Source organism: Xanthobacter dioxanivorans (genome assembly GCF_016807805.1).
Lineage (GTDB): Bacteria > Pseudomonadota > Alphaproteobacteria > Rhizobiales > Xanthobacteraceae > Xanthobacter > Xanthobacter dioxanivorans.
Genome location: NZ_CP063362.1, coordinates 335,576 through 449,374, shown reverse-complemented (window position 1 = coordinate 449,374; position 113,799 = coordinate 335,576). Strand labels below are relative to the sequence as shown.

General features: G+C 66.1%; 101 protein-coding genes and 7 pseudogenes (2 of these 108 only partly in view). 42 read left to right on the top strand and 66 right to left on the bottom strand.

The genetic code is table 11. From position 1 onward, the window contains the following. From EZH22_RS02165 to EZH22_RS02120, 11 genes and pseudogenes are all read left to right on the top strand, one after another. Positions 1–562, top strand: the 3' portion of a protein-coding gene (locus tag EZH22_RS02165) for an ABC transporter ATP-binding protein (protein WP_203194174.1). It extends 242 nt beyond the left edge of the window; 562 of the gene's 804 nt are visible here — the last part of the coding sequence; the start codon falls outside the window, past its left edge; the stop codon is at positions 560–562. Between the two features lie 5 nt (positions 563–567). Next, positions 568–1,479: pseudogene (locus tag EZH22_RS32770) on the top strand (AMP-binding protein); the annotation flags it as partial. 513 nt (positions 1,480–1,992) lie between these two features. Beyond that, positions 1,993–2,838 (top strand): ABC transporter ATP-binding protein, encoded by an 846-nt coding sequence (locus EZH22_RS32765; RefSeq protein WP_408647758.1) that lies wholly within the window; start codon positions 1,993–1,995, stop codon positions 2,836–2,838. 11 nt (positions 2,839–2,849) lie between these two features. Beyond that, on the top strand, positions 2,850–3,740 hold the full coding sequence (locus EZH22_RS02155) for a branched-chain amino acid ABC transporter permease (protein WP_203194172.1): 891 nt from the start codon (positions 2,850–2,852) through the stop codon (positions 3,738–3,740). A gap of 3 nt (positions 3,741–3,743) precedes the next feature. Beyond that, complete coding sequence (locus EZH22_RS02150; protein WP_203194171.1) at positions 3,744–4,808, top strand: branched-chain amino acid ABC transporter permease; 1,065 nt, start codon at positions 3,744–3,746, stop codon at positions 4,806–4,808. Between the two features lie 73 nt (positions 4,809–4,881). Next, positions 4,882–5,880, top strand: a complete 999-nt coding sequence (locus tag EZH22_RS02145; protein ID WP_203194170.1) for a TRAP transporter substrate-binding protein — start codon at positions 4,882–4,884, stop codon at positions 5,878–5,880. Between the two features lie 337 nt (positions 5,881–6,217). After that, positions 6,218–6,539 (top strand): annotated as a pseudogene (locus tag EZH22_RS31570) (thiolase C-terminal domain-containing protein); the annotation flags it as partial. Positions 6,540–6,565: 26 nt separating this feature from the next. Next, entirely contained in the window at positions 6,566–7,339 is a 774-nt protein-coding gene (locus tag EZH22_RS02135) for an enoyl-CoA hydratase (RefSeq protein WP_203194169.1), read from the top strand. Positions 7,340–7,539: 200 nt separating this feature from the next. Continuing rightward, positions 7,540–7,850, top strand: a pseudogene (locus EZH22_RS02130) (chromosome partitioning protein ParB); the annotation flags it as partial. Further along, positions 7,843–8,103 (top strand): FitA-like ribbon-helix-helix domain-containing protein, encoded by a 261-nt coding sequence (locus EZH22_RS02125; protein ID WP_203196335.1) that lies wholly within the window; start codon positions 7,843–7,845, stop codon positions 8,101–8,103. The pseudogene EZH22_RS02130 and the gene EZH22_RS02125, both read left to right, overlap by 8 nt. Beyond that, positions 8,103–8,528: a type II toxin-antitoxin system VapC family toxin gene (locus tag EZH22_RS02120; RefSeq protein WP_203196334.1), complete on the top strand. Its 426-nt coding sequence runs from the start codon at positions 8,103–8,105 to the stop codon at positions 8,526–8,528. The genes EZH22_RS02125 and EZH22_RS02120 overlap by 1 nt, the downstream gene beginning before the upstream one ends. 236 nt (positions 8,529–8,764) lie before the next feature. Here EZH22_RS02120 and EZH22_RS02115 read toward each other — a convergent pair whose 3' ends face one another. The 14 genes and pseudogenes from EZH22_RS02115 to EZH22_RS02050 all read right to left on the bottom strand — a co-directional run bounded on the left by EZH22_RS02115 (position 8,765) and on the right by EZH22_RS02050 (position 21,883). Then, on the bottom strand, positions 8,765–9,994 hold the full coding sequence (locus EZH22_RS02115) for an NAD(P)/FAD-dependent oxidoreductase (protein WP_203194168.1): 1,230 nt from the start codon (positions 9,992–9,994) through the stop codon (positions 8,765–8,767). A gap of 147 nt (positions 9,995–10,141) precedes the next feature. Continuing rightward, positions 10,142–11,301 (bottom strand): annotated as a pseudogene (locus EZH22_RS02110) (acetyl-CoA C-acetyltransferase). Positions 11,302–11,718: 417 nt separating this feature from the next. Next, a complete protein-coding gene (locus EZH22_RS02105; protein ID WP_203194167.1) occupies positions 11,719–12,930 on the bottom strand; it encodes an OmpP1/FadL family transporter in 1,212 nt (403 codons plus the stop codon). A gap of 478 nt (positions 12,931–13,408) precedes the next feature. After that, a complete protein-coding gene (locus tag EZH22_RS02100) occupies positions 13,409–14,230 on the bottom strand; it encodes an FAD-dependent monooxygenase (protein ID WP_203194166.1) in 822 nt (273 codons plus the stop codon). Continuing rightward, positions 14,146–14,556: an NAD(P)-binding protein gene (locus EZH22_RS02095; RefSeq protein WP_203194165.1), complete on the bottom strand. Its 411-nt coding sequence runs from the start codon at positions 14,554–14,556 to the stop codon at positions 14,146–14,148. Before EZH22_RS02095 ends, EZH22_RS02100 begins: the two co-directional genes overlap by 85 nt. A gap of 4 nt (positions 14,557–14,560) precedes the next feature. Beyond that, a complete protein-coding gene (locus tag EZH22_RS02090; RefSeq protein ID WP_203194164.1) occupies positions 14,561–14,812 on the bottom strand; it encodes a hypothetical protein in 252 nt (83 codons plus the stop codon). After that, complete coding sequence (locus EZH22_RS02085; RefSeq protein WP_203194163.1) at positions 14,812–15,408, bottom strand: VOC family protein; 597 nt, start codon at positions 15,406–15,408, stop codon at positions 14,812–14,814. Before EZH22_RS02085 ends, EZH22_RS02090 begins: the two co-directional genes overlap by 1 nt. Before the next feature lie 19 nt (positions 15,409–15,427). Further along, complete coding sequence (locus tag EZH22_RS02080) at positions 15,428–17,095, bottom strand: AMP-binding protein (protein WP_203194162.1); 1,668 nt, start codon at positions 17,093–17,095, stop codon at positions 15,428–15,430. Further along, a complete protein-coding gene (locus tag EZH22_RS02075) occupies positions 17,095–18,375 on the bottom strand; it encodes an alpha/beta fold hydrolase (RefSeq protein ID WP_203194161.1) in 1,281 nt (426 codons plus the stop codon). Before EZH22_RS02075 ends, EZH22_RS02080 begins: the two co-directional genes overlap by 1 nt. 57 nt (positions 18,376–18,432) lie before the next feature. Then, complete coding sequence (locus tag EZH22_RS02070) at positions 18,433–19,635, bottom strand: CaiB/BaiF CoA transferase family protein (protein WP_203194160.1); 1,203 nt, start codon at positions 19,633–19,635, stop codon at positions 18,433–18,435. Continuing rightward, positions 19,632–19,841, bottom strand: coding sequence for a hypothetical protein (locus EZH22_RS02065; protein ID WP_203196847.1), 210 nt, complete (start codon positions 19,839–19,841; stop codon positions 19,632–19,634). The genes EZH22_RS02070 and EZH22_RS02065 overlap by 4 nt, the downstream gene beginning before the upstream one ends. A 59-nt stretch (positions 19,842–19,900) precedes the next feature. Beyond that, positions 19,901–20,548, bottom strand: a pseudogene (locus EZH22_RS32760) (hydroxymethylglutaryl-CoA lyase); the annotation flags it as partial. Between the two features lie 92 nt (positions 20,549–20,640). Then, complete coding sequence (locus EZH22_RS02055) at positions 20,641–21,393, bottom strand: glucose 1-dehydrogenase (RefSeq protein ID WP_231711261.1); 753 nt, start codon at positions 21,391–21,393, stop codon at positions 20,641–20,643. 79 nt (positions 21,394–21,472) lie between these two features. After that, positions 21,473–21,883 carry a nuclear transport factor 2 family protein gene (locus tag EZH22_RS02050; RefSeq protein WP_203194158.1) on the bottom strand — a complete coding sequence of 137 codons (411 nt, stop codon included), beginning with the start codon at positions 21,881–21,883 and terminating at the stop codon, positions 21,473–21,475. A 329-nt stretch (positions 21,884–22,212) separates the two neighbouring features. Between EZH22_RS02050 and EZH22_RS02045 the strand changes: the two genes are divergently transcribed. From EZH22_RS02045 to EZH22_RS02025, 5 genes are all read left to right on the top strand, one after another. Then, a complete protein-coding gene (locus tag EZH22_RS02045; protein WP_203194157.1) occupies positions 22,213–23,787 on the top strand; it encodes a phytoene desaturase family protein in 1,575 nt (524 codons plus the stop codon). 41 nt (positions 23,788–23,828) lie between these two features. Then, complete coding sequence (locus EZH22_RS02040; protein ID WP_203194156.1) at positions 23,829–24,053, top strand: hypothetical protein; 225 nt, start codon at positions 23,829–23,831, stop codon at positions 24,051–24,053. A 54-nt stretch (positions 24,054–24,107) separates the two neighbouring features. Beyond that, positions 24,108–25,691: a phytoene desaturase family protein gene (locus EZH22_RS02035; RefSeq protein WP_203194155.1), complete on the top strand. Its 1,584-nt coding sequence runs from the start codon at positions 24,108–24,110 to the stop codon at positions 25,689–25,691. A 250-nt stretch (positions 25,692–25,941) separates the two neighbouring features. Next, positions 25,942–27,153, top strand: coding sequence for a cytochrome P450 (locus EZH22_RS02030; RefSeq protein WP_203194154.1), 1,212 nt, complete (start codon positions 25,942–25,944; stop codon positions 27,151–27,153). Positions 27,154–27,306: 153 nt separating this feature from the next. Further along, on the top strand, positions 27,307–27,999 hold the full coding sequence (locus EZH22_RS02025; protein WP_203194153.1) for a hypothetical protein: 693 nt from the start codon (positions 27,307–27,309) through the stop codon (positions 27,997–27,999). 618 nt (positions 28,000–28,617) lie between these two features. Here EZH22_RS02025 and EZH22_RS02020 read toward each other — a convergent pair. From EZH22_RS02020 to mdeB, 4 genes and pseudogenes are all read right to left on the bottom strand, one after another. Then, entirely contained in the window at positions 28,618–29,355 is a 738-nt protein-coding gene (locus tag EZH22_RS02020; RefSeq protein WP_203194152.1) for a dienelactone hydrolase family protein, read from the bottom strand. 93 nt (positions 29,356–29,448) lie between these two features. Beyond that, positions 29,449–31,182, bottom strand: a complete 1,734-nt coding sequence (gene lpdA, locus EZH22_RS02015) for a dihydrolipoyl dehydrogenase (protein WP_203194151.1) — start codon at positions 31,180–31,182, stop codon at positions 29,449–29,451. A gap of 108 nt (positions 31,183–31,290) precedes the next feature. Further along, complete coding sequence (locus EZH22_RS02010; protein WP_203194150.1) at positions 31,291–32,598, bottom strand: 2-oxo acid dehydrogenase subunit E2; 1,308 nt, start codon at positions 32,596–32,598, stop codon at positions 31,291–31,293. Between the two features lie 200 nt (positions 32,599–32,798). Further along, positions 32,799–35,479: pseudogene (gene mdeB, locus EZH22_RS02005) on the bottom strand (alpha-ketoglutarate dehydrogenase). A 146-nt stretch (positions 35,480–35,625) separates the two neighbouring features. Here mdeB and EZH22_RS02000 point away from each other — a divergent pair. The 5 genes from EZH22_RS02000 to EZH22_RS01980 all read left to right on the top strand — a co-directional run bounded on the left by EZH22_RS02000 (position 35,626) and on the right by EZH22_RS01980 (position 38,836). After that, complete coding sequence (locus tag EZH22_RS02000; protein ID WP_203194149.1) at positions 35,626–36,135, top strand: Lrp/AsnC family transcriptional regulator; 510 nt, start codon at positions 35,626–35,628, stop codon at positions 36,133–36,135. A gap of 86 nt (positions 36,136–36,221) precedes the next feature. Further along, positions 36,222–36,542 (top strand): 2Fe-2S iron-sulfur cluster-binding protein, encoded by a 321-nt coding sequence (locus EZH22_RS01995; protein WP_203194148.1) that lies wholly within the window; start codon positions 36,222–36,224, stop codon positions 36,540–36,542. A gap of 118 nt (positions 36,543–36,660) precedes the next feature. Further along, entirely contained in the window at positions 36,661–37,164 is a 504-nt protein-coding gene (locus EZH22_RS01990) for a VOC family protein (RefSeq protein WP_203194147.1), read from the top strand. Between the two features lie 79 nt (positions 37,165–37,243). Then, positions 37,244–38,173 carry a fumarylacetoacetate hydrolase family protein gene (locus EZH22_RS01985; RefSeq protein ID WP_203194146.1) on the top strand — a complete coding sequence of 310 codons (930 nt, stop codon included), beginning with the start codon at positions 37,244–37,246 and terminating at the stop codon, positions 38,171–38,173. A gap of 156 nt (positions 38,174–38,329) precedes the next feature. Beyond that, positions 38,330–38,836 carry a flavin reductase gene (locus tag EZH22_RS01980; RefSeq protein ID WP_203194145.1) on the top strand — a complete coding sequence of 169 codons (507 nt, stop codon included), beginning with the start codon at positions 38,330–38,332 and terminating at the stop codon, positions 38,834–38,836. A gap of 39 nt (positions 38,837–38,875) precedes the next feature. On the opposite strand, the gene EZH22_RS01975 is transcribed toward EZH22_RS01980, so the two are convergent. After that, the gene (locus EZH22_RS01975) at positions 38,876–39,286 is read right to left on the bottom strand and encodes a GlcG/HbpS family heme-binding protein (protein ID WP_203194144.1); all 411 of its coding nucleotides are present in this window, start codon (positions 39,284–39,286) and stop codon (positions 38,876–38,878) included. 216 nt (positions 39,287–39,502) lie between these two features. On the opposite strand from EZH22_RS01975, the gene EZH22_RS01970 reads away from it, so the two are divergent. The 4 genes from EZH22_RS01970 (at position 39,503) to EZH22_RS01955 (ending at position 43,180) form a co-directional block, all read left to right on the top strand. Next, positions 39,503–40,534, top strand: coding sequence for a CDP-6-deoxy-delta-3,4-glucoseen reductase (locus tag EZH22_RS01970; protein WP_203194143.1), 1,032 nt, complete (start codon positions 39,503–39,505; stop codon positions 40,532–40,534). Between the two features lie 77 nt (positions 40,535–40,611). Continuing rightward, complete coding sequence (locus tag EZH22_RS01965; protein WP_203194142.1) at positions 40,612–41,808, top strand: acyl-CoA dehydrogenase family protein; 1,197 nt, start codon at positions 40,612–40,614, stop codon at positions 41,806–41,808. Between the two features lie 436 nt (positions 41,809–42,244). Further along, entirely contained in the window at positions 42,245–42,787 is a 543-nt protein-coding gene (locus tag EZH22_RS01960) for a luciferase domain-containing protein (protein ID WP_203194141.1), read from the top strand. Between the two features lie 84 nt (positions 42,788–42,871). Then, positions 42,872–43,180 carry an antibiotic biosynthesis monooxygenase gene (locus tag EZH22_RS01955; RefSeq protein ID WP_203194140.1) on the top strand — a complete coding sequence of 103 codons (309 nt, stop codon included), beginning with the start codon at positions 42,872–42,874 and terminating at the stop codon, positions 43,178–43,180. A gap of 90 nt (positions 43,181–43,270) precedes the next feature. Here the strand turns inward: EZH22_RS01955 and EZH22_RS01950 are convergent, their stop codons facing one another. Continuing rightward, complete coding sequence (locus EZH22_RS01950; RefSeq protein ID WP_203194139.1) at positions 43,271–44,035, bottom strand: TetR/AcrR family transcriptional regulator; 765 nt, start codon at positions 44,033–44,035, stop codon at positions 43,271–43,273. A gap of 936 nt (positions 44,036–44,971) precedes the next feature. Here EZH22_RS01950 and EZH22_RS01945 point away from each other — a divergent pair. The 5 genes and pseudogenes from EZH22_RS01945 to EZH22_RS01925 all read left to right on the top strand — a co-directional run bounded on the left by EZH22_RS01945 (position 44,972) and on the right by EZH22_RS01925 (position 47,997). After that, complete coding sequence (locus EZH22_RS01945) at positions 44,972–45,661, top strand: hypothetical protein (protein WP_203194138.1); 690 nt, start codon at positions 44,972–44,974, stop codon at positions 45,659–45,661. A 48-nt stretch (positions 45,662–45,709) separates the two neighbouring features. Next, positions 45,710–46,339 carry a cytochrome c oxidase subunit 3 gene (locus EZH22_RS01940; protein WP_203194137.1) on the top strand — a complete coding sequence of 210 codons (630 nt, stop codon included), beginning with the start codon at positions 45,710–45,712 and terminating at the stop codon, positions 46,337–46,339. 4 nt (positions 46,340–46,343) lie between these two features. Further along, on the top strand, positions 46,344–46,616 hold the full coding sequence (locus EZH22_RS32755) for a cytochrome C oxidase subunit IV family protein (RefSeq protein WP_203194136.1): 273 nt from the start codon (positions 46,344–46,346) through the stop codon (positions 46,614–46,616). A 20-nt stretch (positions 46,617–46,636) separates the two neighbouring features. After that, positions 46,637–47,352: pseudogene (locus EZH22_RS01930) on the top strand (TetR/AcrR family transcriptional regulator). A gap of 174 nt (positions 47,353–47,526) precedes the next feature. Beyond that, positions 47,527–47,997, top strand: a complete 471-nt coding sequence (locus EZH22_RS01925) for an acyl-CoA thioesterase (RefSeq protein WP_203194134.1) — start codon at positions 47,527–47,529, stop codon at positions 47,995–47,997. Positions 47,998–48,307: 310 nt separating this feature from the next. On the opposite strand, the gene EZH22_RS01920 is transcribed toward EZH22_RS01925, so the two are convergent. The 3 genes from EZH22_RS01920 to EZH22_RS01910 all read right to left on the bottom strand — a co-directional run bounded on the left by EZH22_RS01920 (position 48,308) and on the right by EZH22_RS01910 (position 50,491). Continuing rightward, on the bottom strand, positions 48,308–49,018 hold the full coding sequence (locus EZH22_RS01920; RefSeq protein WP_231711260.1) for a hypothetical protein: 711 nt from the start codon (positions 49,016–49,018) through the stop codon (positions 48,308–48,310). 115 nt (positions 49,019–49,133) lie between these two features. Further along, positions 49,134–49,742: a hypothetical protein gene (locus EZH22_RS01915; RefSeq protein WP_203194133.1), complete on the bottom strand. Its 609-nt coding sequence runs from the start codon at positions 49,740–49,742 to the stop codon at positions 49,134–49,136. Between the two features lie 38 nt (positions 49,743–49,780). Then, positions 49,781–50,491 (bottom strand): CerR family C-terminal domain-containing protein, encoded by a 711-nt coding sequence (locus tag EZH22_RS01910; protein ID WP_203194132.1) that lies wholly within the window; start codon positions 50,489–50,491, stop codon positions 49,781–49,783. A 265-nt stretch (positions 50,492–50,756) separates the two neighbouring features. Here EZH22_RS01910 and EZH22_RS01905 point away from each other — a divergent pair, with 265 nt between their 5' ends. Next, positions 50,757–53,054 carry an FAD-dependent oxidoreductase gene (locus EZH22_RS01905; protein WP_203194131.1) on the top strand — a complete coding sequence of 766 codons (2,298 nt, stop codon included), beginning with the start codon at positions 50,757–50,759 and terminating at the stop codon, positions 53,052–53,054. A 19-nt stretch (positions 53,055–53,073) separates the two neighbouring features. On the opposite strand, the gene EZH22_RS01900 is transcribed toward EZH22_RS01905, so the two are convergent. The 4 genes from EZH22_RS01900 to EZH22_RS01885 form a co-directional block, all read right to left on the bottom strand. Further along, positions 53,074–54,186: an ABC transporter permease gene (locus EZH22_RS01900; RefSeq protein ID WP_203196332.1), complete on the bottom strand. Its 1,113-nt coding sequence runs from the start codon at positions 54,184–54,186 to the stop codon at positions 53,074–53,076. Between the two features lie 2 nt (positions 54,187–54,188). Beyond that, positions 54,189–56,993 carry a ribosome-associated ATPase/putative transporter RbbA gene (rbbA, locus tag EZH22_RS01895; RefSeq protein ID WP_231711259.1) on the bottom strand — a complete coding sequence of 935 codons (2,805 nt, stop codon included), beginning with the start codon at positions 56,991–56,993 and terminating at the stop codon, positions 54,189–54,191. Beyond that, positions 56,990–58,060 carry an HlyD family secretion protein gene (locus tag EZH22_RS01890; RefSeq protein ID WP_203194130.1) on the bottom strand — a complete coding sequence of 357 codons (1,071 nt, stop codon included), beginning with the start codon at positions 58,058–58,060 and terminating at the stop codon, positions 56,990–56,992. Before EZH22_RS01890 ends, rbbA begins: the two co-directional genes overlap by 4 nt. 161 nt (positions 58,061–58,221) lie before the next feature. Continuing rightward, positions 58,222–58,545, bottom strand: coding sequence for a phasin family protein (locus EZH22_RS01885; RefSeq protein ID WP_203194129.1), 324 nt, complete (start codon positions 58,543–58,545; stop codon positions 58,222–58,224). 154 nt (positions 58,546–58,699) lie between these two features. On the opposite strand from EZH22_RS01885, the gene EZH22_RS01880 reads away from it, so the two are divergent. Further along, positions 58,700–59,281, top strand: coding sequence for a TetR/AcrR family transcriptional regulator (locus EZH22_RS01880; protein ID WP_203194128.1), 582 nt, complete (start codon positions 58,700–58,702; stop codon positions 59,279–59,281). Between the two features lie 618 nt (positions 59,282–59,899). Further along, on the top strand, positions 59,900–61,228 hold the full coding sequence (locus EZH22_RS01875; RefSeq protein ID WP_203194127.1) for a tyrosine-type recombinase/integrase: 1,329 nt from the start codon (positions 59,900–59,902) through the stop codon (positions 61,226–61,228). Between the two features lie 135 nt (positions 61,229–61,363). On the opposite strand, the gene EZH22_RS01870 is transcribed toward EZH22_RS01875, so the two are convergent. From EZH22_RS01870 to EZH22_RS01855, 4 genes are all read right to left on the bottom strand, one after another. Next, positions 61,364–61,747: a tetratricopeptide repeat protein gene (locus EZH22_RS01870; RefSeq protein WP_231711258.1), complete on the bottom strand. Its 384-nt coding sequence runs from the start codon at positions 61,745–61,747 to the stop codon at positions 61,364–61,366. Positions 61,748–61,818: 71 nt separating this feature from the next. After that, positions 61,819–62,604 (bottom strand): ABC transporter ATP-binding protein, encoded by a 786-nt coding sequence (locus EZH22_RS01865; RefSeq protein ID WP_203194125.1) that lies wholly within the window; start codon positions 62,602–62,604, stop codon positions 61,819–61,821. 20 nt (positions 62,605–62,624) lie between these two features. Then, a complete protein-coding gene (locus tag EZH22_RS01860; RefSeq protein ID WP_203194124.1) occupies positions 62,625–63,476 on the bottom strand; it encodes an ABC transporter permease in 852 nt (283 codons plus the stop codon). 86 nt (positions 63,477–63,562) lie between these two features. Beyond that, positions 63,563–64,666, bottom strand: a complete 1,104-nt coding sequence (locus EZH22_RS01855; RefSeq protein ID WP_203194123.1) for an ABC transporter substrate-binding protein — start codon at positions 64,664–64,666, stop codon at positions 63,563–63,565. A gap of 174 nt (positions 64,667–64,840) precedes the next feature. Between EZH22_RS01855 and EZH22_RS01850 the strand changes: the two genes are divergently transcribed. Both EZH22_RS01850 and EZH22_RS01845 read left to right on the top strand, forming a co-directional pair. Then, a complete protein-coding gene (locus tag EZH22_RS01850; protein ID WP_203194122.1) occupies positions 64,841–65,680 on the top strand; it encodes a transporter substrate-binding domain-containing protein in 840 nt (279 codons plus the stop codon). Continuing rightward, positions 65,620–66,750: a cytochrome-c peroxidase gene (locus EZH22_RS01845; protein ID WP_203194121.1), complete on the top strand. Its 1,131-nt coding sequence runs from the start codon at positions 65,620–65,622 to the stop codon at positions 66,748–66,750. The genes EZH22_RS01850 and EZH22_RS01845 overlap by 61 nt, the downstream gene beginning before the upstream one ends. Before the next feature lie 3 nt (positions 66,751–66,753). Here EZH22_RS01845 and EZH22_RS01840 read toward each other — a convergent pair whose 3' ends face one another. The 5 genes from EZH22_RS01840 to EZH22_RS01820 all read right to left on the bottom strand — a co-directional run bounded on the left by EZH22_RS01840 (position 66,754) and on the right by EZH22_RS01820 (position 71,648). Then, on the bottom strand, positions 66,754–67,569 hold the full coding sequence (locus EZH22_RS01840; protein WP_203194120.1) for an ABC transporter ATP-binding protein: 816 nt from the start codon (positions 67,567–67,569) through the stop codon (positions 66,754–66,756). Further along, entirely contained in the window at positions 67,566–68,390 is an 825-nt protein-coding gene (locus EZH22_RS01835; RefSeq protein ID WP_203194119.1) for an ABC transporter permease, read from the bottom strand. The genes EZH22_RS01840 and EZH22_RS01835 overlap by 4 nt, the downstream gene beginning before the upstream one ends. Then, positions 68,380–69,261 (bottom strand): ABC transporter permease, encoded by an 882-nt coding sequence (locus EZH22_RS01830; RefSeq protein ID WP_203194118.1) that lies wholly within the window; start codon positions 69,259–69,261, stop codon positions 68,380–68,382. Before EZH22_RS01830 ends, EZH22_RS01835 begins: the two co-directional genes overlap by 11 nt. 232 nt (positions 69,262–69,493) lie before the next feature. Then, positions 69,494–70,606, bottom strand: coding sequence for an ABC transporter substrate-binding protein (locus EZH22_RS01825; protein ID WP_203194117.1), 1,113 nt, complete (start codon positions 70,604–70,606; stop codon positions 69,494–69,496). Positions 70,607–70,679: 73 nt separating this feature from the next. Further along, complete coding sequence (locus EZH22_RS01820) at positions 70,680–71,648, bottom strand: TauD/TfdA dioxygenase family protein (protein ID WP_169124060.1); 969 nt, start codon at positions 71,646–71,648, stop codon at positions 70,680–70,682. A gap of 192 nt (positions 71,649–71,840) precedes the next feature. Between EZH22_RS01820 and EZH22_RS01815 the strand changes: the two genes are divergently transcribed. Together EZH22_RS01815 and EZH22_RS01810 are read left to right on the top strand one after the other, a co-directional pair. Then, positions 71,841–73,466 (top strand): FAD-binding protein, encoded by a 1,626-nt coding sequence (locus EZH22_RS01815; RefSeq protein WP_203194116.1) that lies wholly within the window; start codon positions 71,841–71,843, stop codon positions 73,464–73,466. Then, on the top strand, positions 73,463–73,786 hold the full coding sequence (locus EZH22_RS01810) for a 4Fe-4S dicluster domain-containing protein (RefSeq protein ID WP_203194115.1): 324 nt from the start codon (positions 73,463–73,465) through the stop codon (positions 73,784–73,786). Before EZH22_RS01815 ends, EZH22_RS01810 begins: the two co-directional genes overlap by 4 nt. A 64-nt stretch (positions 73,787–73,850) precedes the next feature. Here EZH22_RS01810 and EZH22_RS01805 read toward each other — a convergent pair whose 3' ends face one another. The 6 genes from EZH22_RS01805 to EZH22_RS01780 form a co-directional block, all read right to left on the bottom strand. Beyond that, complete coding sequence (locus EZH22_RS01805) at positions 73,851–74,678, bottom strand: ABC transporter permease (protein WP_203194114.1); 828 nt, start codon at positions 74,676–74,678, stop codon at positions 73,851–73,853. Continuing rightward, entirely contained in the window at positions 74,675–75,877 is a 1,203-nt protein-coding gene (locus EZH22_RS01800; protein WP_203194113.1) for an ABC transporter substrate-binding protein, read from the bottom strand. The genes EZH22_RS01805 and EZH22_RS01800 overlap by 4 nt, the downstream gene beginning before the upstream one ends. 24 nt (positions 75,878–75,901) lie before the next feature. Continuing rightward, positions 75,902–76,669 (bottom strand): ABC transporter ATP-binding protein, encoded by a 768-nt coding sequence (locus EZH22_RS01795; RefSeq protein ID WP_203194112.1) that lies wholly within the window; start codon positions 76,667–76,669, stop codon positions 75,902–75,904. Further along, complete coding sequence (locus EZH22_RS01790) at positions 76,666–77,745, bottom strand: acyl-CoA dehydrogenase family protein (RefSeq protein ID WP_203194111.1); 1,080 nt, start codon at positions 77,743–77,745, stop codon at positions 76,666–76,668. Before EZH22_RS01790 ends, EZH22_RS01795 begins: the two co-directional genes overlap by 4 nt. Beyond that, positions 77,742–78,308 (bottom strand): carboxymuconolactone decarboxylase family protein, encoded by a 567-nt coding sequence (locus tag EZH22_RS01785; protein WP_203194110.1) that lies wholly within the window; start codon positions 78,306–78,308, stop codon positions 77,742–77,744. The genes EZH22_RS01790 and EZH22_RS01785 overlap by 4 nt, the downstream gene beginning before the upstream one ends. Positions 78,309–78,434: 126 nt before the next feature. Continuing rightward, positions 78,435–78,848, bottom strand: a complete 414-nt coding sequence (locus tag EZH22_RS01780) for an RrF2 family transcriptional regulator (RefSeq protein WP_203194109.1) — start codon at positions 78,846–78,848, stop codon at positions 78,435–78,437. A gap of 227 nt (positions 78,849–79,075) precedes the next feature. Between EZH22_RS01780 and EZH22_RS01775 the strand changes: the two genes are divergently transcribed. After that, entirely contained in the window at positions 79,076–79,333 is a 258-nt protein-coding gene (locus EZH22_RS01775) for a hypothetical protein (protein WP_203194108.1), read from the top strand. Positions 79,334–79,492: 159 nt separating this feature from the next. Here the strand turns inward: EZH22_RS01775 and EZH22_RS01770 are convergent, their stop codons facing one another. Then, on the bottom strand, positions 79,493–81,100 hold the full coding sequence (locus EZH22_RS01770; protein ID WP_203194107.1) for an ABC transporter substrate-binding protein: 1,608 nt from the start codon (positions 81,098–81,100) through the stop codon (positions 79,493–79,495). Positions 81,101–81,228: 128 nt separating this feature from the next. Here EZH22_RS01770 and EZH22_RS01765 point away from each other — a divergent pair, with 128 nt between their 5' ends. The 3 genes from EZH22_RS01765 (at position 81,229) to EZH22_RS01760 (ending at position 83,711) form a co-directional block, all read left to right on the top strand. Continuing rightward, positions 81,229–82,056: a class II aldolase/adducin family protein gene (locus tag EZH22_RS01765; protein WP_203194106.1), complete on the top strand. Its 828-nt coding sequence runs from the start codon at positions 81,229–81,231 to the stop codon at positions 82,054–82,056. A gap of 114 nt (positions 82,057–82,170) precedes the next feature. After that, positions 82,171–82,749 carry a rhodanese-like domain-containing protein gene (locus EZH22_RS31555; protein WP_231711257.1) on the top strand — a complete coding sequence of 193 codons (579 nt, stop codon included), beginning with the start codon at positions 82,171–82,173 and terminating at the stop codon, positions 82,747–82,749. Continuing rightward, positions 82,653–83,711, top strand: a complete 1,059-nt coding sequence (locus tag EZH22_RS01760; RefSeq protein WP_231711256.1) for a rhodanese-like domain-containing protein — start codon at positions 82,653–82,655, stop codon at positions 83,709–83,711. Before EZH22_RS31555 ends, EZH22_RS01760 begins: the two co-directional genes overlap by 97 nt. Positions 83,712–83,826: 115 nt before the next feature. On the opposite strand, the gene EZH22_RS01755 is transcribed toward EZH22_RS01760, so the two are convergent. The 14 genes from EZH22_RS01755 to EZH22_RS01690 form a co-directional block, all read right to left on the bottom strand. Continuing rightward, entirely contained in the window at positions 83,827–84,558 is a 732-nt protein-coding gene (locus EZH22_RS01755; protein WP_203194104.1) for an SDR family oxidoreductase, read from the bottom strand. A gap of 54 nt (positions 84,559–84,612) precedes the next feature. After that, positions 84,613–86,223 (bottom strand): ABC transporter substrate-binding protein, encoded by a 1,611-nt coding sequence (locus EZH22_RS01750; protein ID WP_203194103.1) that lies wholly within the window; start codon positions 86,221–86,223, stop codon positions 84,613–84,615. A 29-nt stretch (positions 86,224–86,252) separates the two neighbouring features. Beyond that, positions 86,253–87,404: an LLM class flavin-dependent oxidoreductase gene (locus EZH22_RS01745; RefSeq protein WP_203194102.1), complete on the bottom strand. Its 1,152-nt coding sequence runs from the start codon at positions 87,402–87,404 to the stop codon at positions 86,253–86,255. 49 nt (positions 87,405–87,453) lie between these two features. Further along, positions 87,454–88,464: an ABC transporter ATP-binding protein gene (locus EZH22_RS01740; RefSeq protein ID WP_203194101.1), complete on the bottom strand. Its 1,011-nt coding sequence runs from the start codon at positions 88,462–88,464 to the stop codon at positions 87,454–87,456. Beyond that, positions 88,461–89,483 (bottom strand): ABC transporter ATP-binding protein, encoded by a 1,023-nt coding sequence (locus EZH22_RS01735; RefSeq protein ID WP_203194100.1) that lies wholly within the window; start codon positions 89,481–89,483, stop codon positions 88,461–88,463. Before EZH22_RS01735 ends, EZH22_RS01740 begins: the two co-directional genes overlap by 4 nt. Beyond that, on the bottom strand, positions 89,480–90,397 hold the full coding sequence (locus EZH22_RS01730; RefSeq protein ID WP_203194099.1) for an ABC transporter permease: 918 nt from the start codon (positions 90,395–90,397) through the stop codon (positions 89,480–89,482). The genes EZH22_RS01735 and EZH22_RS01730 overlap by 4 nt, the downstream gene beginning before the upstream one ends. Next, on the bottom strand, positions 90,394–91,395 hold the full coding sequence (locus EZH22_RS01725; RefSeq protein ID WP_203194098.1) for an ABC transporter permease: 1,002 nt from the start codon (positions 91,393–91,395) through the stop codon (positions 90,394–90,396). The genes EZH22_RS01730 and EZH22_RS01725 overlap by 4 nt, the downstream gene beginning before the upstream one ends. 1 nt (position 91,396) lies before the next feature. Further along, a complete protein-coding gene (locus tag EZH22_RS01720) occupies positions 91,397–93,010 on the bottom strand; it encodes an ABC transporter substrate-binding protein (protein WP_203194097.1) in 1,614 nt (537 codons plus the stop codon). A gap of 62 nt (positions 93,011–93,072) precedes the next feature. Further along, positions 93,073–94,314: an acyl-CoA dehydrogenase family protein gene (locus EZH22_RS01715; RefSeq protein ID WP_203194096.1), complete on the bottom strand. Its 1,242-nt coding sequence runs from the start codon at positions 94,312–94,314 to the stop codon at positions 93,073–93,075. A 426-nt stretch (positions 94,315–94,740) separates the two neighbouring features. Further along, positions 94,741–96,729: a family 2A encapsulin nanocompartment cargo protein cysteine desulfurase gene (locus EZH22_RS01710; RefSeq protein ID WP_203194095.1), complete on the bottom strand. Its 1,989-nt coding sequence runs from the start codon at positions 96,727–96,729 to the stop codon at positions 94,741–94,743. Then, a complete protein-coding gene (locus EZH22_RS01705) occupies positions 96,704–97,651 on the bottom strand; it encodes a family 2A encapsulin nanocompartment shell protein (RefSeq protein WP_169124038.1) in 948 nt (315 codons plus the stop codon). The genes EZH22_RS01710 and EZH22_RS01705 overlap by 26 nt, the downstream gene beginning before the upstream one ends. Further along, on the bottom strand, positions 97,644–98,756 hold the full coding sequence (gene epsC / locus EZH22_RS01700) for a serine O-acetyltransferase EpsC (RefSeq protein ID WP_231711255.1): 1,113 nt from the start codon (positions 98,754–98,756) through the stop codon (positions 97,644–97,646). Before epsC ends, EZH22_RS01705 begins: the two co-directional genes overlap by 8 nt. Before the next feature lie 121 nt (positions 98,757–98,877). Beyond that, positions 98,878–100,257 carry an LLM class flavin-dependent oxidoreductase gene (locus EZH22_RS01695; protein WP_203194094.1) on the bottom strand — a complete coding sequence of 460 codons (1,380 nt, stop codon included), beginning with the start codon at positions 100,255–100,257 and terminating at the stop codon, positions 98,878–98,880. A gap of 230 nt (positions 100,258–100,487) precedes the next feature. Further along, complete coding sequence (locus EZH22_RS01690; protein WP_203194093.1) at positions 100,488–101,936, bottom strand: LLM class flavin-dependent oxidoreductase; 1,449 nt, start codon at positions 101,934–101,936, stop codon at positions 100,488–100,490. Positions 101,937–102,070: 134 nt separating this feature from the next. On the opposite strand from EZH22_RS01690, the gene EZH22_RS01685 reads away from it, so the two are divergent. Further along, positions 102,071–103,708, top strand: coding sequence for a rhodanese-like domain-containing protein (locus EZH22_RS01685; RefSeq protein WP_203194092.1), 1,638 nt, complete (start codon positions 102,071–102,073; stop codon positions 103,706–103,708). 58 nt (positions 103,709–103,766) lie between these two features. Here EZH22_RS01685 and EZH22_RS01680 read toward each other — a convergent pair whose 3' ends face one another. The 9 genes in view from EZH22_RS01680 to EZH22_RS01640 are tightly spaced (at most 40 nt apart) and all read right to left on the bottom strand, a layout consistent with a single transcriptional unit that may run on beyond the window. Continuing rightward, positions 103,767–104,492, bottom strand: a complete 726-nt coding sequence (locus tag EZH22_RS01680; RefSeq protein ID WP_203194091.1) for an SDR family NAD(P)-dependent oxidoreductase — start codon at positions 104,490–104,492, stop codon at positions 103,767–103,769. 38 nt (positions 104,493–104,530) lie between these two features. Further along, positions 104,531–105,913, bottom strand: coding sequence for an MmgE/PrpD family protein (locus tag EZH22_RS01675; protein WP_203194090.1), 1,383 nt, complete (start codon positions 105,911–105,913; stop codon positions 104,531–104,533). A 17-nt stretch (positions 105,914–105,930) separates the two neighbouring features. Beyond that, positions 105,931–106,950: a type 2 periplasmic-binding domain-containing protein gene (locus EZH22_RS01670; RefSeq protein WP_203194089.1), complete on the bottom strand. Its 1,020-nt coding sequence runs from the start codon at positions 106,948–106,950 to the stop codon at positions 105,931–105,933. A 24-nt stretch (positions 106,951–106,974) separates the two neighbouring features. Continuing rightward, the gene (locus EZH22_RS01665) at positions 106,975–107,991 is read right to left on the bottom strand and encodes a PhnD/SsuA/transferrin family substrate-binding protein (RefSeq protein ID WP_203194088.1); all 1,017 of its coding nucleotides are present in this window, start codon (positions 107,989–107,991) and stop codon (positions 106,975–106,977) included. Between the two features lie 35 nt (positions 107,992–108,026). Then, positions 108,027–108,824 carry an ABC transporter ATP-binding protein gene (locus EZH22_RS01660; protein ID WP_455570346.1) on the bottom strand — a complete coding sequence of 266 codons (798 nt, stop codon included), beginning with the start codon at positions 108,822–108,824 and terminating at the stop codon, positions 108,027–108,029. Beyond that, on the bottom strand, positions 108,811–109,701 hold the full coding sequence (locus EZH22_RS01655) for an ABC transporter permease (RefSeq protein WP_203194087.1): 891 nt from the start codon (positions 109,699–109,701) through the stop codon (positions 108,811–108,813). Before EZH22_RS01655 ends, EZH22_RS01660 begins: the two co-directional genes overlap by 14 nt. 40 nt (positions 109,702–109,741) lie before the next feature. Continuing rightward, the gene (locus tag EZH22_RS01650) at positions 109,742–111,214 is read right to left on the bottom strand and encodes an FAD-dependent oxidoreductase (RefSeq protein WP_203194086.1); all 1,473 of its coding nucleotides are present in this window, start codon (positions 111,212–111,214) and stop codon (positions 109,742–109,744) included. 29 nt (positions 111,215–111,243) lie between these two features. Further along, entirely contained in the window at positions 111,244–112,485 is a 1,242-nt protein-coding gene (locus tag EZH22_RS01645; RefSeq protein WP_203194085.1) for an acyl-CoA dehydrogenase family protein, read from the bottom strand. Positions 112,486–112,516: 31 nt separating this feature from the next. Beyond that, positions 112,517–113,799, bottom strand: partial view of an LLM class flavin-dependent oxidoreductase gene (locus EZH22_RS01640; protein WP_203194084.1) — the 3' portion only. 70 nt of this gene lie beyond the right edge of the window; the window shows 1,283 of its 1,353 coding nt (coding positions 71–1,353); its start codon lies off the right edge, out of view; the stop codon is at positions 112,517–112,519.

The following is a 113,799-nucleotide window of genomic DNA, read 5'->3' as shown; positions in this document are numbered from 1 at the left end:
CGCTTCCGACCTCGCGCGGCGCGGCCTCTCCCTGGTGATGGAGGGCCGGCACGCCTTCGGCACCCTGTCGGTGGAGGATAATCTGAAGGTCGGCGCCTTCTCCCGCCGCGACCGTGGGGTGGGTGACAGCCTCGACATGGTCTACCGCTACTTCCCGCGCCTGAAGGACCGTCGGCTCCAGGCCGCCGGCCTCCTCTCCGGCGGCGAGCAGCAAATGTGTGTCATCGGCCGCGCCCTCATGGCCCGTCCGCGCATGATCCTGCTCGACGAGCCCTCCATGGGCCTCGCGCCGCTGTTGGTGGAGGAGATCTTCTCCATCATGCGCCAGCTCAACGTGGACGAAGGCATGACCTTCCTCCTCGCCGAGCAGAACGCCGCCGTTGCCCTGCGCTACGCCACCTACGGCTATCTCGTAGAGAGTGGTCGGGTGGTGCGCGAAGGGCCGGCTGCGGCGCTCGCCGCCGATCCGGAAATCCGCGCCTCCTATCTCGGGCTCGATGCGTCCGCCGAGGCCGGCAGTGCGACCCTCGCCGCCCGTCGGCGCCCGCGCTGGCTCTCCTGAACTCCATGGCCGAAGGGACCTTTCCTCCCATGAACCATGCCCTCGACCATACGACGCTCGCGGTCGGACAGGCGGACGCGCCCCCCGGCGAGACGCTGCCCGGGGCTCTCGTCGCGGCCGCCCGCCACCATGCCGCGCGCCCGGCCTTGCGCCACAAGACGGGCGGCATCTGGCGCACGTGGACGTTCGCGGACTATCTCGCCCGCACCGCCGCCATGGCCCGCCTGCTCGACGGCGCGGGCTTCACCGGCGCGGGCCTGCTGGTGAGCGTGGGCGAGAACCGGCCGGAGCTGTATGCCGCTGCTCTCGGAGCGCAAGGCCTCGGCGCCGCCGTGATGCCGCTCGGGCCGGAATTCCTGCGCCGCTACGGTGCGCCCGAGGCCGATCCCGCCCTGGTCCTGTGCGAGAATGAGGAGGCCGCCCGCGCGTGGCGCGCCGTGAGCCGCAACCGCGCCTCCGTGCTGCGCCTCGACGAGCTGGGGCCATCACCGGAAGAGGCCCGCGAGGATGGCATCGCCTGGTTCGCCTGGCGCGCCGCCACCGTCGATGGTGACCAGACCGCGCTCGTCCTGCACACGGACGGCGCGGACGGGGCGCCCCGCCCCGTGGCGCTTTCCCACCGGCGCCTGCTTGCCGCCGGCAAGGCGGCGGTGTCGCGGCTGGAGCTTGCTTCATCCGACCGGCTCATGGCCTTCCTGCCCGCCTCCGGCATCGCGGACGCGGCGGGCAGCCTGGTGCAGCCGCTCCTGTCCGGCTGCTGCGTGCATTGTGTGGAAGGGCCGGCGAGCTTCCCCATCGACCTCAGGGTGGTGGCGCCCACCGTGCTGCCCGCGCCCGCTCGCGTGTTCGAGCTGATCGATCGCGATGCGGGACGCCGCCTGTCGGGTGGCGGGCCGCTGGTGCGGGCGCTCGCTCGTGCGGCGGAAAATGGCGTTCCCGGCGCCGGCCTCGTCTTCGCGGCGCCGCTGCGCAACACCCTCGGGATCAGCGCCTGCCGCCTCGCCTTTGTCACCTCCGGCGAACTGGGGTCGGCCGCCGCCACCCGCCTCATGACTTTCGGCCTGCCGCTGGACATGGACCTCGGCCTCGCCGAGGACGGCAGCCCGCTTTCCCGCGCCGGCACGCCGGCCGATGCGGCAAGCCTGCTGCGGCACGTGGAAGCCCTGCTCCGTGGCGAGGCCGGCATCGACCGCGCCCGCGTCACCCGCGACCCGGTGGGTCTGCGCGCACGTATCGCGCTCGCCCCCATGGCCGGCGACACGGAGGATGGCGCCGCCGCCCGCGCCCGTGCTGCTACGGCGGTGGAGCGGGTGAATGCCCGCCTCGTCGCGGAGAGCCACCGGCAGCCTGTCTCCATCGTCGCGCTGGAGCTGGCGCCGGACGGTTTCGGCCCGCAGGAGCTGACGCTGGAAGGCGAGGTGCGGCACGCCATGCCCACCGCCATTGTCCTCGCGGCCGACGACACCCGGACCCAGCGCGCCTCCCGCGCACAGGGAAAGGTGCTCATGGCGGTGAGTGACGTGGCGGTGGCGTTCGGCGGCGTGAAGGCGCTCACCGACGTTTCGCTGGCCATCCATGAGGGTGAGATCCTCTCCATCATCGGGCCGAACGGGGCGGGCAAGACCTCGCTGCTCAACGTCATCAATGGTGTCTACCATCCGCGCGCCGGCTCCATCACCTTCGCCGGGAAGGTGCGCGCCCGCATGCGCCCGGCCTTCGCCGCGCGCTCCGGCATCGGCCGCACCTTCCAGCACGTCTCCCTGTTCAAGGGCATGAACGTGATCGACAACGTGCTGGTGGGTCGCGCCGCCCGCTTCAGGGGCACGCTTCTCGGCAAGCTGCTGCGCCTGCCCTCCACCGCCGCGGAGGAGCGGCGCGAGCGGGAGGCGGCGGAGCGCATCCTCGCCTTCCTGGAGCTGGAGCACCTGCGCAAGGCCCCGGTGGCAAGCCTGCCCTACGGTGTCCAGAAGCGCGTGGAGCTCGCCCGCGCGCTCGCTACCGAGCCGCGCCTGCTGCTGCTGGACGAGCCCATGGCCGGCATGACCCACGAGGAGAAGCGCGACATGTGCGGCTTCATCCGCCGGGTCAACGAGAGCTTCGGCACCACCATCCTCATCATCGAGCACGACATCGGCGTGGTGATGGGCCTGTCCGACCGCGTCGTGGTCCTCAACTACGGCCGCAAGATCGCCGACGGCACGCCGGACGAGGTGCGCGCCGACCGCGAGGTCATCGCCGCCTATCTCGGCTCCGCCGCAGTGGGCGAGGCCGCCTGAAGGAACAGCACATGAGCGATTTCTCCTTCTTCCTCGAAGTGGTGGTGGGCGGCCTGCTCTCCGGCGTCATGTACACGCTGGTGGCCTTGGGCTTCGTGCTCATCTTCAAGGCCTCCGGCGTGTTCAACTTCGCCCAGGGCGCCATGGTGCTGTTCGCGGCGCTGACCTTCGTGGGCTTCCTGGAATTCGGCCTGCCCATGTGGGCCGCATTCCTCCTGGCGCTGGCCGCCATGCTGGCATTGGCGGTGGCCATCGAGCGCACGGTGCTGCGCCCCCTCGTCGGGCAGGATCACATGATCCTGTTCATGGCCACCATCGGCCTGTCCATCTTCCTGGAGGGCTTCGCCCAGCTCATCTGGGGTACGCGGGTGCGCGGGCTGGACCTCGGCATCTCCGACGAACCGGTGGAGATCGGCGGCATCCTCGTGTCCCAGTTCGATCTCTCCGCCGCGGTCATGGCGGCGGTGCTGGTGGCGGTGCTCTCGGCCTTCTTCTCCTACACCAAGGTCGGGCGCGCGCTGCGCGCTGTCGCCGACGACACCCAGGCGGCGCAGGTGGCGGGCGTGCCGCTCGGCTTCATCTGGGCGGTGGTGTGGGGCGCGGCGGGCTTCATCGCACTGGTCGCTGGCCTGGTGTGGGGCGCCCGGCTGGGGGTGCAGTTCGCGCTGACCCTGGTGGCGCTCAAGGCGCTGCCGGTGATGATCCTCGGCGGCTTCAACTCCATCGCCGGCGCCATCGTCGCGGGCCTCGTCATCGGCGTCAGCGAGAAACTCGCCGAGATCTATCTCGGTCCATTCGTCGGCGGCGGCATCGAGAACTGGTTTCCCTATGCGCTGGCCATCGCCGTCCTCCTCATCCGCCCCGCCGGCCTGTTCGGCGCCGCGCGCATCGCGAGGGTCTGACCCATGTTCTACCGTGACGCCGGCGCGCTGAAGACGACCTATGCGCAGGAGCAGGCCATCTTCCCGGTCGCTCTCGACCGCTGGGCGGTGGTGATCCTGGTGGCGGCGGGGGCGCTGGTGGTGCCGCTGGTGGCCGGCCCCTACTGGCTCGGCTCCATCCTGCTGCCCTTCCTCATCCTGTCGCTGGCAGCGATCGGCCTCAACATCCTCACCGGCTATGCGGGACAGCTGTCTCTCGGGTCCGGCGCCTTCATGGCGGTGGGCGCCTACGCGGCGGTGAACCTCGTCATCCGGCTGCCCGGATTGCCCTTTCCGGTCTCCTTCGCGCTGGCCGGGCTGGTGGCGGGGGCCGTGGGGCTCGCTTTCGGCCTCCTCTCCTTGCGCATCCGCGGCTTCTACGTGGCGGTGGCGACCCTTGCCGCGCAATTCTTCATCGAATGGATCTGCACCCACCTCCCGTGGCTCGTGCTGAACACCCCCTCCGGCGTCGTCTCCACTCCGACGCTCTTTTTATTCGGCTTCGGCTTCTCGTCCGTGCCGTCCCGGTACCTCGTCGCATTCGCGACGGTTGTCGCCCTCGCTTTCGTGGCGAAGAACCTCATCCGCTCCTCCGCCGGCCGCGCCCTGATGGCGGTGCGCGACCACGAGACGGCGGCGGAACTGACGGGGGTCGACACCACCCGGGCCAAGCTTACCGCGTTCGCGGTCTCCGGCTTCTGCTGCGGGGTGGCCGGCGCGCTGTGGGCGTTCCTCTATCTCGGCAATGTGGAGATCGAGGCCTTCTCGCTCCACCGCTCCTTCCAGATCCTGTTCATGATCATCATCGGCGGCCTCGGCTCCATCCTCGGCTCCTTCCTGGGCGCGGCCTTCATCGTGCTCCTGCCGGTGGCCATCGCCAACGCCGCCACCCTGTTCGGCGAGGCGCTGAAGCCCGACGTGCTGGCCAATCTCGAACTGATGATCTTCGGCGGCCTCATCGTCACCTTTCTCATCATCGAGCCCAACGGCCTCGCCCGCCTCGCGTTGAAGGCGAAGGAGCGTCTGCGGCGCTGGCCGCTGCCTTATTGAGACGTGGCCAGAGGTGACCGGCAGTTTAGGCGAACGACGCGCACCAAGGCGCGCAAAGCAGGAGGAAATGCCCATGAACAGAGACCTCGGCCGCCTCGCGATGGCGGCGGTGATGACACTCGCCCCCCTCGTTGCCGCTCCGGCGCCCGCGTCGGCAGAAGAGCTGCGGCTCGTCTTCGACATCCCGCTCAACCATCCGCGCGTACCCTATTTCACCGCGATGGTCGATTCGGTGGCGAAGTCGACCTCGGGCCGGTTGACGCTGACCGCGAACCCCGGTGGCACCATCTATCCCGGCTTTGCCTCCATCGAGGCGCTGAAGGACGGGAAAGCCGAACTCACCTTCGTCAATGCCGCGAACCTCGAGCGGCTCGATCCCCGCTTCGGCTTCATCAACCTGCCTTTCGCTCTCGACGACACCGCCATGGCCCGGCCCGCCACGCGGCGTGGCGTGGTGGAATTGCTCGACAATCTCGCGCAGAAGCAGGAGCTGCGGGTCATCGGCCTGATGCGCGGGGCGGACCAGCTCTTCGTCTTCCGCGACAAGCGCGTCGCCACGTCCGCGGACCTCAAGAGCTTGAAGATCCGGGTGGCCGGCGCCGGCATCTACGAGGAGATCATGCGCCGACTCTCCGCGGAGCCGGTCGTGCTGCCCATTCCCGAGATGAAGCCGGCGTTCGCGCGCGGCGCGCTCGACGGGGTCTTCACCTCCCCTGGCGCCTGGACCTCGCAGCTCGGGATGACAGCGCCCAAGGCCACCCACGCGCCTGGCCTGATGATGATCACCTACGCGCTGGTGGCCCGGAAGGATGCTGTCGAACGCCTTCCGGCGGCTGATCGCGAGGCGCTGCTCGCGGCTGCCCGCGCGGACATCACGGAAGGCTGGGAACGCATGGAGGCGGATGACGCGGCCATCCTGAAGGACATGGCAGCGAAGGGGGCCGCCATTGTCACCGTGACGGATCTCAAGCCGTGGCGTGAAGCCGTCTCTCAGGTTGCCGCGACGTTCTCCGAGCGCTTTCCGGATATTTGGCGAGAGTTCCAGGTCCAGATAAGGCCGCGTGGCAACTGATCGAATACCACGCCGGGCGGCCGTCGCCCGGCGTGTTTCTTAAAACATGGAAACAAAAATTCGCGCAGTTACTCTCATCGGTTGAATTGATGAAATTGGAATCGCCCGACAATGCTTGGACATATCATTTGTTGGTCGCACACTCGATTTGGAAAGCTGGATGGCGATACGCTCGAGAGTCTGATCGGTGGGTTACTTCCTCGGCTTTGGCACGTGCCGGGGTGGAACCGGCAGAGGTCGACGAGATCGTGGTCGGCCATTGCAATCAGGGTCTCGACCCGCAGGGCTTCCCCGCGCCCCTTGCTCTGCAGACGGACCAAGCCCTTCGCTTCAGCCCCTCCACGCGCGTGACTGCTTCACGGTCGCCGAGCTGATCGAATACGAGGCGATGGGCCTCACGCCCGCCGGAGAGGGGCGCCGTGCGATTCCGGAAGGCTGGAGCGAACCAGATGGCAGGCTGCCGGTGAACCTGTCTGGCGGTCTCAGGGCCACGGGCCATCCGATCGGCGTCACCGGTGTCGATGCATGTGATGGCGGCAATGCAGCTCGCGGGAAAGGCGCCGGGCATCCAGCTCAGTTATGCGGGGCTCGGCGGGATCTTCAACATGGGCGGCGCGGCCGTCGCGAACGACCTCAGCATTCTGGAACGTACGCGGTGAATGCACCTAAACAGGAGGGCAGGGCGATGCCATTCGAACTCATCCGAACGAAGGTCATTGGCCGGGTGGGATGGATCACCCTAGATCGGCCGGACGCACTCAACGCGCTCAACGCCGCGATGGTGGGGGAGATCGCGAGCGCCCTCGCCGCGTTCGGAGCCGATCCGGATATCGGTTGCGTGGTACTCACTGGATCCGAGCGCGCCTTCGCGGCAGGGGCGGACATCAAGGAGGCGGGCGAGCGCACCTATCCGGAGACATTTATCGAGGATTTCCTCGCCTCCTGGGATGCGGTCGCCCGCATGCGCAAACCTCTCGTTGCCGCGGTCGCGGGCTATGCGCTGGGTGGCGGTTGCGAAGTCGTGCTGATGTGCGATGTCGTGATTGCTGCGGATACGGCGAGATTCGGCCTCCCGGAAGTGAAGATCGGAGTCATGCCGGGGGCAGGAGGGACGCAGCGCCTCGTTCGTGCCGTCGGCAAGGCAAAGGCGATGGATCTCTGCCTGACAGGCAGGATGATGGAGGCATCGGAGGCGGAACGGTCCGGGCTGGTTTCGAGGGTTGTACCCGCTTCGGATCTGCTCGCCGAAGCGCAGGCCGTCGCCGAAGCGATCTCGACAAAATCCCGCATCAATACGATGGCGATCAAGGAAGCCGTCAACCGGGCCTTTGAGACATCTCTCTCGGAGGGGCTTCTGTTCGAGCGCCGGACCTTCCAAGCCCTTTTTGCAACCCTTGATCAAAAGGAAGGAATGGCAGCCTTCGCTGAAAAGCGCGCTCCTCAGTTTCGCAATAAATGACAAACGCCGGAACTATTCATGAGAATTTTTCAAATCACGAGAGGCCGCGTATTCGTCTCGGCGAGCAGACGTCCCGTCCGTGCGGCCTCGCTCTCCTGCTGCTGGCGCTGCTCCTCAGGGCTGAGGGCTGGCGGCAAGCCGTCGAGCTCGTCCGGCGGCGCCTTGACGTCGGTGGCGTAGAGCTCCTGTCCCGGGCCATGGTCACCGAGGATGGCGAGATCGTCGAAGATGACGCGGATGACGAGGACGCCGGGGATGTGGGCAAGCCGCTGTCCGACCTTCTCGTGCGCGACCTCACGGCCACCGCACCCTCGGCCTGCGCTTCGCCCTTGGCGGGCAGCCGGACATGGCGTTGATCGCCGTCACCCATGCCCTCGCCGCGCGGACCTTCTATCGCGGCGTCGACGCCCATTGCCTCGACATCCGTCCGCATGGCCCGCACCTCGCGGGCCATGCGGACGGCATCGAGGACGCCGCCCCGGCGAAGGCACTGGCGGATCGTCATGCCGGCCATCACCATCCGGAACCGCTCCGCCGAGACCCATCGCGCACTCAAGGTGCGTGCGGCACGCCACGGCCGCAGCACCGAGGCCGAGGTGCGGGACATTCTGGAACAGGCGGCAAAACCGGAAGGGCGAATCCGGCTCGTATCCCTTCCGGCCGAAATCGGCCGCGAGGCAAGGCTCAGCGACAAGGAACGGGCCATCTTCGAGAGCGCGATCGCGCGCGACAAGGCGCCTGCCGATCCGATCAGCTTCGACTGATGATCCTCGTCGACACGAACGTCATTTCGGAGCCGATGACAAAGGTGCCGGACGCCCGCGTCATCGCATGGATCGACGCCCAAGCCATCGAAACGCTCTATCTCTCGGCAGTCACCTTGGCCGAGCTGCGTTTCGGCATTGCCGTGCTCCCGGCGGGCAAGCGCCGGGACAGGCTCCGTGCGCGGCTCGAAGATGAGGTGTTGCCGCTTTTTGCCGATCGCGTGCTGCCGTTCGACCTCGCCGCCTCCGAAGCCTATGCCCGCCTCATGGCGCAAGCCCGCAAACGGGGCACGGCGATCGGCAAGGCCGACGGCTTCATCGCCGCCATCGCGGCATCCCGCAGCCTCGTTGTCGCGACCCGTGACGCCGCACCCTTCGAGACGGCAGGCTTGGCTGTCCTCAACCCTTGGCAGGCTGCCGGCTGACGCCGCCCGCCATGCGGCGCACGCGCGGTTTCCCTCCTCGAAGGACACGCCCGCGTTGCCCAATGGTCGTGTCGGCGTGTTTCTCGGGAGCCGGGAGATCGTGGAGGCCATCGCACGACGGGAGGACGTCAACGGCGAAGGGCTGGGCCCGTCCGTTGGCAGCAAGAAGCGCGGGAAGGTCCGTGAGCTGCTGGGCCTGAAGAGCGAGGAGCTGGTCGCCGGCCTGGGTTATACTATCAAAACGCATATATTGTTTCCTTCAGAGGCTTCGAAATGTCATTAATATTGTTAGCTAAAATCGGGGTTTTTCGCGCGATCAATTGCCGTCCCAGCATGAAATCCGGAGTGGAGTTGATCGCCTCGACCGCCACGACGTGATCCCCACGAAGATGGAAGACGGAAAATTTTCCGTCTGCACGCGTGCCACGCAGTATGTTTTGGTCCGCGCCGATAGCAATACCTGCAATCTGTAGCTTGATATTGTACTGGTCCGACCAGAACCACGGCACCTCCGGAGGTGGAGGCGGGCGACCGACTATGGCATGAGCCACTTGTTTTGCCTGCTCGATGGCGCTCGGTACGCTTTCGACACGGCACTTGTGGCTGCCATACAGCGGCAAGGGACGGAATGTGACGTCGCCGATGGCGTAGATGAAGGGATCGGAGGTGCGCGTGGCCTCGTCAACCTCGATGCCACCGGGACATGCGAGCCCGGCCCGACGTGCGATCTCTTCATTGGGCTGAGCGCCAATGCCGACCAGGGCACTATCACAGGAAATCAGGCGACCGTCCGACAGGCGGATCCCCGAGAGCTTTCCCTGACACCCTTCAAAGCCCAGAAGGTTAACGCCACACAAAATCTCGACCCCATGAGCGCGATGCTGCTCAATGAAAAACTCCGAAAGCACTGGACTCGCAACCCGGGCGAGAACTCTCGTATCTCGTTCCAGGACTGTGACTTCCACGCCCAGGGCGCGGGCTGACGCGGCAACCTCCAGCCCCACGTAGCCACCACCGATGATCGCCAATCGGCAGCTCGGCTCGAGAGCCCGCCGTAATGCCTGGGCATCGGCCACGTTGCGCAGGGTGAAGATGCCGGCAAGATCGTGCCCCGGCACGTCCAATGGGCGTGCGCGCGCACCCGTGGCGATGATCAGGATATCGTAGGCAAGGATCTCGCCCGTCTGGCACCTTACTGTCTTCGTCAGAGGATCGATGGCCTCAACCGCGACGTTCAGTTTGAGGTCGATCGCGTGCGCCGTATAGAATTCGTCATGCTTGAGTTTCAGAGATTCGATGTCCACCAGACCCTTAAGGAAATCCTTGGACAATGGCGGGCGCTGATAGGGCGCGAGCATCTCTTCGCCGATCAATGTAATTCGACCTTTGTGCGCGAGTTGCCGAAGCATCGCAGCCACCGTTCCACCGGCATGGCCGGCGCCTACGATCACAATATGCTTTTCCATTTCGACACGTCTTTATCCGTTGTGTATCGCGCCAGAGGTCTATCTCGCCTTGGTTGCACGCTCCCGGCCCGCTGTCCCGGCGGTCGAAGCAGCAGAAATTGAACGCGCGCCCACTGGGGCCGAGGGATGACTAGCCGAGCAAACTGGTCACAGCGCCTCGATGATGGTCACGTTGGCAATACCGCCGCCTTCGCACATGGTCTGCAGGCCGTACCGCTTGCCGCGTGCACGCAGGGCGTGGATGAGGGTCGTCATAAGCTTGGTTCCCGACGCGCCAAGAGGGTGGCCGAGCGCAATGGCACCACCGTGCACGTTCAGCTTTTCGGGATCGGCATCGAGCGCCTTGAGCCATGCCATGGGGATGGATGCGAACGCTTCGTTGACCTCGAACAAATCGATGTCGGCGAGATGTATGCCCGCGCGCTCCAGGGCCTTGCGGGTGGCCCGGATCGGCTCCTCCAACATCACCACCGGATCCCCCGCAGTAACGGCCAGCGTGTGGATGCGGGCGAGCGGGGCGAGATTGTGCGTCTTGAGCGCCTTCTCGCTCACGACCAGAACCCCGGAAGCCCCATCCGTCATCTGGCTCGCATTGGCGGCCGTGATGGTGCCGCCTTCCTTTATGGGCTTCACGGTTCCCATGGCATCGATGGACGCATCGAAGCGCACGCCTTCGTCCTCGACAAACAAGCCCGCCTCTATCGGAACCGCGACGATCTCACCCCTGAAGGCGCCGCTCCGGATGGCGGCTGCGGCCTTCCCGTGGCTGCGCAAAGCGTATTCATCCATCATCCCGCGGCTGAGACCGTATTTGTCGGCGATCATCTGCGCGCCGATGAACTGGCTGAACTCACCGACCCCATAACGCTCGAGGATTTTGCGGCTCCACGGGCCTATGCCGAGCCCGGCCTGGCTGTGCAATGTATAGTTCGACCCCATGGGCACGCGGGTCATGCTCTCCGCTCCGGCAGCTATGACGATGTCCTGAGTTCCCGACATCACGGCCTGCGCCGCGAACTGGAGAGCCTGCTGGGAAGAACCGCATTGCCGATCCACGGTCACGGCGGGGACGCTATCGGGCAGTCTCGAAGCGAGGACCACGTTGCGCCCGAACGCAAAGGCCTGCTCGCCGGCTTGGGTCACGCAACCGACGATCACGTCGTCGATGGACGCGGGGTCGATGTGGCTGCGATCGAGAAGCGCGTCCACGATGATTCCTCCAAGGTCCGCGGGGTGCACGCCCGAAAGAGCCCCTTACGACGGCCGCCAGCCGTGCGCGCGGCGGCAACAATATAGGCCTCGGCCATGTCTCCCCCTCAAATCGTATGCTTCCAATCAGACCTCTGCACGCACGCCGGTACAGCTAAAGGAGGTGTTCGACGTTTTCCGCTGCGGCTCGACAGCGCCAGAGCGCCTTGGAAGCAGCAGGGGTGGAACGACCCCGCTCCCGGAAATCCGATGTTCAACCAGTTGGTTCACCGCGACGGATTGGTCGCAGCCGGCGACACATCTCCGGCCATACGGGACACCTCCAACGCGCACAAAGATCCGGCACATGGTCTCACCCATCCTCCAATTCAGAGCAAAAGCATTCGCTCGTATCGCCATCTCCCGGTCGAATCAGGGCGTTTGACGCGCCCCGCCGTCACGACCTGACCTAAGCGGCAAAAAAGCAGATCGCACGCCGCCGGCGCACGATCTGTGAGGTCAAGGGCGATTATCAGTCAAAATTTTCTGCCAAATCCGATCGACACATAGTTAATGTCGTTTCCAACTTTAACATTATACCCCGTGCCTAGATCGCGCCCCGAAACCTCCTGATAGAAGTCGTGCGCAAAGGCGCCAACAATATCCCATTCTGAGTTAATTTTGTAAGTAAATCCAACGGTTACTGTGTCGGTCGCATATGTCGGGGCGAGCGTTGATAGGAAGAGCTCATTGCTGCTCATGGCGTGATTCGAGTGAGAAAATCCTGCGCGGACCTGAATTTGATCATTAATTTTGTAATTTGCGCCGAATCGGAAAACATGCTGGTCATTCCAGCCGAAGCCGGGGCCATCCTTTTGGCCAAAAGGAATCTTGACTGCTGTCGCATTGCCAAAAGATTGTGTCCCGCTCCAGTTGATCCAAACATAATCGAACGCAAACGTCAGCTGGGGATTGAAATCGTACGCGAGGCCGACGCCGGCCTGCTGAGGAAGATTGACGTTGCCGCCATCCGGCAGGAGCGCTGCGAATTCATTAAGCTTCTGAAACCAGGTCGGGCTGGAATAGGTCAGGCCCAGCCGGAGATTCGGGGCAATTGTACCAAGATAGCCGACCGCGAACCCGCCCCCCATCCCCCAGTCGAAGGCGCTGCCATCAAATCGGCCGCCGCTGATGATGTTGAAGACATCCGCGCCCCCCACCTCCAACGAAGTGTATGAAATCTTCGCCGAAACACCAATATAGTGCCCGGGGGCGAACTGATACGTCGCGGTTGGTAGAAGCGTGGCCGCGCCGAACGCCGACTTTACCGGGCTTGTCCCGAATGGCCCCGAAATTTCCGGGATTGGAGTATGATAATTGGCGGAAAATCCCTGAAGGTATGAAGATATTCCGAAGGTTATGTTTTCATTATATTGATAGTTTACGCCGAGAAGGGGCATGGTTGCCGTCGGAGCATCCGAGTATTCTCGGCCGTTGATCTCCGTTTGGATGCCGACCATCATTTCGGTGGCGACGATGTCCGCGCGATTGCCAACCGCCCCCATGCTCGCCGGATTGTTGACGGCGGCCATCGAATCCATCGGATTCGCGATGCCGGCGCCACCCATCCCAAGCGCCGCCGGACTATAGCCCGGGACTTGGCTTCCATTTGCGGCGTAGGCTGAGGCAGACCCGACACAAAGTGCGACACCGGTGCTGGCGACCGCCAGCAGATGATTTTTCCCCACGGATTCCTCCCACTTTTATTTTAAGAACAGGGAAGTCAGCTGTGATTGCCGTGCCCCGAACGCATCTATTTTTATTGGTGACTCAGCTATACGCGACCATACGAACGTGGCCATGGCTTTCGAAGCGAACGCCTTGGCCTCCAGTCTTGCACGCAGGAAGCGAGGTGCTGCCGAGGTTCGAGGCTGCCCTCCTATTGAGGAAGCCAATACGTTTCCGCGGCACCGATGGTGCCCCTTGCACCTCCCCCCGGCCGGCTTGCGCCGATCTATCTATTATTATAGCTATTAATTTTGAAACGCTATCATCGTTCCAGAATGGGCGCAATGGGTGAAGCGCACATTCTGGAATGGAGTGAACGTCGTCGTTGCAGGGAGCCAGACCTGATCGGGAATACGGTTACAGAATTATCGCTGGAACCCGTATAAAGTGGATCTGCGGCGATACGAATTGTGCAGTGCCGCGAGTTGGGTAATCGCGTCAACCGACCTTTTCCATTGTATAGGCGCGCCAAGATTTGCCATATTTCTCCATGAAACTCGGGTACTCTTTTCTCAATCGCTCCTCGCTGATCCGCCCGGTGCGATTGAGGTAGTCCATCACGAGCTCGGTGGGGCTCAAGACGTCGAGCCGGTCGCCGATGCCTTCATACCAATTCAGGCTCTTCTCCATGGCGGCTACGATCTTCATCTTTCCGGATTCATGCCGTGCGCGGAACTCGCCAAGTGCTTTTGGGATATCGTTCGGATATACTTGTAATGCTTGGCAAAGTGCGATGGAGTCCTCCATGGCGATGCGCGTTCCCGATCCGATGCTCGGATGAGCGCTGACGAGAGCATCGCCGATCAGGGCCGTGTTGCCGACGGACCAGTTCTTGACACGTGTGACCGGCAGACTCCCCCACAGGGACTTGTTCGTGACGACGCCCTTGCCCCCCAGCTCTTCCGCGAAGATCTCCTCGGTCATGGCGGTGCGCTCATCGTCGGACAGATCCTTGAAACCATTCTCCCAGGTTCTCGGATCACATTCCGCGACGAACGTGCCCATCGTTTCCGTATAAGCGTAGCCCACCGCCCAGAAATAACCCAATGGTGTCTTGCGGAAGCTGAGGATGGGATAGGGAAAATGAGCCTGGGTGCCATACCAGGCCATCTTGCTCCGCAAGGCGTAGCTGGTCATGCCGAAGGCCTCCGCATTGCCGTTGCGGATGACGGAGTTCACGCCATCGGCGCCCACGACGAGGTCGGCGTCCGATCCGGAGAGCTTTTCGTTGCGGTGCTGATAGTGAACGGCGACGCCCAAGTCGGCGGCGCGCTCCTGGAGGATTTGAAGCAAGCGCAGCCGCGAGATGGCAGCACCGTATCCCCCCCCTCGATGAAGATGCTCTCGCCCATGTGCCGGACGACCCTGTGCCGGGAGACGAAGCACGATTCGAGTATCCGGTCGTGGCTTTCCTCGTCGGCGTGCCGCAGGCGCTCCATGCCCCTGTCGGCCAGAACGATGCCGAAGCCGAACGTCGCATCTTTCGGGTTCTGTTCGAAGACCGTAACGTCGGCATCCAGAGTCTTGCGGGCCAGAATGGCGAGATACAGGCCCGACGGACCGCCGCCATTGACGATGATCCTCATAACGTCAATCCTTGCTTTCGATACACATCGTGTCGCGGCTGTATTCCACGATCCGCCCCACGAAGCCGCCGGTGAGTGCGCTGTTCCAAAGCGCCGGCCCGAGGCCGAGCGCCTTGCGTCCGAAGGTGATCTTGTCCGGGGCCTCAATACGCCAGTAGCCGTTCAGCGGCTCCTTCACGACGCAGCCGGTCACCGCCCGGGCGCTCTCCCAGACCGGCGTGAATTCGGGAATGTTGGGAATGAAGATGCGGACCATCACGAAGCCTCCGCGAAGCGGGCTTCGAGCATGGAGCCCTTCTCGTTCCACACCGGCTCGATCTTGGAAAGGCGCTCGCCGCGCGCGCGCATCTCTTCTTCCACCTTGATGGCGGCTTCCAATGTCAGGGCGGCGTCGGTTGCATCGAGCTCGATGAAGTCGCGAAGCGGGCGCCCGATCTCCATGTAGTATCCGTTGGGATCGCGAAAATAGATCGACTCCACCACTTCGTGCTCGATCTCGTACATGATTTCGACACCGCGCTCTTCGAGTCGCTTGCGCCACGCGATCAGTTCTTCCCTGGTATCCACGAGCCATGCGGTATGGGTCGCGTCACTGTCATACTCGGGCCGGTGGACCAAGTGCTCGGGCTGGTCGTCGCCGAGATAGTAGAAGAAGGCGATGGTGCCCCGGGCGCCATTGTCAAAGAAGAAGTGCAGGAAATCGGGGTGCCGGGCGGAGCCCCACCCCCGCGCCGACACGCAATGAATCAGCTTCAGACCCATGACATCTCTGTAGAACTCAACCGTTTCCTTGAGTTTCCAGGTCGGCCGAGCGGTGTGATGAACACCTTTGAAGCTCAGATCCTCTGACATCGTGTTCGCCCTTTCCCGTTCACGCTTTTTCTGTTTCCTGCTCGAGGCGCTTTGCGATGTCCTCGCGCAGCTTGCCTTTATCGAACTTGCCGACCTTGGTAACTGGGATACTGTCGATGACCAGAATGCGCTCCGGCCACTTGAATTTGGCGATGCCCACCGATTGCAAGTGCGCCTGCATGGTCGCAACGTCTGGCGCCTCGTCCCCTGGACGCGGCACGATATAGGCACAGACCCGTTCACCCAGCACAGGGTCCGGCATGCCGATCACGGCACATGCGGCAACGGCGGGATGGGTTGTGACAGCGGCTTCGACTTCTTCGCAGTTGATCTTTTCCGCGCCGCGATCAACCACATCCTTCGTGCGACCGGCAAAAGCGAAGTAGCGCGATGATCCGATCTCGCGAATCACCATCAGATCTCCGGGCCTGTAGTAGCCATCTTCAGTGAAAGCGGTGCGATTGCGGTCGGGGGCATTGTAGTAGCCGGCCAGGGTGTAGGGCCCTCGCACAATCAGTTCGCCGATCTCACCGGGAGCGGCCTGCTCCATTGTCCCTGGCCGGACCAGGTGCACGTCGTCGAATTCAGATAGCGGCCGGCCGACCGTCCAGTCCAGGGCTTCGCCCGGATCACCCTCGCGGCAATACATGTTCATGCCCTCGGACATGCCGAACATGCCGTAAGCCGGCTTGCCGTATTTCTCGCGCAGCGCCCGTGCACCGTCGGCGCACCAGAAAAAGCGTACCGGATCCAAGCCTTCGGGCACCAGCGCGAGTGTTTCGTCGAGCCGTGGAAACAAAGCCCGGATCACGCCGATGATCGTGGGTGGATTGCGCCGCCAGGCGTCGGCCCAATCCTTGGGAGACATGCCTGCTGCTATGATGAAGGCGCCGCCCACCAGCAGCGTGGGCATCAGGAAGCAGATCATGCACGCATTGTGAATGATCGGCATGGGCATGAACATGACATCATCGGCTCGGTAGCCAAGCGTTTGCGCGGTGAGTTGCGCATTGAGCAGATAATCGTTCTGCATGCGCGGAATGACTTTCGGCACACCCGTGGTGCCACCGGAGAGCTGGAAGATCGCCACCTGGAACGGATCGCGTGGGACGTTCTCAACGGCGGCCCGCGCGGCTGCCGCGTCCGTCGCCGCGATGAGATCCTCCATGCGCACCACCCCTGCGCGCGGCACGCCGCGCAGGGAAATCACGTGCTTCACGGTCGGAATCTCGTCTTTCATGGAGAGGGCGAAATCCTCGAGATCGAACTTTGCGTCGTCGCCCTGGACAATGTGCGCGCGTGCATCCACGCTTTGGCCGATGTAGCCGATCTCCACCTTGCGGTGGGCCGATAGGGTGCAGACCGGGATGAGGCCCGCCTTCAGGCATCCGATCAGCGCGATGACGAGCTCGGGTGAATTGGCGGACTGGAACAGCACTCGGTCGAGCGGCGCTAGCCCCAGATCCAGGAGCCCCTTGGCGAGGCGGTCCGTGCGCTCGTTCAGCTCCGCGTAGGAAATGATGCCGTCCGCGGCGCAGATGGCCGGCCGCGCTGCATGCGTCCTGAAGGATGCCGCCAGTTCCTCGACGAGCGTGGTGGTGGGGAGGGCGCCCGCCGTCACATAGGTCGCGAGCCGCTCCGTCGGCAGATACACAACGCCCGGAAGTTTCTCCTTGACCCCCACCATCACGCTGCCCTCTTCCCGCATTCGAACCGCTCGCCCAGCCAGCGCAGGATGTGCCGCGCTGCGATCTCCTGGCCGCTCTCCTCATTGAGCCGCAGGGACTGGCCATGGTGGTTGCCGCTGATGTCGTGGCGCTCCTTGTCGGAGGTCCGCAGGCCCGCGAAGATCGCGGCGGCATCAGACGGAAACACGGAATTGTCGCCGGTGTAGTAGATCATCTGCGCCGGCTGCTCGACGGCTCCGCCACAGAGATCGAAGGAGGCGAGCGACGAGAGGCTGGACCATGTGGACAGCCAGCTCTCCGGCGTGCACACGCGTGCAAAGCCGACGCTGCCCACGTTGGACACCAAAGGCTTGGCGCCCCATACCGAACCCCAGCGCCGCTCAGACGGATCGAGCTTGATGTCGAAGCAGCGCAGGTCGGCGTCCGTGCGCCAAACGTTGAAGATGCCAGAGAAGTTGCCTAGCCAGCGATTGCCTTCGCCTGTCGCCTCGAAGACCTTCTTGGCGGCGACCCGCGCCCTTATGCCGGCCTTCGCCGTGGCGTCGATGCGCGCCACCCGCTCACGCTGGGCGGCGCGGTAGCGCGGGATGAAGCAGGGGGAATAGGTTGCACCGCCCTCTTCTCCCGGCTTGTAGCCGTTGGCGGAGGCGAAGGGGTCGAGCGCGGGATCGGTGGAGAACGGGTCCGCCTCGTCCGTCAGGGAGGGGTCGATCATGCTTTCCAGCAGCTTGCCCTGGCCGGGATGGGGAGCGATGAAGATGAAGCCATCCGCCACTGGAAGCGGCGCTTCGCCGAGCTTGGTGGGGCGCCCGCCCGGGGTGCGCTCCACGCGCCTCGGACCCTCCAGCAGAGATTGCTGATTGTAGTAGGCGAACAGGCTCGCACCGCCGGAATTGCCGAGAAGGATGATCTTCTCGAAGCCGAGCTCGCGCAGCTCGACCATGCCGGCGGCCACATCGTGGACGGCCAATTCGTGTTCCAGCCGCAGATCGTTTCCCACCGTGCGCGGACCTTGCACCCAGCAGGCATAGCCGCCAGCGACGAGATGGGGAACCATGTAATGGGTCACGAGCAGCTCACGCGGGTGCATGATGAACACCGCCGTCTTCTCGCCGCCGCGCGCATGCAGGTAGCCGATGACGGGTGCCTGGTCGAATGTCTGGACGGGATGGACCGTCGTGCGCATGTCGGATGGAACCAGATCCGGATTCCAGCTGGCGCCGCGCAGGCCGGCCGTCACCTTCCTCTCCAGCTTCGAGCTATCCTTCTCCGCGGACATGCGTCACGTCTCCACCAGTCGATTTATATTTAACATGCATATTAATTAATACAACCCTCAGATGACCCGTGAGGCACTCAGGGCTTTGATCTCTTCGCGGTCCATGTCCAGGATGCTCGAGAGGACCTCGTCGTTGTCCTGCCCCGGCCTCTCCGGCGCCAGGCGCCGCACGCCCAAAGGCGTTTCCGAGAGCATCGGAAAGGCGCCCTGCATCCTCACCGTGCCATGCTTGGGATGCTCGAGCTCGACGATGGACCCCCTCGCCTTGAACTGTGGATCGGCAAGCATGTCCGCGGGCTTGTAGACCCGCCCCGCAGGCACGCCGTGTTGGGCCATGACGGCCTCCAGATCGGCGAGGGCAAAGGTCTGGGTCCACGCGTCGATCAGCTGGTCCAGCTCGGTCTGCCGCTGGCCTCGCGCCTCGTGGGTGGCATAGCGGGGGTCGGTCCCCAGCCCCGGACGCCCCATGGCTTCGCACAGGCGGCGAAACACAGTGTCCTGGTTGGCGCCGATGAGGATTTCCCCGTCGTGGCACCGGTACACGTTGGACGGCGCGATGCCGGGAAGGACTGCACCCGTCCGCTCGCGCGTGAAGCCGGCCACGTCGTAGTCGATGACGAGGCTTTCCATCATCTGCAAAACGGATTCGTAGAGGGAGGAATCGACGATCTGGCCGCGCCCGCTGACCGCGCGCCGATGCAGGGCTGCGAGCGCGCCCATGCAGCCGAACGTGGCGCACAGGCTATCGCCGATGGACACGCCCATCCGCGCGGGCGGCCGGTCCGGTTCCCCCACGATGTAGCGCCAGCCCCCCATCGCCTCGCCGATGAGGCCGAAGCCGGCGCGGTCGGCATATGGGCCGCTCTGGCCGTAGCCGGACATGCGCACCACGATCAGGCCGGGATTGTCGGCGCGCAGCACATCCGGTCCCAGGCCCCATTTCTCGATCGTGCCGGGCCGGAAGTTCTCGACCAGGATGTCCGCCTTCCGGATCAGCCTGCGCGCCAGTGCCTGCCCTTCGGCGCAGCGGAGGTCGATGGACACCGACTTCTTGTTGCGGGCGATGACCTCCCACCACAACGCGGTGTTGCCTCGCCCCCACGCGCGCATGGGATCACCCGAACCGGGGGGCTCGATCTTGATCACCTCGGCACCCATGTCGCCCAGCAGCTGGCCGCAGAACGGCCCCGCTATGAGCTGGCCCATCTCGACGACGCGGATTCCAGCCAGCGGCCCGGGCGTCTTCGCCAACGCCGTCATGCGCGTTCTCCCGTGGCTTTGGCGAGCGGAAACCATCCGACCTTGGAGAGCGTGCCGGGCAGTTCCCGCCCCATGATGCCGGACAGCCATTCCGCCGCGGACGCGACCGCAGGCAGGGACAGGTTCGTCGCGATGCCGGAGCGCTCCAGCATGTAGACCACGTCCTCCGTCGGCACGTTGCCGGTGGCGCGCGGGCGAATGGACAACCGCCGATCCCGCCGATGGACGCATCGACGATCGTCGCCCCGGCCTTGACGCCGGCCCAGACGTTGGCGAGGCCCGTATTGCGGGTGTTGTGGAAATGGACGCGCACCGGCACCGGGGAGATCGCCTTCACGACCTGCGCGACCAGAGCTTCCACCTCGCCAGGCGCTGCGACGCCGATGGTGTCGGCGATCCCCACCTCCACCGATCCCGCCTCCGCCGCCCGCACCGCCATCCGGACCACGTGGTCGGGATCGACCTCGCCGTCGAACGGGCACCCGAAGGCGGTGGTGATGGTGACATGGGCCCGGCGACCCGCGTCCCGCCCCAGCTTCAGGATGTCGATGCAGGCGGACAGGGATTGCTCGGACGGCATACCCTGGTTTTTGAGACCGAAGCCGTCCGAGGCCGAGCACACGGCGCCGACTTCGTCGAGGCCGGCCTCAAGGGCCCGTAGCGCGCCCCGTTTGTTCAACACCAGCCCGATATATGTGACCTCTCCGCGCCGCGGCAAAGCGGAGGCGAGCGCCTCGGCGTCGGCCATCTGAGGCACCAGCTTGGGATGGACGAAGCTGGTCGCCTCCATGCGCCGCACGCCCGCAGAAATCGCCCGGTCGATCAAGGCGAGCTTCTGCGCGGTGCTCAACAGCACCTTCTCGTTCTGCAGACCGTCGCGCGGACTGACTTCGACAATTTCAACCGATCGCATCTGGCTTCACCCATCGTTCCGCATCCCGGCAGGCGTGACGCCGGCCGAAGGAGCGCGGCGCACGGGCCGCGCTCCTCTGCGCGCTCCCGGCATCACCCGAGGTTCAGGCCGCCGTCGACATTGAGGGTCTGGCCGACGACGTAGGAGCTCTCGTCGCTGGCGAGGAAGACGGCCGGACCCGCGAACTCATCGGGCGCGGCCATGCGCCCGAGGGGCGTGACGGCCACCTGCCCCTGCGCGGCGGCGCCCGTCGGTACGCCCAGGGTCTTGGAGAAGCTCTCCTCCACCACATCCCACATGGGCGTCTTGACGGCGCCCGGCGCGATGGCGTTGCAGCGGATGCCGTGCCGGATGAGCTCCTGTGCGGCCACCTGATTGATGGAGATCGCCGCCGCCTTGCTGAGGCCGTAGACCACGGCGCCCGGAGGGGCCCGCCGGCCCGCGCCCGACGCGATCGTGACGATGGCGCCCCCGCTGCCCTGAGCGATCATCTGGCGGGCCGCGCCCTGGATCATGAACAGCAGCCCGCGCGTATTGACGGCCACCACCCGGTCGAAATCCTCGGGCCCGATCTCGGTGATCAAGCCCATGGCGAAGACCCCGGCGCAATTGACCAGAATGTCCAGCCGGCCATAGCGCCCGACGGTCGCCTTGACCGCCGCCGTGATGGATGAGGGATCGCGCACGTCCAGCGCACACCCCATCGCGCCGCTCGCGATTTCCTGCGCCGCCGCTTCGCATCTGTCCTGCGATACATCGGCGATGCAAACCCTCGCGCCCTGACGCGCATATTCGCTGGCGATGGCCTTTCCGATGCCGCTTGCCCCACCGGTGACGATCGCCACCTTGCCTTCGAGCCGTCCCATGTTCCGTCCGCCTCCCGTATGGCTGTTCTCGCTCGTCCTGCCACCTGAACTGGCAAGATCAGCTCGCAGGAAAGCCAAATGCCCGAATGGCGGGAAGCGGGTTGAAGTACTCGGAGTGCTCGATGACCTTGCCGCCGCGGACCCGCACGAAAAAGCAGTACCGGTTCTCGTAAGGCGTTCCTGCGGCGGTCTCGGATTCGGAACGGGCGCTGCCGACGATGAGTTCGGGGTCCTCCGTGGTGTGAAGCTCCACGTCACGGAAGACGAACGTCTTGATGGCCGCCCAGAAGCCGCGTGTGCCGTTGATGCAGTCGTCATAGCCTTCCAGGGCGAGACCCAGCGGCGGTGGTGCAAACGGAAACCGCATGATGAGCGCCTTGCTGGCCACCTGCGGCCAGGCATCGAAATCCCCGGCGGCCAGCACATCCAGCCAACGCCTCGCAATTGTCAGAGGTGTCAAATCAGTCATGGCTTGTGTCCTCCCAAGGCGGGCGTCTTCTTCGGCGCCCGCACCGGCCCTTGCTTTTATGTCGGAATGCAGCCCCCGACGGGGCCGGCATCGCGCCAGTGACCGGATTTATTGATAGCCCAGTAAAATTATCCTGTCACCAATGCGCGCCACCGGATTCGGCAAAATTCTTCGCTTGCTCCTGCTCGGATGGTCTGATAGCGAATTGCATATTAAGATCACTATTAAATTTGCGGGATATTTGATCCGCCCGGACGGATCGTCCTGCCGATGCAAAAACAGGCGCCGGCCGTTGAAGAGCCGTGCGCCACTCGGGGAGGAAACGGCGAATGGCCTCGCATGATGTTGTTATCGTAGGTGCCGGCCACAACACGCTTACGGCAGCAGCCTATCTCGCGCGGTGCGGAGTCAGCGTGCAACTGCTCGAACGCCATGATCAGGTGGGCGGCGGCGCGGTTTCCCGCAGCATCACGCTGCCCGGATTCGTGCATGATGTTCACGCCACCGGCGTCGCGCACCTGCAGGCCCATCCCATCGTCACCCATGACGAGCTGGGCCTCCTGTCGAAGTATGGGCTGGAGTTCGTCTATCCCGATGCCAGCTTCATGTCGGTCTTCGAGGACGGTGTGACGATCGGATGCTACAAGGATCTGGATCGTACCTGCGCGGACATTGCCAAGATCTCGCAGAAGGATGCCCAGTCCTATCGGCGGATGGCCGACTTCATGGCGCAGATCGGCCCAATGATCGGCATGTCCATGAACCGTCCGCCGGGCCGCTTCGGCGGGTTCGTCGCGCTGATCGAGCAGACCCCTTTCGGCGCCGAACTGATCCAGGCGATGCTGAAAAGCGCCTACGACGTCATCATCGAGAATTTCGAGGATCCGCGGATCCGGATCCATTTCCTCAAGTGGGTGGCCGAGGCACTGTGCGGGCCGGAAGAAAAGACGACTGGGATCAACATGTTCTTCCTGATCGGCGCGTCCCATTCGGCGCCGGCGGGCCTGGTGAAGGGCGGAACGCAAAAGCTTTCCGACGCAATGCTCGCCTGCATCGAGGCGAACGGGGGCTCGGTGCGCCTCAACGCGCCGGTGAAGCGCCTCATCAATTCAGGTGGCGAGGTCAAATCCGTCGAGCTCGAATCCGGCGAGATCGTGACCGCGAAAAAGGCCGTGATCGCCGCCATCCATCCCCACCTTCTCGACCGCCACGTGGAGGGGCTGGATGCCGGGCTCGTCCGCCGCGCGCGGAGCACGACGTCCAGCTTGTTCGCCGAGATGGTGGTGCATGGCGCCCTGTCCGCGCGACCGAGCTGGAAGGTCGGCGAGGCGCCCCACACCGCCCTCGGCGTCAACCTCATCGGCGAGATGGAGCTGGAGGGATTCCGCCGCATCTTCGACGATCTGCGCTACGGCGACCTGCCCAAGGACTATATCGGCCACGTGGCCGTGCACACCAATTTCGATCCGAGCCGCGCGCCGGCCGGAGAGCACACGCTCTACCATCTCGGACTTGCGCCTTATGCCCTGCGCGGCGGAGCGCAACGCTGGGACGACCTCAAGGAGGAGCGCGCCGACTGGATGATGGCCCAGCTCGAGAAGTTCGCCCCGGGCGTTCAGGCCTCGGTGAAGGCCCGCCGCGTGGACAGCCCGCTGGACATGGAGCGCTACTCGCCGTCCTTCCAGAAGGGCGACATCATGGGGCTTGGCAGCTACCTCTACCAGTCCCTCGGCCTGAGGCCGACGGCTGAGCTCTCGCAGTATGCGGTGCCCGGCGCCAAGGGCCTCTATTTGTCCGGCCCCTTCATGCATCCCGGCGGCGGCCTCACTGGCGGCGGCCGCGCCGTCGCCATGAAGCTCATGGACGACGCCGGCGTTGACTACACCAAGGTCATCCTGAGCTGAGCGCAGCAGACGACGCCGCGCCCCCGGTTTGAGGACATGCGATGAAACTTTTCAACCTCGACAACAGCCCATTGATGGATGTGAACGCCATCAGCCGGGACAATAACGATCTCATCATCAAGGGAACGATCATGGGAGCCATGCCCATGACCTGCAAGCTGACTCCCGCCGAAGCGCGCGGCATGTTGAAGATGCTGACGCCAGGCCTTGTTTTCTTCCTCTTGACCTTTTTGTTCCGCTCATCGGCGCGCGTGCCCCGCAACTAAGACGATGCCGCCGGTTCGCCGGTGCAATAACCATATCCTGGGAGGAAATTACCTATGGCCAACTACGACGTGATCGTGGTCGGCGCCGGCCACAATACGCTCGGCGCGGCCGCTTATTTGCAGAAATGCGGCCTGAAGACACTCGTCCTTGAGAAGAACGCGATACCCGGTGGCGGCGTGACCTCCAAGGAGCTGACTCTTCCCGGCTTCAAGCATGACACCCATGCCTCCGGCGTCGTCCACCTCCAGGGACATCCCATTCTGACGGCGGACGAACTGGAGCTGAAATCCAAATACGGGCTGAAGTTCGCCTATCCCGAGGCGAGCTACATGACCATCTTCGCCGACGGCGACACCATCACCTGCTACGCCGACCTCGATCGGGCCTGCGCGGACATCGCGCGCTATTCGGAACGGGACTCCGAGGCCTATCGCGAGATGGTCGGCATGATGGGTGCCATCATGCCCATGATCAACATGAGCATGGCCCGCCCGCCCTTGCCGCTCGCGGCCTTCATGGGAATGCTGTCGCAGATGCCCGGGGGCAACGACCTGCTCAATACCATGATGCGCTCGGCTTATGACGTGGTCACCGAGCGGTTCGAGAACGAGAAGGTGCGGATCCACTTGCTCAAGTGGGTCATGGAGGGTCTGAACGTGCCCTGCGAGCACAAGACCACCGGCGTCGCCATGCTCTATCTGATTGGTTTTTCCCACTCCCATCCCGCCGGCGTGCCCGTGGGTGGCATGCAGTCGCTCACCGACGCCATGATTTCCTGCATCAAGGACAATGGCGGCGAGATCCGACTCAACACTCCGGTGAAGCGGGTTATTAACAAGAATGGCGTGGCGAAAGCGGTCGAGCTCGCCAGCGGCGAGGTTCTAGTCGCCGACAAGGCGGTCATCGCCTCGATCCATCCCCATCTGCTGGGCGAGCGGGTCGAGGGCCTCGATCCTGGCGTCGTGGCCCGCGCCAAGCTTTATCAGGCGACCGATTTCGGCGGAATGCTGATCAACTGTGCCCTGCGCGAGGCGCCCAGATGGACCCATGCGCCGGCTGCCGACAGCTGCCTCTATATCAACCTCATCGAATCGTCCGACTTGAACGAACTGCGGCGCTATGCTGACCAGCTGCGGCTCGGTGAGCTGCCGGACCAGCCCATCCTGGTCGCCTCGAACCACACCAACTTCGACCCCACGCGCGCGCCGGATGGTCATCACACACTGTACGTCTTCTCCTGGGCTCCCGGCGTCCTCGCCGACGGCGGCATGGAGCGCTGGGACGACATCAAGGAGCAGCGCGCCGACGAGGTCATGGCCTGGCTCGCGAAATTCGCACCGAACGTGTCCGGCGACAACATCCTCGCCCGCCACGTGGACAGTCCCCTGGACATGGTGCGCCATTCGCCTTCGTTTCAGCGCGGCGACCTTAATGGCGGCGCCATGTTCCTCTACCAGATGATGGGAATGCGCCCCACGCCGGAGCTGGCGCAATACGCCGTGCCTGGCGCCCAAGGCCTCTATCTGTCGGGTCCCTTTATGCATCCCGGCGGTGGCGTCACCGGCGGCGGGCGGCCCGTCGCCATCAAGGTGATGGAAGACCTGAAGGTCGACTATTCCAAGATCATCCGCAGCTGAGCGAGGCCGCTCGGACCGGCGGCGCGGCGCCGAGCGGTCAGCCGTCTGGCGGCCTGAAATCTGCCGACGTGCTTTATTTGATATATATATAAATTATAGTTCGGTTCGATCCCATCGGTCCCGAAAGTGGTCCGGAGCAGGCGATTCGCAACTCATAGAGGACAAAGGACACCGCATCTGACCCTGGCGTCGAATGCTCTGCGTTCCGTAAACCCGAAATGAATAATGAACAACCGGAGGATATGTCCCCATGGCTGATACCCCTGAAAGCCTTTCTGAGGAATTTTCGACCTTCAGCACTTACACGAAGACGCCGGCTCAAGCGCTCGACCTGATCGAGCGTGCGCGCACAAAGTGTCCGGTGCCGCATTCGAAGGAACTGGGCGGCTTCCACATCTATATGAACTATGAGGACGTCCGCCGCGGTCTCATGGATTGGAAGACCTATGCGAACGGCCCGTCGGTCCTGCGCCCCTATATCGAAGGCTCGCCGGTGTTTCCGCCCCTCTCCATGGATCCGCCCGAGCATACGCCCTGGCGCAAGGTCTTCTCCGACGGCGTCAACATACGGACGGCGGATCGGATCGGACCGGCGGTGCGTGCCGATGCTATCGAGCTCATCGAAGGCTTCGCCGAGAAGGGGGCATGCGACCTGCATCTGGACCTTGCCGAGCAAGTGCCGATGAAGGCGATTTTTCACATCCTCGGACTGCCGCGCGAGCATCACGAGCGCGTGCGGTCCATGACGCTCAATGTTCTGGCCCATGTGAACCAGCCCGAGCAATTCGCGAAGCTCTTCCAGGAGTTCAGCGAATATGGCTGGTCCGAAGTGGAGCGGCGCAAGAGCGATCCCAAGGAGGATTATCTGACCGTCCTCGCCGACGCGCGGTTCGGCGATCGGCACATGACACCGTTCGAAGTCGGCGCGGCGGTGGTTTCCCTCCTCGTGGCCGGGCACGGCACCACCACGGCGGCGCTCACCAACCTGCTCTACGAGGTGCTGCGCCGGCCGCAGCTGAAGCAGCGGCTGATCGAGGATCCCGCCTTAATTCCCAAGGCGGTGGAAGAGGGGCTGCGTCTTCACCACCCCTTCTTCGGCTTGTTCCGGAAGGCGACGGAGGATGTGGAAGCCCACGGCGCGCACATCAAGAAGGGCGACACGGTCTATATGTGCTGGCAGGCCGCCAATCGTGATCCGGCGGTCGTGGACAAGCCTCTCGACTTCGACATTGATCGTCCGGAATTCCAGCACCTGGGCTTCGGTCTTGGAAAGCATTCCTGCGTCGGAGCGCCGACGGCGCGCATGGAAATGCGCGTGGTGATGGAGGAGTTGCTTGCGCGGCTGCCCGATATCGAGCTTGCCGAGCCCGAAAAGGTGAAGTGGGATTTCCACGGCGCCGAAACCTTGGGCATCCTGCACCTGCCGGCAAAGTTTGCGTCGCGCCCGCGTCGTGCCTCCTGAGAACGGTCGATCCGTTCCAACGGCCGCGTCAGGCGGTTTTCCTCGCCTGGCGCTTCTCACGAGATGAGCCAGGCGACGAAGCCGAGAACTACAAGGGCAGAGCCTTAGGTCGCTCCAGGTCAACTGTTCCCATCTGCCAAGTGTGGAGGCCCCATGTCCAATCTCCTCACCATGCGAGCAACAGAAGCCGTCATCGCGCTCGCATTCCTCTCGACGCTGATCTGGGTGGTTCGGCGGCGTAATCCCCTTTATGCGGGCGCCGTCATCGCCGGAGCGATCTGCTTCGTGTTCGACTGGGCTTGGTGCACCCGCAGCTTCTTTAATGCCACGTTCAACCGCGATCTCTTGCCGCTTCCCGGCATCACCGCGCAAGGCGTGACGTATCCTTGGTCGATAGCGCTGGCCTGGGGCCTGGCCTTCGGCCTGCCGACCGTGCTGCTCGTCATCGTCTCGGACTGGTTCGATCGCAGGCTCGGTGCGTTGCAGTACGTGGCAATCTGGTTTCTCGGCGCCATCGGCATGACGGCATTGGAGAACTTTCTGACTGGTGTATTGCGAATCTATATCTATCACCAGAAACCGGAATATCTGATCGGCACCGTGCCCTGGTCCAACGTGTTGCTGAACGGAAACCTGATGCTCCTGTGCTACGTGCTCTCGCGCAGCACGTGGCGCTGGGCCGCGCTGCCCGCGAACACGGGCTTTTCGCTCGCCAGCGACGATGTGCGCAAGGGGCTGGTGCTGGGCGCGCTGCCGATCTGGGGCGCCTTCGTGATCGCCTATCTCATTCAGCTCTTCTGGTACGGCTTGGCCGATCCGTGGACCGAATCCGGCCGCCCCTTCTGATCGCTTGAGCAACGTGGAATCGCGTGCCGGTGGTGCTTTTTGAGGCATGAGCGACCGTTGGGACCGTTGCGGCGCGCGCCGTATCGATACTCCGCGCACCGATCATGATCATCGGAGACGAGACACATACATGACCAAGAACGGTGGAATCACGCCACATCCCGCCCACTCCGGGTTCGACTTCGACAAGGAAGTCGAGATCCTCAAGCGCGAGACGGCCGAATAACTCGAGGAATTCAGCGCGGCCAGGCTGATGTCGATCGAGAACTGCACCGGCACTGGCCGGGCCAGCACGCCATTTCGGGCCGCGACTGGCCGAACACGACGCCGATCGCCAACCTCTGGAATGTCGGCGACGGGGTGCGGCCATGGATGGGTGCCGTCCAGAGCGGCTGCGTCCGCTCGGCTCGACTGGTGGTCGAGCAGGCCCACCGGTCGTTTCCGCCGTCAAGCCGGTCGGCGAACTGAAGCGCGTGACCGTCGGCGAGCGGATCTCCGCCGGCTCGACCGGCGGGTGAAGAAGGTATTTCGCCAGCCATTGGCGATATGCGCACGGCACCATCGCCGCCGCTGGCTCATCTGGCGCTTGGCGGGCTTTTCACCCGCATCGGCACGGCCTCAAGAGGTCGGGCTCTCTCCAAGTACCTCGGCGAAAAGGGCGCGCATCTGCTGCCAGGACCTCCTGTCCGCGACGGCGTCGTAGCGCAGGAAGTCTGGCTTCCCGAGCAGGTCTGCATCCGGATTGGTGAAACTGTGCACCACGCCGCCGTACAAGGTCATCTGCCAGTCCACCTTGCCGGCGCGCAGCACGGCTTCGAACGCTGCACGGTCTTCGGGCGGGACACCGGGATCGTCGGCCCCGATCAGCGCGAGCACCTTGGCCTTGATCTGTCCCGCATCCTGTGGAGCGCTGACTTGCAGGCCGCTGTGGAAGCCCACGGCGGCCTTGATGTCGGCACCGGCGAGGGCCAGTTCATAGGCTAGGGTTCCTCCGTAGCAGAAGCCGATGGCCGCGACGCGCGACGCATCCACCTCCCTGCGCCTCAGGAGCGCCTCGAGCGCCTTTCGGGTGCGGGCGCGGACCCTGGCGATATCGCCACGCAAGGCCGTCAGCACCGGCATCATGGTCCCAAGGTCGGGGAAGACCTTCTGGTCGCCGTGCAGGTCGCAGGCCAGGGCCACGTAGCCGAATTCCGAGACGATCCGTTCCGCCCGCGCCTTGGCATGTGCGCCGAGCCCGAAGGCTTCGGGAAACACCAGCACCGCGGGTCGTGGGGTCGTGGCCGTCTCGTCCCATGCGAGATGGCCGATCATGGAGAGGCCGTCGGCCTCGTAGCACAGCTCTTCGGTCTTCATGAACGTCCTTTTCCTGTCTTCTGCTTCACGCGCGGCGCCTCGGGTCCCGCACCCGCCGAGGCGGCGCGGCCTTGATTTTTACAACAGCCCGCTTCAGGGCGGCGGCAGATCCGTGCAGGCCCCCAGCGCGACTTCCGCCGCCATGCCGATGCTTTCTCCGAGCGTTGGATGGGGATGGATGGTCTTGCCGATGTCCACCGCGTCGGCGCCCATCTCGATGGCGAGGCAGATCTCGCCGATCAGGTCGCCAGCGGACGGCCCCACGATCGCCCCGCCGACCACGCGGCCCGTGTCCGCGGACAGGACCAGCTTGGTAACGCCGTGGTCAGCGCCGTTCGCGACGGCCCGGCCAGACGCCGCCCACGGGAAGCGGGCCACCTTAACGGCGATACCCTGCGCCCTGGCTTCGGCCTCGGTCAGCCCCACCCACGCGATCTCGGGGGCGGTGTAGGCGACCGACGGGATCACCTTCGCATCGAAGCCGGTCTTGTGGCCGGCGGCCGACTCCGCCGCCACGTGGCCCTGATGCACGGCCTTGTGGGCGAGCATGGGCTGCCCCACGATATCGCCGATGGCGAAGATGTGCGCAACCTTCGTGCGCATCTGATCGTCGACGGGAATGAAGCTGCGATCGTGGGCAAGGCCCGCCGCTTCAAGCTTCAGCGTCGACCCGGCGGGCCGGCGTCCCACGGCCTGAAGGACGAGGTCGTAGGTGGCCGGTCCTGCATCCTTGCCATCGAACACGACGTGGAGCCCGTCCGCGCCCGCCTCGATCGAGACGAGCCTCGTCGATGTCATGATCCGGCCGAAGCGGTGCTTGTTCTGGCCCATCCAGAGCTTCTCAAGGTCGCGGTCCACGCCTGCGAGGAGGCCATCGAACTGCTCGACCACGTCGATCACGCTGCCGAGGGCGGAATAGACCGTTGCCATTTCGAGGCCGATGATACCGCCGCCGATGACAAGCATCCGCTTCGGCACGAAAGGCAGATCGAGGGCGCCGGTCGAGTCGACGATGCGCGGGTCCTGCGGCAGGAAGGGCAGGTGAACGGGCTCCGAGCCGGCCGCGATGATGCAGGAGCGAAAGGCGATGCGATCGCTCCCGCCCCCCTCCAGGGCGACATCGAGGTGATGGGTGTCGGTGAAGGTGGCGGTGCCGCGGATGACCGTGACCTTGCGGGTCTTCGCCATGAAGGCGAGGCCGCTTGTCAGCTTGTTCACCACACCCGCCTTGAACGCGCGCAGGCGGTCGAGGTCCACCAGCGGCGTGCCGAAGCTGATGCCGTGGGCAGAGAGGCGCTCGGCCTCCTCCTTCACGGCAGCCACGTGCAGGAGCGCCTTGGAGGGGATGCAGCCCACATTGAGGCAGACCCCGCCGAGGGTGGCCTCGCGCTCGACGAGGGCGACCCTGAGCCCCAGGTCGGCGGCGCGGAAGGCGGCGGAATATCCGCCGGGGCCGCCGCCGATGACGACGAGGTCAATGGCGTCTTCGGGAACGGCAGTGGCGGCTGTGGCCGAAGCGGCGGGCGGCTGGGCGGCGGGGGCCTTGCCGGCATAGGCGGGCACACCGACCGGCATTGCGGCGCCCGCGCCTTCAACCTCGATGCGGGCGAGGAGCGTGCCCTCGCTGACGGGATCGCCGACGCCGATGGCCAGCTCCACGATGGTGCCCGCCAAAGGTGAGGGGATGTCCATGGTCGCCTTCTCAGACTCGACCGCGGCGATGGGAGTTTCCGCATCGATCCGGTCGCCTGGCTTCACGAAGATTTCGATGACCGGCACCTGCTTGAAGTCGCCGATGTCGGGAACATGGATGTCCTTGATGCTCATGGCGCGCCATCTTCCGGTACGTTCTCGCGGCAGCCGCTTTCGGCGCGCTCGAATGACATGCGTTGAAACAAGGGCTTGAAGCGATCGCGCCCGGCTCGGCCCGAAGGCCTAGAGCACCGCCCGGCGAAAGTCGGCGAGCAGGGCGGCCACATGGCCGAGGAAGCGCGCCGCTGCGACCCCGTCCACCACCCGGTGATCCCAGGACAGGCTGATCGGCATGATCAGGCGTGGCTCGAAGGCGGAACCGCGCCAGACCGCCCCGGTGGACGAGCGACCGGCGCCGAGGATCGCCACCTCCGGCGCATTGATGATGGGCGTGAAGCCGTCCCCACCGACGCCGCCCAGGGAGGAGACGGTGAAGGTGCCGCCCTGCATGTCCGTTCCCGGCAGGCGGCCCTCGCGGGCCTTTCCGGCCATCTCCCCCATCTCGGTCGCGATCTCGAGGACGCCCTTTCTGTCGGCATCACGGATCACCGGCACCACGAGGCCGTTGGGTGTGTCGGCGGCGAAGCCCACATGGACGTACTTCTTGAAGATCAGGTCCTCGCCGTCGAGGGAGGAGTTGAACCGCGGATAGGCGCGCAGCGCGCTGGCCGATGCCTTGATCAAGAATGCGACCATGGTCAGCTTGCCGGTGTCGTTGCGCTTCTCGGCATTCACCTGCGTGCGGAACGCCTCGATCTCGGTGACGTCCGCATGGTCGAAATTGGTCACGTGCGGGATGCGCACCCAGTTGCGGGCGAGGTTGCCACCGGACAGCTTCTGGATGCGCGACAGGGGCACGCGCTCGATCTCGCCGAACTTGGTGAAGTCGACCTTGGGCCAGTCCGGCAGATCGAGGGTGGTGCCGCTGCCCCTCGCCTGGTCCGGGCCCGCCACCAGGGCGCCCTTCACGAAGGCCTGCACATCCTCCTTGAGAATGCGCTTCTTGGGCCCGGTCGCGACGACTCGGGAGAGATCGACGCCCAGCTCCCTCGCATATTGCCGCACAGAAGGTGTGGCGTGGGCGCCGTCGCTGGTTGCCATCGCCGCGGCGGGCATGGCCGGACCCGGAACGCTCGGGCTCGAACCGGGCCGGGACGCCACGACGGACGCATCCGGCACGGGCGCGGCAGGCGCAGGTATTTTCGGCGCGCCACCATTTGCGGGTGGTGGAGCAGGATCGCCGGAAGCGCCTGCCATCTCCAGGATCATCAGGGGAGAGCCCCGAGAGACCTTGGTGCCCACCTGAACCAGAAGTTGGGAGACGACACCCCCCATGGGCGAGGGCACCTCGATGGTGGCCTTGTCGGATTCGAGGGCGAGGATCAGGTCATCGACCTTCACGCGGTCACCGGGGGCAACCAATAGTTCAATGACGGGGACGTCGTTAAAGTCACCGATATCCGGCAGAGTGATCGTCTGCTGCGCCGACATGGGCGGTTTCCTCGCGTTTCGGTTCAAGGTGCGGCGGCGCGCGCATGCCGGGAGCCGGACCTGACTGGGGTGCGTTGATCGGGGGGCGTTGCCCTGGACCGCTTCGGCGCGATACGCCGAACCTGCGCTTTGCTCGAAGACGCACCAAGGCCAAGATGAAGGCGTGCATGCGCCGGCTTGGAAGCAGGCAAGCGCAGGGGCTAGAGGCGCCAGGAAGGCTCCGCCTTGATGGACAAGCCGTATGTCTCGATCGCCTGGGCGACGAGACTGCGGTGAATCGCCCCTGTTTCGGCGAGGGCACCCAGGGCGGCTAGGACCACATAGAAGCGGTTGACCTCGAAGAAGTCACGCAGGGCCGTGCGCGTGTCCGAACGTCCGAAGCCGTCCGTACCGAGCGCGACGAGGCGACCTTCCACATGGGGCGCGATCATCAGCGGCAGCGCCCGGACATAGTCCGTCGCCGCGACGATGGGGGCCTTGCCCCCGAGCAAGCTGGCCACGTGGCTGCGCCGGGCCGGACCGTCGGGGAGAACAGGCTGGCCCGCTCGATGGCCTGCGCCTCCCGCGCCAGTTCGACGAAGCTGGTGGCGCTGAAGACCTCCGCCGCGATCCCGAAGTCCGTCTCCAGCAGCCCCGCGGCCGCCACCACCTCCGGCAGGATGGCGCCGGAGCCGATGAGGCGCACCTTGCCGGTTCCAGCCTCCCGGCCCGGCAGGCGATACAGCCCCTTGATGATGTCCCCCGCCACGCCCTTCGGCATGGAGGGCTGGGCATAGGTCTCGTTCATGGTGGTGATGTAGAAGAACTCGTCGGCGTTCTCCTCCAGCATCCGGCGCGCGCCGTGGTCGAGGATCACGGCCAGCTCATAGGCGAAGGCGGGGTCGTAGGCCCGGCAGTTGGGCACCGTGGACGCCACCAGGTGGGAGGAGCCATCCTGATGCTGCAGCCCCTCGCCGCCAAGGGTGGTCTTGCCCGCCGTGGCGCCGATGAGGAAGCCGCGGGCCCGCTGGTCGGCGGCGGCCCAGATGAGGTCGCCCACGCGCTGGAAGCCGAACATAGAATAATAGATGTAGAAGGGCAGCATGGGCAGGCCATGCACCGAATATGAGGTGGCGGCGGCGACCCAGGACGAGATGGCGCCGGCCTCGGTGATGCCTTCCTCCAGCAGCTGCCCGTCCGTCGCCTCCTTGTAGTAGAGCATGGAGCCGGCATCCTCCGGCTCGTAGAGCTGGCCGACGGGGGAATAGATGCCCACCTGCCGGAACAAGTTGGCCATGCCGAAGGTGCGGGCCTCGTCCGCCACGATGGGGACGATGCGCGGGCCGATCTCCCCGTCCTTCAGGAGGTTGGTGAACAGGCGCACCACCGCGACCGTGGTGGACATGTCCTTGCTGTCCGCGTTGAGCGCGAAGTCCGCGTATTTCTCCAGCGCCGGCACATGGACGGCGGGGGCCGTGGCGCGGCGCGCGGGAATGAAGCCGCCGAGCGCGGAGCGGCGCGCCTTGAGATAGCGGATCTCGGGCGAACCTTCGCCCGGATGGTAGAATTCGAGCTTCTCCACCTGCGCATCGGTCAGCGGCAAGGCGAACCTGTCGCGGAAGGCGATGAGGGCCTCGAGGTCGAGCTTCTTGGCCTGGTGGGAGGTCATGCGGCTTTCGCCGGCGCCGCCCATGCCGTAGCCCTTCTTGGTCTTGGCGAGGATCACGGTCGGGCGCCCCTTATGGGCGCGCGCCGCGGCGAAGGCGGCATAGAGCTTGCGGAAATCGTGGCCGCCGCGCTTGAGATTGTCGATGTCCTGGGCTGACATGTGCGCGACCAGTGCCCGCACCTCCGGATCGTCGTCGAAGAAGTGCGCGAGATTGTAGACGCCGTCCTTGGCGCCGAGGGCCTGATACTTGCCGTCCACCGTGGCGGCGAAGCGCTTCAGCAGCACGTGGTTTCTGTCGCGGGCGAAGATGGGGTCCCATTCCGAGCCCCACAGCACCTTGATGACGTTCCAGCCCATGCCGCGGAACAGTCGCTCCAGCTCCTGGATCACCTGCCCGTTGCCGCGCACCGGTCCGTCGAGGCGCTGGAGGTTGCAATTGATGATGAATGTCAGGTTGTCGAGGTCTTCGCGGGCGGCGATGGAGAGGCCGCCGAGGGCTTCCGGCTCGTCCATCTCGCCATCGCCGAACACGCCCCACACATGCCGGTCCTGCGTGTCGGCGAGCCCGCGGTCGCGCAGATAGCGCAGGAAACGGGCCTGATAGACGGAATTGATGGGGCCGATGCCCATGGAGCCGGTGGGGAATTGCCAGAAATCCGGCATCAGCCACGGATGGGGGTAGGAGCACAGCCCCTTGCCGCCGATCTCCTGGCGGTACTTGGCGAGGTGCTCCGCGCTCAGCCGCCCTTCCAGGAAAGCGCGGGCATAGATGCCGGGCGAGGAATGCGGTTGGTAGTAGACGAGGTCCGCGGCGCCGCCGCCGTCCGCGCCGCGGAAGAAATGGTTGAACCCCACCTCGAAGATTTCCGCAGCCGACGCATAGCTCGCGATATGGCCGCCCAGCTCGCCATAGGCCTTGTTGGCGCGCACCACCATGGCAAGCGCGTTCCAGCGGATGATGGAGGTGATGCGCTCTTCCAGCTCCAGGTCACCCGGATAGGGCGGCTGCTTCTCTAGGGAGATGGAGTTGCGATAGGGCGAATAGGGCAGGGCGCCCTCGGCGACGCCGGTTTCGAGCGCGTGCTCCTCCAGCCGGGAAAGCAGAAATCGCGCGCGCTCGGGTCCGCCATGAAGAGCGACCGAATCGAGCGAAGAAAGCCAATCGGCGGTTTCCACCGCGTCCTCGTCGTGCGGATTGAACGGCTGCGGGGAGGGGGCTGTCTGGGCACTCATGGCGTTTCCGCACCTTGATCCATTTATTAATGCATATATTAATAACATGGGATGGGCAGCATGTCCTGCGGAACCCGTTGCAAAACGGCGCCGAATAGGCAGGACATGCCGCATATTTGAGAACATTGAAAAAAGATGCCGCGGTGATGCTCTTCGACGACATGGATCTCAAGATCTTGGAGGAGCTGCAGGCCAATGGGCGGCTCACCAATGTAGAGCTCGCCTCGCGCGTCGGGCTTTCGCCCTCGCCTTGCCTCGCCCGGGTGCGATCCCTGGAGGAGGCCGGCATCATCGGGCGCTACGTCGCGCTGCTCGACGCCGAGCGGATCGGGCCGAGCGTGAGCGTGTTCATTCAGATCACCCTTGAGCGCCAGTCTGACGCGTTTCTGGCGGAATTCGAGACCGTCATAGCCGGCATGCCGGAAGTCATGGAATGCTATTTGATGTCCGGCGATTCCGACTATCTGCTGAGGGTTCTGGTCCGCGACACTGTCCATCTTCGCGATTTCGTGCGTGACACGCTCACGAAATTGCCCGGTGTCGCGAAAATTCGATCAAGCTTCGCGTTGAAGCAGGTCAAATACCAGACCGCTCTGCCGTTGGGCCGCATGACGGATGCGCGCGGCCCCCGGAGCCGCGCGTCACACCGACGCTAGGTCGGGGCTTCTATAAAATTAACATTCATGATAATAACTGCGTCAATCAACGATATTATGAGCGCACGGGGAGGGTCGAACGCGCCATGCCAAGGATCACCTTTATCACCGCAGACGGCACCAAATACCCCATCGACGCCCGCGTGGGGGAAAGCGTGATGCGCAATGCCATCATCAATGACATTCCGGGGATCGATGCCGAATGCGGCGGCAGCCGTGCGTGCGCGACCTGCCATGTCTTTGTGGACGAGGCCTTCTGGGAGCAAGCGGGTTCGCCTTCCAAGGAGGAGGGCGAACTCCTTGAATTCTCGGAAAACACCCGGGACAACTCCCGGCTCTCATGCCAGATCGTGGTGTCGGATGCGCTTGATGGACTCGTCGTTCACATCCCGGACACCCAGCGTTGAAGGAAGCGGCGCCCCACGCCGTTTAATTAACATGGTTGACAATAAATGTTCCGGCTGCCACCTTTCCGCTGCATGCAGAACGGCTGGCAGGCCAATGAAGAAACAAGGGAGGAATGCCGTGGAAAACGACGTCGCGACGATTGATTCGTCTCCCGTGCAGGAGGCGCACCATTCCGTTGTCAGGCCCTTTGCCCTGACGCACGGCACGTGCGAGTGCTACAGCCTGAAGGACACGCGGAAGTTCTACGAGGAGTTCCTCGGACTGGAATGCGTCCGGCATGCGCCTCCGGGAATGGTCATGCGTTGCGGCATGAAATTTCACATCGTCTGCCTTGAGGTGGGTGACCAGGTGCGTCCCTGCACCATCTGCAATCACTGGGGCCTCGATGTTCGTACAAAGGAAGAGGTTGACGAGGCTCACCGCAAACTGACAGAGTTGAAGGACCACTATGGCGTGAAGACGATCATGCCCGTGCAGATGCAGCATGGCGTCTATTCATTCTATTTCGAAGACATGAATCACGTCTGGTGGGAAATCGAATATTACGATGGGTCGTTGCATGACGACTTCTTCGATTTCGGCGACCGCTATACCGACAGCGTGCTCGAGAAGGAAGGTTGATCTGCGGCTGGTCGTCCCTTGCGCCGGCATATGGCCGGCGCAAGGTGATTTCTGGCGTGCAGAACATGCGGAGCCTTCAATGCCGGGTGAATACCGACTTTTGACCTATGCCGACCGCGACGGACCGCGGGCTGGTATCTGCGTCGCTGATATCGTCTATGACGCGGCCGAGGTTGCAAATAATGCTCACTTTAATTCTGTCTTGTCCGTCCTGGATAACTGGAACGTGCTCGACGAGAGCTTTGCAGCTTTCGCTGCGGCGGGCGGGCGCGGGTTGACGGGCAAGCCCCTGGCCAATCTCACGCTCCTGCCCCCAATCCTTTATCCGGGCGAGATCTGGGCGGCGGGTGCCAACTACAATGATCACATCTCCGAAATGGCGGATGAGACCGAATACAAGGCAGTGAACGCCAAGACCATCAGTGGCGGGCGTGCTTGGCACTTTGCCAAGACGGCACGCAGTTCGGTCGTAGGGCACGAATCGGTCAATCCGCTGCCGGATTACTCCAACATGGTCGACTGGGAGATCGAGCTTGCGGTGGTCATCGGAAAGACCGCATCGAAGGTGAAGGCGGCAGACGCCATGGACTATGTCGCCGGCTATACCATCGCCAACGATCTCTCCGCGCGCGACCACGTGGTTCGACCGAACATCGCCGCGGATTCCCCCTTTCGGTTTGATTGGCTCTCCCACAAGGGGTTCGACGGGGCCTGCCCCATCGGTCCCTGGATCACGCCGGCCCGCTATGTGAAGGATCCTCACGCGCTGGACATGAAGCTTTGGATCGACGGCGCGTTGATGCAGGATTCCAGCACACGACATATGATCTTCAGTATTGGAGAGCAAATCGAGGAGATTTCCGCGCGGGCCACCATGCATCCCGGTGATGTCATCCTCACGGGAACGCCGTCAGGAGTTGGATTCTCCCGCGGCATCTTTCTCAAGGCGGGACAGAAATTGCGCCTGTGGATCGACAGGCTGGGAGAGCTGCGTCACAGCTTTTCGTGAAACAGCCGCCCCTTCCTCCCGATCGATTTGGGGCCCTCTCATAACATAGACAAAATATCCATTGCGCATCGTGTATATTCCAGTTGGCTCACTGTTTACTGAATATGACTTGAGATATTCGGGGCGGTGAGCTGCATTCCGCGCGGAGAGAATAGGATGATCGGCCAGCAAGATTTTCGCGAAGCCATGTCGCGCCTCGGCGCCGCGGTCAACATCATCTCAAGCGACGGGCCTGGTGGTCGATGCGGCTTTACCGCCTCCGCGGTCTGCAGCGTGACCGACACACCGCCAACCCTGCTGGTCTGCATCAATCGGACCTCGGCCTCCTACCAGGCGATCCGCGAGAATGGCGTGCTTTGCGTGAACATGCTCGCGGGTCGTCACAAGGATATCTCCTGGCTGTTTGCCGACCGTAACAAGACAGTCGATGAACGGTTTGCGGGGGCCGGGGGGTGGACATCCTTGACGACCGGCGCGCCGGTGCTCCTCGATGCGGCCTGCGCCGTCGACTGCCGCGTGACCGAGGTCTCCGACATCGGTAGCCACGGCGTGTTCTTCTGCGCGGTCGTCGGCTTGCGCCTGTCCGACAAGATCGAAGGGCTCGTCTATTTCAACCGCTGCTTTCACGGCCTTGAGGGTTCGGTGATCACCGAGTTCGCATGAAGTGCATGGCGGAGCCTGGGGCACTCCCTCGTTGCCGGCTCAGCCATCCTTCGCATCTGAGAGCGCATCGGCCGCGACCCACGCGACCTCGGCATCCGCGGCCGGCAGCGCTCCGGAGACTCCGATGCCACCCACGCGTTGCCCCTTGTACAGCAGGGGCATGCCGCCTTCGACCGCGATCCGATCCATGGAAAGAAGAGAGAGGCGAGCCTGGGTCGCATCCTCGATGACACGGGTCGGCAATCCGATCAGGGCCGCCGTGCGCGCTTTTTCTATCGCGGTCGACACACTGGCGGGGCTTGCCTCGTCCATCCGCGCCAGCGTGAGCGGAAAGCCCGCGTCATCCACCACGGCGATGCTGATCCGCAGGCCGCGCCGCGCGGCCTCCGCGAGGCCCGCCACTTCCGCTTTTCGCGCCTCATCAAAGGAAATGGCGTAGCGCCGCCGCATATAGTCACCATTTTATCAATAGGTTAATTGGTCTTTGCGGGCGACCGCAAGCCGATACGATCCATCATAATGTAAAATATTTTGGATGAAATAATTGACAGGGATATTATTTTGTTCAAAGTTTGGATCAAACAAGCGCAAGCCAAGAGCGCACAGAAGGTCGATCGAGACCGTCTGCAAGCGATCCCATGCGCGAGATCGGGAGCGACGCCAAGCATGAGCTACAAGGTCGAACTGCGGCCGAGCGGCCATTCGTTCGAGGTCGGCGAGAGCGAGGCCATCTTGGCCGCCGGCCTCGCGCAGCATGTGAACCTTCCCTATGGCTGCCGGATGGGCACCTGCTGCTCCTGCCGCGGCAAGGTGATCTCGGGCGAGGTCGACCTCGGCAACGCCCATCTCGCCTATCTGCCACAGAAGGCGCGTGACGAGGGTTACGCCTTGCTGTGCCAGGCGCATGCCCTGAGCGATCTGGTGATCGAGATCGAGGAACTGCCCGAGCTCGCCGAGCCGCAGGCCATGCCTGGCATCGTCAAAGACGTTCGCAGGCTGGCCGACGACGTTATCCTTCTGCATGTTCGTCTGCCTCTTCACCTAAACCTCCGTTTTGCGGCAGGCCAGTATGTAGACCTGTTGCTTCCGGGCGGTGTACGGCGCAGCTATTCCATCGCCAATCCGCCCAAGACGAGCGGCGTGATCGATCTGGAATTTCACATTCGCCATATGCCGGGGGGCCTGTTCACCGACCGCCTGTTCGGCGGAATTCAGCCCCGCGAGAAGATCCAGCTCGAAGGCCCACTAGGCACATTCTTTCTCCGTGCCTCTCCCAAGCCTGCCCTGATGCTCGCGAGCGGCACGGGATACGCACCGATCCGCTCGATCCTCATGGATATCCTGGCGAGGGAAAGCACGCGCGCCTTCAAGCTCTATTGGGGCGGGCGCCGCCCGAAGGACATCTACGCCGCGGACGAGGTGCGTGCGCTGGAGGCGCAATACCCGAACTTCGAGTTTGTGCCCGTCGTATCCGATGCGCTGCCCGAGGACCGATGGGACGGACGCACCGGTCTTGTCCACCGCGCCGCGATGGCGGATTACCCCGATCTCTCCGGCTGGCAAGTCTATGCCTGTGGTGCCCCCGCCATGATCGATGCCGCGCGCAAGGATTTCACCGCCCACTGCGCGCTGCCCGAATCGGAGTTCCTTTCCGATGCTTTCGTGTCCCGCGCCGACCTTGCCCGAGAGGCCGTTTGAGCAGCAAGGCCGAGCCAGCCGATCCATCCATTCAAGACAACCATCCAGGTCCGCGACGGACGGGGGAGGAAAGAGAAATGAACGTCACCGCCATCAAGGCTGCACAGAAGCCGGAAGATCTGCACGCCCGCGCGCGGGCTCTCGTGCCGATCTTGCGCGCACGCAGCCAGGAAATCGCCGAAACCCGTCGCGTCCCTGACGACATCATCGCTCGTCTATATGCTGAAGGCCTCATGGAGTTGGCCAGGCCAAAGCTCTATGGCGGACCCGATCTCGGCGTGGATCTCATCTTCGACATCGCACAGATCCTGGCGGAAGGCGACGGCTCGGTCGCTTGGGTCTATGGCGTGACGAACTCGCACGATCATCTTGTCGGCCTCTATCCCAAGGAGGTCCAGGATGCCTATTGGGCGTCCGGGCGTCCGCTGTGCGCCTCCTCCTACGTGCCGACCGGACGGGCGGAGAAGGTCGAGGGCGGCTACAAGCTGAACGGCCAATGGCCGTTCTGCTCTGGCATCGACCACTGCGACTGGGTCGTGGTCGGCGGCGTGACCGGGATGCTGCCTGGCGAGCCTCCACGTCCCGACCTCTATCTTTTCATGGTTCGCGTCTCCGATCTCGAGCTGGTGGACGACTGGGATGTCATGGGGCTCGCCGGCACCGGCTCCAAGTCGGTGCTCGCCAAGGACCTGTTCGTGCCCGAAAGCTACGCCCTCTCCAATGCCGCGGTCATGACGGGTGGGGCGCCGGGCGCACAGATCCACGACAATCCGATCTACCAAGCTTCCATTTGGCTCATGTTCGGTTTCTCGATCCTTTCGCCTGCGACCGGCATCCTGCGCGGCGCCTATGAGACCATGCTGGCGGACGCCCGCCAGCGTTTCGCGGCTCGGGAACCGATGTTCATGGCAAAGCTCGCCCAGACCGAGATGCGCTTCGCGGAGGTGAGCGCGCTGCTCGAGGCGTCGGAGATGCTGTTCAACACCGCTATGCGTGAGTCGTACCGGTTGATCGCAAACGGCACGCCCTTCTCCGATGAAATCCGCGTTCGCAACCGTCGGAACCAGGTGGTGGTCGCCAGGAACTGCCGGCAGGCCATGGATTCGCTGATGCAGATGGCGGGCGGCGGCGGCATTCGGGAAGCCGGCGCCGTGCAACGCGCCATGCGCGACCTCTACGCCATTTCGGCGCATCCCGGCGGCAATTGGGACGGCGCGATGACCAGCTACGGATCGGTGGTCCTCGGGGGCCAGCCAACGGAAATGTTCTGCTGACCAGATTGAGCTTTTGTCTGCAGGGTTTGTGAAGCGAACAACATAGAAACAGGAGAGGCCAGATGTGCACCCTCGGAATGGACCTGGTCACACGACCGCCGGTTCCCGTGGTCACGCCGAAGGAGGCTCGCTCGCAACTTGAGCGCTATATTCAAAAGCATGGATTGCCGGGCAAGATCGAAGACTTCACCCTGGAAATGGTGCAGTACCATGAGATCGTGACGGTGGTAGACAGCGCGAGCGACCTGGAAGCCTGGGTCAAGCCCACGCGCCCCTTTCAGATCGAGATCCTGGGCGGAGTGCACGAGCACGGAGCGGCGCCGGGTATAGCGGACGCTGTCCGCTATGTGGTGATCCGCTCGAACGGCGCCGACGGTATCGTCGGGGGGCGCCGGAAGGCGAGGAATCTCCGGCCGGCAGCGGCTGGAGCCTCTGGGTGCGTTTCTATCCTAACGGCCGCACCATCTTCGAGCGTCCCAAGGGGGATCATGACTTCTTCCCGGGGCGCGAGAACAACATCCTCATTCCGTGCCGTGAAGGCCTGCGCCCGGCGACCGGATCGACCTTGCCCCATCAGCAACTCACCGATCTGGCACCGGGGGATCTGCGGGCAAAAATGCGGCAGTGGATGGACAGCCACTTTTCTCACGTGCGGACCGGGCCAAGCCTTGTTTCCGACCACGTAACGTGGGCCATGCACATGGAGGGTATCCCGCTAGGCCCACGGGCGCGTGTTCTGACCCCTTTTCCTGGCGCATCCGAGTTCGCCCATATGCACGTGGACGGGAGTTGGCATGTTGCCCTGCCTGCCGAAGATCGCTGGGAGGTTCTTGCCAAGGGGTGGGGTGAAATCCATCCGGTAGCCAAGTTCGGCATTAATGCGCTCCTGATCTTCGCCCCGCGCAACGACCAGGAGTTCGAGATCCTCCAGAAAGTGGTGGATGCATCATACCGCTACGCCAAGGGCGAGATCATTTGATGCCAACGCCCCGGCGGAGAGAGAAGACGATCTGCCGGGGGCAAAGGACGCCGACTCTCCGAATTTCCAGATCGAGGCGATGCTATGGTGATGATGGTCAGCCGGCGGCGACTGCCGGAAGGCGATTTCGATGCGTGGACGGTGCGGTTCGAAGCCCAATGCGAGGCCCGCGCCAAGGCCGGTTGCCGCGGTGTGCGTCGATTCCACGCCGTTAATGACAAGCATGAGCTGATGGTGATCTTCGATTGGGACACCATCGAAAATGCCAAGGCGTTTCTGAACATAAAGCTTACCGAGAAACCGGAATTGCTGGACAAGCGATCCGGTGACACCTCGGCCGGATTGATGCTCGAAAACAGATTCATGGTCGAAATGGAGCCACTTCCAAGTTAAATTGCTATCGAGCGCAATCGGTCTTCCCCCTCCACGAGCGATATAAAATCGTCTCGTGGAGAGGATGTCATATTAAATCACGGTAAAATTTCATGACGCAGCTTGCTTCGCCAATTGCTGTCGGATTCCGAGAATAAACAAGTGGCATCCTCGTTCAAACACCTGCCGGCCTCCAATTTCAAAAGGCGCCTTCTTGCAAAAATGAATATTCGGATACTTTTCAGGGTCGAGGTCGTTGGCTTTTTCCTCGAGGAAGCTGGTGTGGTCGCGTGGATAGATGTTGTGAGTGGCGCCGTTGCTCGCACTGATGAGAAATTCGATGATGAGGTGCGCAAATGTTCCCGTCTCCTGGCTTGAGAGTCCGGATGAGCGAACGACACCTGCAAACCTTTCCAGCATTTCAACCCCATAATCAACCTCTTCCGGCAGTGTGAGCTGGAAAATGCGAAATCGACTATGGGTCACGACATATGCCGCAATTCCGGCATACCGTACAAATTGCTCAAATATAAGCTCCGCCACTGCAACCAGATCCGTTTCCCAATCAGCATTTGGCTTTGGCCATTTCCGCAACAGGTCCTTGTAGAAACGGTTCATGATGCCAGACGTCAGCCAATCCCGACCTTCGATATAATAATGTATAAGAGCGGGAGTAACCTCCATTTGCTTGGCAACCATGACGATGGATAAATCCTGCAACGGAGTCTTGCGGCTCATCGCCAAGGCCGTCCGGATGATCGATTCTTTGGAAATGTTATTATTGTCCTGAGCCAACGGGCGACCCGGCGCGCGCTTGGATGATCGCGTGGCTTGACCGACATTGGTTTTTTTGGACACCTCTTTTCGAACCGCCACTAGCCTATCCTTTCCCATTTTTCGATCGCAGCACCGCAATAGGACCCCGGGAAGCGTGCCGAACGGTCATTTTCCCAGGTCGCCAACACCGACACTTGCGATCGATCTGGGCAGGACTGCATCGGGTCCAGGAGAAAACGAACGATCGTTTCCAATTTGACAGCTTCCTTGTAAAGGTTACCGCACTGCGAAAATTCAAACAAGGAAACCGGCCCTCGCCAACACGCATCGCGCCGTCAGCTCCTCTTCACCATCATTCCGGACATTATGATCGTCGCGAGGCCAAGCCCCCGCGCCGATCATGCGCGATGCTGTTTGCCGATCGAGCTTCGGCTGCATCGGCAACAGGCCTGGACATGCCTGATCAACCGAATTTAAGGGCAATGTCAATTCCCGCGCGATTGAAGCGCCCGATATCCTGCGGGTTGACGTGCCTTTAATGGTATCGGCAGCGGTAGGCAGCCGCGGCTCGAAGACTGGCAGAATGCGAGCAGTGGTTGTGGCGCCGCAGCTCTGGTCGGGATGTCCGCAACGCGATGCAATCCGCGCAAGCCCACTCGTTCATCCTTGAGATGCAGGAGATTTCTCCCGGCATGTGCTCGGCCGGCCTACAAGCATCCAGGAGAAGCGAGTTGAGTATGCGAGCGGACGAGGAAGGCGCCGATCGTTGTCATCAAAGCGCCGGTGAAATGCCATTGGGCCATGTCGCGATTGGAGGTTCAACCCGGGGCGCCTCTCCAGCGCGCTGATCGGATGCCCGTTTCCAAAACAACGCGTCTAGCGCACCAGCGATCGATCTGATATTATTACTGGTATCAATTAAACAGGGATGCGCAGCGACCTCTCAATCACGACAGTCGCCGCTTCGCTTCTCGGCGCGCCGAGGCTGCAAGACGCTGAAGCTGGTCCCGCATCCAAAATAAGTTGGAAACTGATATGAACAAATGGGCTCAGAAGCTGTGCACAATCTGCGGACCCGTAGGCTTTGTTCTCTTCGGAATTGGTCTCTTTCCGTTGGCGAAATTTCTGCCTCCTCCGTCGCCAGCCGCCACTGCCGAACAAATTTCGGATATCTATAGTTCGAATCAGCTTGGAATTCAGCTTGGCGCAATCGTGATTATGATGTCTGCGTCGCTTTTCATCCCCTTTTTTTCGATGATCACCGTGATCATCAAACGTATAGAAGGGCAAGATGCTCCTCTTGCGGTCACCCAAATCGCGAGCGCGATCATGGTGGTCGTTTTTTTCTTCACCGGTGCCATGCTTTTTGCCGTAACAGCATTCCGGCCCGAGCGTTCCGCAGAATTAACCCAGCTTATGAACGATTTTGCGTGGATTATGTTCATCTCGCCGGGAGCGCCGGCCTTTGTGCAAACAGCGGGGATCGGGCTTGCGATACTTTCAGATAAGCAGGCTCTCCCTATCCTGCCGCGCTGGTTCGGTTATCTCAGCCTGTGGATCGCCATTTTGTTCGTTCCAGCGGCACTCGCCGTCATCTTCAAAACGGGCCCCTTCGCCTGGAACGGCCTTCTGTCCTTTTGGGTCCCCGCCATTCTCGTGGGCGGCTGGTCCATGATGATGGCAATCCTCATGTTCCAATCCATCAACAAGCGAGCAGTCGGCTAGACAGCTTGGGCCGCCGCCCACGTGCCGCCTGTAGGAGGGGCGTTCCCAATGACCACCACGGTCAACAAAAACGTGGTCGCTCAGCCGAATGCAGACATTCCACGCACGTCCAAGAACCTGGAGAAGCCAACTCTACCGGGTGAGGTCGGTGTTTGGCTCTTTGTCTGTGGAGACCTGATGGTTTTTAGTTTAATTTTTGGGACATTTCTTTATTACAGGGGGCTGTCCGTCGACGTCTACCAGCAGTCGCAGCAGGCCCTGAATGGCGCTTTCGGGCTAGCCAACACCTTTATCCTGCTCATCTCGAGTTGGCTCGTCGTCCGGGCTGTGGGCGATGCCAGATCTGGCCATTTCGAGCCCGCTCGTCGCCGGATCGAGATTGCAATTGTCCTCGGGCTCTGCTTCATCGGCTTGAAAACGCTGGAGTGGAGCGAAAAGGTCTCAAGTGGTATTACCCTCGTGACCAATGAGTTTTTCATGTTTTATTTCATGATCACGGGAATTCATTTTGGCCACATGCTAGTTGGACTTGGCGCCCTGTCTTATGCCCTTCATGGGCTAAGGGGCCCGGTCGCCCAACGCTCTCATATGGAAAACCTCGAAGGCGTCGCAGTTTTTTGGCATCTCGTCGACCTTCTGTGGATGATAATCTTCGCATTATTCTATGTCATAAGGTAATTATATGTTAAAAACTGTTCCAATTCGCGCCACCGTTGTTTGGCTCGTTCTCATGATCCTGACCTGCATCTCTCTCAAAGCGGTGCCGCGATTTGATTGGTTTTCTACGCCCCAAGCTGGGGTTGTTGCGATCATAATATCATTTTTTAAATCGAGATTAATAATATTCGAATTTATGGAAGTAAAATTTGCGCCGCTGGCTGTGCGACGCCTTGCCGAGGCGTGGTGTATTTGCGTATGTTTCGTCCTTGTGGCCATTTATCTCAAGTTTATTTGATGAATTTTTCTATATAATTTATGTATAAATGCTATTACGCCTCTGCGGTGCGACTTGGATGCGGAGCGAATGGGGGTGAGATGTCAATTGAAGGGACATTTCTCAATTCGCGTAATTCTTGCGCTTCGGCTCGCTTTCAAAGCGATGGCAGAAAGCGGGCATCGATCTTGGAGGCTGCACGTCGTGTCTTTCTTGACAGGGGTTTCGCCGCGGCAAGCATGAATGAAATTGTTCGCGAATCCGGAATCTCAAAAGCGACAATCTATAACCATTTCACCAACAAGTTGGCTCTTTTCGAGGGGGTGATCCGGCTCGAATATTCGAATGTCGCCGAACAGCGACTCGAATATGATAACAACGCCTGGGATGTGGGTGCGGTGTTGCACCAGGTTGGAATGTCATTCATGACGCGAATGGTGCAGCCAGACCATATCCGTCTCCTTCGGATCGTCATTGCAACGTCTGAGAGGTTTCCAGAAATTGGCCGCGTTTTTTCGAATCGGGACCGTGCAGCGGAGAGGCGCGCCTTGCGGGCCTCCTCCGGGAACAGGTGCAGCGAGGTCAACTCAAAATCGTCGACGTCGACATCGCCGCAACTCAACTTCTTAATCTGTATCAGTGCAATCTCGTGACGAGATTGCTGTTTGGCGGGGAGGCAGTCGCGACCGAGCAAATTCAGGAGGTCGTGACAAGCGCTGTGCAGATCTTTATTGCCGCGTACTGTCCGGAACCGTGAGATGCCGGATATCGCGTATAGCTGGGCCGATGGGATTGAAATTAATAACGTCAATACCGCGTACTGCGCCTGCCGCCGGGCACGATGCTTGCGCGTATGGTGAATACTCAGAATCCGACGTCTCCTCTGAACACCCGCCGGGCACGTTTGACGACGGCATCTGAGAGGCAATCCATGTTCGATGCGACAGAATGGCTCGTTTCCACCGCACCTGTGACTATTCGGCGGCGCGTCCTCTGGGGCGAATGTGACCCGGCGGCGGTGGTCTACACGCCGCGCTTCGCCGACTATTTCGCTTCAGCCCGAGATTGGTTTTTACGTGTCGGACTTGATGTTTTCGACCGGCCGCATCCGGCGAAGGCCGGCCTCTCGTTTCCGATGCGCGCGCTTGCTTTCGACTTCAAATCCTTCCTTGCGGCGGACGACATTTTCGATATGCAAGTAACGGTGACCGCGATTTCGGTCCGGACCTTCACCATCCTGGTATCAGCAAGCCACGACGACGGGCGCCCGTCCTTCACGGCCATTGGTACTCAGGTATGCGTCGATCAGGCGAGGCGTTGCGCCGTGCCCTTGCCTGAAAGAGTCGTGAGCGCGCTTTCCGCATACAGACGGCAGATCGATGAACGATCACTCGGCTCTTGAGATGAAAGATCGTGGATTTATTTACTGTTCCAGGCAATGCCTTGCCCATGATCGTTCACTCGCACGCCGGGTAAGGGATGGCCGCTGCCCGGCGTGTCATGAATCGAAGGCATCCGGGGGAATGCCGATCCGGCGATCCCAGCTCCTGACGAAGGTGCTGCCCGCTCCCTGGCTTTGATCCGTGCCCCCTGTGTGCTGAAGCCGTGGGAAGGGATGGGGCGGAAGGGAGCCTGAGGAGGCGCGTGCGGAAGACGGGAACACAAGACCTTGCCCGCCCTCCGCCGTGCTCGGCGCGACGTCGTGCCGGCGGCTATTTCACCGCGTCCGAGATGGACTTGCGGATGGACAGGTAGGTTTCGGAGATTCGCTTCTGAACATCCGCATAGCTCTGCTTTGCGCTCTCCCAGGAGTCGCTGCTTGCCTCCTTCAGGCGGGTGAGCCGGGCCTTGGCCTCCTCGACTTGTGTGTCCAGGGCAGCGATCCGGCTCTCGATCGCGGCGCGCTGACTTTTCGCGAGCTTGCCGGCATCCGCCTTGAGACTTTCAACGGAATCCTGGAGCGCCTTCTGACGCACCTCGATCTGGGCCGTGAGCACTGCCTTGCGGGTTGCAAAGTCGGCCTGAACGTCCGCGAGATAGGCTTCGGTCTCGCTCCGGAAGGTGGTCCAGCCGTCGTCGAGGGCCTTGCGGCCGGCGGCCATTTGCGCCTCGGTCCAGGTCCGGCTGTTGTCCAGTGTTTCCTGCAGCTTGGTGCGATAGGCGTCGCGGGTGTCCCGAAGCTGTTTCAGGCTCGCATCCGCTTTCGCGCGCGCCCTTCCCTGAAGCTCGGCCGCGTTCTTTTCGAGGATCGCGATGGTGGCGTCGAGTTCGGCGAGGCGTTCCTGCGACCATTCGATCGCCTGCCGGGTGACCGACGTATCGGAAGGCTTTTCGGCGGACGACGCGCCGGCCGGAGCCTTGTCTTCCGCGTGGACATAGGTTGCGGGAAGGACCGCGAGCGAGGCGAGCAGCGCGGCGCCCATCCTCCAGTTGCGCAAAGGCATTTTGTTTCTCCCTGACTGTGTGGATGACGTGGGTCGCCGAGATGGGTGCACCCCCCGGAGGAGACCTCCGGGAGGCGGATTCGGGATTGATGGATCAAAAGGCCTTGGACAGAGCTTCGGCGATCTTCTTGATGGTCTTCTCGTGGACGGCCTTGGCCTCGGAGAGGCCGGTCTTGATTGCCTGCCAGGTTTCATCGCCTGCGCTGGAGGCCTGCCCGATTTTCGCTTTGGCCTTCTCCGCCTCTGTGGAGAGGCGCCCAATAGCGGCATCGAACTCTTCGCCGGCCTTCTCGACGGCGGTGGTCACCTGCGCATGCAGGTCGTTCAGCGCGCTCTCCCAAGATTTGCGTTGGGCCTCGGCACGCGCCGCGATGGCGTTACGGGCGATCTCGGTTTGCTCGCCGGTCGACGTGAGAAAGGCCTGGAACGCGGATTCCGCTTCGACCCATTCGTCCTCCAGGGCCTGCTGCGCCTGTGACGCGGAGCTTTTCGCGGCTTCCGCCTGGGTGCGCAGGTCTTCCAATTGCCCTTCGAGCTTTGCGCGTGAAACGCGCAGGCGAGAGAGCGCCTGATCCGCTTCCGTACGGGCACTCTCCTTGAGTTCGTCCGCAGACTTTTCCGCCTGCGCGATCATGGCATCGATTTCGTCGAGCCGCTGCTTGGCCCAAGCAACGACGTCGTGGGCGAATGACTGATTCGTCATGAAATATTCCTTTTCGCAGGGATTGGAGACGTTCCCATTCAGAAAATGGCGGTTGTAGACCTTGATGTTTGCCCTTTTGCTTCCGCGTCGCTCATGAAGTTGCTGCGTGTCAGATCCCGAATCATCTCTTCGATCTGTCGAAGGTTCATCGATTGCGCCTTCTTCCAGTCCATGCCCCGCAGGATGATGCCGCGCAGCAATCGAAAGCCGATGATCGCGGTGATGACCGCGCTCACGCGTAGCCGGATCGCCTCTTCGTCAAGCGTGCCCAAGGCGATCATCTTCACGGTCGCGATCAGTCTGTGCTGCAACGGCGCGATGGCTCGGTCGTGGATCAGCAGGAACGCTTCGTCGTTTTCATAGGCGCAGCGGGCAAAAAAGGTCGCCCACGAGCGGGGCTCGGCATCGTCTAAAAGGATGCGAAGAAAGCATGAGAGAGCTTTCTCAAGCCGCTCCCGGGGCGATTTCGTTTCCCGATCCTCCAGAATTAGGTTGATTTCCTCGATCCGCCCTTGGGCATAGTCCGCGATCTCCTGTGCGGCCGCCATATAGAGCTCCCTTTTTCCACCGAAGTGGTAGGGAATTGCTGAAAGGTTGGCCTTGCCTTCCTTCGCCAGCAGGCGAGTGCTGGCGGCCTCAAAGCCGATCCTGCCGAAGACGTCGATCGCCGCCGCGATCAGCTGAGCTCTCGTCCTGGAGCTGCGTATTTCATGGCCATTTGATGGCCCGCCTATGCTGGCTTTGTCCATGGATCGGTTTATATCCCTTAAAAATAGATCAATCGAATGAAATTTTAAAGACATGGAGGGACGGCGGGATTCGACATGTGATCCCGTTGTTCGGGACTTGTGATGAAATGCCTTCCGGGAGGCGATCGGCCCGATACGTTGGGGGGGCCGGAAATCCGGCCACCGGCTGGTCGCGGGGGAGGGCGCAGGCGAATGCCGAGTCGTTTGGCGGGATCGCGGGCGCTATGAATGAGGCATGCAGGCGTCCGATCAAGGAGCACGCGCGATGACAGAGGCGGCAGAGGGTGCCGGGTCCAATCGTCCGGCGCCGCGGCACGTCGACTTCCTGCTCGTGGGCGGCGGGCTGGCGAGCGCCGTGGCGGCGCAGACCTTGCGCGCCGAGGGTGCGGCGGGATCGATCCTGATCCTGTGCGCCGAGGACGTGCCGCCTTATCACCATCCCCCGCTCTCCAAGCACCTTTTGACTGGGACCGAAGGCGAGGCACGGATCTTCGTCCACCCGGAAAGCTTTTATGGTGAGCACGACATCGAACTCGCCCTCGACGCGCGGGTGGTCGGCGTGGATACAGCGCAGCAGATCGTCACCACGGCGGGTGGCGAGGAGATCGGCTACGGCCAGCTCCTCATCGCCACCGGGGCCACGCCCAAGCTGCTCACGGTGCCCGGCGCGTCGCTCCCCGGCGTCTTCAGCCTGCGCCGCAAGACCGATGCGGATGCCATCCGCATGGCCATCCCGCAGGCAAAGCACGCCGTCGTGCTCGGCGGCAGCTTCCTCGGCATGGAGATCGCCATGTCGCTTGTGGACGCCGGCCTCAAGGTGACGATCATCGAGCAGGGGCCGGTGCTGCTGCGGCATCTCGAAGCCCCCGATCTCTCCAGATACTTCGAACGCTATGCGGAAGGCCGCGGCGCCACCGTGATCCTCAACGATACCGCCGCCGCGCTCAACGGCCGCGAGCGGGTTGAAGAGGTGGAGACGGTGGCCGGCCGCCATGTGCCGTGCGACCTCGTGGTGGTCAGCATCGGTGTTGCTCCGGCAACGGATTTTCTCGCCGGCAGCTCCATCGCCCTCGATGGCGGCTACGTGGTGGTGGACGCCTTGCTGCGCACGAGCGCTCCGAACGTGTTCGCCGCTGGCGACGTCACCACTTTCTATGATCCCGTGTTCGCCCGCCGCCGGCACATCGAGCATTGGGACAACGCCGTGAAGCAGGGGCGTCTCGCCGCGCGCAACATGATGGGCCGCCGGCTGCGTTACGACGAGGTCTCCTATTTCTTCTGCGAGGTGGGTGACATCGGGTTCAACGTGCTCGGCGCAACGGAAGAGGCGGACGCCTGGGTCGCGCGCGGGGCTCTGGATCAGGGATCCTTCGCGCTGTTCTACCTGAAGGGCGACGTGCCGCGCGCCTTGTTCTCCGTGGGACGGCCGGCGGACGAGACTCGCGTGGCCGAGGGCCTGATCCGTCATCGGGTCGGTCTCGGCGACGTCAAGGATCGCCTGGGCGAGAGCGCGTTCGTCCTCGACCACATTCCGACGCAGACGGCGCTGATCCTCCAGGGCGGCGGCGCCTTGGGAGCGTTCGAATGTGGCGTGGTGAAAGCCCTGGAGGAAGAGGGGATCTTCCCGGATATCGTCGCGGGGGTCTCCATCGGCGCCCTGAACGGCGCCGTCATCGCCGGCAATCCCCGCTACCCTACGCAGGCCCTCGAAGCGTTCTGGGCGGACCTTGCCGTGACGACGCCCAACGTGCCCTTCACCGAGCTCAGGCGTGCGGCGGCGGCGGCGAGGATCCTGACGCTGGGCGTGCCCAACTTCTTCACGCCGCGCTGGGGCCTGCCGCCTTACGGCCCGGCGGACTGGGCGGCGAACTGGACCAGCTGCTACGACACGACGCCCATGAAGGCGCTGCTCGCCAAATATGTCGACTTCGCCGCGCTCAAGGACAGTCCCGTGCGCCTTCTCGTCAGCGCCGTGAACGTGATGACGGCGACCCTCGACGTGTTCGACAGCTACGTGGACGACCTGACCCCGGACCATGTGCTGGCGAGCGGCAGCCTGCCGCCGGGCTTTCCCTGGACCATGGTCGACGGCAAGGCCTATTGGGACGGCGGCATCATCAGCAACTCGCCGCTGGACCTCGTCATCGACCGCTGCGGCCCGGATGGGAAAAGGGTGTTCGTCGTCGATCTGTTCTCGGGCGAGAGGGCGCTGCCGACCAACATGCTGGAGGTGCTCGCGCGGCGCGACGAGATCGTCTATGCGGAGCGGGTGCTCAGCGACCTGCGCCATCGCGAAACCGTCGAAGCCTATCGCAGGCTCATCGACCATATCCTCGCTCGGCTCGATCCCGACGAGAGCGGGCGGATCAAGCGCATTCCCGCCTACATCCAGCTCATGGGGGACGGCGCGACGACCACCATCACGCGGTTCGTGCGCGCGGGCGCGGCGGGAGAACACTCGTCCCGCGATTACGATTTTTCCGACGTGGCCATCAAGGCCAACCAGGCCGAGGGCTATGCGGTGGCGAGGAAGACCCTCGGCCGGGCTTCCCCGCAAGGATAGGGGCGAAAGCCCCCGCCACTCACCGCAGGAAGGCCCGGAAGCGCTGGAGGGAGAAGAGGAACAGGACCGTGCCGATGCCGGCGAGGGCCAGCAATTGGGGCCAGACCACGTCGAGCCCGGCGCCACGGAACAGGATGGCCTGGGCCAGCATGACGAAGTGGGTGTTGGGCGCCGCCGCCATGACGACCTGGATGATCTCGGGCATGCTCTCGCGCGGGGTAACGCCGCCGGAGAGCACCTGCAGGGGCAGCAGCACCATCATCAGCAGCAGGCCGAACTGCGGCATGGTGCCGGCGACCGTCGCCAGGAAGATGCCCAGCGAGGTGGTGGCGAAGAGCTGCAGCGCCGTGCCCGCCAGGAACAAGGCGAGGGAGCCCTGGACGGGCACGGAGAGAAGCCCCTGGACCACCACCGTCAAGGAAAAGGAGGTCGCCACCAGCACCACCAGCCCCATGGACCAGATCTTGCTCACCATGATTTCGGTCGGCGTCACCGGCATCACCAGGAGGTGCTCGATGGTGCCATGCTCGCGCTCGCGGATGAGGGCGGCGCCGGTGAGTATGATGGACAGCATGGTGATGGAGGAGATGACGTTGGTGATGGCGCCGAACCAGCTCTTGTTCAGCTCGGCGTTGAAGCGGGCGCGCAGAACGAGGTCGACCGGCACGGCGGCGGCGCCGCGATGGCGGGTGAGGAATTCGCTCACCTCGCTGGTGACGATGGATTGGACGTATCCGCCACCGGTGAAGGCCTGGGACATGCGGGTGGCGTCGATGTTGAGCTGGATGGTGGGCGAGCGGCCGGCCAGGAGATCGCGCTGGAAGTCGGGCGGGATGTCGAGGGCGAAGGTGTCGAGGCCCGCATCCATGCGGGTGTCCATCTCCTGCGGCGTGATGAGCTGCGGCGGGGTGAAATAGGGCGGGTAGAACGCGGTGGAAATGCGCACCGACACCGGAGACTGGTCCTCGTCCACGATGCCGATGGCGGCCCGGTTCAGCGTCTCCGGCATCGCCCGGGACGCCGTATAGATCGAGAGCGTGAAGGCATAGACGATCAGGAACAGGAGCATCGGGTCCCGGGCGAGACCACGCAGTTCCTTGATGCCGAGCTGGAGGACGTTGGCGCCACGCATGCTCACGTCGCCTGCTTCTTGAGGAGGATGGCCCCGAGGCACAGCAGCACGGGCGCGGTGACCAGGAGCGGCACGAACGCGCTCCACAGATCGGCGAAGTCCAGGGCTTTCGAGAAGGTGCCGCGGGAGATGACGACGAAATAGGTGGTGGGGTAGATGCGCCCGATGAACGCTCCCGCCCCCTCGAGCGAGGAGACCGGATCGATCATCCCGGAATATTGCACCGCGGGTATGAGCGTGATGAGCGCGGTGCCGAAGATGGCGGCGATCTGGCTGCTCATGAAGGTGGAGATGACGAGCCCCATCCCGGTGGCGATGATGACGTAGAGCAGCGCACCGAAGGTGAAAGTGAGAAAGCTGCCGGTAAAGGGCACGCGGAAGATGAAGACGGCGACGGCCGTCAGCATCAGGAAGTTCAGCATGGCGAGGGCCACGTAAGGCAGCTGCTTGCCAACGAGGAATTCCACCCGGGTCACCGGTGTGACGTAGAAGTTGATGATCGATCCCAATTCCTTCTCGCGCACCACGCTGAGCACCGCCAGCATCGCCGGGATCATCATCAGGAGCAGCGGGATCACCGCCGGCGCCATGGCGACCAGGCTCTCGACCCCCGGATTGTATCGGTACCGGATCTGCAGCTGGAAATCGCCGACGGTGGCGGCCTTGCCATAGAGCTCGCGCGCCTTCTGGGTGAGCCAGGCCGCGTGGATGCCCTGCACGTAGCCCTGCACGGTCTCCCCGCGGGTGGGCATGGCGCCGTCGATCCAGGCGGCGACCTGCACCTTGCGCCCGTGGGCGGCGTCCCGCGCAAAGCCGGGCGGGATCTCGATGGCGAGGCTGAGCTCGCCGCTGCGCATGCGCCGGTCGAGGTCGGCGTAGTCGGTAATGGGCGCCTTCTGCGTGAAATAGCGGGAGCCGGCGATCTGCAGCACGTAGTCGCGGCTCACCGGGGTGTCGTCGCGGTCCAGCACCGCAAAGGAAAGGTTCTCCACATCCATGTTGATGCCGTAGCCCACCACGAACATGAGAAGCACGCTGCCCAGTATGGCGAGGGCGGCGCGGATCGGGTCCCGCCTCAGCTCCAGCGCCTCGCGCCTCGTATAGGCGTACATGCGGCGCAGGTTGAACGTGGCCCCCCCGCCGGTGGCCATCCTGCCGGCCCATTCCTCCGCGCGATCGCTCGTCGCCGACACGGGCTTATGTTCCGGCGGCGGCGCGGCGGGAGCCGCCTTGGTGCCGATGGCGTCTTCCAGATAGGCGATGAAGGCTTCTTCCAGGTCCTTGGCGCCGCGCGTCTCGATGATCGCTGCCGGACGGTCGCTGACCAGCACCTTGCCCGCGTGCATGAGCGAGATGCGGTCGCACAACTCCGCCTCGTTCATGAAGTGGGTAGAGACGAAGATGGTCACGTTGTCCTTGCGGGAGAGATCCGAGAGGATCTGCCAGAAGCCGTCGCGGGCGACCGGGTCGACGCCCGAGGTGGGCTCGTCGAGGATCAGCATGTCGGGCGCGTGGATCATGGCCACCGCCAGCGACAGCCGCTGGCGGATGCCGAGCGGCAGGGCGTCCGGCAGCGCGTCGGTGACGTCGGCGAGATCGAACCGCTTCACCATCTCGGCGATCCGACCGGGAATGGCATCGGGGGCGAGGCCGAACAGGCGGGCGTGCAGGTCGAGATTCTGCTCGACCGTCAGCTCCGTGTAGAGCGAGAAGGCCTGGCTCATGTAGCCGACCCGCCGGCGCACCGCCAAATCGTCCGGGTCCACCTCCTGCCCGAACAGGCGGGCCGTGCCCTCGCTGGCGGCGAGCAGGCCGGTGAGCATCTTCATGGTGGTGGTCTTGCCGCAGCCGTTGGAGCCGAGGAAGCCGAAGATCTCGCCGCGGCCGATGCGAAAGCTCACGTCGTCCACCGCGGTGAAGTCGCCGAAGCGCATGGTGAGATGCTCGGCCTCGATGGCGATCTCCCCGTCCGCGCCCTCCGGGCGGGGCGGAATGACCACCTCCCGGTGCCCCGCGCGCGCCTCTTCCGGCAACAGGGCGATGAAGGCGGCGTCGAGGTTGGCGGCCCCGGTCTTCGCCAGGAGATCCGCGGGCGTGCCGGTGGCGAGCACCTTGCCGGCGTCCATGGCCACCAGCCAGTCGAAGCGGGCGGCTTCCTCCATGTAGGCGGTGGCGACGATCACGCTCATGCCCGGCCGGCCGGCGCGGATGGAATCGATCAGCTCCCAGAACTGGCGCCGCGACAGGGGATCGACGCCGGTGGTGGGCTCGTCGAGGATGAGCAGGTCGGGATCGTGGATCAGCGCGCAGCATAGGCCGAGCTTCTGCTTCATGCCTCCGGAGAGCTTGCCCGCCGGGCGGTCGGAGAAGGGGGCAAGGCCGGTGCTCTCAAGCAACTCGCCGATCCGGCGCTCCCGCTCGGCCCGGCCCTGTCCGAACAGGCGGCCGAAGAAGTCCACGTTCTCGAACACCGACAAAGTGGGGTACAGGTTCTTGCCCAGGCCCTGGGGCATATAGGCGATCTGCGGGCAGGTGGTGCGACGGTGGCGGGAGTCGGCCATGTCCCCGCCCAGCACCTCCACCTGTCCGTGCTGGATGACCCGCGCTCCGGCAATCAGCGACAGCAGGCTCGACTTGCCGACCCCGTCCGGCCCGATAAGCCCGACCATGCGGCCGGCGGGAATATGGAGGCTCACCGCGTCCAGCGCCCGGGTCTTGCCAAAGGAGAGGGAGACCGCCTGCACCGACACCACGGACCGGACGGGCGCGGGCGGCGGAGGCGGGCCGGGGTCCTGCGAGGGGCTCATTGCACGAGGCCCTGCTGGAGACGGGCTGGCCACTCCACGTTTGGATCGAGCCGCACATAGGCCATGCCGGGCAGGCCGGTTTTCACCTGCTGAATGTATTTCTTCAGCAGCTGCGGCGGGATCTGCGCCTTGATCCGGAACATGAGCTTGAGGCGCTCCTCCTCCGTCTCCACCGTCTTGGGCGTGAACTGGGCGACGTCCGCCACGAAGGTGGCCTTGGCCGGAATGACGTATTGCGGCGCCGCATCGAGCACCAGCCGGACCTCGGCGCCGAGCGCGACCCGCCCGGCCTGGACGGTGGGCAGGAAGAAGGTCATGTGCACATCGCCGAGATCCACGAGGTTGAGCACCCGCCCGCCGGCGGACAGGACCTCGCCCGGCTGGGCGACGCGATACTGGACGCGGCCGGCGCGGGGGGATTTCAGCACGCCGTCATTGATGTCGGCGGTGATGCTGTCGATGGCCGCGCGCGCCGCGTCCACCGCCGCTTCCGCATCGACAATGAGCGCTTTCGCGGTGCTGATCCCGGCCTCGCTGGCGGCGAGCTGGGCTTCCGCTGCCGCCACGGCGGCCTTGGCGCCCTCGGCGCTCGCCCGATCGTCGTCAAACACCTGCTGGGACACGGCATTGGTCTTCACGAGCTGGCTTGATCGCGCGAGCTTGCGGTCCGCCGCGTCGAGCTCGGCATTGCGCTGGGCGATGGTGGCGATCGCGGCGCGGCGCTCGGCCTCGCGCTGGGTCACGAGGCTCCTGGCGGTGTCGATGCCGATCAGGGCCCGCTGGAGCTGGGCTTGCGCCTGACGGCGCTGGGCTTCGAGCTGTTCCGTATCCATCCGCGCGAGCACTTGGCCCGCCTCCACGAAGTCGCCTTCGTCCACCAGGATGTCCCTGATGCGGCCCGGGATCTTGGTGGACAAATCGATCTCGGTCGCCTCGATGCGACCGTTTCCGCTGGCGATGCCGTCAGGCAGGCTTTTGTTGAAAAACTTCTGCCACCCCCAATACCCTGCGCCGGCCACGATTACGGCGAGGACGGCGAAAATCAGAAGTTTCCGGGTCGAGGTCATGGGTGGGAGGCTCTCTTTGAAATCCGGTCCTGTGAATCATTTGTGTTCCAACAGCTTCTGCTGAACTCGACTTCCCGTTCCGTGACCAGGACGGAAAGCCGGATATCGCGCCCGCCCGCGAACACGAAAGCCGGGCGGACGCCAGGGATGTCGAGGGGGAGCTAAGAGGTGACAGAAACGCCCTTGCCCGCAGCGCCGGCGATTTGCTGTCCGTTCTCGATGAAGCAGGCGACGGATTTCTGCACCAGCTCGCTCTGGGCGGCGAACGCCTCCGCCGGGTCGCTGCTATCCGCCAGTCTCTGGACGTACTCCGCCTGAATCTGAAGCTGACGCGCCGTGCCGGCGAGCATCTGCCTGTACAACTCGGCGTAAAGCTTGAACGGCCCGTCGGACACCGACTTGGTCCAGTCGAATCGGCCCGGCACTGCATTCGTGAATTGATTCAGCCACGATTGCATTCCGTTCGTGACGCTCTCTCTGGTCATTGCAGCTCTCCTCCCCTCTCTCAGGGCGCGCCTACTGTGAAAACATGATGGGCCGATATCGCCGATGTGGCCTTGAGCTTTATCAACCGCTGTTGACCGGCGCCGATCCTAGGCATACGACCAACACTCAGCAACCATTTTCCATGAGGGGGCGATGCTCATCGAAACGGCGATCCGGCCGGCAGTGGCCACGCGGGATCGCATTCTGGCTGCCGCGATCCTGCGGTTTTCCCGGCATGCCTACGAAGAGACCGGATTGCGCGACATCGCGGAGGACGTCGGGGTCGACGTCGCCTATGTCCACCGCTGCTTCGGCTCGAAGGAACGACTGTTCACGGAAGCCCTCCGGGCGACAACGCGGGCCGACCGGCTTCTGGCGGATGTCGCCAGCGATCCGGCCCCCGTCCTCGCCGGGCTGATCTTCTCCGAGGACGGCCCCCGGTCCCCCGACGAGGTCACGTTGCTCGACATCGTCATCCGCTCATTGTCCAGCCCGAAGGCAGCTTCGGTCCTGCGCGCGTTCATCGTGGAGGACTTCATCGCGCCCCTGAGCGAAAGGCTCGGCCGGCCGGGCATGCGGGAGGCGTCGATGATCGCCGCCTTCCTGGTCGGCATCGGCATCATGCGCACCGTGCTGCAGGTGACGCCACTGCAGGAGCCGGAGGGCGGAGAACTGGAGCGCCGCATGGCCGAGGTGATCGCCTGCGCGATGGGGGAGACGGCGAGGCCCACCTGACGACGGCGCTCCATGGGTCTTTCGCTTGTGATGCAACGCGGAGGAAGAGCCGATGGAGCCGGAAGGGCGCATGCGGTCGCTGGCGGCATCTGTCGCGCCGGGGACGATTCGAGCTCCCGACCCCCGGATTCCTAGTGCGACTGATAGGGGTCTAAGCACTTCCCGACTCGGAGTATGGGCCAGCCCCTCCGAGAGGGAATTGCTTTCCGAGATGACCGCGACTTGAGCTTCGCTCCCAATCCCGTGGGCCAACGGTTTTGTTGCAGCAAGCTTCACGGTGGTGGTGCGCATGTGGTGCGCGTTCGCCACGACGACGAGATGGCGCTCTTGGCGCCATCGTCTAACATTCTGATTGTCTTGAGAGAAACTGGAGCGGGCGAAGGGATTCGAACCCTCGACCCCAACCTTGGCAAGGTGCCCTAGGCGCTTGCGCCACGCTGCGAGGAATTGCGCTGGAGTCGTATAAATGACTATAATCACATTATATTTTTCCTCATTTCCGTCGCCGAACCTCCCCGATGGCGCGCCTGAACGCGCCCTGAAAAGCTGACTTTCTGCTTACTCCGGCGGGCCGCCCGTGATAAAGTAAGCAGAATTCCGCTAACATGCTGATATATCATGGCAAAGCTCACGAAGCAGACGGTCGATGCTCTGAAATCTTCGAAGGTTGGGGTCAAAGGTTCGTATTTGATCGAGTGGGATCAGGAGCTCCGGGGCTTCGGCGTCAAGGTCGTCGCCTCGGGCTTGAAGACCTTCGTCATCCAATATCGCAACGCCCAAGGCCGCAGCCGTCGCATCATGATCGGCCGCTACGGCGTCATGACCTTGGAGGAGGCGCGGCGCGAGGCGAAGGCCATCCTCGGCCGGATCGCCAGGGGCGTCGACCCTCTCGAGGAAAAGCAAGCGGCGGCCAGTGGCGCCATCACCGTTGCTGAGGTGTGCGACTGGTATCTGGCCGAGGCGGAGGCCGGCCGGATCCTCGGTAAGAGACGGAGGCCCATCAAAGCGTCAACGCTTGCCATGGATCGCAGCCGCATCGACGTACATATCCGGCCGCTCCTCGGGAAGCGCGCGGTCAGCGCGCTCAAGCTCGGCGATATCGAGGGGGCACAGGCCGACATCGCGGCGGGCAAGACTTCCAAGCCTCGCGCCGGCAGTCGCGGCGGTGCCGCGACGGGCGGCGAGGGCGTCGCTGCGCGGACCATGTCGACTCTGCACGCCATCTTCGAACACGGTGTCCGGCTGGGAAAGATCGAGAGCAACCCGGCGCGGGGCGTGCGTCGCCTCGCCAGCACGCCGCGCGACCGCCGGCTGAGTCGCGCTGAGATCGAAAAGCTCGGCCAAGCGATCCGGGCCGCGGAGCAGGAGGGGGAGCACCCGACCGGCCTCGCGGCGATCCGCTTCTTTCTGATGACGGGCCTGCGCCGCATGGAGGGGCTCGCTTTGGAGCGTGCCTGGCTCCATGACGAGGAAGGCTCGATCCGATTTCCCGACACGAAGAGCGGCGCGCAGACGCGGGTCATCGGCCGCGCCGCCGTCGACTTGCTGCTGGCTCAACCACAGGCCGGATCGCGCTTCTTCTTCCCGGCCGACTGGGGTGAAGGGCATTTCGTCGGGATCGTGCGCGTGCTCGATCGCGTGTGCGCGCTGGCGCGGCTGGAGGACGTCACCCCGCATACCCTGCGCCACACTTTCGCCAGCGTCGCCGGCGACCTCGGCTTTTCCGAACTGACCATCGCAGCGCTCCTCGGCCACGCGGCGCGCGGCGTTACGCAGCGCTATATCCATATCGATGAGGCGCTGCGGCTCGCGGCCGACCGGGTCGCGGTCGAGATGACCGACATCCTCGACGGCAAGGCGGCATCTGCGCGTCCTCCTCGGCGTGGGGCGCGCCAGTCGCAGGAATTTCGGGAGACTGATCAGGGAGTGCCGCAGGCAGAATCGTGACACGGCGGAGCGGAGTCGCGCTCCATCGGCCAGCCAGCTGAAGCGGTTGGCAGTATGAGAGCACCACGCTGCGCGAGCACCTCGGCCTGCCGAGCCCGCCCGATCGCTTTTTCCCGGGGGCCTGATCGCCGTCCCTCAGGAATTGCGTCCGGCTGCAACGAGCGCCTTGCGCAGTTTTTCATGCTCCTCGCAGCCCGATGGGAAGCACAGGAGGCGCAGGAGTTCGAGGTTCTTTTCGGCGCCCTTGAAGTCGCCGATGGCGATGAACAGCTCCCCCTGATACTCGATCGCCGGACGGTGCACCGGATCGTAGAACAGGGCTTCCTTGTACCAGCGTGCCGCCGCGTCGTAGCGCTTGAGATTGCGGTTGGCGAAGCCGAGCAGGTTGTAGAGGTCGGCGTGGCGCACCGTGGCAGTGAGCGGTTCCAGCAAAGCCAGCGCCCGCTCGTAGTCACCGGCATAGAGCGCGGCGCGGCTCTCCGAGAGGTCCGGCAGGTCGGTGGACGGCGCAGTGTCCATGGCCCGCGCCGGGCTCGCAGCGGCCAGGATCGTCAGCGCTAGCAGGGCTGCGGCGAAACGTATTCCGGTCTTCATGCGGCGCGGGTGGCGGTCTTGCCGCCATCCTCTCCCATGGCTGTGAGGATACGCCGCTTGAGGGCCACGAAGGCCGGGTCCGCGCGATCGCGCGGGAAGGGAAGGTCGATATCCAGCGTCTCGACGATGCGTCCGGGCTTGGCGGCCATCACCACGACCTTGTTGCTGAGGAAGACGGCCTCCTCCACATCGTGGGTGACGAGGATCATGGTGACGCCCTCGACCTCCCAGATGCGTTGGATCTCGTCCTGAAGGTGGATGCGGGTGAGGGCGTCGAGGGCCCCCAGCGGCTCGTCCAGCAGCAGGATTTCCGGCCGGCTGGCAAGGCCGCGGGCGATGGCGGCGCGCTGCGCCATGCCACCCGAAAGCTCGTGCGGATAGGCCTTTTCGAAGCCGGACAGACCCACCAGCGCGATGTGCTCGCGCACGGCGAGGTCCTTCTCCGCCCGCGTCCAGCCGGAGTTTTCCAGGCTCAGGCCGATGTTCTGCTCCAGCGTCAGCCACGGCAGCAGACGATGGTCCTGGAAGACGATGCCACGGCTGAGCGCGGTGCCGACGATGCGCTTGTCGTTCAGCTCGATCTCGCCTTTGTAGTCATCATCGAGGCCGATGATGAGCCGCAGCAGGGTGGACTTGCCGCAGCCCGAAGGGCCGACAATGGTGACGAAGGCGCCGGGCTCCACGTCCAGGTTCACGCGCGACAGCACGTTCACCAGCGGGCGGCCGGGGAGCGAATAGGTCTTGGAAACGTTGCGGATGGTGAGGTGTCCGGGCGTGGCCATGGCTTTTCCCTTCGTCCGGCTCAGCCGTCGTAGCCCTGCTTCCACTTCAGCACGCGCTTCTGCGCGAGGAACATGGAGCGGTCGATGGCGAAGCCCACGAGGCCGATGATGACCATGCAGACGAGCAATTGGTCGGTGAGCAGCAGGCCCTGGGCGCGGAAGATGAGGAAGCCGAGGCCCTCAAGGCCGGAAAGCCCCTCCGCCACCACAACGAGCGCCCAGGCGAGGCCCGCCGCATAGCGCAGCGACACCATGATGGATGGCATGGCGGCAGGCAGGATCACCTTGCGGATGAGCTGCCAGCGGGTGAGCGTGAGCACCTTGGCGAGCTCGATATAGTTCTTCTCCACGTTGCGGATACCCTGCAACGTATTGAGGAACACTGGGAAGAAGACGGACTTGGCGATGACCAGGATCTTCGCCGGCGCGCCGATGCCGAGCCAGAGCACGATGAGCGGCAGCCAGGCGATGCCCGGGATATGGCGGATCGTATCGAAGGTGGGGCCGAAGAATTCCTCGACCTTGCGCGACAGCCCGGCGGCGATGCCGAGCAGGAGCGCGGCGGCCGATCCATAGATGAAGGCCTGCCCGACGATGTTGATGGAGGCGAGGAAGTCGAAAGCCAGCTTCTGCTTGGTCAGCATCTTCCAGAATGCCGTCACCACCGTGAGGGGGGCGGGCAGAAAGACCGGATCGATCCATTTGTAGGTCGCCGCGGTCTGCCACAGGACCAGGATGATGAAAGGCAGAATGAAGCCGGTGAGGTTGGGCAACTGAAGCCCGCGCCGACCGGGAGCTTCGGCGTGCGCCGGCAGGTCCACGGTGGCCGCTTCGACCGCCGCGGCCTCGATGGTGTCGGATGTGTGGGACATGCTGAGGCATCCGGCTGGAAACGAGAGGAATTAAGGACGTCGCCGCCGGGATTGGGTCCCGGCGGTTGAGTTCAGGCCGGATCCGATCAGTTGTAGATCGAGTATTCGCCGCCGGCGAAGAAGCGCCCGTCGATGAAGGCGTCGATCTGTGCCTCGGTGAGGCTGCGTTCGGCGAGAATGTCGTCGCCATTGGCCACGTACCAAGCCTGGAACGTCTTGATGGCGTTGCGGGCGCGGTCGGCATTGGGCTCGCCGGCCATGAACTCCCATTCGCCCGCATGGCTGATCTGGAACTTCGCCACTTCAACGGGCACGCGGGTCTTGTCGGCGACGATCTGGGCCGCCTCGTCCACATGGTCATAGGTCCACTCGCGGGTGCGTTCGCGCGCGGCGAGGAAGGCTTTGACCACCTGCGGATACTTGTTCACGAAATCGCGGCGGGCGAAGTAGGTGACGCGGCCGGCATTGTTCACATAGACGCCGTCGTCGGGCGAACGGCCGATCACCTTCAGCTTGCCGGAGAGCCAGGCCCCGGCGAACGCCCCGGCGGCGAGGTGCGCCGTGGTCGCGTCGGTGGCGCCGGTGAGGACGGACGTGATGGCAACCGCCGAATTGTCGATGGACGTGTAGCGGATCCGGCCCTGCTTATCTCGGGAATCGAACGGCAGGCCAGCCTTGGTCGTCATCTCGAACGGCGAAGACCAATAGCAGGAGATGCGGCTCGATCCGAACTTCTTGCCGTCGAGATCGGCCACCGAATTGATCTTGTCGTTGTCGGCGCGGGCCAGAATGGGCGCGCGATAGCGGTTGGAGGGCTCGGACGCCCAGATGACCACGCCGTCGAGGCCATTCGCGCGGTGCACGGTGGCCGGATAGATCATGCGCTGGGCGATGGCGATGGCGCCGTTGTTCACCGCCGCGGATTCGGCGCCCACGAGGTCGGCGCCGCCGGAGGCGATGAGGTTCACCTTCTTGACGCCGATCCGGTCGAACTCGTCTTTGAAGATGCCCTTCTCCTGCGCGATCACCGTCCAGGGCGTCAGCTGCAGGTTGATGGCGGTCAGCGGCTCGTCGGCGCGGGCGGCCGGGCTGCCGCCGGAGAGCGACGTCGCCAGAAGGGCGGATGCGGCAAGCGCGGAGAAGGCGAGGGCGCGGCCGGTCCGGGATGTCGGCAGGGATAGGCGGGGCATGAATCTCTCCCGAAGGATGGTGAGCGGGGCAGGGCGCCGATCACGGGCACCGCTTGCAATTTTGATATAATCGAGTGATTTTATAGAAAATATCAAGCGATGTTTTGCCCACAGCGGGCGCCGCCCGCACTCCGCTCGCCCTCGATCCAATCATTTCAAGGGATTGCCAAGCCAATGGCCCGGCTCCACCGGCCTCCTCTATTCCTCGCGGCGATATTCGTGGCGGCGATGGCCGGCGCGCTCGCCGCCACCTTGCTCCTTCTCGCGCCGCGGGGCGCGGATGCCCACGCGAACACCCAGGTAGGCGGGACGCTGCGCATCGGCATCGGCTGGCTGCCGCCTCCGGAGACGCCGGACATGCGGCTATACGCCGAGGAAGGATTCGATCTGGACCTCGCGGCCGAGATCGCGCGGGGAATGGGTGTCCGTCCGGAATTCATCCTCGTGGCGCCGGATGACGCTGCGCAGGCGCTTGCCGCCGGGGAGGTCGATCTCGTGGTGGCCCGCGCCGGGGCTGGAGATGGGCTGAGACGGGGTGCCCGGATTGTCGAGACGGGTTTTGAATCCGGCCTGAGCATCGCCATGCGGTCGGACCGTCCGCTCGCGTCCTGGGCCGATCTGAAGGGCCGTGTGGTCTGCGCCTCGGAGGCCAACCGCCACGGTCGCGACCTCGCCCAACGCCTTGGCGCAACAGTGAAAGTCGAGCGTGCTCCGGCTGTTGCGCTGATGCAGGTGCGGACCGGCGAATGCGATGCTGCCATCCACGATCGCGTGCTGCTCGACCCCTTGTTCACCAAGCTCTCGTGGCAGAAGTTCTCCGCCACCCTGCCCGCGCTGGAGCCTACGTCCCTGGTGGTCGCCGTCTCACCCGGAAATGCTGATCTGGCTCAAGCGGTTACCGGCGCGCTCAAGGATGAGACGAGCCCGGAGCGGTGGCGGCAACGACGGGAGAAATGGGCGTCTACCGTCTCGTTCGAAGTCTATCGCGACCAGGTGGCGGCGGACTGCCATTGAGGTTCGCTCGCGCCCTCCGACCCGTATTGCTGGTGGCGCTAACCCTTGCCAGTGCAGGGTTTTCTAAGGTGGAAGAGCGGGGCGGGGCGCTGCGGGCGGCCTATGCCGGACCGCCAGCCTCATGGCCGCGGCCGGACATTGATGCCGATGTGGCCTTCGTCGAGATAGGGGTGCCGCCCCCGCCAGCGCCTTCCGGACCCAAAGCCGTGCTGGGGGCGAAGCTATTCGCCGATCCACGGCTGTCCGAGGACGGGCAAGTCGCCTGCGCGTCCTGCCATGATCCGGGGCATGAATACAGCGTGCCGGAGCGGGTAGGGCGGGGGATCGGCGGCGCGAAGGGGCGGAGAAATCCGCCATCATTGCAATTGGTTGCGACCCGAACGCGGTTCAATTGGGACGGCCGGGGTAGGGATCTTTCCGCCCGCGTCCTCGCGCCTTTGAGCGACCCCACGGAGATGGGACGCGACCTGAATTCGGCCCTCGCCCGCATCGCTCGGACCGAGCTGGAGGGGGATTTCCGGGCCGTCTTTGGAGCGGAGGGGCTGACCGCGCGGACCCTGGCGGAAGCCCTCGTTGCCTACCTGAATACTATCGATACTCCCACCCGGCTCGACCGCTTCATCGAGGGCGATCAAGCCGCCCTGAACGACACCGAACTGGTCGGCCTGCACCTCTTCCGCACCAAGGCGAGATGCATGAATTGTCATTTCGGGCCAACGCTTTCCGATGGCCTGTTCCACAATCTGCGGCTCTCCTTCTTCGGCGAGCCGGCGCAGGATCTCGGGCGGTTCGAGGTGACTGACAGTCGGGACGATGTCGGTAGGTTCAGGACCCCGTTTCTACGGCATATCGGTGCCAGTCAGCCCTATATGCACAACGGATTGTTTCCGACCCTCGCCGGCGTGGTCAATTTCTACGATCGCGGAGGGGGCGAGGTATGGGCGCGGAACGCGGAGGAGGCGGCCCGTCCCCTCTACCGGGACGCCGTCCGCCTCTCCCCCCACATCCGCCCCCTGGGCCTGACCGAGGCGGAGAAGGCGGCGCTGGTCGCCTTCCTCAACGCGCTCTGATCGTCACCGCGCCCGCCCCTCGCCCAGGGAGACGCCGAGCAGCTCCAGCACCCGATCGCGCAGGGCGACGAAAGCGGGGCTGGAGCGGTCGGCACGCGCTTCTTCCGGCACCTCCAGCACGGCGGCGATGCGGCCGGGGCGGGGGTGAAGGACGACGATGCGGTGGCCGAGGAAAACCGCCTCGTCCACGTCGTGGGTGACGAGCACGGCGGTGGCGCCCTCATGGGCGACGATGCGCTTCAGCTCGCCCTGCAGGCGCAGGCGGGTGAGGGCGTCGAGGGCGCCCAGGGGCTCGTCCAGCAGGAGGAAGCGGGGGCGGTTTGCCAGCGCCCGCGCGATGGCGACGCGCTGGGCCATGCCGCCGGAGAGCTGGGCCGGATAGGCCTTGGCGAAGGCCTCCAGCCCCACCAGCTCCAGATGCTCCGCCACCGACCGCCGCCGCGCCGCCGCATCGAGCCCCGAATGCAGCAGGGCGGCGCCTACATTACCCTCCACCGTCAGCCACGGCAGCAGGCGGTGCTCCTGGAACACGATGGAGCGCTCCGGCCCCGGCCCTTCCACCGGTCGGCCATCGAGGCTGATCTCCCCGGCATAGTCGAGATCGAGGCCGAGGATGAGCCGCAGCAAGGTGGACTTCCCGCAGCCGGAGGCGCCGACGATGCTCACGAAGCTGCCCGCCTCCACCGAAAGCGAGATATCGGCGAGCACTTCGACGGCCTTGCCGTCGACCACGAAGGCCTTGCTAACATGGCGGATATCGAGGGCCGGAACGGCGGTGGCGGGGGGCTGCGGGGACGGAGAATGGAAAGGGGCATTCATCGACTGTTCCAGCGGATCAGGAGGCCTTCGGCGCGCTCGGCCAGCGTGTTGAAGCCGAGGCCGATGAGGCCGAAGAGGAGGATGACGAGGAACAGCAGGTCGATCTCGAACAGCTGGCTGCCCTCATTGAGCCGCCCGCCGAGGCCGGGGGAGATGTTGAGGAACAGCTCAGAGCCCACGGTGGCGAGCCAGGCGTAGATGAGCGCGCCGTGGAGGCCGGTGAAGATCATGGGCAAGGCATGCGGCAGCGCGACGAGCCGCATGTAGTTCCAGCGGTTCAGCAGCAGCACGTCGGAAAGCTCGCGATAGGTGGCGGGCACGAGGCTGATGCCGCGCCATGTGCCGATGACCACCGGCTGGAAGGCGGCCACCGCGATGAAGGTGATCTTGCCCGTGTCCCCACCGCCGAACCACATGGCGAGCAGCGGCACCCAGGCGAACAGCGCCGTCTGCCGCTGCGCCAGCACCGTGGGGCCGACGATGCGCCCGACGAGGGAGGAGGCGCCCAGCAGCGCCCCCAGCGCAAGGCCCGCCGCGACGCCGATGACGAGGCCGGAGAGATTGCGCCGCAGCGTCTCATGAAGGTCGTGCAGCAGCGTGCCCGCCGTGACCTCGCGGATGAGGCGCTGCACCACAGCGAGCGGGGAGGGCAGGTATTTGGCCGGCACCCAGCCGAAGTGATGGGCGGCGAACCACAAAGCGAGCAGGGCCGCGAACGCCGTCCATGGGCGCCAGTCGATCCGGCGCGTGACGGTCCGCAGGGCGGTGCCGGCGCGGGCTTGGGCGGGAAGAGTGGTGGCGGCGGTGGCCTCAATGGACATCGCGCGTCCCCCGCTTCCACGGCTGCGCCCGGCGCTCCAACCAGCGCAAACCGAGGTCCATGGCGAGGCCGGCCAGGGCCACCACGATCATGGCGATGATGACGAGATCGAGCTGGAACAGCTGCCGGCCCCAGGTCATCAGATAGCCCAGCCCCTCGAACGAGGCGAACAGCTCGGCCAGCACCAGCGTCTGCCACGCATTGGCGAGCCCCTCGCGCAGGCCGGCGAAGATGGAGGGCACCGCGCCCGGCAGCACCACGAGGCGCAGGGTGTCGCGCGTGTTGAAATGCAGCACGCGCCCGAGCTCCCGGAAGGCGGGGGAGACGTTCTCGATGCCGCGCGCCGTGCCGAGGATGATGGGGATCGCCGCCGACCAGCCGATGACCACGTATTTCAGCGGTTCGTCGATGCCCATGAACAAGGTGAGGAGGGGCATCCAGGCCAGCACGTTCACCCGCGCCACTGCCTGCACCGGCGGATAGAGGAAGGCGCGTACGGTCGGCGAAAGCCCCGCCGCCGCGCCGAAGACGAGGCCGAACAGGGCACCGAGCCCGAAGCCGACAAGCACACGGTGGGTCGAGATTTCCAGATGGGTGGCGAGCGAGCCGTCGGCGATGAGGCTGGAGACGGTCTCATAGATGGTCGCCGGGGCGGGAAGGATCTGCTCCGGCACGATGCCGAGGCGCGCCGCCCACCACCAGGCCACCAGCAAAGCGAAGGGAAAGGACAGGCCGAGCAGCACGGTGCCGAGGGGTGTCGGGCCGGCGGGCCCCCGCCTCCCGGCACGTCGTCGGGCTGCGGAAGCCGTCGCAGTGCCGGCGCGGGTGGATTGGTCGAAGGCCGGTTTGTCGAGCGTTTCTGCAAGGCTCATGCTGTGTCACCTTCCGTCTCTGCTGCGTGCCAAACGCCCACCCGCGCTCATGTCGCCCCGCTCGCCGCTGGTCATCCTCCGCCTCGTGCGGGGGATCCACGGTGCGGCCGGGCGCCGTATTCGGCCTGAAACACCCGATGCGGGTCCCGGTGGATGCCCCGGACGAGCCGGGGCATGACGGCGCTGATGGGAAGGCAGGGGCGCCTCATGCCGCCCCTTAGTTCGACGCCCCCTAGTTCGACGCCTTCTGGTCGATGCTGCCGCGCGTCTCGATGTTTCCGCGCCCGTCGCGGGTGGACCAGAAGTCCTCCAGCTTCAGCGTCTTCAGCGCCGCGTTGAGATAGGTGCGGTCGAACCAGTGGTCTATGTCGGGATCGCCCTTCAGCAGGCCGTACTCCTTGGCGGCCTGGGCTTGTTCCTTGTAGCGGGCGACCACATAGTCGTCGATCAGCGGATTGACGATGAGGGAGAGCCGCACCCCGTCGAAGTTGGTGACGAAGGTTTCCTTGGGCAGGCCCGAGAGCGCCCAGGCCTCGAACGCCTCGTCTCGGTTCTGGTCCTGCGAGATGAAATGGGCGGCCTTGATGAAGGCCGTCACCACGCGCTGGGTGAGGTCCGGGTGGGCGGCCGCGAAGGCCTCGGTGACGAAGTAGGAGGAATTGCGCCCCAGCGTCGGGTCGTCGCCCTTGGTGGTGTAGACGATCTTCACCACGCCCTTGGCCGCCAGCGGCAGATATTCCTGCCCGCCGAACACGGCATCCACATTGCCGGAGGTGAGGGCGGCGACGGCGGCGTTGGCATCGAGATTGATGAAGCGCACGTCCTTTTCCGAAAGCCCGTGCAAGGCGAGGATGCGGTCGGTGGCGTTCTGCAGGTTCGTGCCCTTGAACAGGGCGACCTTCTTGCCCTTCACGTCCTCCACCTTGGTGATGGTGCTGTCGGTGGGCACGGCAAGGAAGATGGGGTTGTTGCGCCCGGTGGCGAAGATGAACTTGTGCTTCAGCCCCCGCGCCCGGCCGACAATGGCCGGCAGATCGCCCAGCAGGAAGAAATCGAGCTGGCCGGAGGCCACGGATTCATTCAGCGCGGGGCCCGCCCCGCGGAAGAAGGTCCATTCGATCTTCACGTCCTTGTCGTCGGCGAATTCCTTCTCGATCAGTTGGCGGGCGCGGGCATAGGTGGTCGCATCCCCATAGGAATAGGCCCGCTGTTCCGCGCCGACGCCGGGATGGCCGAAGCGGATCACCGTCTCGGCCGCCGCGGGGACGGCGAGGAGCGCGAGGCAGAGGAGCGCCGAGGCGGCGTGGGCGAAGGGGCGCAGAACCGGGCGCAGCAGGGCAGACATCGGTCTCGAACTCCTGAAAGGGGCCAGAAGACATGCCGGCGGCCGGGCCTGCCGCCCGCCGGCCTACGCGGGATCAGGCGGCGCGGTCGGCCGGCTTGTCGAAGCGGTTGCGAGTGACGCTGGTGCGGCCGTCCACGCTCACCGGCACCTCGCCGTCCACGGTCACGCGGCGCACGACGCGGTGGGCGTCGCCATAGTCGTTGACCGCGTAGTGCTGGGTGGAGCGGTTGTCCCAGACCGCGACGTCGCCGGCCCGCCAGCGCCAGCGCACGGTGTTCTCCGGCGCGGTGATGTGGCTCTGGAACAGGTCGTAGAGCTTCTGGCTGTCGCCCTTGTTGAGGCCGACGAAGCGCTGCACGAAATTGCCGAGCACCAGCGAGCGCTCGCCCGTCTCGGGATGCACCCGCACCACCGGATGGTCGGTCTCGAAGACGGTCTTCGTGAAATTGCGGTCGAACTGGCGGCGGTCGTCGTCGGTCGCGTGGGGGCGCACGGCGGCATAGTCGTATGCGTTGGAATGGGTCGCCCACAGGCTGTCCGCCAGCTGGCGCAGCGGTTCGGGCAGGCGATCGTAGACGGCGGCGGTGTTGGACCACACGGTGTCGCCGCCCGCCGCCGGAATCACCACGCCGCGCAGCACGGAAATCTTCGGATAGGCGTCCACGAAGGTCACGTCGGTGTGCCACTGGTCGGCCCGGCCGGCGCCCTGGCCGCTGTCGCGCTCGCCGGTGCGGCGGGTGTCCAGCTCCAGCACCGAGGAGGTGCCGGCGAGCGCCCCGATGGTCGGATGCGGCACAAGCCCGCCGAAGCGCGCGCCGAAGGCCTCCTGCGCCGCGTCGTCGAGATGGTGCTGGTCGCGGAAGAACAGCGCCTTGTGCTTCAGCAGCAGGCGGTGGATCTCGTCGAACAGCGGCTGCGGCAGGTCGCCGGCGAGGCGCACATTGCGGATCTCGACGCCGATGCGCCCGGAGAGCGGGAGGATATCGCTCTCGGGAATCGCGGGCTCCGGCGTGTTGGGAAGGGTGCTGATCGAAGCGCTCATGGGGCCTCCTGACAGGCTGCGGCGGACGAAGCGGCCGCGCGTTTCCCGGCGGCCGAGGGACATTAATCTTGATATTTTCAAGTAAGTCTATAAACTAAATGAACATTATATCGACGTTATTTGGCGCCGTCTGCGCTTCGGCTTCGCGCGATAGCGCGGCGGCCGGCGTTCGCGAGGGCTTCGGGAGGCATCATGGGCTTTTCATCTTTCGCCCCGTCCGGGCTCCACCTCACCTGCGACGTGCTCGTGCTCGGCGGCGGCCCGGCCGGCACCTGGGCGGCGTTTGAGGCGGCGCGGACGGGCGCGCGGGTGGTGCTGGCGGACAAGGGCTTCTGCGGCACGTCCGGCGCCACCGCGCCGTCCGGCACCTCCATCTGGTATGTCGAACCGGACCCGAAGCTGCGCGCCGCCGCCATCGTCAGCCGCGAGGCACTGGGCGGCTTCCTCGCCGATCGCGCATGGTCGGCCCGGGTGCTGGAGACCACCCACGCGGCGCTGCATGAACTCGGCGCGCGCGGCTATCCCTTTCCGGTGGACGGCGCCGGCAATCCCATCCGCGTCTCGCTGCAGGGGCCGGAATATATGCGCCTCATGCGCAAGCTGGCGAAGGGCGCGGGCGTGCGCATCCTCGATCACTCCCCGGCGCTGGAACTGCTGGTGGACGAGGCCGGTGCGGTGGCCGGCGCACGCGGCATCCGCCGGCAGCAGGGGGATGGCTGGCAGGTGGATGCCGGCGCGGTAGTGATCGCCACCGGCGGCTGCGCCTTCCTCTCCCGCGCGCTCGGCTGCGCCGCGCTCACCGGCGACGGCCACCTGATGGCGGCGGAAGCCGGTGCGGACTTTTCCGGCATGGAATTCTCCAACGCCTATGCCATCGCGGCGGACTTCGCCTCGGTCACCAAGACCCTGTTCTTCAAGTGGGCGACCTTCACCGACGAGGCCGGAGAGGTGATTCCCGGCGCCGCCTCCAACGGAGGGCGCTCGGTGATCGCGCGGCATCTCCAGAAGGGCCGGGTGTTCGCGAGGCTCGACCGCGCCGACGCGGCCATGCAGGCCAACATGCGCGCGGCCCAGCCCAATTTCTTCCTGCCGTTCGACCGCATGGGCATCGACCCGTTCACGGACCGCTTCCCCATCACGCTCCACCTCGAAGGCACCGTGCGCGGCACCGGCGGGCTGCGCATCGTCGACGAGACCTGCGCGACCCGCGTGCCCGGCCTCTATGCGGCGGGGGACGCGGCGACGCGCGAATTGATCTGCGGAGGATTCACCGGCGGCGGCAGCCACAATGCCGCCTGGGCGGTCTCGTCCGGGCGCTGGGCCGGGCGCGCCGCCGCGGAGTTTGGCCGCCGCGCCCCGAACGGGCGCGTGCGCCGGGGCGCCGGCACCGCGGGGCTGCGGGACGCCGGCGCCCGCCCCTTCGATCCCGCCGAGGCGGCGCGCACCGTGGTGGGCGAGGTCCACCCCTTCGATCGCAACTATTTCCGCACCGAGGAGGGCCTGACCCGCTCCCTCGACCGTCTCGACAGCCAGTGGGCGCGCCTGACCGCCTCCGCTCCGGCGGATGGCACCAACGTGCTGCGCGCCCGCGAGGCGGCGGCCATGACGGCGGTGGCGCGCTGGATGTACCGCAGCGGGCTCGCCCGGACCGAGAGCCGGGGGATGCACCGCCGGATCGACCATGCGGCCGCCGACCCGGCGCAGCGCCACCTCCTCACCGCGGCAGGTCTCACCGAGGTGTCCGTCTCCCACCGGCCGGCCCCGCCCCTTGCGGCGGATGCCGCGGAGCAGCGCTCGAGCGAAGGGATCGCGGCATGATCGAGCTCATCAGCGCCGCTCGCTGCACGGGCTGCAACATCTGCGTCGCCGCGTGCCCAACAAACGTGTTCGCGTCGTCCCTGTCCGGCCCGCCGGTGATCGCCCGGCAGGCGGATTGCCAGACCTGCTTCATGTGCGAACTCTATTGCCCCGAGGATGCGCTCTACGTGGCGCCCACCGCCGGGGCGCCCCTCGGCCTCGCAAGCGAGGCGGACGCGCCGCTCCCCCTCGGCACCTATCGCGCCGCCATCGGCTGGACCCCCGCCACCGCCGCCAACCGCTCGGTGGACGCCATGCACGCGGTGCTCTCGGCGAAATAGCGGGCGACGGCTCGGTTTGGCTTCCCTTCAACCGAGCCTTCCCCTGCGCGAGCCGTCCAGCGGCTCAGGCCCAGCGGCGGCAGAGCGCCCGGGCGAGGGCATCGAGGGCGAAGCCGAGCACGCCGATGAGCAGCACCATGGCCATCAGCTCGGAATAGGCCAGCCGGTCGCGTGTATCGAGGATGAAATAGCCGAGCCCGGCGGAGACGCCCAGCATCTCGCACGGCACCAGCACGATCCACAGGATGCCGATGGCGAGGCGCACGCCGGTCAGGATGTGTCCCGTCACCCCCGGCAGGATCACCCGCGAGAGCATCTCCCACCGCGTCGCGGCGAGGCTGCGCGCCAGCAGCAGCCAGCGCGGGTCCAGCTGGCGCACGCCGGCAGCGGTGGACAGGAGGATCGGCCACACGGCGGCGAAGGCCAGCAGGAAATAGATGGGCCGGTCGCCCACGCCGAACACCATCACCGCCAGCGGCATCCATGAGAGCGGCGAGATCATGCGCAGGAACTGGAAGGCCGGCGTGGTCGCCGCTTCCAGCGCGCCGAACGTGCCCACCGCGAGCCCCATCGGCACGCCGATGGCCAGTGCGAAGCCGAGGCCGATGAAGATGCGTTGGAGGCTCACATAGACATGGATCGGCAGGTCCGAGTGCAGCAGCAGGCCGCCGAGGCTGGCGAAGGCGCTCGCCGGCGAGAAGCGCCGAGCGAAGCTGCCGGGGGCGGCCAGCACATCCGTGCCGAGCCACCATAGGGCCAGGAGGACGAGCAGGCCGGCAATGCCGAGCAGCGGCCGCGAAAGTCCGCCGCCCCGCGCGGTGCCTTTCGGGCGCGCTTCGCTCTTCGGATTTGTGCCGGCGGCGAAAGATCCCTGCTGCGGTTCCGCATTCAAGGCGCGATCACCTCGGTGCGGGTGAAGGTGTCGGGGAAGCCGAACGCCGGCAGGCCGCCGTTGGCTGCCAGCGCCGCCTTGACGAAGCGGTCGTCCACCAGCTGCTTCGCTGCCGTCGCGGGGTCGAGCTTGGCGAGGAAGGCACCGTCGCCCTCGATCAGCGTGCCCTTGAGGCGCCGGACCAGTTCCTCGGTGTAGCTCGGGAACGGATAGGGCTGGAAGTCGATGCGCTTCTCCTTCCAATCGGCATGGCGGATGGCGCCGGACTTCAGATAGGCCTCGGTGTCGGCCTCGGGCGGGGAGAGCACCTTGTCGAGCACCGCCTGGGCATGGGGCGTGTAGCGGTTCGGCCCTTCCTTGGAGAGGAGGCGCGCGGTCTCGGCGCGGTTGGCGCGGGTCCACAGCTGCGCCTTCACGATGGCATTCACCACCTTCTGCGACCACTCCGGCCGCCCGTCGAGATCTCGCTCATGCATGAACACCACGCAGCAGGCGTGATCCTTCCACACGTCGCCGGTGAAGCGGAGAATTTTGCCGATGCCCTGCGCTTCCGCCACCGCGTTGAACGGCTCGGCGACGATGTAGCCGGCCACCTGACGGGTGGCGAGGGCGGGCGGCATGTCGGCCGGGGCCATCACCACGAGGTTGACCTCATTGGCGGCGGGCGTGCCGGTCTTCTTGGTCACGGGGGTGAGGCCGTTTTCGCGCAGCAGGTTCTGCACCACCACATTGTGGATGGAGTACCAGAACGGCACCGCCACGGTCTTTCCGCCCAGATCGGCCACGCTCGAAATGTCGGGGCTGACGGTGAGGGCCGAGCCGCTCACATGGTTCCAGGCCACGACCCGCGCCGGGGCGCCGGAGCCGAAGCGCGCCCAGACGGTCATGGGCGACAGCAGGTGGATGACGTTCACCTGACCGGAGATGAAGGCCTCGATCACCTGCGCCCAGCTGCGCAGCAAGACGGGCTTCTCTGCCTTCAGGCCCTCGGCCTCGAACAGGCCGTTGGCATGGGCGACCAGCAGCGGCGTGGCATCGGTGATGGGCAGGTAGCCGATGCGCACCGGGGCGTCCGGCTCCTGCGCGCGGGCCTCGGCGGCGCGCAGCAAAGGCAGGGCGCCGGTAGCGGTGAAGAGGGCGGACAGCTTCAGCATCTCGCGGCGGGAAAAGCCGCCGCGGGGAAGGCAGGCGATGCACATGGTGGGTCTCCTCGTCGGCGGGCGTCAGTGGTGGCGGACGGCGCCACGCAGCGCCTTCAGAATGTCGATGCGCAGGGCGCCGAGGGTCGCGACCTCGTCCCGGCGCGGGCGGGGCAGGTCCAGAGTCCAGCTCGCGACCTGCCGGGCCGGCGCGCCGCCGATGAGCACCACCCGGTCGGCGACCAGCAACGCCTCGTCGATGTCGTGGGTGACGAGCAGGGCGGCCGTGCCGAAATCGGCGACCACCTTCAGCAGCAGGTCCTGCATCTCGGCCCGGGTCACCTCGTCGAGGGCGCCGAAGGGCTCGTCCAGAAGCAGCACTTCGGGCTTGCGGGCGAGGCAGCGGGCGAGCGCGGTGCGTTGCGCCATGCCGCCGGATAAGGCGGAGGGCGGCAGGTGGCGGGCGTGGCCGAGCCCCACTTCGGCAATGGCGGCATCGACGCGCAAGCGGCGCTCCGCCGGAGATACGGGGGGCTGGCGCTTGAAATCCAGCCCGAAGGCGACGTTGGCCTCCAGCGTCAGCCATGGCAGCAGGCAGGGATCCTGAAAGGCGACGGCAAGGCGCGGATGCACATCCTCCAACACGGTGCCGCCCATGCGGACGGTGCCGACGCTGGGCCGCTGGAGCCCGCCGAGGACGCGCAGTAGGCTCGATTTGCCGGCCCCACTGGGTCCGAGGATGGCCACCACCTCCCCCGGCTGGATGGCGAGGTCGAACCCTTCCAGCACGGGCGCGGGCGCTCCGGGATAGCTGAGCGCGATGCCCTCAGCCGACAGGACGGGAACGCTCATGCCGCGCTCTGGCGCTGCGCCGCGAGCGCCGTCTTCAGCTGCACGAGGCTCGGCGTGATGACGGGCACGAAGGCCGCCTCCCGCCAGCGGCGGGCGAAAGCGGCACCGGCGGCGGTGAGATAGGCCCGCCCGCCCGTCGCCTGCAATTCGAGGCCGATGGCTTCCGCCACGATCTCGGCGAGGGCGATGCGGATGCGGAACAGGGCCGCCGGCTGGGTCTCGAAGGCCCCCGTCTCCAGCCCCTCGGCCAACGCGCGCTCCTGAGCGCGCAGTGCGGCGGCGAGCGTGGCGAGCGGTTCGGCGAGGATGTGGCGGCCTGCGCCCGCAGCTTCCCGCGCCGCTGCGATGGACCGGCGCGCGAGGCCGATGGACATGCCGCACTGGAAGGAAAGGAAGGCCGGGCGCACCTTGGGCAGCCAGGCGTGGGCATCCGCCGCGATCACGCGATCCGGATCGATGCGAACGCCCGTGAGCGCCACCGCCGCCGTGTTGGTGGCGCGCAGGCCGATGAGGTCGAGATCGGCCGAGCGTTCGATGCCCGCATCCTCCGCCGCGAGGGACGCGACGAACGCGCCGGGACGGTCCGCATGGGCGACCGCGGCGGCGAGATGGAAGGCATCGGGCGCGAGGTTCGTCACCCACGGCAGCCTGCCGTCGAGCCGGAAGCCCTCGCCTTCGCGGCGCGCCGTGACCTGAAGGTCTTCCAGGCCGGCGAGGAACTTCATGGCATTGGACAGCCCGGTCGCGCCGGCGACGCGTCCGTGCAGCAGATCCGGCAAGAGTCGCCCGGCCAGGGTCGTGTTGGGGCTCTGGAGCAGATATTCCACATAGGTCCGATGGCCCCAGAAGACGAAGCCGGCGGCCAGCGAATGCGCGGAGACGTCGGCGATCGCTTCCACCACGTCGATGGGGCGCCCGCCCACGCCGCCGGCCGCCTCAGGCACGCCGATGGCGAAGACGTTGGCAGCGGCGAGGCGCGGCAGGACATCGGCGGCGGCGCTCACATCGGCATCGAGCCGAGGGGCATTGTCCTCCAGCCAGGTGGCGAGCGAGGAATCGAGCGCGTCCGCCATCATGCGGCGCTCTCGCGGGGCGCGTCCCAGCGGAACGGCTCGAGCTGCGGATTGAGGGGCGGGGCGCTCAGATTGTTGGCGAAGTTGCAGAGGGTGGCGAGGCTCACCCCCAGCACCACCTCCAGCGCCGCCTTGTCGTCGAAGCCGGCGGCGCGAAAATCGGCGAGGTCGGCGTCCTCCACCCGGCCACGGCTGGCGATGACGGCCTTGGTGAAGCGGGCCACCGCCTCCAGCCGCGCATCCGGGACATGCCCCCGCTCGCGCAGCGCGGCGATGATCGCCGGGTCCAGCCCAGCCTTGGTGACGATGGCCGTATGGCCGGCGACGCAGAAGCCGCAGCCATGCTCCGCCGCCGCGGTGATCTGCACCGCCTCGCGCTCCGCCAGGGAGAGGGAGCCGCGGGCGTTGATGCCGGAAACGGTCAGATAGGTCTCGAGCGCGGTGGGCGCATTGGCGAGGACGCGCAAGAGATTCGGCAGGAAGCCGTTGCGCGCCTCTGCCGCCGCCAGCAGGTCCTTCGCCTCAGTGGGGGCATCATTCAACGAGCGAAGGGGCAGGCGCGACATGGGACTCTCCTAATTTCAAGTCAGTTTATGTATTTTGTTCTGATGTGCAATATGGCGGCGTTGTGCCTACGATATGAGCAGGTGCGCTGGCGCGGCCCAGCCAATCGCAGGGCGGCCGTGGCGCCCTCAGATGTAGTCGACGAAGGCTTGGAGCCGGTCGCCGGAAATGTCGCGCAGGTCCGCGAGGGAGCAGTCATCCATCACCTCACGGATGGCGGCGTAGGCCTTCGCCATCAGCAGGCGGATGGTGCAGTTCGGGCCATCGCAGTCAGGGCAGGGCTGGTAATCCGTGCTGCCGACGCAGGGCAGGGGCGCGAGCGGGCCGTCGAGGGCGCGGATGAGGGCGCCCACATTGATCTGGTCTGCCCCCCGCGCCAGCCGATAGCCGCCGTGGCGCATCTCGCCGAGGATCACGTCCAGGAATTTCTTCGGGATGTGGTTGGCGTCGGCGATCTCGGCCACCTGAAGCGCCTTGCCCTCGGGCTGGTGCGCGAGGAAGACCGCGGCCTTGAGGCCATACTTGCCCTTCTTGGTCAGCATGGCGCTCAGGCGGCCCGCGCGAGTGGACCAGGAAGGTTCGGGAGATCCCAGGTGCGGATCGGCTCGATCATGACGCGCTCCAGCGAGGAAAAACGCAGCGGCCCTGCTGCGACGCATTTTATAATTGATTGAATCAATAGAATAAGTAAATTTAAAACACGTCGCCTCACCGGCCTCCCCCTTCAGGCGGGGATACCGGAGCGGCGTGCAAGGCCCGGAGGGCGATCATGGCCGACGCAGACAGATCGAGCGACCCATCGAGTGTCCCGGCTTCCGCCGGCATCCTCGTCTTGTCCGTAGCCGGCCGGCGTGCCGGGCTCGCCTCGCGCCATTCCGAGGGCTTTCTCTTCCACGCCTGCGATCATCTGTTCAACGACATCGACGGCCGCCTGTTCGCCTCCATCGGCGACATGCGGATCGCCGCGCGCTGCCTCGCCTCTCTCGAACGGCTGAGCCCGCGCGCGCTCAGGCCCTGGCCCGGGTGACCTCTCCCGCCGGGTTTCCGCCGCCGGGGTTCCTGGCCCCGGCGAGATGGTCCGGCATCCGGCGGCCCCCTGCGGCCGCTGTTTCCAGAGTTCTCCCGCAACTTATCCCCGGGGGTCCCTCGCGACCCGCCGGGGATTTTTTTGTCCTGCCTGCCGCTTCTATTCGGCGAGCCAGATATCCTTAAGCGAGGACATGGCCCCGTCCGGCCGCACCGAAACGCCGCGGACATTGGTGTTGTAGACGGTGAACTGCTTCAGCTCGAGCAGCGGCAACACCGGCAGATCGCGCTGCACCCGGCGCTGCAGCTCGTGGAACAGCGCCACGCGCTGCTCGGGATCAGCGGCGCTCTTGATGCCCTCGATCACCTTGTCCGTGCCGGGATCCGCATAGCCGGACGCATTGGTCCAGGGGATGCCGGGCGCGATGGATTTCGACCAGAATTGCCGCAGCAGCCCCAGCTCGGGATCGATGAACACGGAGAACTGCCCCGTATTGATGTCGAAGTCATAGGAGCCGTAGACGCGCCGCACGAAGGCGCCGAGATCCTGTGAGCGCACATTCACCTCGACGCCCACGCGCTTCAGGTTCTGGCGGATGTATTCGGCGGTCTTGCGGAAATTCTCGTTGAAGGGCTGGAAGTCCTGATTGATGGAAAAACGCACGCCATTGGCGCCGCGCTTGTAGCCGGCCTCGTCCAGAAGCCGCTCGGCCTCCTTAGGGTCGAAGGGGTAGGTCGGCACGTCCGCGGTGTAGAAGGCCTTGGTGAAGGAGGGGATCGGCCCGGTGGCCGGGGTCACGAGGCCGAACCACACGGTGTCGGCGAGCCCCTGCCGGTCGATGGCATGGGCGAAGGCGCGCCGCACGCGGATGTCGGCCAGGATCGGGTTCCTGAGGTTGAATTCGAGGAAATAGTATTTGGCGTTCCACTCATAGCCGCGCGATTCCACCTTGAGGTTGGGCAGCTTGCGCACCCGCTCGATGTCGGCGAACGGCACGGGATCGAAGGCGGCATAGCCCACGTCGCCGATCTCGATCGCCGCCGCCCGCGCGCCGCCGTCCGGGATGAAGCGGTAGATCACCCGGTCGAGATAGGGCTTGCCGGCATCCCAATAGTCCGCATTGCGCACCAGCTCGATGGCCTCGCCCTTGGTCCAGGACTTGAACTTGAAAGGCCCGGTGCCGACCGGCTCGACATTGTGCGGGTTCTTCAGGATGTCCGTGTTTTCATAGAGATGCTTCGGCAGCACCTGCCCCTCCCAGGCGTTGAGCGCCGACAGGACGACGAGGGAAGGGGCGCGAAAGCGAAAAATGGCAGTATAGGCGTCGGGCGTCTCCACATCCTCCAGCTCGGCGAAGGTGAGGCGGCCGCGCGAATGCACCTTCTTCCAGATCTCCAGCGCGCTGAAGCGCACGTCCGCCGACGTGAAGGGGGCGCCGTCGTGCCACTTCACGCCGTGCCTGAGATGGAAGGTGAGGGTCAGCTTGTCCGGCGAGATCTCCCAGCTTTCCGCCAGTGCCGGCTTGAGACCGAGATTGTCGTCATAGGCGACGAGGCCGTCATAGATGTTCACCGAGACGGCGCCGTTGGAGAACTGGTTGTTCACGGTGGTGGTCAGCACCGTCGGCTCGGGCTGGATGATAGTGACGAGCGTGCCGCCGCGCTTCGGCGTCCCTTCGGAGGGGCCTGTCTGGGCGAGGACCGTCGCGGGAAGCAAGCCGATGAAAGCAGCCGCGACGGCGAACAGCTTGAGGGCACCTGAGCGCATGACCCTGCCTTGTGGATGGGGGAGGAGAGACCGGCCGGTGCCGCGCGCCATTCTGCCGAGCGGACCTTCCAAGAGGCCGATTGTCATGATATTGATTTTGTCTATCGAAATTATCAATAAGAAATTCCATGCCCGCTCCCGCACGCTCCCCCGTCGCCGCGCAACGCGTTGCCACGCCCCAATTTTCCCCTGAGGAACAGGCCGCCCGCGAGGATCTGGCGGCGGCCCATCGGCTCGCCGTCTGGCATGACTTCGACCAGGGGATCTACAATCACCTCACCGTCGCGGTGCCGGGGCGGGACGATGCGTTTCTGCTGCCGCCGTTCGGCCTGCACTGGTCGGAGGTGACGGCGAGCGGGCTGCTCACCGTGGGCTATGACGGGCGGCTGATCGCCGGCGAAGGAGAGATCCAGCGCTCGGCCTATTGCATCCATGCGCCGATCCATCGCCTCCACCCCGAGCATCAGGTGGTGCTGCACACCCACATGCCCTACGCGACGGCGCTGACCCGGCTGGAAGACAACCGCCTGTTGCCGGTGGGCCAGACCGAGATCCTGCTCATCGACGAGATCGTCTATGACGACGCCTATACCGGCCTTGCCCGCGAGCCGGAGGAGGGCGAGCGGCTGGCGGATTTGCTGGGGCCGGACAAGAAGATCCTGTTCCTCGCCCATCACGGCGTCATCGTCACCGGCCGCACCACGGCGGAGGCCTATGACCGGCTGTTCGCGTTGGAACGCGCCTGCCAGGTGCAGCTCTACGCCTTGTGGACCGGCCGCCCGCTGAAGCAGGTGCCGGCGCCCCTCGTGGAGAAGGCGCAGGCCCAGTATCGCGCCGGGCTGTTGCAGGCCGGCCAGAAGACCGCCGCGCCCGGCCAGAAGCCCCACGGCGCGGAGCTGCATTTCGCCGCCCTGCGCCGCCTGCTCGACCGGCGCGAGCCGGACTATCGCGACTGACCGTCCCCGCGAACCCTTCCCGCATCTCGCGCCAACCGGCGCCCCCAGGAACCTGCCGATGACCTTTTCCGCCGTCACGCCGTCCGCCGCTGTCCGCCTCCTGTCCCCCAAGACGTGCAGGCGGCCCTGCGCGGGACCGGGGAGATCGCGTTCCTCAACGTGCGCGAGGAGGGACAGTTCGGCGAGGGCCACCCCTTCTTCGCCGTCAACGCGCCCTACAGCCGGCTGGAGCTGGACATCGGCGCGCTGGTTCCGCGGCTCGCCACCCCGGTCGTTCTGCTGGACGAGGGCGACGGCCTCGCGGTGAAGGCCGCGCAGCGGCTGGCGGCGCTGGGCTACAGCGACCTTGCCGCCGTGGAGGGCGGCGTCGCGGCGTGGGTGGCGGCCGGCTATGAGATCTACAAGAGCGTCAACAGCCGCTTGAAGGCTTTCGCCGAGGTGGTGGAGCATGCTTTCCATACCCCGGCCATTGAGGCCGCCGAACTCGCCCGCTTGAAGGACGAGGGTGCGGACCTCGTGATCCTCGACAGCCGCACCCCGAGGAATTCGCGCGCTTCCATGTGCCCGGCGCCATCAGCTGCCCGGGGGCGGAACTGGTGGAGAAGTTCGACGCATTCGTCCGCGCGCCGGAGCAACTGGTGGTCGTCTCCTGCGCCGGGCGCACGCGGGGCATCATCGGTGCGCAAAGCCTGATCGATGCGCAGGTGCCCAATCGCGTGGTGGCGCTGAAGGGCGGCACGCAGGGCTGGCGCCTCGCCGGGCTGGCGCTGGAATCCGGTGTCGTCCCCATTGCGCCGGTGCCGGACATCGCGGCCGCGCGCGCCCGCGCCGAAGCCGTCCGCACGCGGTTCGGCCTGCCCCTGGTGGATGCTACGACCCTCGCCCGCTGGCGCGGCGCGGAGGCCGGTGCGCGCACCACCTTCCTCTTCGACCTGCGGGATGCCGCCGACCGCACCGCTCTGCCGGTGCCGGGCGCGGTGGCCGCACCGGGCGGCCAGTTGGTGCAGTCGCTCGACAAATGGGTGGGCGTGCAGCACGCGCGCATCGTGCTGATCGACGCCGATGGCGTCCGCGCTCGCCTCACCGCCCACTGGCTGATCCAGCTCGGCGAGGATGTGCACGTGTTCGATGGAAAGCCGGACGACATTGCCGGGGGCGTCGAAGCGGCGAAGGCGGCGATCCCGGCCGCTCCCCGCGTGTCCCCCCAGGAGGCGGCGGACTTGCTGAAGGACGGCGCGCGGGCGCTCTCGCTCGATGCCAGCGCCGCCTATCGCGCGAGCCATGCGGTCGGGGCATTGTGGACCATCCGGCCGCGCCTTGCGGCGCTCCCTGCGGATGTGCTGGCGGCGCCGGCCCTCGTCCTGTTCGCCGCCGATCCCGGCGTTGCCGATATCGCCGCGCTCGATCTTTCCGGCCTCACCGCGGCGCGGATCGCCGTGGTGGAAGGAGGCCTTGCGGCGTGGCGGGCGGCGGGCCTGCCGGTGGAGGCGAGCCCGGCCAACCCGCCGGATTCCGAGCGCATCGATTATCTGTTCTGGGCCCACGACCGGCACGACGGCAATCCGGACGCCATGCGCACCTATCTCGGCTGGGAGGAGCAGCTTCCCGGACAGGTGGCGGCGGAAGGCGGCGCCGGCTTCCGGCTGGTGGTGTGAGGCGGCCGGCTGGCGAAGGCTTCGCCGGCCCCAAAGCCCGCGCGGCGCCTGAGCGTAGACAAGCCGAAACAGCCCGCGCGGCGCTTGAGCGGAGGCAACGTAAAACCAGGTTATCTCACGCGGCGAGGTGGCCGCCGTCGATGTCGAGTACGGTGCCGGTGGAGAAGGGGTTGGTGAGGAGATAGAGGATGGCCTGCGCCACCTCCTCCGGCCGCCCCGGCCGTCCGGCAGGAATGGCCGCCGCGACTTTCGCCAGCGTCGCCGCCCGCTCCGGCCCGCCATGGCCGGGCGTATCGATATAGCCCGGCGACACCGCATTCACGCGGATGGGCGCCAGCGAGACGGCAAGGCTGCGCGCCAGCGCCTCGACGGCGCCGTTGATGGCGGCGGGAAAAGCCATGGTGCCGATGCCCCGGCGGCTGGAGATGCCCGACACCAGCACGATGGAGCCGCCGGCCCGGATCAGCGGCGCGCCGGAGCGCACCGCATTCACCTGCCCCCAGAACTTGGAATCAAAGGAGGCGCGGGCCTCGGCGAGGTCCGCCTCCAGAAGCGGCTTGCGCACCACGTGCGCCGCCGTCGTCACGAGGTGGTCGAACGGCCCTATTTGCCCGAAGAAGCGCGCCACCGCTTCGGCATCGGCGATGTCGAGGCTGGCGCCGGACGCCCTGGCGCCCAGACGCTCCACCGCACCGGCGACACGCGACACGTCCCGGCTCGCCACCACCACCTCGGCCCCCTTCGCCATCGCCGCCTCGGCCGTGGCGAAGCCGATGCCCTTGGTGCCGCCGATGACGACGACGCGCCGGTCGGCGAGGGCGGAGTTGCGCGGCGGAACTCGAGACATGACGCATCCCTTGTGACGGCTTGGACAGGGTTCGGGACAGGCGGACGTCCGGCGTCAGCCCCGAACGGCTCCGGGCGCCGGCTCCAGCCAGGCGTCCGCGAAGGAGGAGTAGACGCCGATGGGGCCGACATTCACGCCCTTCAACCGGCTCGACCACACCCGGAACTGCTTCAGCTCCAAGAGGGAGATGGAGGGCAGCTCGGTCTGGACGATCAACTGGAACTCGCCGAGCAGCGCCTTGCGCTTCTGCGGGTCCGGCTCCACCGCCGCAGCCTCCAGCAGGGCATCCACCTTGAGGTTGGAATAGCCGGATGCGTTGGACCACGCCGACCCCGGCCGGATGGTCTGCGACCAGAAGCGGCGCTGCACGCCGATCTGCGGGTCCGCGAAGGCGGCGTAATAGGCGTTCAGCGTGTCGAAGTCGTATTCGGTGTAGATCTTCCGCAGGAAGGTCGGCAGATCGTAGTTCAGCAGCTCCACCTCGATGCCGACCTTCTTCAGTTGCTGGCGGATGAACTCGCCCGAGCGCTTGAAGTCGTCGCCATAGGGGATGCTGGCGTGGTTGAAGCGCAGCCGCACGCCGTCCGGCCCGCGCTTGAGGCCGGCCTCGTCCAGCAACGCCTCGGCCTTCTTCGGATCATAGTCGTACTGCGGAAGCCCGGTGGCCGCGAAGGCTGTCTGGAACGCGGGCACCGGGCCGGTGGCGGGCTCGGCGAAGCCGTACCAGACGGTTCGCGCCAGCGCCTTCTTGTCGATGGCGAGGGCGATGGCCCGGCGCACCCGCACATCCTGGAACTGGGGTCGGCGCATGTTGAAATCGAGGAAGAAGACCGGCGCCACCGCCTCCCAGCCGCGTGTTTCCACCACGAGGTCCGGCCGCTTGGCGAGCCGCTCCATGTCCGAGAGGGGCACCGGGCTGAGCGGCACATATTGCGCCTCGCCGGTCTCCAACGCCGCGGCGCGGGCGCCGGCATCGGGCACGAAGCGGAAGGTGAGCCGGTCCAGATAGGGCTTGCCGGCGTCCCAGTAGTTCGGGTTGCGCTCCAGCGTCACGTGGCTGCCGCGCACCCATTCCTTGAAGATGAAGGGGCCCGTGCCGATGGGCTTCGTGTTCCAGGGATTGGTGAGCGGATCGGTGCCCTCATAGAGGTGCTTCGGCAGGATCTGCGTCTCGCTGGAATTGAGCGCGGCCCAGATCACCGGAGAGGGCTTCGCCAGCCGCAGGATGACGGTGTGGTCATCGGGCGTCTCGATGTCCTGGAGCTGCGAATAGGTGCCGATGCCGCGCGGGTGGGTCTTCTTCACCACTTCCAGGATCGAATACTTCACGTCGGCGGCAGTGAAGGGGACGCCGTCGTGCCAGGTCACGCCCTTGCGCAGCCGGAAGGTGATGGAGCGGCCGTCGGACGCCTGCTCGTAGCTTTCGGCGAGCTGCGGACGCGGCGCGCCCGTCCCGTCGTAGGTCACGAGCCCATCGTACACGTTGATGGCGATGACGATGGTGGGGTTGGACACCGTGAGCCCGAGGGTCTGCGGCTCCGGCACCACGATGGAGACGAGGTGCCCGCCGCGGACGGGCGAACCGTCCGCAGCGCGCGCCATCGGCACGGCCGCAAGGGAGGCGCCGGCCGCAGCAAGGCGCAGGATGTCGCGACGGTTCAGCATGGGCAGCCTCCGTTTCGGTCGTGTGGGGATCAGATGCGCAGCCCGGCCTGCTTCAGCAGCGGCAGCACCGCTTCGCCGAAGAAGTCGAGGTCGGGCTTGAAGTCGAAGAAGGCGAGCTGAACGCCGTCGATGCCGGCCTGCTTCAGGCGGATGAGCTTTTCCGCCACCTGCTCGGGCGAGCCGATGATCTGGATGTTGCCGCCGAGCACCCGGTGCTCGCCCTTGTGGTTCTTCCAGGCCTGGCTGTCGCCGGCGGCGTGGTGGGCGAGGAAGCCCTGCACCGCCCCGGTATCGGCATGGGCGAGGATGGCGGCGTGATACTCCTTCGCCTCCTGCTCGGTCGGCCGGCAGACGATCATCGGGTTGATGATGGCTCGCACCTCGCGCCCGGCAGCCTTGGCGCGGGCCTTGAGGTTTGCCACGTGGTCCGGCAACGCGGCGAGCGCCGCCTCGATCTCCGCCCCGGTCGGGCTGGTGATGAAGACGAGGTCGGAATGCTGGGCGGCATAGTCGAAGCCGGCGGGCGAACCGGTGGCGTTGACGAGGATGGGGCGGCCATATTTGGGCCGCGGCGAGACATAAGCCTCCTCCAGCTTCCAGAATTCGCCGTCGATGGTGACGTTCTCGCTGGAGGCCCATAGCCGCTCGACGATGCCGATGAACTCGGCCGCCCGCGCATAGCGCGCGTCATGCTCGATCTGCGTGATGCCGAACATCTTCGGCTCGCGCGGGGCGTAGCCGGTGACCATGTTGATGCCGAAGCGCCCGCCCGAGATATGGTCCAGCGTCGCCGCGAACTTGGCGAGGTGCAGCGGGTGCCACGGGCCGTAGAGGATGTGGATGGTGGAGATGAGGATGATCCGCTTCGTCACCGAGGACAGGGCCGCCACGGTGACGAATGGGTCGATGGCCTGCTCGCGATACTTCAGTTCCCCGCCATAGCCGTCCTTGCCGATCCACTGGGCGAGGCCGAAGGCGAGGTCGAAGCCCAGTTCCTCGGCCTTGAGGGTGAGCGCCTTGTTGTACTCGAACGTCCAGTCGGTGGTGCGCGGCAGGGTCGAGGGCGACCAGCCGCCGCTCTGGATGGGCAGGAACAGGCCGAGCAGCAGCGGTTGCTTCAGCGCCTGCGCGAGGGGACTGTCGGGATAGTCCGCGGGCGAGATGGTGATGCGTGCGGTCATGGTCGGGTCTCCGGATCGGCGCTTCGGCGCCGGACGGGCAGGCAGGGGGTCAGGCCGGCTGCAACACAGCGCCGGCGGTCGGCGCGGGCACGGCGCCGGGCGCGAGATGGCAGGCCACGAGGTGGCCGTCGCCCGCATCGCTGAGGGCCGGCGCATCGATGGCGCAGCGGCCGACGGCGATGGGGCATCGGGTGTGGAAGCGGCAGCCCTTGGGCGGCGCGAAGGGGCTCGGCAGGTCGCCGCCCACAATTGTCTTGTCGGCGATGCGGCTGGCGCCGGGGTCCATGCGCGGCAGCGCCTCGATGAGCGCGCGGGTGTAGGGATGGAGGGGCGCGCGCCACAGCGTCTCGCGCGGGGCAAGCTCGACGATGCGGCCCAGATACATGATGGCCACCCGGTCGGCGATGTGCTCCACCACCGAGAGATCGTGGCTGATGAAGAGATAGGCGACGGAGGTCTCGCGCTGCACCTTGCGCAGCAGGTTCAGCACCTGCGCCTGCAGCGATACGTCCAGCGCCGACACCGGCTCGTCGCAGACGATCACCGCCGGATCGAGGGCGAGCGCGCGGGCGATGCCGATGCGCTGGCGCTGGCCGCCGGAGAATTCATGCGGCAGCCGGTCGATGAATTCCGGCCTCAGCCCCACCGCCTCCATGAGGCTCGCCACCCGGGCGCGCCGCGCGGCCTTGCCGCGCACGCCGTTGAGCTTGAGCGGGGTTTCGAGGATCGTGCCCGCCCGCTGGCGGGGGTCGAGGGCGCCCATGGGGTCCTGAAACACCATCTGCACCTTGGGCCGGAGCGCCCGCCGCTCACGGGCGGTGAGCCCCGTGATGTCGTGCCCCTCCACCTTCAGCGCGCCGGACGTGGGCTCGACCAGTTGCACGATGGCCTTGGCGAGGGAGGACTTGCCGCAGCCGGATTCCCCCACCAGCCCCAGCGTCTCGCCGGGGCGGATTGCGAAGGAAACGCCGTCCACCGCCGAGAGGGGACCGCGGCCGGTGCGGTAGGAGACCACGAGGTCGAGCACTTCCAAAGCGGGCGTCTCAACGGGCGCGCTCATGCCGGCACGCCTTCCAGAACCGGCGCGCGGGGCTTTTCCCCCGCAAGGCGATCGAGGTGGAGGCAGGCGACGCTGCCGCCACCGCCGACGCCTTCCAGAACCGGCTGAAGCCGCGCGCAGGCCTCGTCCGCATGGGCGCAGCGCGGCGCGAAGGCGCAGCCGGGCGGCAGGTCGGCGAGGGAGGGCACGATGCCGGGGATTTCGTCCAGCAGCTCGCGCTGCAGGCCTGGCGTCGGGCGGGCACGCATCAGGGCGCGGGTGTAGGGATGGAGCGGGCGGGCGAACAGGTCGGCCACCGGCCGCTCCTCCACCTTGCGGCCGGCATACATCACCAGCACCCGCTCCGCCGTCTCGGCCACCACGCCGAGGTCGTGGCTGATGAGCAGCAGGCTCATGCCGAACTCCTTCTGGAGCGAGACGATGAGCTTCAGGATCTGCGCCTGCACGGTGACATCGAGGGCGGTGGTGGGCTCGTCGGCGATCAGCAGGCGCGGATTGGCGGCGATGGCGATGGCGATCATCACCCTTTGGCGCATGCCGCCGGAGAAATGGTGCGGATAGTCCTCCGCCCGGCGCTGGGGCTCGGGAATGCGCACGAGGTCGAGCAGTTCCACCGCGCGCCGGTGGAGGGCGGGGCCGCGCAGGCCCGTGTGGCGTTTCAGGCTCTCGATGATCTGGTCGGCCACCGTGCGCACGGGGTTCAGCGCGGAGAGCGGATCCTGGAAGATCATGGCGATGCGGTTGCCGCGCACGTCACGCATGGCGCGCTCGGAGAGGGCCAGCAGGTCCGCGCCCTCGAACCGCACATGGCTTCCCGAAATCTCCGCCGGCGGCGACCGGAGCAGGCGCAGCAGCGCCATGGCCGTCACCGACTTGCCGCAGCCGCTCTCGCCGACGATGGCGAGCGTTTCGCCGGCGGCGATGTCGAAGGAGAGGCGATCCACCGCCGTCAGCCGGCCGGCCGGGGTGCGGAAGCGGACGGTGAGGTCTTCGACGTCGAGAAGGGCAGGGCGCGTCATGTCAGCGACACCCGCGGGTTGAGCACGTCGTTGAGGCCGTTGCCGAGCAGGTTCAGCGCCATGACGGTGAGCGAGATGGCAAGGCCGGGCAAAGCGGTCATGTACCAGGCGGTGCGCAGCACCTCGCGGCCGGAGCCGATCATGCTGCCCCAGGAGATGAGGTTGGGATCGCCGAGGCCGAGAAAGGAGAGCGCCGCCTCGGTGAGGATGGCGGAGGCGACGAGGATCGAGCCCGCCACCACCACCGGCGAGATGGCATTGGGCAGGATATGGGTGAGGATGATGCGGAAATGCCCCATGCCCATCACCCGCGCCGCCTGCACGAATTCCGCATCACGCAGCCGCAACGCCTCCGCCCGCACCAGCCGGGCGACCTGCGGCCAGGAGGTCACGGCGATGCCGAGCACGATGGACGAGACCGAGGGGGTGAGGATCGCCACCACCACCACCACGAACACGAGCGGCGGCATGGTCTGGAACACTTCGGTGATGCGGGTGAGCACCTGGTCCACCCAGCCGCCGAAATAGCCCGACAGCGCCCCGAACACGACGCCCAGCGCCACCGCGAGCCCGGCAGCGGCGAGGCCGACCGCCAGCGAGACGCGCGCCGCATAGACGAGGCCAACGAGGATGTCCCGGCCCAGCATGTCGGTGCCGAGCGGGTATTCCGCCGAGGTGAAGGGCCAGATGAAGGGGCGGGCCACCATGTCCAGCGGATCACCGGGGAAGATCTGCGCCGCGAACAAAGCGGCGCCGGCCACCAAGGCGAGGCCGATGCTGCCGGCAAGGGCGGTGCGGCTGCGCAGGAAGCGATAGCCGAAGGAGGAGGTGCGCACCGCGCGGCGCGGCTTCGGCGCGGCGGGGGCCGAAGGCGCGGCGGCGCGGGGAAGGATGTCGGTGGCGTCGAGGCTCATGGCACGTCGATCCTCGGGTCGAGCAGGGCGTAGACGAGATCGGTCGCGAGGTTCGAGACGATCACCAGGAAGGAGGAGAAGAACAGCACCCCCAAGAGCAGGTTGATGTCGCGCTGGAACACCGCATCGAAGGCGAGCCGGCCCATGCCGGGCCAGGCAAACACGGTTTCGATCACCACCGAGCCCGAGAGCAGCGTGCCGAGCTGAAGGCCGGTCATGGTGACGATGGGCAGGAGCGCATTGCGCAGCACGTGGCGCACGGCAATGGGCAAAGGGGCGATGCCCTTGGCGCGGGCGGTGCGCACGAAGTCCAGCTCCTGCACTTCCAGCATGGCCGAGCGGGTGAGGCGCGTGTAGATGGCGATGTAGAAGAAGGCCAGCGACAGCACCGGCAGTACCATGTGCAGCGCCACGTCGCCGACCGCCGCAAGCCCGGTATGGACCTGCTGCAGGTCGCGCATGCCGCCGGCCGGCAGCCAGCGCAGCTCCACCGAGAACAGCACGATCAGCATCAGCCCCACCCAGAAGAGGGGTGTGGCAAAGCCGATGGTGGAGAAGGCGGAGAGCACCCCGTCGGGCCAGCGCCCGCGCCATTGCGCGCTGATGGCGCCGAAGAGGATGCCGAGCGCCACCGCCAGCACGAGGCTGGAGAGCATGAGCAGCGCGGTGTTGGGCGCGCGGGTCAATATGAGGTCCAGCACCGGCATGGAATTGCGGAACGAATAGCCGAGATTGAGCTGGAACAGCTGGCCCATATACTTGAAAAACTGGATGGCAAGCGGCTCATCGAGCCCGAACTGCTGGCGCAGCATGGCCATGTATTCGGGCGTCGCGGAGCCCGCCTCCCCTGCCATCACCTCGGCGAGGTCGCCGGGGGCGAGGCGCAGGAAGAAGAAGTTCAGCACCACGATGGCGAGGATGGTGGGCACCACCTGCACCACGCGCAGGCCGAGATAGCGCAGCACCCGCCCCTCGGGCAGCTGAAGGGCGCGCGCCATCTCAGGCCCCCACCCACACGGTCTTCAGCGACTGGTAGCCGCCGAACGGGGCGAGATCGATGCCGGAGAGCTTCGCCGAATAGGCGCGATAGAAGGTGAGCTCCAGCAGATTCACCGAAGGCAGCTTCACCTGCGCGAGGCGCTGCAATTCGCGGATATCGGCGTTGCGCTTTTCGACATTGCCTTCGGTCTGGATGCGCTCGATGACCGCATCGATCTCGGGGTCGGCGATCCCCGAGGCGTTGGAGGAGGGCGTGCCCTTCTTGATCGCCTGGCTCCAGTAGCGCCGCTGCACGCCGATCTGCGGATCGGGATAGGCGGAATACCAGGCGCTGTGGGTGTCGAAATCGTATTCGGTGAAGACCACCTTGATGTAGGTGGGCAGATCGTAGTTGCGCAGCGTGACTTCGACGCCGATGCGCTTCAGTGCCTGCTTGAAGTATTCGCCCGCCCGCCGGTAATCCTCGCCATAGGCAGAGGGGATGTGGCCGATGCGCAGGCGCACGCCGTCCGCGCCTTTCTTCAGCCCGGCGGCGTCGAGCAGCGCCTCGGCCTTGGCGATGTTGTAGTCGTATTGCGGAAGATCGGTCGCGAAGAACTGGGTCTGGTAGCTCGGCACGGGCCCGGCGGCGGGCTTGGCGAGGCCATAGAACACGGTTTCCGCCAGCGCCTTGCGGTTCAGCGCGTGGGCGAAGGCCTGCCGCACTCGGATGTCGCCGAACGGCTCACGGCGCAGGTTGAAGTCGAAGAAATACATGGGCGCCGGCCCCTCGAAGCCGCGCGTCTCCACCACGAGGTCCTTGGACGCCTTGATGCGTGCCACGTCGGAAAGCGGCACGGGATTGAGCGGGATATATTGCGCCTCTCCGGTTTCCAGCGCCGCCGCACGGGAGGCGGGATCGCGGATGATGCGGAACACCACCCGGTCGAGATAGGGCCGGCCCTTGTCCCAGTAATTGGGATTGCGCTCCAGAACGATGCGCTCGCCCTTCACCCACTCCTTGAAGACGAAAGCGCCGGTGCCGATGGGCTTGCCGTTCAGGGGATTGGTGAGAGGGTTGGTGCCCTCATAGAGATGCTTAGGCAGGATCTGCGTCTCGGTGCCGTTGAAGGCCGCCCACACCACCGGCGAGGGGCGCGAGAAGCGCAGAACTGCCGTGTATGGATCGGGCGTGTCCACGGCGGTGAGATTAGCGAACACCGCATTGCCGCGCGGGTGCACCTTCTTCGTCACTTCGAGAAGGGAATAGGCGACGTCCGCCGAGGTGAAGGGCGTACCGTCATGCCAGGTCACGTCGTTGCGGAGGCGGAAGGTGATGACGGTGCCGTCCGCCGAGGTCTCCCAGGATGTGGCGAGGCTCGGCTTGAGCTTGAAGCCCTCGTCATACTCCACGAGCCCGTCGAAGATGTTGGCCGAGACCGCCACCGCCGGCGCGGAGATGGTGAGGCCGGCGACGAGGCCGGCCGGCTCGGGATCGAGCACGGCAACGAGCGTGCCCCCGGTGGCCGGGGCTGCGCCCGCCCGGCGCGCGGCTGCCGGCAGGAGGAGGGAGGCTCCGGCGCCCGCAAGGAGCGTGCGACGGGACAAGGCAAGGGTCTCGAACGGGGACGTCATCGGGTCATCGGGTCTCGGATGGGCGTTGGGCGCTGAGGGGCCGGATCACGCCGGCCCCGGGCTCAGAAGAAGCTGGAAGGCGGCAGGGGCGTGCCGTCGATGGCGTGGAGCCCGAGCAGGCGCGCCTTGTAGGAGCGCGGATTGTGCGAGGCGAGGGTGCGGGCGTTGCGCCAGTGGCGGTCCAGATTGACCGCGCGGTGGGCCGCCGAGGCGCCGCCCACGTCGAACAGCTGGCTGGCCGAGCGCAGGGTGAGATCGTCGATGATGACCTTGGCGCGCGCCGCCTTGAGCGCCGCCCCATGGGCCGCCGCGTTCACCTCTTCCGAGGACGCGCCGGACGCGCGCAGCGCATCGGCGACATCGAGAGCTTCGGCGGTGGCGAGCACCAGCGCTTCCGCCGCATAGGCCGCCGCGGAAATCTCGCCCAGCGCCTGCTGGAGGATGGGATCTTCCGTGGCGACGGGCGTCGGCGCGAAGAAATAGGTGTGCTTGCGGCTCTTGAGCAGCGCCGTCGCATCCCGCAGCACGGCGGCGAGGATGCCGGCATTGACCGTGGTGAGGTAGAGCTGGGGCAGGGTGCTGGAATAGGCCGTGCCGTAGCCAACACCCGTGCCGTCCGGCACCACCTCGTCGGGCTCGACGCGCACGTCGTTGAAGATGGTGGTGCCCGAACCGGTGAGGCGCTGGCCGATGCCGTCCCAGTCATCGACGATCTCGATGCCCTCGCGCTTCACCGGCAGAATGAGGGAGGCGTTGCCGCCCTCCGGCGTCGCCACCCGCACCAGCACCAGGTCGGAGAAGATGGTGCCGGTGGAATAGTATTTGCGGCCGCTGATGCGCCAGCCGTCGCCGTCCGGGCGCAGGACGGTGGCAAAGGGGGAGCCGCCCACCACCTTGGCGTCGCTCTCCGTATTGGCGAGGCCGACGATAGCCCCGTCCGCTACGGCGCGGCGCCATCCTTCTTCCGCGGCATTGCGCGGGGTGCGGGCGTAGCGCTCCACGAAGGTGAAATGATTGCGCAGAATGTGCGCCACATTGGCGTCCGCCGTGGCGAGACGCAGCACCACCCCGAACAGCTCGCGGAACGAGGCACCGGCGCCGCCCGCCTCCACCGGCAGGCGCAGGGCGCCGAGCTTCGTAGAGCGGATCAGTCCCAGCGGCTCGTGCGGCAGGATGCGCTCGTACTCGCGCTGGGCAGAGCCCGCCGCGATGGTGTCGAACAGGGCATCAAGCGCCGGCGCGTCCGGGCGCAGCGGTCCGCCGAGAAGGGTCGCGGCGGCAGAGGGGACGACGATTTCGTTCATGGCTGGGTCCGAAGTGGCGGGTCCGACGGAATGGAGCGTTGGAAAGGGCCGGAGGGGCACCCGGCGCGCTTCGAGCGGAGCGCTTCGCAGGTCAGGCTCAGCACCGGAATTCCGGTCCGGCGCGACGCATCGGCGAAGAGATGGTCAGCATATCCCTTAAACTTAGTTTGTCGATCTTTTTAATGTAATTAAATGTCCACAAGTTGGACGTGGAATGGCCGTGCGGCCCTGCACAGGGAGTCGGCTCGATGGGAAAGCTGACGAGAAATCCCTTCTGTGGTTTCTAGCGGAGCAGGGGTTTCTTGGGGGGGGGGCGTGCCGGGGCCGCCGTGCCCGGAGCCGCAGAAGTGCGGCTGAATTCTCAACGTTCGTCGGGCTTGGCGCCCGGCCTCCCCGCCCCGGCGATGGGGCCGGGGCGGGGAGGGGTCAGAGTCGGTAGCCGCGGCTGCTCTGGATGCGCTTGAGGGCGGTTTCCAGCGCGTCCACGTCGTCGGTCGTGTTGTAGAAGGCGAGGGAGGGCCGCACCGTGCTCTCCAGCCCGAACCGGCGGAGGATGGGCTGGGCACAATGGTGGCCGGCCCTCACGGCGATTCCCTCGCGATCCAGCGCCGCGCCCACGTCCTGCGTGCGGCAGCCATCGAGCACGAAGGAGAGTACGCTCGCTTTTTCCGCCGCCGTGCCGACGAGCTTCAGGCCGGGCACGGTCAGGAGCCGCTGTGTCGCATAGACCAGCAGCTCATGCTCGTAGCGGGCGATCACCTCCATGCCGATGCTGTCGACATAATCGATGGCCGCGCCGAGGCCCACCGCGTCGGCGATGTTGCCGGTGCCGGCCTCGAACCGCTCGGGCGGACCATTGTAGATGGTCTTCTCGAAGGTCACGTCGGCGATCATGTTGCCGCCGCCCTGCCACGGCGGCAGGTGGGCGAGCACATCCTTCTTGCCGTAGACCACGCCGATGCCGGTGGGGCCGAACACCTTGTGGCCGGAGAAGACGAAGAAGTCGGTGTCCAGCGCCTGCATGTCCACCGCCATGTGCGAGACGGACTGCGCCCCGTCCACCAGCGCGCAGACGCCGTGGCGGTGGGCGATGGCCACCATCTCCTTTACCGGTACCACCGTGCCCAGCGCGTTGGACACCTGCGCCAACGCGACGATGCGGGTGCGGGGATTGAGCAGCTTCTCGTATTCCTCGAGGATCACCTGCCCCGTGTCGTCCACCGGCGCGACGCGCAGGCGGGCGCCCTTTTCGGCGGCGAGCTGCTGCCATGGCACGATGTTGGCGTGATGCTCCAGATGGGTGACGACGATCTCGTCGCCCTCCTTCACATGCCGCCGGCCATAGGTCTGGGCGACGAGGTTGATGCCCTCGGTGGCCCCGCGCACGAAGATGATGTCCTTCACCGACCCGGCATTGAGGAAGCGCCGCACCTTCTCGCGGGCTGCCTCATAGGCGTCGGTCGCCCGCGCCGCGAGGGCGTGGGCGGCGCGGTGGATGTTGGAATTCTCGTGCTCGTAGAAGTGGGTCAGCCGGTCGATGACCGCCTGCGGTTTCTGCGTGGTTGCGGCATTGTCGAGCCAGATCAGCGGCTTGCCATGCACGCTCTGCTGCAGGATCGGGAAGTCCCGCTTGATCGCGTGCGGATCGAACGGGCGCGTCTGCGGGCCGAGGTCCGGCACCAGCTCCGGGCTCAGCGCCGAGGAGATCCCGCCGAAGTCCGGGGCCTGCGCTGGCGCGGCCGGGAGGCCGGGGAGTAATGGCGCTGCTGGTACGTTGGGTTCCGTCGGCAGGGACGCAGCGGCGGGCACGGGCGAATGGGCGCGCGCCTCGTCCAGGAAGTAGAGGCCGTCCGCCTCTCCGCCGAAATCCCCCGGCGCCGTGGAAGCCACGGGCGGACGCCGGCTGTCGAGCGCGATGACGCTGCCGAGGCCTGCCGGCACCTGCCCGGCGCTGAAGCCGCTGGCGAGACCCGGAAGCGACAGTGCGGGCGAGCCGCCCGGCTGGGGCACGCCGGGAAGGCCGGGAACGGCCACCGCCGCCGGGGCGGGCGGGGCCGGGATGTTCGGCGTCGGCACCACCGAGGGGATGGTGACGGGCGGCAGGTCCGGAGCGGCGAAGGGCGGCCGCGACGGCGCATGCTGGGCCACGAGGGTGGTCGCGGGCAGGCCCGGCACATCGGCCGGGCTTGGCGGAGCGGAGGGCAGCGTCACCAGATGCGGCGCCGCCTCGGGTGCGGCAGACGCCGGCCCCGCCTGGAAGAAGGCGTTGGCGATCTGCTGCAGCACCTGCGGGTCGGGCCAGCCCGGCGGCGGCGATGCCGGCGCAGCGTTTGCCGCCGCGCCGAAATCGTCCGGGCCGAAATCCGCCGCCCCTTCGGGCACCCCCGGCTCAGGCGTAGGTGTCAGGATAGGCATGATACTTGCCGACCTCGACATCGGTGAGCACCGCCAGCGCATCGTGGGTGAGCACGGCGGCCGAGCAGTAGAGCGAGACCAGATAGGAGGCGATGGCCTTGCGGTTGATGCCCATGAAGCGGACCGAGAGGCTGGGCGCCACCTCGCCGGGAACGCCCGGCTGGAACAGGCCGATGACGCCTTGCTTCTTCTCGCCGGTGCGCAGCAGTAGGATGTTGGTCTTGCCGTTCTCGTCCACATAGAGCTTGTCGGACGGCACCAGCGGCAATCCCCGCCAGGTGAGGAACGGGGTGCCGAACAGCGTCACCGTGGGCGGCGGCACGCCGCGGCGGGTGCATTCGCGGCCGAAGGCGGCGATGGCGCGCGGATGGGCGAGGAAGAAGGCCGGCTCCTTCCACACCTTGGTGATGAGTTCGTCGAGATCGTCCGGCGTCGGCGCGCCGGTGCGGGTGGCAATCTTCTGCGAGGGCGCCGCGTTGGTCAGAAGGCCGTACTCGGCATTGTTGATGAGCTCGGCCTCCTGCTTCTCCTTCACCTTCTCGATGAGGAGGCGCAGCTGCTCCTGAATCTGGTCGTAGGGGTGGGAATAGAGGTCCGAGACGCGGGTCTGCACGTCGAGGATGGTGGTCACCGCATTGAGGGAATATTCCCGCGGCGCCTCGTCATAGTCCACGAAGGTCTCCGGCAGGTCCGGGTCCTGGTCGCGGCGGGGCGAGCATTCCACGTCGGCGGCGATCTCGCCGTTGGCTTCCTTGACGCGGTTGAGGCGGTAGATGCCGGCTTCCACCGGTGTCCACGGCAGGAAGGAAACGAGCCAGCGCGGCGTGATGCCGGACCATTGCGCGCGGGTCTTCGTGGCATTGGCGAGCTGCCGGGCGGCGGCCTCGTTCAATGTCCTTCTGATGGCAGGCTCTTCAGTCATTCGGGTTCCCCGTTGAAAGGCTGGTGTGGCGCGCCCCGTTGCTCGCGGGCGATCGGGGCGCGGGGTCTCCCGCGCCGCCCACCGAGCGGTTCTGCGCCTGCGTGAGATGGCTGCCCGGCGGCACCGAATGGGTGAGCCAGACATTGCCGCCGATGCTCGAACCACGGCCGATGGTGATGCGCCCGAGCACGGTGGCGCCGGAATAGATCACCACGTCGTCCTCGATGATGGGATGACGCGGCGCGCCCTTGATGATGGCGCCCGAGGCGTCGGTCGGGAAATTGCGCGCGCCCAGCGTCACCGCCTGATAGAGCCGCACCCGCTCGCCGATGATGGTGGTCTCGCCGATGACGACGCCGGTGCCGTGATCGATGAAGAAGCTGCCGCCGATGGCGGCGCCGGGGTGGATGTCGATGCCGGTGCGCGAATGGGCGATGTCGGAGATGAGGCGAGCGAGGAAGCCGGCGCCGAGCCCATAGAGCGCATGGGCGATGCGGTGGTGTACCACCGCCGTGAGCCCGGGATAGACCAGCAGGATCTCGGCGAAGCCCGTGGCCGCCGGATCGTTCTCATAGGCCGCGCGGATGTCGCTGACGAGGAGCGCGCGGATCTCCGGCAATTGCTGGGCGAAGGCGCGGACGATGTCGATGGCCTCGCGCTCGAATGCCGCCTCGGAGCGCGCCTCCCGGGTGGAGAAGGGCAGGCTGCGCCGGGTCTGCTCCGCGAGGGTGGTGAGCGCGTCGTTGAGGGTGGCGCCGACGAAATAGTCGATGGTCTCGGCGGCGAGCCCCGGCGGTCCGTAATGGGCCGGAAACAACGCTGCGGCGAGCCCCTGCAGGGCGGAAACGATGGCCTCGCGGGAGGGCGGCGGGCGCAGCAGGCCGCGATGGCGGATGTTGTGCTGCACATCCCGCGACAGCTTCAGCGCCGCGACCACCGGGGCGAGGTTCCAGCCCGAGGGTGGAGGGCTGCCGCCCGCGCCCCCATCGCTCCGATCGCCATCGTGGAAAGCGACGCCGCCGACCGGTTCGGCACGATCGAACATCCCGTAGCCGTCGCGTATCTGGCCTTCTCGTATCTGGCCGTCGCGTCCCTTGGCCGTCACCGGATGCCCCCTCTTGCGCGCCGATGCACCATGGATGACACGGCCAAGCTGTATTGTCCAGTTAATCACGCGAATTAATAGACATTAGCCGAGCGACAGATTGCGCGACGCTTTTGGCCACTCACGCGGCCGCGCTGAGCCTGCGATATGCGGCGCCGGCATGGGTCTCCTTCAGTCGGTCGGAGCCGGAGAGCTTCCCGCGCAAGGTGCCGGGCGCGTAGTCCTGCTTGTAGAGGCCCCGGCGCTGCAGCTCTGGCACCAGCAGGTCCACCACGTCGGTGAAGGTGTCCGGGAAGAAGGCGTGGGAGAGGTTGAATCCGTCCACGTCCGCGGCCTCCACCCAGGCTTCCAGCTCGTCGGCGATGTCGGCCGGCGTGCCGGCGAAGAGCGGGCCGCGCCCGCCGATGCCGTTGTGGGCGATGATCTCGCGCAGCGTCCACACCCGGTCCGGCTCCGCCACCGTGAAGGTCTCGAGCAGAGATTGCACGGCATTCTCCTTGACTTCGCTGAGGGTCAGCGGAGCGTCGAGGTCGAAGGCGGAAAAATCGATGCCGGTCCAGCCGGAGAACAGCGCCAGCACACCGTCGGGGTCGGTGTAGCGGCGATAGTCGGCGAGCTTGTTTTCCGCCTCCGCCCGGCTGCGGGCGGGGATGGCGGTGGCGAGGGTGAAGACGGCAATGTCGCGCGGATCGCGCCCCAGCGCCGCCGCCCGCGCCCGGATGTCGGCGATGCCCGGTGCGATGCTCGCCGGGGTCGGCCCGCCCACGAACACCGCCTCCGCGTGCCGCGCCGCGAACGCCCGCCCGCGCGGCGAGGCTCCGGCCTGGAACAGATAGGGCGTGCGCTGGAGCGAGGGCTCGGTGAGGTGGATGGTGTCGATGTCGAAGTGCCGGCCTTCATGCCGCACACGGTGGACCCTGGAGGGATCGGCGAAGGTGCCAGAGGCGCGGTCGCGCACCACGGCAGCGTCCTCCCACGAGCCTTCCCACAGCTTGTAGGCGACCTCGAGGAATTCGTCGGCGCGATCATAGCGCGTGTCGTGGGCGATCACCTTCTCGCGCCCCACGGCGCGGGCTCCGCTGTCGGAATAGCCGGTCACGATGTTCCAGCCGATGCGGCCTTGCGTGAAATGGTCCAGCGACGAGAAGCGCCGGGCGAGCACGGCGGGCAACTCGTGGCTGGTGGAGGCGGTGATGCCGAAGCCCAGGTCCTTCGTCTCGTGGGCGAGGGCGGACACCAGCATCAGCGGATCGAGCTTGGGGAGTTGCGCGCCGGAGCGGATCGCCCCGTCCGCGTTGCCGCCATAGACGTCATGCACGCCGATGCCGTCGGCGATGAACAGGGCATCGAACTTGCCGCGCTCCAGCACCTTGGCGATGTCCACCCAGTAATCGAGCGTGTTGTAATCGGCGCCCCGGCTCGCGGGGTGGGCCCACAGGCCGGGCGAGAGATGCACCGGGCTGAAACCGATGAAGCCGTTGAGGCGGATCTGACGGGTCATGGCGGGCCTTTCCAGGGTCAGCGCTGGAGCAGAGACGCGAGGGTCGCGCCGAGCGAGACCTGTCGCAGGACGGGTGCCGTGGCCCCGGATGCGCGGGGCGCCGTGCTCAGGCGCAGATCATTGCGAGGCGCTGGAGCCAGCGCGGGCCGGGTTTCGCCGGGGCAGACGGCTCCGAACATGAGGGCCATGGCTCCGAAGGCATCGGCGGACATGCGCTTTCTCCCGGGAAGTCAGACCGCCGCGCGCGCGGCGGCGACGGGTGCAGCGGCGGGGCGGAAGGCGGCGGCGGGGTGGCTCTGCGGCAGGCGGCTGCGGCCGGGGCCATAGAGCTTCTCGCGGAGCGTGCCGGCGGCGTAATCGGCCTTGAAGCGGCCGCGCCGGCGCAGCTCGGGCACCACCAGCGCGTCGAAATCCGCATAGCCGCCGGGCGTCACCGCGTAGCTGAGATTGAGGCCGTCCACGTCGGTGGCCTCCACCCAGGCCTCGATCTGGTCCGCCACCTGCGTGGCAGAGCCGATGAAGACCGGACCGCGCCCGCCGATGGCATTGTGCTCGGCGAGTTCGCGCACCGTCCACACCCGGTTCGGATCGGCGATGGAGAAGGCTTCCAGCGCGGAGACGAGCCCCTGCGAGCGGTCGTCGAAGCGGATGGGGGCGTCCAGATCGTGCTTGGAGAAATCGATGCCGGTCCAGCCCGAGAACAGGATCAGCGCCGCCTCGGGATTGAGGAAGCGGCGGTAGCTCTCCAGCTTCTCCCGCGCCTCTTCCTCCGTGGCACCGACGATGGTGGTGGCCATGGAGAAGAACAGGATTTCCTTCGGGTCGCGTCCCAGCGCGGCGGCGCGGGCGCGGGTGTCGGCCACCACGGGCGCGATGACGTTGGGCGTCGGCCCGCTCACGAAGATGCATTCCGCATGGCGGGCGGCGAAGGCCCGGCCACGGGTGGAGGCGCCGGCCTGGAACAGGACGGGCGTGCGCTGGGGCGACGGCTCGGAGAGGTGGATCGCCTCCACCTGGAAATGCTGGCCGCGATGGACGATGGGGCGCACCTTCGCCGGATCGGCGAAGACGCGGTTCGCGCGGTCGCGCACCGCGGCGTCATCATCCCAGCTGCCTTCCCAGAGGGCGTAGACGGCATCGAGATATTCGTCGGCGATGCCGTAGCGCGCATCGTGGGGCGTCAGCGCCTTCTCGCCCACGGCGCGGGAGCCGGAGCTGGTGTGGCCGGTGACGATGTTCCAGCCGATGCGCCCCTTGGTGAGGTGGTCGAGCGTCGACATGCGGCGGGCGAAGGGGTAGGGCGGCTCGTAGAGCGCGTTGCTGGTGATGCCGAAGCCGAGATGCCGCGTCACCCGCGCCATGGCCGACACCGCCACGATGGGGTCGAGCTTGGGGATCTGCGCGCCCACCTTCAGCGCCGCATGGTAGGAGCCGCCATAGACATCGTTGGAGGCCATGCTGTCGGCGACGAACAGCGCGTCGAAGCCGCCGTTTTCCAGCGTGCGGGCAAGGTCGGTCCAGTAGCCGAGCGTCGTGTAGTCGAGCGAGCGGTCTTCCGGATGCCGCCACAGGCCGGGCGAGTGATGCACCGGCGTCGCCATGGCGAAGGCGTTGACGCGGATTTCCTTCTTTGAACCGGCGGCGGGGCCGGTGCTGTCCGGGGCGGGCGTCTGCGTCATGGGTCGGTTTCCGGTTCCGTTCGGGGCGGCGTGCCCGCAGAAAATCAGCACCTCTTATATTAGTCAATAAATTCAATTGAATTTATAGAAAAAGACAGGAAGGATGGCTGCCCACCCCTTCCCGGAGACCGCCCATGACCGCGACCGCCGCGCTCCAGACCCCGTCCGCCGAACTGGCGGAGCCCAATCGACTCATCGCCGTCGAGGACTTGCGAAACCTTCTGGCCGGCGGCGGAGAAGTCGCGCTGGTGGATGCCCGCGAGGAGGGCGTGCGCTCCCGCGACGGCCACATCCTCCAGTCCGTTCCGCTGCCCCTGGGCCAGATCGAGCTGCGCGCCGCCGCCCTGCTGCCGCGGTTCGGCGCGCCGGTGGTGGTGACGGATTCCGGCGTCGGCGACCTTGCCACCCGCGCGGCCCGCCGGCTCTCCGAACTAGGCTATTCCGACGTGTCCGTGCTGGATGGCGGCGTCGCCGCCTGGGAGGCGGCGGGGGGCATCGCCTATACCGGCTCGAACGTGCTCTCCAAGGCGTTCGGCGAATTCGTGGAGCACGCCTATGGCACGCCCCGCCTGCCGGCCCGCGAGGTCAAGGAGCGTCTCGATCGTGGCGAGGACATCGTGATCCTCGACGGGCGGACCTTCCAGGAATTCGAGAATTTCCACATTCCCGGCGCCCATGCGGTGCCCAACGCGGAGCTGCCGTTCCGCGTCCATGGGCTCGTGCCCTCTGACGACACGCTGGTGGTGGTGAACTGCGCGGGCCGCACCCGCTCCATCATCGGCGCGCAGGCGCTCATCAATGCCGGCTTTCCCAACACCGTGGTGGCGCTGGAGAACGGCACCATGGCGTGGTTGTTCGAGGGCTACGACCTCGCCCATGGCGACCGCGCGGAAGTGCCCGCCCCCGGTCCCGCCGAGCTGGAGAAGGCGCGCGCCAGCGTCGCCCGCCTCACCCGGCGCTTCGGCATCCGCACGCTCGACCGCGAGGGTCTTGCCCGCTTCGAGGCGGAGCGCGACGCGCGTACCCTCTATGTGCTGGATGTGCGCACCCGCGCCGAATACGAGGCCGGCCATTTGCCCGGAGCCCTGTGGGCGGAAGGCGGCCAGTTGGTGCAGGCCACCGACCGCTGGGTGGGCACGCGCAACGCCCGCATCGTGCTGGTGGACGATGCCGACGGCGTGCGCGCCGCCATCACCGCCTCGTGGCTCATCCAGCTCGGTGTCGGCGAGGTCTATGTGCTGGGCCTCGATGCCGCCGACCGGCTGGAGAAGGGACCGGAGCCGCAGGTCGTGCTCGGCGGTGCCCCCACCGTGGCGGCGACGCAGGTGCCGGGGCTCGAGCGGCTCATCGCCCGGGATGCGGTGGTGGTGCTCGATCTCGACACGAGTCTCGCCTATGCGGCTGGACACATTCCCGGCGCCCGCTTCGCCGTGCGCGCTCGCCTGCCGGAGGGGTTGGACACGCTGCCGCCGCGCCCGCTGGTGCTCACCTCGGCGGATGGCAAGCTCGCGGCGCTGGCCGTGGCGGAGCTGGCGGGGTCCGGCCGACAGGTCTCGGTGCTGGAGGGCGGGACGGCGGCCTGGAAGGCCATCGGCCTGCCGCTGGAGACCGGCGAGACCGCTTTGCTCCATGCCGCCGATGATGTGTGGCGTTCTCCCTATCAGGAGGCCGGCGACCGCCATGCCGCCTTCCGCCGCTATCTCGACTGGGAGATCGACCTGATCCGCCAGATCGAGCGCGACGACACCATCGCCTTCAAGGTCTATTCCTGACGCGAGAAGGCCGCGGGACCACGATCCGGCGGCCTTCTGTTTTTGCGGCGCAATCGGATCAGGCGAGCGCGCGTCCGCCACCATCCACGAACAGGTTCGAGCCGGTGATGTAGCGCGCCTCGTCGGACAGCAGGAACGCCACCGCGTCCGCCACGTCCGTGGGAAGGCCGGGGCCGGGGAGGGCGGTGTCGGGCGGCGCGCCGGTGCCGGCGGCATTCAGCGCATCGAGCCGGGGCGACTTGATGGGGCCGGGGGACACGGCATTCACCCGCACGCCCTGCGGCCCGTAGACCGTGCCCAGTCCCCGCACCAGCAGGATCAGCGCCGCGTTCACGCTGGAGCCGGGCAGATGCTGCGGCGAAGGTTCGATGCCGCCGCGCCCGCTCAGCACCACCACGCTCCCCTTACCGGAGGCAATGAGATGCGGCAGCGCCGCGCGCACCACGCGCACGGTGCCGAGCAGCTTGGCGTCGATCACCTTCAGCCAGTCGGCATCAGCGAGCTTCAGGAAGTCACCGAAGATGGGCAGGTTGGTGGAGGTCACCACCCCGTCCAGCCGGCCGAAGCGCTTTACGATCTCTGCCGCGGCGGCATCGACGGCGGCGGCATCGGTGATGTCCACGGCGAGCGGCACGATGCGTGCGGCCGAGGGCAGCGTCTCTGCCCGCCGGCCGGAGGCGATGACGGTCGCGCCCTGCGCGGCCAGCGTCTCGGCGCTGGCCCGGCCAAGGGCGCCGCCGGCGCCGGTGATCCAGATGACCCGGTCGTTGAAATCATGCGCCATGGAGGCCTCGTTGGAAGGGAGGGGGAGGAGCGTTCCGCTCACAGCACCTGGTCGAAGAGGATGGAGACGTCGTCCACCCCTTCCAGCCGGTGGATGCGCTGCACCAGTGCCTCGATGCGGGCCGGCGGTAGCTCGTTGCGGCCATAGCCGAAGGCCGCGACCAGCTTGGCGTGGATCTCGTCCTCGCCCAGCGGCGCCTCGGGGCTGCCGGGCACGGCCTCCACGCGATGGGACAGGCGGCGGCCGTCGTGGGTCTCGATGGTGACATCCGCTGGGGCGAAGGTGCCGGTGCGGCTCTCGTCCACCCGAACGGACAGGCGGTCCACCAGTGGCCGGATGGCGGGGTCGAGCACCGCCGCCGGCTCGATGTCGGCAAGGCCGAAGCCGCCTCGCGCGAGGACAGCGGCGACGCCGTAGCGCACGTTGAACTGGCCCGTCACCTGCGGATTGGCCTCGGGCGCGAAGGCGCCGCCCACGAGGCGTGCCATGTAGGGCGTCAGCACGATCTCGCCCCGCGCCACATCTTCGCCGGTGATGCCGTGGCGGGCGACGATCTCCAGCGCCGCGGCAAGCGCCGCATGGCTGCAGCCGCAGGCGGGAAAGCGCTTGAGCGCGGTCTCTTCCATAAGGAAGCGCCGGCCGAGCCCGTCCAGCACCTCTTCCGGCCGTCCCTCCTCGAACAAGGCGAACAGGCCGAACGGTCCCTCGAAGGCGGCGCGCGGGCCGGTGGTGCCCAGCGCCGCGAGATCGGCGGAAATGATGCCGTCGCGCGCGGCGAAGGCCGATTGCAGGCGCTTGGTGAGGCGCTGCTCCACGTGGCTCTGCTGGGTCCCGCCTGCGTGGCACAAGGCGATGCCGAGGGCATTGTGGGTGCGGTCCGCATCCAGCCCGCGCAGGCGGGCGGCGGCGAGCGCGGCGCCGAACACGCCGGCGATGGAGGTGTGGAAGAAGCCCCGGTTGGTGCGCGTCGCCGCCGCCAGCCGCACCACCAGTTCGTTGCCAAGGGTGAGGGCGGCGAGAAGCTCCCGCCCGTTGCGCCGCTGCTGCTCGGCGACGGCGAGCGCAGCGGGGGCGACGATGATATCGGCATGGACGAAGCCGGCAAGGCTGTCGAAATCGAGCGCTGCCGCGAGCGTGCCGTTGTAGAAGGCGGCGGCGGAGGGCTCCCGCCGGGTCTCGCCCTCACCCCACAGGCTGGCATGGCCCGGCGCGCCGCGCAGCGCGAGCGCCCGCGCCGCATTGACGCCGGCCGCATCCGCCGCTGCCCAGGCGACCGCCAGCGTATCGAGCAGCACGCGCTTGGTGGTGGCGATGGTGCGCGCGGGGATATCGTCGAACCGGATGCGCTGGGTCGCCTGCACCACGGCGGCAGTGACGTCGGCGCGCACCGCGGCCGCCTTCGGGCTGACGGAGACGTTCATGGTCCCTCCGGCGCCGTTTAGTTCACGGCGGCGTTGAAGGTGGTGTTGAACTCGGACGAGACATCGATGGTGCGTGGAATGGCGCCGGCCTCCAGCAGCGCGTCGGCGATCTTCTGCTCGCGGCGGATCAGCTCGGCATCGATGGGGCGCAGCCGGGCCTTGCCGAATTCCACGTAATAGCGGGCGCGGGCGGGGCTCTGCTTCACCCTGTCGATGTAGATGCGCTCGGCGGCATCCAGATTGTCCGCATACCAGGCGAAATAGCGGGCCAGCCGGCCGACGAAATCCTGCAGCACGGCGCGGCGGGCGGGATCGGCGATGGCGTCCGTGCGGGCGGCGAACACGCCGAGCGCGGGAATGTCGAGGTCGTCGCTGGTCAGCACGATGCGCGCCTGGCCCTTTTCCACCGCTTCGCCCACCAGCGCGCCGAGGCCGGAATAGACGTCCACATGGTCGGCATTGAAGGCGGTGGCGGCGGCATTGCCATCGCCGAACTGGATGGGGTCGATGTCGGCGGCGGTGAGGCCGCCGGCCCGGCGGGCGAGGAGGTACTGCACGTAGTTGAGGCCGCCGAAATTGAAGCCCCATTTGAGGCCCTTCAGCTCGGGCGCCGTCTTGGCTCCGGTGCGGGTGCGCACGGCGGTGACGATGCGCGGATAGCGCGCGTCGAGATTGCGCCAGCCGGCGATGATCTGGAGCGGCGGCCCGCCCGCCCAGCCATCGGCGGACTTGCCCTGCTCGATGATGAGCGAGGTGTCGCCGAGATGGGCGAGGTCGATGGCCCTGGAATAGGCGGCGGTGAGCTGGGCGGCGGGGCCGGGCAGCACGACCCATTCCACCGTGTAGGGCGCTCCCTCGAACACGCCCGATGCGCGGGCCAGCTCGGGCAGGGTCGAGTCCTGATAGCCAACCTTGAGGCTGGCATCCGCCGCCCCCGCCCGACCGGCACCGAGGCCGGGGAGAATGAGTGCGCCCGTCGCGGCGAGAAGGGTTCGCCGCGAGAGCCGGCCGGCGGCAGGCGGAGGAGAGGCTGCCATGTGTCGTCTCCCGTTCCGCACCGCTCAGTTGCCGCCGACGGTGGAGGAATTGAAGCCGCGGTAGAACTCCACGTTTACGTTGATCTTCTTCGGGATGCCGCCGGCTTCGGTGAGGATGTCGGCGATCTTCTGCTCGCGGGCGACCAGCTTGTCGTCGAGGGGCTGGAAGGTGGCCTTCTGGTAGAGGGTGGTGAGCTTCGCCCGCGCCGGGGTCTGCTTCACCTTCTCCTCATAGAGCTTCTGCACCTCGTCGAGATGGTCCGCATACCAGGTCCAGTGGGTGCGCACGCGGGCGAGGAAATCCGCCAAGGCAGCGCGCTTCGCCGGGTCCTTCAACACGTCGCCGCGGGCGGTGAAGACGTTGAGGGCGGGGATCTCCAGCTCGTCGCTGGTGATGAGGACGCGGGCCGTGCCCTTTTCGATGGATTCACCCACGGGCGCGATGGAGCCGGAAAAGGCGTCCACCCGGCCGGAGTTGAAGGCGGCGGCGGAGGCATTCTGGTCGCCGAGCTGCACTGCCTCGTAATCCTTCGGCGTGAGCCCCGCCTTCAGGCCGGTCAGCACATATTGCAGATAGTTGAAGCCGCCGAAATTGTACGACCACTTCTTGCCGCGCAGGTCGGCCAGCGTGTCGATCTTGGCGTCCGTGCGCACCACGGTGACGATGGGCGGATACTTGCCGTCATTGGCGCGCCAGCCGGCGATGATCTGCAGCGGGGGATTGCCCTCCACCCACTCGTCCTTGGCCTTGCCCTGCTCGATGATGAGCGAGGTATCGCCCATGTGGCCCACATCGATGTTCTTGGAATAGAGCGCCGAGAGCTGCGCCGCCGGGCCGGGCAGGATCACCCATTCCACGTCATAGGGCGCGCCTTCCAGCACCTTGGAGGCGGTGACGGTGGAGGGCACGGTGAGGTCCTGGTAGCCGATCAGCAGCTTCACGCGCTCCTCAGCGGACGCGGCGGAGGCGGCAAGGAAGGCGGCGAAGGCGGCGCCGGCGGCAAGCAGATGGCGGCGGGTGGGACGCAGGGAAGAGGTCACTGGGAAAGGCTCCAACTCTGAAACTGGGGAAGGGGTCAGGCGTGGCCGCCGGCCTCGGGGGAGGCGACGCCCAGCTCGGCGAGGAGTCGGGCGCGCAGCGCGGTGAAGCCGGCGTCGCCACGTTTGCGCGGACGTTCCAGCGGCACGCGGGCATCGAAGCGGATGCCGCCGCCGGACAGGACGATCACCCGGTCGGACATGAGGATGGCCTCGTCCACATCGTGGGTGACGAGCACCACCGCCGGCAGGTGGCGCCGCCAGAGCTGGGCGACGAGATCGTGCATGCGGATGCGGGTCAGCGCGTCGAGCGCGGCGAAGGGCTCGTCCAGCAGCAGCAGGTTGGGCTCGCCGGCCAGAGCGCGGGCGAGCGCCACGCGCTGCGCCTCGCCGCCGGACAGCGTCTTGGGCCACACGTCCACGTGGCGGCCGAGGCCCACCTCCTCCAGCGCGGCGGCAGCGAGGCGGCGGGTGACGCGGTTCTGCACATGGCCGAGCACCACGTTCTGCCAGACGCGCTTGGCGGGCACGAGCCGCGGCTCCTGGAATACCACGGAGCGGGCGGAGGCGACTTCCACGCGCCCGCCATCGGCCCGGTCGAGCCCGGCGAGGATGCGCAGGAGCGTCGTCTTGCCGGTGCCGGAGGGACCGAGCAAGGAGACGAACTCGCCGCGTCGGACCTCGAGGTCGATGCCGTCCAGCACCGCGCGGGAGCCGAACACCCGGCGCACGCCTTCGAGGCGCACGGCCACGGGCTGGGCCAGCGTTTTGGGAGCGGCGAGGTCGAGGCCGGCGAGGGCGACGGCCTCGGTGGGAGAGGAGCTATGCAAGGACAAGGCTGGGCCTCCAGGGCAGTGCGAGGCGTTCCACAACACGCATCACGAGGTCGATGGCGATGCCGAGCAGGGCGTAGACGATGATGCCGGCGATGATGATGTCGGTGCGCTGGTTCTGGTTGGCGTTGATGAGGATGAGGCCGATGCCTGAGCGCGCGTTGATCTGCTCCGCCGCCACCAGAGCCAGCAGCGACACGCCGGCGGCGAAACGCAGCCCGACGAGAATGGAGGGCAAAGCGGTGGGGATGATGACGCGGGTGGCGATGCGGCCATGGGAGAGGCCGAACACCCGCGCCGCCTCGATCAGCTTCTGGTCCACCCCGCGCACGCCGGAATAGGTGTTGAGATAGACCGGGAAGATGGTGGCGCCGAAGATGAGCGCGATCTTCGCCTGCTCGCCGATGCCGAACCAGATGATGAAGAGCGGGATCATGGCGATGAACGGGATGGTCCGCAGCATCTGCAAGGGCGCGTCGAACAGCTCCTCGCCCACCCGCCACAGGCCGGCGAAGAGGCCCAGTACCAGCCCGACGCTCGCCCCCAGCGCCAGCCCCGTCAGCGCGCGGGCGAGGGAGGCGGGAATGGCGGCCTGGAGTTCGCCGGTGCGGATCAGCTCCGCATAGGCGGCGATGATCTCGGCCGGGGAGGGCAGCACCTCCGGCGCGACGAGGCCGAAATTGGAACTCGCCTGCCAGACGGCGAGCAGCAAAGCCGGCACCAGCGCGCGGGAGGCGAAGCGTGCGCTCTTGCTGAAGCGCGAGCGGGCGAGCGTCTGCCCGGCACGCGGGCTCAGGTCCACCAGATCGAGCTTGACGCCCCGAGGCGGTTGTCCGGCGCCGGAGGCGAGGAAGGTGGGCGCGGGCTGCTGGACGGTCATCTCGGTTTCCCGGAGCGAATGGGTGAGGGCAGGTGGCGGCTCATTCGGCGGCGGCCAGGGTGTCGCCGGCGGTGAGCGCGCCGGCATAGAGGTCGCGCGACAGGTCGTCGGTGCCCACCGGGGCGAGGAAGCGGGCGAGGTGCTTCGCGCGGTCGGCGACGAACAGGTCGCGGCCGATGGCGGCCACCGCGCGCGGGATGTTGTGGTGCAGGCTCGCAATGTCGCCCACCGGCCGGCCGGTGCTGGTCATGGCCGAGAAGGCGAGGAAATGGATGTCGGTGAGGAAGGGCGCGGCGCCCGGCTCGCTTTCCACCAGTTCGAAGGCCGGGCCGAGATAGGGCGCGCTGGCGAGCACGGCGTCGGCCTCGTCCACCGCCACCTTGTCCGACCAGCGGGCGATGGCGGGGGCGAAATCGGCGAAGGGCGGATAGAGCCGCGCATCGGCCTGATAGCCAGTGCCGAGCAGGATGAAATCGGCGTCGAAGGTCGCGCCAGAATTGAGCGTGATGCGCACGCCGTCCCCGTGGGGCGCGGCCGCGCGCCAGCCGGCATCGAGGTGGATGCGGAAGTTGGCATGGGCCACCGCCCGCTTCACCGCCGCCGGTGGCGGGAAGGAGGCGCGGCGGCGGAAATGGGCCATCACCGCCCAGCGGTCGGCATCGGGCAGCGCATGGAAATGCTCCCACGCGCCGAAGAAGCCGAACGGCTTCATGGCCGAGCCGCGGGCGAGGTCCGCGCCGCGGGAGAACAGGTCCACCGCCCCCGCGCCAGCCTCCAGCAGCGCGCCCGCCGCATCGAAGGCGGAGGCCGCCGAGCCGAGGATGGCGACGCGCTGGCCGGCGAGGGCTTTCGGGTCGAAGGCGTGGGTGTGGGCGTAGAGATGGCCGGGCAGGCCCGCCACCACGTCGGGAATGAAGGGGCCGCCCGAGCCGGCGATGCCGGTGGCCAGCACCAGCTTGCGGGTGGTCTCGGTGAAGGTCTTGCCCTCCGCCGTGAAGTGGAGCCGCAGCCCCCCTTCCTTTCGCCGCCCCTCCTGCGGCTCCACCCGCGCCAGGGTGACGCCATTGCGCACCTCGACGGCGGACGCCGAGCGGAACCACGCCACATAGTCCGCCCAGATCTCGCGCGGCACGGTCGGCAGCGCGGCATAGGCCTCGACGCCATAGGCCGCCTCGTACCAGGCCTGGAAGGAGAGGCTGGGCAGGCCCAGCTCCGGGCCTGGCGGCACCTTGGGGGTGCGCAGGATGGTCATGCGCGCGGGGCCGCGCCAGATGCCCTCTTGGCCAGCCGGCGCGGCATCGACGACGCTGACGCGGCCTATGCCGGCGCGCCGAAGGCCGAAGGCGGCGGAAAGGCCGCTCTGGCCGGCGCCCACCACCACCACATTGTGGTCGATGCCCTCGGCTGGAGGCACCCAGTCCGTGCCGGTCTCGCCGATGCGGGCGAGGTCGGCCTCGGCCTGCGCCGCGAGGCGGGCGAGGGCGTTGATGTCGGGGGTGGCGGGCGTGGTCATGGTCTTGTCCCGTGACGGAGGAGGAGCGGTCAGCCGGCCTTGGCGGCGATGCCGTCGCCGACGCGGTAGGGACCGGGCGGCCAAGTGCCGTTCACCGCGAAGTCGCCGACGATGCGCTCGCGGTAGACGCGCGGATTGTGGGAGGAGAGGGTGCGGGCGTTGCGCCAGTGGCGGTCGAGGCCCACCCCGCGCCGCGCCGAGGAAGCGCCCAGCGCGTCGAACAGGTGGGAGGTGGCATCGAGGATGAGGGAGGTCACCACCGTGACGCCCTGGTTCACTTCGAGGTCCGCCACCGCCACCGAGACGTCCTGCCCCTCGGAGGTCTCCCGCTCGCGGGTGTCATAGGCGCGCTGCAGGGCCTCGGCGGCCTTCAGCACCACCGCGCCGGCCCCGTAGGCGCTGGCGCGCACCTTGCCGACGATCTGGAGGATCTGCGGATCGGCGCCCGCGCGGTCGGCATTGCCATGGCTGAACACGCGCTTGCGCACCGAGACGAGCCGCGCCACGTCGCCTGCCGCCGCGCGGCCGATGCCGGCGAGGGTGGCGAGGTGAACGAGCTGGTAGAAGGCGACCGAATAGCGGAAGCGCTTGCGCTGCGGATTGATGAGGTCGTCGGAGAGGGTGACGTTGTCGAACTTGGCCGTACCCGAGGCGGTGAGCTGCTGGCCGAAGCCGTCCCAGTCGTCGACGATGCTCACGCCGGGCGCGCCGGTGGGCACCTGCGCGAGGATGAAATTGCCCTCCTCGTCCTCGGCGCCGAGATTGATCCAGTCGGCGAAGAGGGAGCCGGTGGTGTAGAATTTCTGGCCGTCGAGGCGCAGCCGGTCGCCGTCGCGCACGATGCGGGTGTTGAAGTGGCCGACCGCATTGTCCGCCCCCTCGGTGAAGCCGCTGCCCGAGGTCTCCTTGGCGGCGATGCGCTTCACCCAGCGGTCGCGATAGTCCTTGAAGGGCGAGTTCAGCACCTCCTCGGTGAAGCCGAAATGGGCGCGGAGCGCATTGGTGACGTTGCTGTCCGCCTCGGACAGTTCGATCAGCAGGTTGAACAGCTCGGGCAAGGTGGCGCCGAAGCCGCCTTCGTCCTTGGGCAGGCGCAGGGTGGTGAAGCCGGCCTCCTTCAGGGCGGCGATCTCGGCGCGGGGCAGGCGGTGGGTCTGCTCGCGCTCCACTGCGCTCTCGCGGATATCGCGGAAGATGGGGCGGAACCGGCTGGCGAGTTCCTCGTAGCGGTCGGTGGGGCCGGCGCCCCAGGCGTCTTCGATCTGGCTCATGGACGGATGGATCCTCGGGATGAAGGGCAGCTCAGCGGCCGGCGGCGATGCGCGGTGCACAGACCGCCGTGCCGGGGGCGAAGCGGCTGGCGGGGCGGGGCAGGCCGAAATGCTCCCGCAGCGTTCGGCCGGAATAATGGGTGCGAAACAGGCCGCGCTTGCGCAGCAGCGGCACCACATGATCGACGAAGACTTCGAGGCCCTCGGGCAGCACGTCCGGCATCAGGTTGAAGCCGTCCACGGCGCCGGCGGTGAACCAGGCCTCGATATCGTCGGCGATGGCCTCCGGCGTGCCGACGATGACGCGATGGCCGGTGGAGCCGCCGAAGCGGCGGATCAGCTGGCGCACGGTGAGCTTCTCGCGGTCGGCCGCGCCCACCAAGGCGTCGAAGAAGGTCTGCATCCCGTCTACCGGGCGGGCCACGTCAGGCAGCGGGCCGTCGAGGTCGAGGGAGGCGGGGTCCACCTTGAGGATGCCGGCGACGCGGCGCAGCCCGTAGTCGCCGGGGGTGAGCGCCCACAATTCCTCTTCGCGGCGGCGCGCCTCGGCCTCGGTGGAGCCGATGATGGCGGCGAGGCCGGGCAGGATCACGATGTCGTCGCCGTTGCGGCCGAAGGTGCGGGCCTGGGTGCGCACCGAGCCGGCGAAGGCCAGCGCCTCTTCCAGCGTGTGGGCGACGGAGAAGATGGCTTCCGCATGCCGCGCGGCGAGGCGGATGCCGTCCGCCGATCCGCCCGCCTGCACCAGCACCGGCCGGCCCTGCGCCGAGCGCGGCACGTTGAGCGGCCCGCGCACCGAGAAGTGCCGGCCGCGATGCTCGATGGGGTGGACCTTGGCGGTGTCGATGAAGTGGCCGGTGCCCTTGTCGCCGACGAAGGCGTCGTCCTCCCAGCTGTCCCACAAGGCCGTCACCACGTCGGCGAATTCGTCGGCCCGCTCGTAGCGATTGGCGTGGGCCTCCAGCTCGTCGGTGCCGAAATTGCGCGCGGCCGAGGCATCGGCGGTGGTGACGATGTTCCAGCCCACCCGGCCATTGCTGGCGATGTCGAGGGAGGCGAAGCGGCGGGCGAGATTGTAGGGGTCGTTGAAGCTGGTGGAGGCGGTGCCGATCAGGCCCAGATGCTCGGTGGCGGCGGCGACGTGGGCCAGCACGATGGTTGGCTCCAGCGCCTGGAAGGGGCGCAGGTCCGGCCGGTCGGAGAAGGCCGGCACGTCGGCGAGGAAGATGGCGTCGAAGGTGCCGCGCTCGGCGATCTGGGCGACCTTCACATAATGGGCGATGTCGGCATAGGCGCGGGGATCGGACGAGGGCG

Bases quoted from the DNA above. Each gene is read 5' to 3' on its own strand.
- EZH22_RS32765 (WP_408647758.1), top strand. From the start codon at position 1,993: ATGCCCACCGCCATTGTCCTCGCGGCCGACGACACCCGGACCCAGCGC.
- EZH22_RS02155 (WP_203194172.1), top strand. From the start codon at position 2,850: ATGAGCGATTTCTCCTTCTTCCTCGAAGTGGTGGTGGGCGGCCTGCTC.
- EZH22_RS02150 (WP_203194171.1), top strand. From the start codon at position 3,744: ATGTTCTACCGTGACGCCGGCGCGCTGAAGACGACCTATGCGCAGGAG.
- EZH22_RS02145 (WP_203194170.1), top strand. From the start codon at position 4,882: ATGAACAGAGACCTCGGCCGCCTCGCGATGGCGGCGGTGATGACACTC.
- EZH22_RS02135 (WP_203194169.1), top strand. From the start codon at position 6,566: ATGCCATTCGAACTCATCCGAACGAAGGTCATTGGCCGGGTGGGATGG.
- EZH22_RS02125 (WP_203196335.1), top strand. From the start codon at position 7,843: ATGCCGGCCATCACCATCCGGAACCGCTCCGCCGAGACCCATCGCGCA.
- EZH22_RS02120 (WP_203196334.1), top strand. From the start codon at position 8,103: ATGATCCTCGTCGACACGAACGTCATTTCGGAGCCGATGACAAAGGTG.
- EZH22_RS02115 (WP_203194168.1), bottom strand. From the start codon at position 9,994: ATGGAAAAGCATATTGTGATCGTAGGCGCCGGCCATGCCGGTGGAACG.
- EZH22_RS02095 (WP_203194165.1), bottom strand. From the start codon at position 14,556: ATGAGGATCATCGTCAATGGCGGCGGTCCGTCGGGCCTGTATCTCGCC.
- EZH22_RS02090 (WP_203194164.1), bottom strand. From the start codon at position 14,812: ATGGTCCGCATCTTCATTCCCAACATTCCCGAATTCACGCCGGTCTGG.
- EZH22_RS02085 (WP_203194163.1), bottom strand. From the start codon at position 15,408: ATGTCAGAGGATCTGAGCTTCAAAGGTGTTCATCACACCGCTCGGCCG.
- EZH22_RS02080 (WP_203194162.1), bottom strand. From the start codon at position 17,095: ATGGTGGGGGTCAAGGAGAAACTTCCGGGCGTTGTGTATCTGCCGACG.
- EZH22_RS02075 (WP_203194161.1), bottom strand. From the start codon at position 18,375: ATGTCCGCGGAGAAGGATAGCTCGAAGCTGGAGAGGAAGGTGACGGCC.
- EZH22_RS02070 (WP_203194160.1), bottom strand. From the start codon at position 19,635: ATGACGGCGTTGGCGAAGACGCCCGGGCCGCTGGCTGGAATCCGCGTC.
- EZH22_RS02050 (WP_203194158.1), bottom strand. From the start codon at position 21,883: ATGACTGATTTGACACCTCTGACAATTGCGAGGCGTTGGCTGGATGTG.
- EZH22_RS02045 (WP_203194157.1), top strand. From the start codon at position 22,213: ATGGCCTCGCATGATGTTGTTATCGTAGGTGCCGGCCACAACACGCTT.
- EZH22_RS02040 (WP_203194156.1), top strand. From the start codon at position 23,829: ATGAAACTTTTCAACCTCGACAACAGCCCATTGATGGATGTGAACGCC.
- EZH22_RS02035 (WP_203194155.1), top strand. From the start codon at position 24,108: ATGGCCAACTACGACGTGATCGTGGTCGGCGCCGGCCACAATACGCTC.
- EZH22_RS02030 (WP_203194154.1), top strand. From the start codon at position 25,942: ATGGCTGATACCCCTGAAAGCCTTTCTGAGGAATTTTCGACCTTCAGC.
- EZH22_RS02025 (WP_203194153.1), top strand. From the start codon at position 27,307: ATGTCCAATCTCCTCACCATGCGAGCAACAGAAGCCGTCATCGCGCTC.
- EZH22_RS02020 (WP_203194152.1), bottom strand. From the start codon at position 29,355: ATGAAGACCGAAGAGCTGTGCTACGAGGCCGACGGCCTCTCCATGATC.
- lpdA (WP_203194151.1), bottom strand. From the start codon at position 31,182: ATGAGCATCAAGGACATCCATGTTCCCGACATCGGCGACTTCAAGCAG.
- EZH22_RS02010 (WP_203194150.1), bottom strand. From the start codon at position 32,598: ATGTCGGCGCAGCAGACGATCACTCTGCCGGATATCGGTGACTTTAAC.
- EZH22_RS02000 (WP_203194149.1), top strand. From the start codon at position 35,626: ATGCTCTTCGACGACATGGATCTCAAGATCTTGGAGGAGCTGCAGGCC.
- EZH22_RS01995 (WP_203194148.1), top strand. From the start codon at position 36,222: ATGCCAAGGATCACCTTTATCACCGCAGACGGCACCAAATACCCCATC.
- EZH22_RS01985 (WP_203194146.1), top strand. From the start codon at position 37,244: ATGCCGGGTGAATACCGACTTTTGACCTATGCCGACCGCGACGGACCG.
- EZH22_RS01980 (WP_203194145.1), top strand. From the start codon at position 38,330: ATGATCGGCCAGCAAGATTTTCGCGAAGCCATGTCGCGCCTCGGCGCC.
- EZH22_RS01975 (WP_203194144.1), bottom strand. From the start codon at position 39,286: ATGCGGCGGCGCTACGCCATTTCCTTTGATGAGGCGCGAAAAGCGGAA.
- EZH22_RS01970 (WP_203194143.1), top strand. From the start codon at position 39,503: ATGAGCTACAAGGTCGAACTGCGGCCGAGCGGCCATTCGTTCGAGGTC.
- EZH22_RS01965 (WP_203194142.1), top strand. From the start codon at position 40,612: ATGAACGTCACCGCCATCAAGGCTGCACAGAAGCCGGAAGATCTGCAC.
- EZH22_RS01955 (WP_203194140.1), top strand. From the start codon at position 42,872: ATGGTGATGATGGTCAGCCGGCGGCGACTGCCGGAAGGCGATTTCGAT.
- EZH22_RS01945 (WP_203194138.1), top strand. From the start codon at position 44,972: ATGAACAAATGGGCTCAGAAGCTGTGCACAATCTGCGGACCCGTAGGC.
- EZH22_RS01940 (WP_203194137.1), top strand. From the start codon at position 45,710: ATGACCACCACGGTCAACAAAAACGTGGTCGCTCAGCCGAATGCAGAC.
- EZH22_RS32755 (WP_203194136.1), top strand. From the start codon at position 46,344: ATGTTAAAAACTGTTCCAATTCGCGCCACCGTTGTTTGGCTCGTTCTC.
- EZH22_RS01925 (WP_203194134.1), top strand. From the start codon at position 47,527: ATGTTCGATGCGACAGAATGGCTCGTTTCCACCGCACCTGTGACTATT.
- EZH22_RS01920 (WP_231711260.1), bottom strand. From the start codon at position 49,018: ATGGGCGCCGCGCTGCTCGCCTCGCTCGCGGTCCTTCCCGCAACCTAT.
- EZH22_RS01915 (WP_203194133.1), bottom strand. From the start codon at position 49,742: ATGACGAATCAGTCATTCGCCCACGACGTCGTTGCTTGGGCCAAGCAG.
- EZH22_RS01910 (WP_203194132.1), bottom strand. From the start codon at position 50,491: ATGGACAAAGCCAGCATAGGCGGGCCATCAAATGGCCATGAAATACGC.
- EZH22_RS01905 (WP_203194131.1), top strand. From the start codon at position 50,757: ATGACAGAGGCGGCAGAGGGTGCCGGGTCCAATCGTCCGGCGCCGCGG.
- EZH22_RS01900 (WP_203196332.1), bottom strand. From the start codon at position 54,186: ATGCGTGGCGCCAACGTCCTCCAGCTCGGCATCAAGGAACTGCGTGGT.
- rbbA (WP_231711259.1), bottom strand. From the start codon at position 56,993: ATGAGCCCCTCGCAGGACCCCGGCCCGCCTCCGCCGCCCGCGCCCGTC.
- EZH22_RS01890 (WP_203194130.1), bottom strand. From the start codon at position 58,060: ATGACCTCGACCCGGAAACTTCTGATTTTCGCCGTCCTCGCCGTAATC.
- EZH22_RS01885 (WP_203194129.1), bottom strand. From the start codon at position 58,545: ATGACCAGAGAGAGCGTCACGAACGGAATGCAATCGTGGCTGAATCAA.
- EZH22_RS01880 (WP_203194128.1), top strand. From the start codon at position 58,700: ATGCTCATCGAAACGGCGATCCGGCCGGCAGTGGCCACGCGGGATCGC.
- EZH22_RS01875 (WP_203194127.1), top strand. From the start codon at position 59,900: ATGGCAAAGCTCACGAAGCAGACGGTCGATGCTCTGAAATCTTCGAAG.
- EZH22_RS01870 (WP_231711258.1), bottom strand. From the start codon at position 61,747: ATGGACACTGCGCCGTCCACCGACCTGCCGGACCTCTCGGAGAGCCGC.
- EZH22_RS01865 (WP_203194125.1), bottom strand. From the start codon at position 62,604: ATGGCCACGCCCGGACACCTCACCATCCGCAACGTTTCCAAGACCTAT.
- EZH22_RS01860 (WP_203194124.1), bottom strand. From the start codon at position 63,476: ATGTCCCACACATCCGACACCATCGAGGCCGCGGCGGTCGAAGCGGCC.
- EZH22_RS01855 (WP_203194123.1), bottom strand. From the start codon at position 64,666: ATGCCCCGCCTATCCCTGCCGACATCCCGGACCGGCCGCGCCCTCGCC.
- EZH22_RS01850 (WP_203194122.1), top strand. From the start codon at position 64,841: ATGGCCCGGCTCCACCGGCCTCCTCTATTCCTCGCGGCGATATTCGTG.
- EZH22_RS01845 (WP_203194121.1), top strand. From the start codon at position 65,620: ATGGGCGTCTACCGTCTCGTTCGAAGTCTATCGCGACCAGGTGGCGGC.
- EZH22_RS01840 (WP_203194120.1), bottom strand. From the start codon at position 67,569: ATGAATGCCCCTTTCCATTCTCCGTCCCCGCAGCCCCCCGCCACCGCC.
- EZH22_RS01835 (WP_203194119.1), bottom strand. From the start codon at position 68,390: ATGTCCATTGAGGCCACCGCCGCCACCACTCTTCCCGCCCAAGCCCGC.
- EZH22_RS01830 (WP_203194118.1), bottom strand. From the start codon at position 69,261: ATGAGCCTTGCAGAAACGCTCGACAAACCGGCCTTCGACCAATCCACC.
- EZH22_RS01825 (WP_203194117.1), bottom strand. From the start codon at position 70,606: ATGTCTGCCCTGCTGCGCCCGGTTCTGCGCCCCTTCGCCCACGCCGCC.
- EZH22_RS01820 (WP_169124060.1), bottom strand. From the start codon at position 71,648: ATGAGCGCTTCGATCAGCACCCTTCCCAACACGCCGGAGCCCGCGATT.
- EZH22_RS01815 (WP_203194116.1), top strand. From the start codon at position 71,841: ATGGGCTTTTCATCTTTCGCCCCGTCCGGGCTCCACCTCACCTGCGAC.
- EZH22_RS01810 (WP_203194115.1), top strand. From the start codon at position 73,463: ATGATCGAGCTCATCAGCGCCGCTCGCTGCACGGGCTGCAACATCTGC.
- EZH22_RS01800 (WP_203194113.1), bottom strand. From the start codon at position 75,877: ATGTGCATCGCCTGCCTTCCCCGCGGCGGCTTTTCCCGCCGCGAGATG.
- EZH22_RS01795 (WP_203194112.1), bottom strand. From the start codon at position 76,669: ATGAGCGTTCCCGTCCTGTCGGCTGAGGGCATCGCGCTCAGCTATCCC.
- EZH22_RS01790 (WP_203194111.1), bottom strand. From the start codon at position 77,745: ATGATGGCGGACGCGCTCGATTCCTCGCTCGCCACCTGGCTGGAGGAC.
- EZH22_RS01785 (WP_203194110.1), bottom strand. From the start codon at position 78,308: ATGTCGCGCCTGCCCCTTCGCTCGTTGAATGATGCCCCCACTGAGGCG.
- EZH22_RS01780 (WP_203194109.1), bottom strand. From the start codon at position 78,848: ATGCTGACCAAGAAGGGCAAGTATGGCCTCAAGGCCGCGGTCTTCCTC.
- EZH22_RS01775 (WP_203194108.1), top strand. From the start codon at position 79,076: ATGGCCGACGCAGACAGATCGAGCGACCCATCGAGTGTCCCGGCTTCC.
- EZH22_RS01770 (WP_203194107.1), bottom strand. From the start codon at position 81,100: ATGCGCTCAGGTGCCCTCAAGCTGTTCGCCGTCGCGGCTGCTTTCATC.
- EZH22_RS01765 (WP_203194106.1), top strand. From the start codon at position 81,229: ATGCCCGCTCCCGCACGCTCCCCCGTCGCCGCGCAACGCGTTGCCACG.
- EZH22_RS01755 (WP_203194104.1), bottom strand. From the start codon at position 84,558: ATGTCTCGAGTTCCGCCGCGCAACTCCGCCCTCGCCGACCGGCGCGTC.
- EZH22_RS01750 (WP_203194103.1), bottom strand. From the start codon at position 86,223: ATGCTGAACCGTCGCGACATCCTGCGCCTTGCTGCGGCCGGCGCCTCC.
- EZH22_RS01745 (WP_203194102.1), bottom strand. From the start codon at position 87,404: ATGACCGCACGCATCACCATCTCGCCCGCGGACTATCCCGACAGTCCC.
- EZH22_RS01740 (WP_203194101.1), bottom strand. From the start codon at position 88,464: ATGAGCGCGCCCGTTGAGACGCCCGCTTTGGAAGTGCTCGACCTCGTG.
- EZH22_RS01735 (WP_203194100.1), bottom strand. From the start codon at position 89,483: ATGACGCGCCCTGCCCTTCTCGACGTCGAAGACCTCACCGTCCGCTTC.
- EZH22_RS01730 (WP_203194099.1), bottom strand. From the start codon at position 90,397: ATGAGCCTCGACGCCACCGACATCCTTCCCCGCGCCGCCGCGCCTTCG.
- EZH22_RS01725 (WP_203194098.1), bottom strand. From the start codon at position 91,395: ATGGCGCGCGCCCTTCAGCTGCCCGAGGGGCGGGTGCTGCGCTATCTC.
- EZH22_RS01720 (WP_203194097.1), bottom strand. From the start codon at position 93,010: ATGACGTCCCCGTTCGAGACCCTTGCCTTGTCCCGTCGCACGCTCCTT.
- EZH22_RS01715 (WP_203194096.1), bottom strand. From the start codon at position 94,314: ATGAACGAAATCGTCGTCCCCTCTGCCGCCGCGACCCTTCTCGGCGGA.
- EZH22_RS01710 (WP_203194095.1), bottom strand. From the start codon at position 96,729: ATGCCTATCCTGACACCTACGCCTGAGCCGGGGGTGCCCGAAGGGGCG.
- EZH22_RS01705 (WP_169124038.1), bottom strand. From the start codon at position 97,651: ATGACTGAAGAGCCTGCCATCAGAAGGACATTGAACGAGGCCGCCGCC.
- EZH22_RS01695 (WP_203194094.1), bottom strand. From the start codon at position 100,257: ATGACCCGTCAGATCCGCCTCAACGGCTTCATCGGTTTCAGCCCGGTG.
- EZH22_RS01690 (WP_203194093.1), bottom strand. From the start codon at position 101,936: ATGACGCAGACGCCCGCCCCGGACAGCACCGGCCCCGCCGCCGGTTCA.
- EZH22_RS01685 (WP_203194092.1), top strand. From the start codon at position 102,071: ATGACCGCGACCGCCGCGCTCCAGACCCCGTCCGCCGAACTGGCGGAG.
- EZH22_RS01680 (WP_203194091.1), bottom strand. From the start codon at position 104,492: ATGGCGCATGATTTCAACGACCGGGTCATCTGGATCACCGGCGCCGGC.
- EZH22_RS01675 (WP_203194090.1), bottom strand. From the start codon at position 105,913: ATGAACGTCTCCGTCAGCCCGAAGGCGGCCGCGGTGCGCGCCGACGTC.
- EZH22_RS01670 (WP_203194089.1), bottom strand. From the start codon at position 106,950: ATGGCAGCCTCTCCTCCGCCTGCCGCCGGCCGGCTCTCGCGGCGAACC.
- EZH22_RS01655 (WP_203194087.1), bottom strand. From the start codon at position 109,701: ATGACCGTCCAGCAGCCCGCGCCCACCTTCCTCGCCTCCGGCGCCGGA.
- EZH22_RS01650 (WP_203194086.1), bottom strand. From the start codon at position 111,214: ATGACCACGCCCGCCACCCCCGACATCAACGCCCTCGCCCGCCTCGCG.
- EZH22_RS01645 (WP_203194085.1), bottom strand. From the start codon at position 112,485: ATGAGCCAGATCGAAGACGCCTGGGGCGCCGGCCCCACCGACCGCTAC.